Here is a 115,343-nt window from a genome sequence, read left to right on the forward strand (position 1 = left end):
GAGAAGCATCTGTAAGCTCGAAATAATACAAAATCCCCTCGGGAAGAAGGGCTTCTAAGAGAAGATTTAAATTCTTATCCACGGTGTCCTATCTAATTAGATTGCAAAAAAAACAATTTTGGGACAATCCCCCAAGTTTTCTACTTGATCCCCGCTTTCTCCTATCCTCAATCGGTTCTTGGGGAATTTTATATATTTGATTGTTACATCAGGGTTCATCGGATATTTTATTTTTATTATGGATGCGAGGGGATTATTGAAAGAACATATTACTAAACTTGCATCGCTTACTCCAGCGGAGTTTGATTATTTCTTTAGTCATTTCAAGCCGCTTTCGTTTAAAAAAGGGCAGGTAATCATCCGGGAAGGTGATAAAGTCGACAATGAATATTTTGTTGTTTCCGGCTGCCTAAAAACATTTTTTATCAACGACGATGTAAAGATGCACATCCTGCAATTTGCGATGCCTACCTGGTGGGCATCAGACTATAATGCATTGTATACCCAGACAAAAGCCACCGTCAACCTGGATTGTATTACAGACGTGGAACTGCTGAGTTTATCCAATGTTGATCGTGAAAAACTCTGCAGGGAGATCCATCAGGTAGAATATTTTTTCCGCTGGCGTACCAACGGAGGCTATGTGGCTGCACATAAGCGGCTGCTGTCGTTTATGAATAATGACGCTAAAACCCGCTATGAAGAACTAATGAAATTATACCCCCTGCTGTATAACCTCGTTCCCAAACATTTAATTGCCGCCTACCTGGGAGTGTCCAGGGAAACTTTAAGCCGGCTTTACAACTCGCATAAGAATGTGATGTAAGTCACCTAATCAGCCGGAAATCCTATCGTTACTTTGTATCCTAAATTTTAAAACATCTAAATACAAAGCAATGAAAACGCAAAAATTTAATATCACAGTTGCACAAAGCAAGATTGATTGGGTAGGTAAAAAAGTAACCGGAGCGCATAACGGAACTATCCAGCTTAAAGCAGGTGAACTTTCCCTGACAGATGGGCAAATAACAGCCGGCAGGTTTGTTGTAGATACCACTTCCATTAAAATACTGGACATTACAGACCCCGCCACCAACGCTCAATTTGCCGGGCACCTGGCTTCCAATGATTTTTTCAGTATTGAGCAGTACCCGGAAGCCTACTTCGAAATCACTTCTGTACAGGGCAACCACGTGAAAGGTGACCTTACTATTAAAGGCATCGCCAATCCCGTGGCATTTGATGTAAAGACTAAGCTGAATGATGATACATTGACCGCAACTGGCACTATCGTCATTGACCGTACCAAATTCGGCATTAAATTCCGCTCAGGAAATTTCTTCCAGAACCTCGGCGATACGCTTATTTACAACGACTTTGACCTGAATATCGTGTTAACGGCAAAAGCAGTGGAAGTACCCGCTCAAGCATAAATCTGAGGATATGCCATTCGTAAAAATTGAAATGACACGCGAAGGAATTACCCGCGAAAAAAAGCAGCAGTTGATAAAAGGTATAACAGACCTGTTCACTAATATTTTCAACAAAGACCCACATCTCACGCATATTGCCATACAGGAAATTGAGCTGGACAACTGGGGATATGCAGGCGCGCAAATATCCGTATTACGTGAAAAAGGCATCACTGCCGATAAAAAATAACACAATGGACAAGCAGGCAATATTAATGTAGACGGGGGATTAGGCGCCGGTTACAATCTGAATTAAAATGAAAACTATACTCCTGACAGCTTTACGGTCCTGCATGTTGTGGGGCAGCGAAGCACAAAACAAAACTAAAATGGAAACTAATAAACCAGACTCATTAGCGATATCCGATGTGCTGGAGAATCGCTACTTTAAAGGTATATATGAGGGAGACGTTGCCCTGCTAACTACGGTGTATCACCCAGGGACTTTGGTTCTGGGAGATGTAAAGGGGCAGCCCTACGCCAAAAATTTATCGCAGTACCTGGATGGTGTCAAAAATCGACAGAGCCCAAAGGCTTCCGGCAAGCCATTCAAAGGTGAGATACTTTCTATCAAAGTGGTTAATTCGATAGCCACCGCCGAAGTAAAAGTGGTGATGTACGATTTTGTTTACCAGGAATTTTTGTCTTTTCATAAAATTGATGAAAAATGGGTCCTCGTCAATAAGATGATTACTGACACGGCCGGCCAACAGACTTCTGAAAAGCCGTCAGATATTCCGGGATCAGAACGTAAAGTTAACCTGGTGGCCTATATGGAAATACTTCCCGCCTTTCAAAAAGAGATGAAGGAAGCCCTAGCTGCGATGGCAGCGGAGAGCAACAGGGAACCTGGCTGTGTGCAGTTTGTGGTGAATATGCGGAATGATTCGCCCCTTTCGATCGTCGTTTACGAAGAGTATAAGAACGACGCAGCTTTTGAGGTGCATAAGACATCTGCTCACGCCAGGAATTTTTTTGAGTTTGTGAAAGGAAAGATTGTGAATGATAAGATCGATGTTGTTCTCCTGACTGCAGTAAACAGTTTATATTAAATTTTTTATATTCAACACAATGTGGTATCAAACAAAAGCGACGGAGTTATTGAGTATTGATTACCCTATTATGCAGGGGCCATTTGGGGGTAATCTCTCGTCAGTGCAGTTGGTATCTGCGGTTTCAAATGCCGGCGGATTGGGTGGTTATGGCGCATATACCAATAGCCCGCAGGAGATCGTGGCGATAGATAAGCAAATAAGAGCCGCCACCAATAAGCCGTATAATATCAACTTATGGGTGTCAGATACGGATGTTACCGGAACAGTTACCGACGAGCAATATCAACGGGCGGCCCAGGTGTTTAAGCCCTACTTTGATGAATTAGATCTGCCTGTGCCTGCTAAAATCGCGCCTTTTCAATCCAGGTTTGAGAATCAGGTGCAGGTAGTCATGGACATCAGGCCCAAAGTATTCAGTTACATGTTTGGTACACTGACGGAGGATATAATGGAGCAATGTCACAAAAGAGGGATCATCACTGTGGGAGCGGCCACCACGTTGGATGAAGCCATGGCATTGGAAGCAACCGGCACAGACATGATCATCGCTTCAGGGTTTGAAGCCGGCGGGCATCGCCCTTCGTTTCTGGGCTCGGCAGAAGCTTCCATAACAGGGACTTTTGTGCTGGTACAACTGATCCGGGAGAAAGTGAAAGTTCCGGTTGTAGCGGCTGGGGGAATCGCAACTGGTGCCGGTATCAAAGCAGCCCTGACGTTAGGAGCGGACGCAGTGCAGATAGGAACAGCTTTCCTGGCCTGTGAAGAATCCAATGTATTGCCCATTCACAGGGAGGCGCTGTTCTCTGAAAAGGCGAAATACACTGCATTGACACGCGCATTTACCGGCAGGCTCGGACGCGGACTGACCAGCAGGCTTGGAGAAGAGACGAAAGGAAAGGAAGCCGGATTCCTGCCTTTCCCGTTGCAAGGCCACTTTATGTCGTCCTTGCGAAAAGCCGCCTTAGGCAAAGAACAATGGGATATGATGCAGTTTTGGGGTGGACAGATTGCTCCCATATTGAAACACCGGAAGGCGGATGCGTTAATGCACGCGCTGGTAACAGAGGCCACCGCTTTATTCGCAAAATGATCCAACGGCCAAGGTTCAACCGGTGAAAAGATAGATTTTACAAAAAAAATTGACGCCATGCAGGCAATACGAAGTGGAGATAATTTATGAGAAACTGTTCCTTTAGAAGAAGGAGACAAAAAAGCTTTTTTGTATAGAAAAATAGCAGAACTGTATGGAAATATTCTGTAAGCAGCTGTAGTTTTATTTTCCGTTGTAACAGGAGGACCAATTGTGACTGCATTCATTTGACGTTATGATGAGATACCTGGAAAACCTTATTGTTAGCAGCTACTATTACCTCAGATAACCTCGTAATACTTAATTTAATTAAGATGCGTAATCCCTTTTTTCATCAACTATCCAATAAACCTGTAATGCTTTGCGTGTGTGATCCCTCTCTTCCCCGGCAGTACAGACCGCCGGGCAGATAGTTATCCACTTTCTTTCCCCTTCTTATCATATTGACTCATCTGGTGTTATCCGGAAGGCAATTGCCTGTTCGTGTTTTTAAACGATAGTGTAGTTGATAAGCTATCCTAACTATAATATACTATGGAACCCAACGAAGATAAATCCGGGAAAAGCAAAATTTCCATACAAGAATTGTCGCTGCCCAAAGGAGGCGGAGCCATGAAAGGATTGGAAGATTCCTTTCAACCAAATATTTTTACTGGCACTGGCACCTATTCTATACCCCTGCCTGTAACAGCTGCCAGAGGCTTCGAGCCCAATCTGGCGCTCAGTTATAGCTCAGGAAACGGTAATAGTGCCTTTGGATTAGGGTGTTCATTATCTCTCTCAAAAATATCTGTCAGCACAACAACCGGCACCCCACAGTATCATAGCGACATGATTTATGAACTGGAAGAAGCAGGACAGCTGCTGATAAAAGAAATGAACGGCAACCCACGGAAGGAGACCCTTAACAGTATCTCCTATACGGTTACTATTTATATCCCCAGAATATTGAGCGATTATTCCCTTATAGAACAATGGAAGGACGATACTACGGGCCTCTCTTTCTGGAAAGTGCTGTCGGCAGATAATGTTCTCAGGTTTTACGGGCAGACAGAAGAATCGCGTATCAGTAACCCTGATCAACCGCAGCAGATTTTTCAATGGCTGATAGATGAGAGCCAGGACAATAAAGGAAATAAGAATAGGTTCAGCTATAAGAAAGAAAATACGGATAATGTACCTGCCACCATTTATGAGCAGAATAGAACCGTGACAGCCAACAGATATATTCATAGCATTCAATATGGCAATTATCTGGATGCGTCCCAAAAAGAGCAATTCGCATTTGAGCTGATATTTGATTACGGAGAATATGATCTTGCTGATCCGGCAAAGGCCTACACTCCAACGAAAAGCTGGGCCTGCAGGCCGGATCCGTATTCCGTATATAACAGCGGCTTTGAGATACGCACTTTTCGTTTATGCGGCAACGTTTTACTGTTTCATCACTTCCCCAGCCTCCAGGCAACGCCGTTGCTGGTGAAATCCCTGAGCCTGGAATACCTGCACCAGCAGGCTTATGGCAATGTTGCACTTCAATGTATGTCGATGTTGAACAAAGTAACCCTCCGCGGTTATCGCCTCAATGATGACGGCACTTTTTCGACGCTCGCACAACCCACAACGGAACTACGTTACTCCGCCTTCAATCCGCCGATAGCGCCTGAATTTAAAGTGCTCGAAATGGGAGAGGGCTTCACCATTCCCGGTGATCTCAGCAGCGCAGCATACCTGCCAGTAGACCTCTACGGTGATGGATTACCCGGTTTCCTTTACAGCAACAATGAAACCTCTCTTTACCTTGCACCACTTGGCGAGGGAAAATACGCCGGTCCGGCATACAGTCAGCAATTTCCGGTAAACAGAAACATACAGGATGGAAATGCCACGCTGGTAGATATTGACGGCGACGGGCAGCTGGAAATGCTCATCAGCAACCCAGCGAAGGCAGGGTTCTATGATTGCAACAACGACGGTACCTGGGATAATTTCAGCACCTTCCGCCAATATCCAAATACGGCCTCACTGCCATTCATGGAGCCAGTAGGTATCAACAATAATGGCAAAACAGATCTGCTGCAGGCAGAACCTAATTATATCAATATCTTTTTCTCCAAAGGAAAAGAAGGATACAAACCACTCAGAAGTGTACCCAATACCAATAGCATCCCAGCTCCAACCAGTGCCAGCCAGGAATTGGTAACGTTTACGGGCATATTTGGAGATGGACTGTCGCATAGAGTGCGCATCCGCAGCGGTATCGTGGAATGCTGGCCCAACCTCGGCTACGGAGTATACGGAAAGAAAGTGCTGATGGGCAATGCACCCCTCTTCGATAATAACTTCAACAGCAACCAGCTCTATCTGGCAGATATCGCCGGTACTGGCACTACAGATTTGATTTACCTCTTTGCCAATCATATAGCAATATACCTTAACCAGAATGGCAATAGCTTCGCCGATCCTATTAAGATACAGCTCCCGGCATTGTATGATGCCATGGACCAGGTGAGCTTTGTGGATGTACTGGGCAATGGCACTACCTGCCTGGTATTGACCAAAATAGCGCCGATCCCTATTCACTATTATTACAATTTTGCCGGAGAAATCGCACTATACGGAAGCACAACCGCCAAAACAATGAAGCCCTTTCTGATGAATGAGGTGGACAATAATATGGGTTGTATCACACAATTACATTATTGTAGTTCCACCAAATTCGCATTGGAAGATAAACTGGCAGGTAAGCCCTGGGTGACAAAACTGCGTTTCCCAGTGCAGGTGGTAGAATCAAGAGTAACGATAGACCTTATCACCAATACCCGCTACAGCAGCACCTATAAATATCATGATGGCTATTACGATCCCACAGAGCGAAGGTTTTGCGGCTTTGGATATGTCGAATCCTGGGATACAGAAAAGTTTGATGATTTCACTTCCAATCAGGTCTTTTCCCAACAATTCAATCCTGAGTTATTCGTTGCACCGGTATATACCCGGCAATGGTTCCTCACAGGCGTATCTGAAGGGTATCAGGCAAATATGGCTTATTATAAACGCCAGTTTTTCCAGGGAGACAAGTCCGCATACGATTTCCCGGATAGTGTAATGGAACTGGGAACTTACAACGATGATGCAGAGATCCTAAGAGAAGCCTATCTGGCGTTGAGCGGTCAGCTGTTGCGCAGAGAAGTGTATGGAACCGATGATAGTCCGGAAGCGGTCAACCCTTATACGGTAGAAGCATCCAATGTGACCGTTACCCTGGTGCAACCTGCCAACGGACAGCGCTATGCCGCATTTACGGTTCATCCAAGAGAAGGCATCGCCTACAATTATGAGCGCAACCCGGATGATCCGCGTATACAGCAGAATTTTACCTTGTCGGTCGATGAACTAAGCGGCCAAGTGAAAGCATCTGCGATCATTTACCTGCCCCGTAGAAACAATATGTCTGGCACTTTGCCAGACCAGCTGACGCTAAAGGCAACAGGCGCCCAATATGAGTACATCGATACTGCTGAGAATGCGACCTACAGATGGAGGGGACTGCTATGCGAGCAGCAACAGTTTGAAATATTCGGGCTGGCTCCCGATGTAAATAGTCAATACTTCAGCTTCAATGCAGCCAAATCACAGGTGGATACCGCATTTACAAATGTGGTTCCCTACGGAGGAGCACTCGATCCTTTGAAGAAGGAAGCCAGGCAACTGACATGGAACCAGGTGTATTTCTGGAACGAAGATCAGTCGGCCGTTCTGCCTTTTGGCCAAATCAGTTCAAACGGGCTAACCCATCATCTGCAATCGGCAGCATTCACACAAGCCTTTATAGATACCGCTTTTACCAACCATCTCACCCAAACTATTCTTGCTGACGACGGCGGCTATTACTACGATACGGCTAACGGCTACTGGTGGAATCGTGGGTTGATACAATATTATTATGATCATACCCAGTCCGGATATTTTCATATGCCTTATAAAACGGAGAATTCCTTTGCAGCGCCCACTTCTTCGCTTTTTGAGAAGGTGACACTGGAATATGATACTCCTTTTGTTTTGATGCCGATTGTACAGAAAGAATACCTGGACGACACGACGATCAATCAGCAAACTTGTGAAATAGATTACCAGGTGATGCAGTACAAGCAAGTGATCGATATTAATAACAATGTTAGCCAGGCTATCTTTGATCCACTCGGCTTGGTAGCAGTGACCAGCACGTTCGGGAAAGAGGCCGGTGTAGATACAGGTGGGATGCGGCTTTACGCTTATGATAGTAAACCAGCGGAGTATCAAAACAGGTTGGCCGGATCTTCCGGAGGCGCTATCACTTTCGATGATGTGCTGGCACATAAAGACTATTATCTGCAGGGCGCCACTAACTATTTCTATTATTCCCTGCATACCTGGAAGCCTTCCAATCAGGATCCCCAGCCCATCAGCGCTATTCATCTGGTACGGGACCAATATTACTACGTAAATGCGGCCAGCACTCCTTTTAGCTGTCAAACTGCAATACAGTATGAAGATGGAATGGGGAGAGACATAGCGAATAAACTGTTGGTAGATAAAGATGCCACTACTGATCAGTGGATGGTTTCAGGCCGTACGGTGTACAACAACAAAGGAGAACCCTGCGAACAGTATTTCCCGTTTTTCTCCGACTCGCCTTATTATGAAGGTCTGGATGATATTGTGCTGATACCGCCCACCAGTACCTACTATGATCCTTTGATGCGCGTGATAAGAGTAGATACCCCCAAGGGCTTCTTCACCAAAACGATGCGTACCGCCTGGGAGGAGAAATATTATGATGAAGATGATACCGTGCTGGAGTCATCTTTCTACAAAAATAACTATCCGGATAAGGTATCTCCCGCAGAAAAACTGGCCCTGGAAAAAGCCGCGGTGTTTTTTGATACCCCCACCATTACCGTGTCCTCCAACACAGGTAACGCTTGTATGGAGATTCATACCCTGGCCGGCGGCAGACAGCTGCCCACCCATACTATCAATGATATTCAGGGCAGGGTAGTGGAATCTGTTGATCCGCGCCTATATGAATCGAATCAGCAACAGGGCACCCACTACTATAATTTCAGGTATCTCTACGCGATGGAGGCCGAAAAACCACTGAGTACCGATAGCGCAGACGCTGGTGTAATACAGGAGCTGCTTAATATCTTCGATAAACGCCTCCTGGATTGGAATTCGCGTAACTATTGCCAGTTTACTACCTACGACAAATTGCAGCGGCCCCTCCAGCTGTTGGTAAAAAAGCTGGACAGCACTGGTCCCATCACCTCCTTCGAAGATTTTAGTCTTGCTGAAATATACACCTATGGCGAAACGCGTGCTGACTCCTACAACTATAACCTACGCGGACAGGTCTATCAGCTAAATGACTTAAGCGGCATCGTTATCGACAGCAGTTATAGTATGGCGGGGCAAATCATGCAGTACAGCCGCCAGATGGTACAAGATTACAAACTCCCCGTAAATTGGAAAGATCAGGTGCCCCTGCAAGCAGAAGTATACTTGCAGAAGGATACCTACAACGCCTTACAACTGCTCATTACCAGTACTTCTCCAGATGATACGGTCACTACCCAAACCTACAACAAGGCATCATTGCTGAAAGGCATCGATCTGACATTTAAGGATAACAGCACACAAGCAGTCATTAGCAGTATTACCTACAATGCTAATTCACAGCGAACAGCCGTAGCCTATGGCAACGGCATCGTTACCAGTTACACTTATGAAGATACCACGCAGCGGCTGCTGGAACAGCAAACAGTCAAACAAGGCAACGCCAAAACGTCGGCAAAAGCAAAGACCAGGACCAGGGTAAACGTGATAGATACCAATCTGCTAATGGATATAGGATACACCTATGATCCGGTAGGTAATATCACGCAAACAAACGATACCAGTGTAGAAATTGTTTTTAACAATAATCAACAGGTAGATCCGATTGCCAATTTTACCTATGATGCCGTGTACCGGCTGATAGAAGCCAGCGGGCGTCAGCACATCGGCATCAATGGCAATACGTACAAGAATAATAAGGTAGATAATAGTTTTAAGCAATCTATTTTCAGCCAGTTGCCATCTTCCAATGATCTGGTAAAATTAGAGAACTATAGGGAGATATATACTTATGATGATGCCAATAACCTTATTAAGAAACAGCATATCGCCAGTACATCTTATACGGTGGATACACCGGTATTGGCGAATTGTAACCGGCTTAGTGGTATCGAATACGATGAAGCCGGAAACATGCGGCAGCTGCAGATCAACAGTATGGTGCCATTATCTTATAACTGTTGTAATAATCTGGTGAAAGCCGCGATTATTACGCGTCCTGATCAGCCTGATGACGCTGATTATTATCTCTATGATGCCTCAGAAATGCGCACACTTAAAGTGAACGAAACCCTTGATCATGGAGGTACGGTGACAAATATTTCACAGAAGATATATCTCGGCAATTATGAAGTGACGCGCGAATACAGTGTGGGGGGCAGTGGGAATCCCGTCCTTACGTCGGAGCGGCAAACACTCCGCGTGATGGATACCGGTAACTGTGCGCTGATTGTTCACTATTGGGTAAGCGCCAACAGCCAGCGTAATGGACATGCAGCAGGTGATCGCAGTTTCCGTTTTCAGCTGAGTAACAATGTTAGCTCCGTGGCCATGGAAAGAGATGCAGCGGCGGCCCTGATCAGCTATGAGGAATACTTCCCCTTTGGCGGCACCGGCATCATAGCCGGGGAAAGTGAAACAGAAGTAGATATCAAGGACTATCGCTACAACGGAAAGGAATGTGACGATAGTACCGGGTTGTATTACTACGGTGCACGCTACTACATATCGTGGCTGGGAAGATGGAATAAGCCGGACCCAGAAGGTACGGTAGATGGATTGAACCTTTATACCTATGTGGGTAATAATCCACTGATTAATTACGACCCTACAGGAACTTCTTTTGCAGCCCCTGTGGCGGCATCTTCCAATCCTGCCGGGAGAACACGGCTTTTCCTCGGCGAATCTGATTTCACTTATGCCCTGGCCTTTGCCACTAAACATCCGGATATAGCGCATACGATGGTCGCCACCACCTATGAATCGGAAGATAAGCTGGAAGAGATGGATTTCTTTGACACGATGTATAAAAATAAGTTGGCGTTGCAGGCAATGGGTGTACAGGTACTACATGGCGTGGATGCTACTGATTTTGGTACCTGGACGGATACCGAGGCAGCGGGCATTGAACAGATATATTTTAGTCATCCACATACACAAAGCCGTAAATATCATACTTCTAATGTATTGAAAGGCCTATTTCGTGAAGCCAGAGAATATTTGACTGCTGATATCAAAATTCATATCCCGCGGGTGTGGAAGAAAAGCAAGCTGGCCGGGATTGAATCGATGTATGGTTTTTCCAAGGTACTGGATGAGGGGGCGGAAAAAGACACCTGGGTGCTGGACAGTAAGCATAAGTTTAGTGACACACGTTACCCAGGATATAAGCACACCATGACACAGGGTGGTGGGTCCGCTGACGTAACCAAAAACGGCTCGGTGGAATTTGTATTCCGACAAAAAAGGTCGAGTGATACGGCGGCGGCTGCGGAGTATAAGAAAGCAAGGACAGCCGTAGACACCGATAGCGAATCGGAAGATGAATCAGATACACCACCACCCGTAAACCCCGCATGGGAAAGACTAAAAACGGATTTGCTGAGAAGTTTTGCAACTCCGGTATTCGGCTCATTATCATAAACTTTATTTGCTATGGCAAAGAAAACAAATACCACCAAATCCCCAAGCCTGTCTGCATTCTATAAACAACACCCTGATGTTGATATCAGCCAATATAATCTGGGAAGGAAAGAGGGCATCCATCAATTGAAAACCCATTTAAAGAAAAAGGGGGTGCCTGCCGGGGAAATGTCTGAAACAGTGGAATTGCTGAAAACGCAGCATAGACTGGGGCATCTTACCGGGGATGTTAAAACACAGGAGAAATTGATGTCCATGGGGCTCAATTCTGCTAACCATATTGCTCGTATACCGCGCAACGACTTTATAGCTGATCATGCAAAAAAGCTGAAACTGAGTCGTACGGATGCCGTGCAGATGCATAAAACGGCAACGGGCATACGAAATAAATCTATGCATCTCTGGGCGAGTCTCAGAGGCAGCGTAGTATCACCCTTCTACCGCAAATCGCCGTTGAATAACGTCAGTGCCGCTATTGCCGAAGAGTTCCAGGACCTGCCCAGTTATCAGGAGATGTTCGGAACACTCGATTTCTGCGGATGCCCGGAATGCCGCTCCATCTTCGGACCAGCAGCCTATCTCACTGACCTGTTACGCATCATCCAGGAATACGTGTATGAGCCCAATAAAGATACCATACCACCATCGCTGTATTTCGCTACCCGAAGACCTGATATCGGTGAAATAGAGCTTACCTGCGGCAACACCAACACCCTGATACCCTTTATTCAGATCGTGATAGAACGATTGGTGGCCTATATACAGGCGAAGCTAAAACTCGCTTCCCCAGATGCCGTATTCGAACAGGTGGCCACTACCATCAAATACCCCATGCAGCTGCCTTTCAACTCACCCATGAGTACCACGCAGATATTGTTTCAAAAGGCGGATGTTACTTTCGGAGCAGTACTGAGCGCATGGATGGCGCCTGCAAATATCAGTTCACCCCGCAATCTGGGTATCTCTCCTGAAGCCCAGAGCATTCTTATTACGCCGGTGACCACCAGCGCCGGCATTGCCCCTTTTTATAATGTAACAGATATTACGGTACTCAATATTGCAGATACGTTCATCGCTAAAACATGGATCAACTTTGCAGAATTGCTGCTCATACTCAACCAGGATCTGTCTGATGCGGAGCAGCAGGCTGGGCTTCAGGTAAACTTCTTCATTAATCAGGGATTGGCGGGTAAATGGGTATCCATCAAACAAGAAAAAGATAAACCTGCGGAATTGCTCAACCTGAATGTTGATCCGCTGGATCGCATCAACAGGCTGCGTCGTCTTTCGCTGATTACGGGCAAAACGATGATGGACCTCGACTGGATGCTGCGTTGTATTAAGAAGGGCAGCACACCCATTATTGACGATGCCGCCATCACCGGAGTGGATCAGCTATTGCAGCTGGCTACTACGCTGGAGTTAGACATGCTAAAGATCACCTCATTGCTGGGACCTATCAAAACATATGGGATCAGTGAAAATGCACTAGGCAGCCAGTTCGATCAACTCTTTAATAAACCGGGTGCTGTTGCAGAAAAAGATATTTATCATCCGTCCGGAAACCCACTTAATCCTGGGTACAAAAGCACGCCACTGCCATGGACCCCAGGCTCCAGCACCGGCGCCGATTTGGCGGCAATCAACCGCGTATTGCCTGGCCTGGGTATTGCGCTTACTGATGCTAACCTTTTAGGAGTGGCGCTCTATGCGAATAATCAGCAGCAGTTAACGGTAGACACGCTGTCGCAGTTATACCGCCATGTTACCCTCAGCAAAGCGTTGCAATTGACGATGCCCCGCTACCTGATCTTCGTCTCCCTGATGAAACTGGTGGATATAAAAGCACCTACCCTCGATGAGATCAGCAAAATGATCGCGGTATCAACATGGATGCAACTCAGCGGCATCACTGTATACCAGTTGGATTATATCATGAATGCAGTTAGCAGTGTGTATGTAAACCCGATGTACCTACCTGACCTGGTAGACGAATGGTTGCGCAGCCTTTGGGTAAGCGTACCCGCTGATTCGCCCACACTGGGCGCCGACATCACCGCGCAGGTGGCCATTCTTTTTGGCAGCGATAACACCATGCTTATGCCGGTGATGCAGATGTCCGTAGCCGCTGTGCCACTGCCTACAGGTGTTACAACCTGGGAGGAAGGATTTATGACTGCCGACGCAGATGGCAAAACCCCCAAATACAGCGATTATGTACATAAGGTACTGGCCTACGTTTCACGTTGGTTGGTGCTTTCCGGTGCATTGAGTACCACTGCCGCCACCATGGCTAATGTGGCTTTATGTCCCGCCGCCTATGAGCTGACGTCCAAATTTGATATCATCTCCCTAAATACTATCCAGGAGATAGATCTGGTGCAGCAGATGATGACAGTATACGGTGATCAGCAAAATAAGCTGCTGGCCTATATTCAGCAATCTACTGATGGCGTGGCCATTGATACACGCCTGCAGACGCTGCAAGATGCTACCGGTTGGAATCCGAAAGAAGTAAAATCTTTACTGGACGGGCCATTGAAAGATATATCTGTGCTGACAATACAGCTGAAAGACCTGCAATCCTGTTTTGAGCTGATGACCGCATTGGGAGTGGATACTATGTTTATGTCGACATTCGTGAGCACGATGTCGCTTCCTACTGTTGGCAACTGGACCAAATATCTCCAGGTGGCCGCAGATACACTGGCCAAAACTGCCGGCAGGTATGGCAGCGGCTGGGATGCCGTTAGCAACAGCATCAATGGCGATATGATGCTCGCCGTACGGGATGCCCTGCTGGTACTGGTAATGGCGCTGTTGAATGAGGATTATCCGGGTATTACTGCACCCAGAAATGTATATGAATTTTTACTGATTGATGTAGAGATGGGGGCCGAAACCCAGATCTCCTATATCAAAGAAGCACTGAATGCTGCACAAACTTACCTGCAACGCTGCCACCTCAGATTAGAGCCAGGTGTGACAGATATGTCGAGAATACAGCCGGTTTGGTGGGAGTGGATGATGAATTACCGGGTATGGGAAGCGAACCGGCAGATCTTTGTATATCCCGAAAACTACCTGATCCCCAGTTTGCGCACCAATACCACACCGCAGTTTACAACACTGGTGCAGGCGCTGCAACAATCGGATATTACCAAGGCGTATGTGACGAATGCCTTTACGAACTACATGAATGGCTTTGAAGAAGTGGCAGAACTGAAGCCTGTAGATGCTTACAGCACGGTAGTGGAAGGGGTGGATACCACCTTCCTGCTAGCCAGAACAAAAACAGACCCTTATACTTTTTATTATTGCTCACAGGAAGAAGGCCTGCCATGGTCCCCCTGGGAGAAAATTGATCTCAGTATAAATTCTCCCAACTGCTCCTTAGTATATGCGTTTAACCGGCCATTTATCTTCTGGAATGAAATAAAAAGAAGTAATGCTTCTGCTGTTTCCGGTACGGATGGCAGTGTACAAACGGATAACAGCATCACCTATACGGCGTCTGTATACTATTCTTTCCTGAATGTAGAAGGAGTATGGGTGCAAGCGCAAACCCTGGTAGATCAGGAAGTAGTACTTTTTGAAGCCCAGGATAACAGGAAAGTGAACCTGATGGACGAAAGTATCTTCGAAGGATTGTTCAACATGGACGCTCCTTATTGGAATAAAGTATATGCATTCAACGTGACGGCCGATAATTATGTCATCACACCCGGCAATAAATCCGAAGCAGAAAGACTGGTGGTGATGTATGGCCCTTGTATGCAGAATACTGGCAAGATGGTGGATGCACAGGCAACACCTCCTTCCAACGATCCTAATTCTGGCACCTTCTGGGAAAATCTCCACCGGCTCGCCGAAAACCATAATAGCATGGTCAAAGGGGAACTCTCCGGGAATGTTAACCTGCAGCCCGTATATGTGCTCAATGCGGGACTGGAAGATGGGGTGCTGATGAAGAGAACAGAATGGCTGATGGCCGACCCTTATGTGACGCAGTCGCTCATGTACCTCATCCACGGTGAAATGCAAAGCTCCGGTGATGTTATGCAGGTCTCACATACAGGGCAACCTATTACAGATAACCGGAATATTGTAGGCACCGTGAGTTTGAATACAACCAGCGCTGCTACCAGTCTTGATGGTGATGCTTTTATAAGTGTGGGTATATCTCCTGCGCAGAGCTCCTCCGTTTTCGCTGCATTGAAAACAGCGGGGGTAATAAAGGGAGATAATACAATAGATCCTGCGAAGATGCTGACCCTGGACCTTTTCACCGCGCTGAAACCGATGACGGTTTACAATGATTTTGGCCCGGCGCAATTCCCTGCGGTATTACAGGTGCTGTTCAGCAATATGGCGGCAACCCCGCTTTTTAGCGCGCTGGCTGATGCCCAGGCCAGGATATGCCCGGTGGAAGGACTGCCCGGTTCATTCCTCTTTTACGCCAGCGATGAAATATTCCTGCTCAGTCCCCAGCGTACGGTTCCTAATCAGCCCATGTTCAGCAACTTTGCCCGCGGGCTGACGGTGGGGCCTCCATTGATCTATGCTCCCTTCTGTATCATGAATTATCAGGGCACTACACCCGGAGCTATCAATGCAGATGCCTCTTCTAAAGTATTTGATGCGCTGGCAAAATTTAGCCTGATTGTCAATAACAGACCTGTCGCCAATATAACGCAGGCGATGGTGGATTTTGCCCTGGCCAACCTGGTATCTTTAGGCACCATCACAGAAGCACAGGTGCCTTATATCTTTAATGCATTGATCAATGCGCCGTTTCTCTTCGTAGAAGATTTCGTGGGCCCGAAAATGAATAAAGACGCGGCCACAAAGGTATACCAGGACTTGCAGAAATTCAGTATCATTGATCCGAATGGAAGAGTAGTAAATGCAAATGTTACGGGCCCTGCGGTGAGAATAGCCATGGGTAACCTGTTGCTGCTCGGAACGATCACGCAAAGCCAGATTACCAATATCTACCAGGTACTGGCCCATGCACCGATGGCCTTATCGTTGACCTACATCAATGATGGTGACGCAAAAACAAAGACATCTCCCGCTGACTATATTTTTAATGTAACGAGAATGTCCACAGGGGCCATCAATAAAGTGAACCGTGCTTTATTTGTAAATGGAGTAGATGCCTTGCTGACATTGAAGATGCAAGATATCCCGGTAATACCTGTACAGCCATTCGACCGATTTGCGCCTTCCCGCACCAATCTCAACTGGCCATCTGCGCTGGATGCTACCCAGGTGGATTTTGATGGATTGTATGGTCAATATTACTGGGAAATATTTTTCTTTATACCGATGTTGATTGCCGAAGGTCTCGCTACCAATCACCGTTTTCCCGAAGCGCAGGCCTGGATGCAGTATGTATTCAATCCTACGGTGGGAGAGGTGTTCGTGACACCCGATCTGATCTACAGGGAATCGGATATGCAAATATCTGAGCAACAGGGTACCATTATCGTTGCTACATTAAAATCCCATAACATCGGTACACCACCGGCTCCCATACTCAATGCGGCCGGAGAAGTAAATCCAGGCTTTAAAGCCAGCGATGACCTGGCATTCCTGAAAGTAGCAGATCCGTCGCTGACCGATGAACAGATCATTATGGTGCGCAACATCTTGCTGAATAACCAGCTGAATGCGCCTGCCAGCCACTTCTGGCAGTTCCGCCCTTTCCGGAATCATACCCTGGAATCCCTTTCTGATATGCTGTCGGATAGCAATCCTGCCATCAGAATTTATAACGATCATCCATTCGATCCATTTGCTATCGCGCGTTTGCGCATAGGGGCATTTGAGAAATCTGTCTTCATACAATATGTAGATAATCTTATTGCATGGGCAGATATGCTCTTCGCCCAGGATACCTGGGAAACCATTACAGCGGCGTATCTGCTCTACGTATATGCGTACGATTTATTAGGCCCTAAACCGGAGATGGTAGGCGAATGCCCTGGCAGCGACGTGGTATTGACCTTCAATGAAATATTGGCAAAATATCCGAATGGGATTCCCCAGTTTCTGATAGACCTGGAGAATTTTGTAAATGGTAACGGGTCCGATACCCCCATGCTGGGGCATGCTTTCAACGATTTGTATGTATACTTCTGCGTACCCGAAAATAGTGAACTGATGGCCCGCTGGGATACCATACAGGATCGTATGTACAAGATCAATAACTCCCTGAATATTCAGGGTGTGTTCCGGACACTGGCATTGTTTGAACCGCCACTAAACCCACTGGATCTGGTAAAAGCTGCAGCGGCCGGTAACAACGTGCAGATAAGCATTAACCCTGCTGCGCAATTGTCGCCATACCGCTTCTCCTCTGCCATATCCGCAGCAGATACGCTTTGCTCCGTTGTGATAGATCTGGGTAACGCGCTACTCAGCGCACTGGAGAAAAATGATGCAGCGGCGCTGGAAATGATTCGCAATACCCAGGAAGGACAAATACTCGATCTGACGACCAAGATAAAAGAAGATCACATCACCGAGTTAGAGCATACCATCGCCTCACTCAATAGTAACCTTAGCAGCGCCAATGAACGACTGACCTTCTATACAGATGTTATAGACAGAGGACTAAGCTCTTTTGAGCAGACCAGCCTGGATGCTGCTGCCGCTGCGATGGCATTCAATGTCCTGGGAAGCATCACCAAAACGGCGGCCTCTATTGGCTATGCGGTGCCACAGGTAGGATCTCCATTTGCCATGACCTATGGTGGTGAGCAACTGGGGAATGCCTTGAATGCCGCTTCCGGCGTATTTGAAATCAGCGCGGAAGTGAGTACTTATATCTCCGCGAATTCCGCTACCATGGGAGGTTATGAACGCCGTAAGGAAGATTGGAAGTTACAGAAGAAGATCGCACAGGCAGATGTCGATAGCATCACCCAACAAATCGATGCCGCCAATATGCAGTTATCGTCTGCACAACAAGACCTGGTGGTACAACTGAAATCCATCCAGCAGAACAAAGACATCGACAAATATTTAAGAACACAGTTTACCAACCAGGACTTGTATTTATGGATGATGGGACGTCTCGCTGCCGTGTATTACCAGACCTATACATTGGCCATGCAAACGGCTCGTCAGGCGGAAGCGGCCTATCAGCTGGAACTTGGTAGCAGCCTTACTTTCCTTTCTTTCGATTATTGGGATTCGTTCCACAAAGGGTTGACTGCCGGTGAAGGATTGCGACTGGCATTGAACAGGATGAATACCAGCTATCGTACCAGCAATACACGTTATCTGGAAATCGTGAAGAACATTTCACTGGCATCTATTGCACCACAGGCGCTGCTCGATCTCAAAACAAAGGGAGAATGCGATTTTGACCTGAAGGAATCCCTTTTTGATTATGATTATCCGGGACAATATCTGCGTATGATCGCTTCCGTTAGTGTTTCCATTCCTGCTGTGCTGGGACCTTATCAGAATATCAAGGCCACGCTGACGCAAAAAAGTAACTCGGTGGTAACTGCGCCGTCCATCGATGCGGTGAAATACCTGCTCGGAATTGATTCCACACCGCCATCAACAGGCCTGCGCCAGAACTGGAGAGCCAATGAGATGATTGCATTGTCTACCGCAGTGAATGACTCCGGGATGTTTGTCTTGAATTTTGATGATGAACGCTACCTGCCTTTTGAAGGAACAGGCGTGGTGTCCAGCTGGCATCTCTCTATGCCGATGGAAACAAATCGCTTCAATTTCGAACAGATTTCGGATGTGATCCTTACCCTGAACTATACCGCGGTGAATGATAATTCACTCGGTATACAAGTAAGACAGGCCCTCGGCCAGGCGCCACTGAATGGTGGTCTGTACGTAGATGCAAATACCCAGAGCAGCGCATGGTTTACCTTCCTGAACGACCATAGTAACACCACCAAACAAGCACTTACATTGAATCTTGATCTGGCGCAGCTGGGCTATTTTAAAACAGCCACCTACACCACCGTGATGGTGCAGTTCAATCTGGGACCGGGTGTCACTATTCCGAATGGCGCTACTTTCCTGACGATTAAAGCGGGCACACAGCCGGATCAAACGCCTCCGATCAACAATGGTATGATCAATATAACAGGACTCACCTGGAATGCCAAAACGATTCCGCCACAGTGGCGATTTGAGTTTGCATTGAATGATCCAAAGATAGCGTCCTTGCTGAAAGATGGGTTTATCGATGGCACCAAACTGATCGACATGCAGGTGATTGTATTGTATGAAGCAAAAGTATTTTAGAACATAACAATCATTTTTCAGATGAAAGAAATAAATACCGCACACCCGCTGGAAGAACAATGCACGGAGATGGCCGCTATCCTGGGTTTGGAAGAACCTGTTACTGAGCAGGTATTGCTTTCCGCACTGGCAAACCCGGTATATGCACATAATCTGCTGGTTTGCAGAAACGCCCCGGAGTTCATGCAACAGCTGCTCAAAAATCCTCCCAAAATAGTAGCAGAGGAGGGAGTGGTGCCAAGTACCGCTACCCTGATCTCCAATGCAGCTAAATCATTTGCACGCTGGGCGGCTACGGGGTTCTCCACCGTTTCCAATGAAACCTATGAACGCCGGCTCAGCGCCTGCGATGCCTGCCCCGACCTGAATGTGCCTCCTCCCAAACAGGGAGCACTATACAAAATGATGGGCGCCAAAGTAGATGAGCGCAAGGTATGCCGCAAATGTGGATGTGTAGTATCTGTGAAGGCGCGTCGCAATACAGATACCTGTCCTGAGCCTGATCCGCAACGTCCTGGCTTTAATCGCTGGCAGGAGCCCATTCCAGGCTGATATTCCCATCCGTAATTCCGGAAATTTTATTCCATAACACAAAATCCTATTTTATGGCAGAAGTAAAAGCAAAGCCCCAAAGGGCGGTGATCGCAGCATCTTACGATCCCAATACCTGTAAACAAAAGATCCTCGATGCGCAGCGTATTCCCTGTGATACCCTGAGTCTCCCTTACCATTGTGATACACTCACTGGCGTGGGGGGCGATTATCACCAGGAATGCGTAGATGCGGGTATCATTTATTTTCAAGTCCGTGTCGCCGTTTGTAGGAACGCTCCAAAAAATGAGTGGAAGTATTTTCCCCCTTCGACTTATTTTCAGCAGTGTAATGCACTCATGCAGCAAGACCCAAACTGGACCATGGATTGGTGTTACTGCTGCTGCGCATGTTTTGCAAAAGAAACATTGGTGGCAGTGCCCGATGGGTATGCGGAGATCTACACCATTCCTGTTGGAGCGGAAGTATTGACCGGATCAGTGAATGGAGGGATCAAACCAAAATGGGCCAGCTCCATCGTGAAATTGAGCATGGGAACCGGCGAAGGACCACAGCCCATGATGGTCTACATCGGCTTCGGTGCCGATCAGGCGAAAGATCTTATTTGTACACAAGACCAACCTTTCCTGCTGTCTAACGGAAAATATACTACTTCCAGTCGCCTGGTACCTGGAGATAAGCTGGTAGACAAAGAAGGGAATGACGTTGAGGTGGTATTTGTGAGCATGGGTAACTACAATGGCGCTGTACATCACATTGCTGCCGGAGAATTATGGAATAAAAATCCCGATGGACACCTCATCCTCACTGGTGGTGTTGTTGCCGGCGATTTTGAATTTCAGCTGAATTTCGACTCTCTGCCCAATGACAGGAAAGTGGATAATTATGACAAGCTGCCTCGTATCGGTACCGCTGAATATGATCAGAGTATGAAGAAGCACGTGGTTAAATCTGATGTCTTCTTCCATTTCAATCACCAGGCAACCACTGGCCCTGATGGTGGAAAAAAACGTACCGCCGGGGGAATGTTCACCACCTACCGCCGTCAATCTGCGCCTATTCCAGTAGGAGCACAAAGGTTATTGACACCCGCTCAGTCAGAAGACATCCTGAAAAAAGGAAAATTCATTTCCCTGGGAGATCCGATGGCACAGATAAATTATGATACTGTCCGCCGCCAACTGCAAGGCTCCTATCCAGATATTGTCTTCTACTACGATCCTTTTGACCTGATGCCGCAGGTATACGCATTTGAAGCCTATGGTCAGAAAGTAGTGATATTGACCGGAGGCTTGTCACGTCTGATAGGTTTCAACTATGAAGGCATCGCCATGGCAATGGGTCATGGTGTAGGTTGTTTCTATGGCGGAGAGCCTAAAGTGCTGGAAGGTTATTCAGCCGTAGGTCAGGCAGACAGATATTCCTTTAGTATCGTGGGCTCCAGACTATGGGTGAATACGCCTGCTTTCCAATACATCACGGCGGCCATCGACCAATGGGAATATATGTTTAGTCTCATTAGCCCGGAAAATGCGGGCGGTAATCCGCTGGATCCATTACACGATCCATCTATTGCCTGTCGCACCACCATTATTCAGAGCGCACCATTCGGCGGTGGATTGCCTGAATGCGCCGGTGGTCCTCCAGCAAAGAAAATTGAATTACAATTGGCCAGTGCCAGCAGTCTGACAAATGTTTCCCTGACATTCAGCCTGGCGCTTGATCCAACTACAACGGATGATCCCAAGAATTATGAGTTTGATCCGTCTGTGGAGGTAGTCACTGCCAAGAGAAATCCGCAGCGTGATTTTGTGGTAGACCTGGTAGTGAATGTACTGGAACCGGATGCCACCTATAAAGTGACAGCGAAGAACCTGAAATCGGCGCTTGGTACCGGCATAGATCCAAAATATGCTTCTACTTCCTTTAAGGCACCAGGAAATAAATGATGCTATAATTGCGCGTTTTTATAACCGGGTATGTTTTCTAACTGCCCGGTTTTTCATTGTCACAGCAGGAAACACCGCGGGGAGAGATGCCGAATTTTTTTCTGAACTGCCGGGAGAAGAAACCCGGATTACTATAACCTAATTGCTGGCATACCTCCACTACTTTGTATTTGCCTGATTCCAGCAGCTTTTTCGCATGCTCGAGTTGCTTTTCAATGAATAGTTGCTTAGGCGCAATACCATAAATTTTACCGAAGAGTAATTTATATTTTGATACAGACATATTGGCTTTCATCGCCAGCTCCTCCAAACCCGGAAATTCAGTTTCGATATTGTCGGTGATATAGGCAGCAGTACTATAGATGGCGTGCTCGTCGGCGCCATATACTTTATGCGTGGTTAGCAGGGGTTGGTTCGTTAGCATATCCTGGAAACCCGCCAGCAAGGAATAGGTGGCAGCGGTTAGATGCAGCCCGAAGGCCGCATGACGGATATTAATCTGATCCAGCTCATGAATGATTTTACATGCCCGTGGATCCATCTTATACTGCATAAAGATGGCGTGGAGAGGAGGATTAAACAGCTGGTACAAGGTTGCCTTATTCAATAACCGGACGCCCATTTTTAACGCAGATTTCTTCTTCATGATCAAACAAATCCCATGCTGCCTGGTACCTGATTTACCATGCTTCGCGGGATAAGTGGATTGTATCTGGGTACAATTCATCAAGGTAACGGTGTCCGTCAGGGAAAGCGGAAGCAATGCCGGAGATGACGGCAGGTAAAGGTTTTCCTGTTGGGAGAAATGTAAAAGACAATAGCCGTCATCATTGAGCATATTCAGGTGAACAGGAGAATGATATTGCAGGTTAGAATAATGTACTGCCATATTTTCATTCAGCTGTAAGTAACAGGATACACCTTCTGCAACGGAAGGATGTGCCCAGCATTTAATGATACGATAACCGCTGGCTGTATAGCCCATTTGCGTGCGCTCCATCAGCGCCATGCTAAGTGCTTCTATCCAACAGGGAGTAATTCCTATTTTGCAAGAAAAAATTAGTTCTTCCATGTCATTAAAACATCAACGAAACTGCAGTGAGAAAATAATTGGGTAAAATGGTTACTTTGATAATATTTTTTTGAGGGTATTGGGCTAATACGGGGGCGCTGTACCCGCTTCTGCACCAGGTAATTTAAAACAATTAAATGAAGACAAAAAATTTAAAACCAATAAAATAGGAGCTGATGCGATTCACAGGGTTCATTTAGTTCATGGCGCATGAACTAAATGATGAAAAACGTTGATGGCTGCAACAACAGCGCCTTTTATAAAGATGGGTTGCCTCAAAAACCAAATCCATCCTTTTGCGCATTTCCTGACTACCGGCGACTGCATCACACCTCATCAATTCCCCATTCTTTCATAGCATCATTACTAAAAATCCTCAGCATTTCGGGGTCTACTATCCTGGCACGTGCCGCCAGGAATTGATCCAGGTTGGCGCCATACATCTGTCGTACGCGTGTGGGGGTTAGTGTATTCATCTTCCCCCAATGAAAGGTAAAAGGAATGTTCAGCTGATCGAGCATATTCCAAACAGCTTCATAAAAGTGCGTTGTTTCGGGTGATAGTACGCCATCCAGTTCCAATACGCAGGTGACGGGGGCAAAATGTGTGAATGCCATGGTGGCTTTGGAAGCTTTCACAAAGCGGAAAGCAAATAGTCCTGCAAACGGCCCATCCGTTTTATTCACCTGCAGCAATCCGGTTATTACTTTATCTACCACAGAAACGGGGAGTCCTACTGCGGCACTGGATACTTTACCACGCAGGGTGGTGTTGTTGAATATTTCTCCCAGTCGCCCGTATTGTTGTTCACGTAGCGTGAGACTTGCTGCCAGCACTTTATTGACCAATAACGGTACGGCTGCCGGTAGTACGCCTGCCAGTTTACCGATAAAGCAGGGGGCATCGTCGCCGGGACCAATCCCTGCACCGTTAGGTTTGGGCTTGGTGTAGTCGTTGCGGTAAGGACGCTTGTACATAGTGGTCATGTAAGCACCTTTGTTGAGGTCATATGGATTAATAAGCGACTGGAAGTGGAAAGGGGTAACATTAGGATAAGGCAAATGCGGATACGTAAAATCAAGGGTGGTTAGCTGGTGAATCAGGGCGTCGTCGTAAGGTACGCGGCGCAGATAATATTCCAACAAATAGTCATCTTCAGCTTCGATCATAACGCCATGTATAAAGCCAAATGCGCCAAAGCTGACGACGGCGGCGTTAAACGCGTCGTCGTCGCGCACCATTGCTGCTCCCAGTTTGTTGGCAAAGGAGTCGGCCATAACAGGATAGGAGGCCCTTTCCAGCCAGATGTGCTTATCGGGGCCGGTAATGATATGCAAGCCCACCACGCCTTCCTGTACGGCGCCAAAGCCAATGGCAGCACCGTGTGTGCCTGTAGCAATGGCCCCTGCAATCGTTTGGCCGTTGCTGGCGCCACATGCCGACAGGGATAGTCCCCGCTGGTGGAGGAAGTCATTCAACTCCCAGATCGCGTTACCACATTGCGCAAGACAAAGCCGTTTGGCATCGCCGGTATAGGTAGCAGCCGTACTGTTGCTGTTAATGGTAAAACGGATATTGAGGGGTTTGGTATTGAGCAAAATGCCTTTGGTGGATGCTATCGGGGAAAATGACCAACTCCCGCCCAACGTGCGAAGGGAGGTATTACTTTGTATAGCGTTTTTAATGATTTGCTGAATGCCGCTGGTCGTATCATTATAATTCTGTAATGCCGTGCCGGTCACTTCATTGGCCAGGTCATAGAGATCTGTTACCTGTTGTGTAAAGGTATTATGCATATTACTCCAGGGGGAACTGCCGTGTTTAACAATTTTCATAGCAGAAGAATAACAGGGTGAGAAATAAGTTATAAGGAATCTACCTGTGCACAGGGCTTGGCGCATTTCCATTCTATCCTGACAGGGCAGTAAATACCCAACGTGCAAATGGTCAGCACGGCATTGCCGAAATTAGTTTTGACCGTCACCTCCGCTACTCCGTTTATACCCAGCGAGTCGCATACGGGCGTGCTGATCACCTGGGGATTGTTAAGGAGCCCCCAGAATAGGCTATAGGCCCGCTTGCTGTTTACCGGGGAAGTATCTGTGGATGGGAGTGCGTGCGTGGCCACGCGATAGGAATAACAACTGTTGATACACAGCATGCCGGCTACCAGCAGCAAATGCACGCCGTATCTATGGAATTTGGGGCTACGCATAGATTTATATTTTCTTAAATATACTACTTGTAAAGGAAATACCAGCGACAGGCTATCGTTCAGGCATAGCTGATCAGCTGAAAACCCATCGTTACTGCATGGCTATCGGAAGAAAAAATTCCCAGCCATAGGTCCTAAATAGCAACTTGCACGTCTTATTACAGAAAGGGGAATATTTCACGTTTGAAAAACACACCAACATCGCCCCATTAAAAGCTGTAAAACCAAATGAAACAAACGAAGTTTATCGGGTTAATGATCATTAACCTGCTATTGTGCCATCTTACCTTTGCTCAAAGTGTAAAAATTATTTTTGATACGGACATGGATTCCGATGTGGACGATGTAGGTGCGCTGGCCATGCTCCACGGCTTTGCCCATCAGGGAGACGCGGAAATACTGGCTATTATGGTATCCGGCCTTAACCCCTGGTCGCCGGGCGCAGTGGATGTTATCAATACCTGGTACGGCAGGCCGGACATTCCGATTGGCGCCGTGCAGCGATTCGGCGTATACCATAAGTCTAAGTATGCCCGCAGCCTTTGCGGGGAGTTTAAGCATAGTCCTCAATTGGACGAGCATACACCGGATGCTGCTATGCTGTATCGAAAGATACTGGCGTCCCAACAAGATACCAGCGTGGTGGTGGTTACGGTAGGGGATCTTACCAATCTTTCCAACTTGTTAAAGTCAGGACCGGACCAGTTTAGCGGGTTAAATGGCACTGACCTGGTAAAAAAGAAGGTAAAACACCTGGTTTGTATGGGAGGCCGATATCCGGCCGATCTGGATCCAAACCCGTGGGGCAATTTTAAACCAGACCCCTGTTCTACTCAACAGGTGGTGGCGGAATGGCCCACGCGCATCTATTTCACCGGAGGGGGTGCTTTTGCAGATAGCGTACAAACGGGGAGGATTTTTTTCCAGGAAAAATATAAACACACGCCAATGGCGCATGCATACAAACTTTTCCTGGAAGGATGGAACAGGAGCTGGCACCACAGTGCAGATATTATTGCCGTGTATGTAGCTGTTAAAGGGTACCTGCCTTATTTCAGGTTAGAAGACCGGGGCTACAACCATATTTTCGAAGATGGGACAAATGTATGGCGTTTAGCGCCAAGAGATAATCGACATTACCTGGTCAGCGAGTTTGCTGCAGGTATTGATCCCCGCAGGGTTGCGGAAAAGTTTGATTCGTTGATGGCGCCGCGAAGATAGCGCCCCCTGTATGCCTGAAGAGCTGATCAACAACAGTCATGAAGCACCCGGTCATCCACAATGACGAAACTCGGGCCCTGGCCTGATGCGGTATATTTAGCCGGTACTAGTGCTGCCGGCAGGCGAACGATGCGCATCAATATGCTCCCCTGGGAACAAAAAGTGACTTTTCTCAATTTTTGCATTGCAAAGTATCAGTTAAATCAAACAATATCGAAGGTACCTTTGCGCCATGAGAAGATCAACAGTTTCCCGCCCACGGATTAATTTTACGCCTAACCACGAGTGGATCGATGTTAATGGATCAGTCGGATTTGTAGGTATTTCTGCATTTAGGCTAAAAAATATTGAGAATATTATTAATGTTAAGTGGCTCAGCCCCAAGGGCATTATTGACCGGGGAACTGTGGTGGCTGAAATCTATACTCCCAACGAAATCATCCCCATACTTGCTCCCATTTCCTGCAAGTATCTGGGACAGAACCAGCAGCTATCCGGAAATCTGAACCTGATCCTGGAGAGCCCGCAAGACAAAGGATGGGTATTTTTTGTAACGCCCTTGAAATTTCACAACCAGGAACCTCTCTTATCGCCAGAAAACTACCAAAAGTTAATTCGGGGGAAGGTAGCCCATTAATTATTGCTAAAGAAAGCTGCCAGCCAGGTAATAATAGAAAGAAGATAAAAAGATATAGTATGAAGAAATCGGGTTTTATTTCAAGTATTCTAAAGAATAAATGTCCCCGCTGTAGAAAAGGGAAGTTATTTAAGAACGATAATCCCTACGATTTAAATAAAGTGCTGGATATGCAGGATAATTGCCCGGTTTGTGGTCAGCGGACAGAACTTGAGATAGGGTTTTGGTACGGAACAGGGTATGTAAGTTATGTGTTGGCAGTTATGTTTTCCGTTTTAAATTTAACCTGGTATTGGTTGATATTTGGTATAACGTGGAGAGATAATAGTATTTTCCATTGGCTCATAGTGAATGGTATTATACTTACTCTCTCAATGCCCGTGTTAATGAGGCTTTCCCGGACTTTGTACCTGACTTTTTATATAGGCTATGATCCTGAAGCAGCAGAAGACCGGCATTGATTTTTCTTATCCCGTATTCTGATCCGATGAACCATTTTTGAAAATCGAACACGGAATGCATCATAAAACATAGCAACGACAAGTATAACGGAAGGGATGAAAAACGTATAATATTTTAAATGCAGGAAGACATATCCTCCCAAAATACATCCGGCAAGAAAGAAAAATATGATCACCAACCGTAGCACAATTTTCTTTCGAATGCTGCCATTATTTTCAGGTGATGTTGAAACCAGCGCGTAAAGGTCAATCCCTAAATCTGTAAACATGCCGGTTAGATGCGTAGTTCTAACCACATTGCCTGAGATGGTGGATACCAAAGCGTTTTGCATGCCCATCGCAAAAAGAAGGCTGCCCGCAAAATATTCCGTTTTAATAATCGAGCGATCAAAAGTATACCCGAAGCTACCTACAAGCACAAGGATCGTAATTTCAGCTATTATGGGAACTGTATAGCCAAATCTCCTGTTTTGTCCTGATTTTCCGATACAAAAGCTGGAAAAGAATGCACCGGCCAGAAAAAGTACCAGCCATAAACCGACCATGCGCGCCGATCTCAGATCGCCTGTGGCCAATTTATGTGCCAGTAGCGCTGCATGTCCGGTTACATTGGTTGTCAATACGGAAAACGCAAATAGTCCGGCTGCATTCACCATTCCCGCCGTGAAGCATAGAAGCACTGCTAGTCGTACATTATGTCGGTAGTTCCGTTTCCTGCCTATATGACGAAGCATCTGTTATGTTACTTGTGCAATCTTACTGTTCTGATAAAAAAAATTAGCTGCTTATCCCCGCACTTTATGCAGTTAAAAGGATCTATTTATATAAATTAACGCATAGCGAAAACAGGCCCATTGTGTGCTGTTCCAATCAAGGGGAGATAAACGCTCTATCCAGCGCTGTAGTTGCGAGATGAAAGATTTTCGCATTCCCTGGTATCCGGCATGTTCAATACCATTGATAGCAGTTGAAATGATGCGCTCTACCTGCTCATTATTTTGGGCTAATTTCAATTTTTCCGTCACTGATAATAAATAACTATCCTTATCCGCTGTCATTACCTGGATTTTAATTATTAGTTATACCTATCTTTTTATCCACATTTTTAATAAGAAGTCTACTGTAGCATCCACTAATTGATAGCTGGGAGGAATTTCATCTTCCAGGCTGTGAAATGTTACCAGTCTTGTGCCGCCTGGTTTATTCTCCAGGGATTTAAACATAGAACGGGCGTAATAATTATATAAGCTGGTGGAATATTCAATTTGCTGGTCTATTTGTCCGTCATCAACCAGGTTTTCAAAAAAAGAGTTGTAAAAATAGAAATGGTCATATTCGTCGAAGTTCACCTGTGTGAAATTGCAGTTGATGAAATCGACATTTGCGGTACATGTTACTTCCCTGGCGGCCTGCGCGAAATGAAACAGTTCTTTTCGTTGCTCAACGCCCGAAAATGTTGCTTCAGGGAAAAAATATCCTCCTATTAAGCAAAACTTGCCCACACCACTTCCAATATCCAGGATTTTTTTACCTGTCCCGCCGGACAGAAATTTAGCAGACTTTTTTGCGACCTCCATGGGTGTCCAATGCCGTTTTGATAATTGCTGTATCCTCTCCGGGTATAGCCAGTCAAACGCCGCATCATTTGCATACCAAATGGGCTTCGACGGCATATTGTCTAATGTTGATTTGATCATAAATTTTGAGTAAACTGAATGTTAGCGTGAGCAATAAAAGTCAGGTGGCTACAAATGGTAACAAAAATTCATCAGGCAGCTAGCTTTCAGCACAATAACGCGGAGCAAAGCTAGGTGATATCTCTTCTCTTTTAATTGATACTTTTCAAGAGAAAAATTGAGAAAAATCAATTTTTACTCATTATGCTCACTTCCCGGCAGGTTATAAAAAAAGTGTGCATGGCTTAGCGCCATACACACTTTTTTTATAACCTGGGGGTATAATGACCTGGTTAGCGGCCCCCGATCAATATTTACAGCGCCTGGATATGCAGGTGATCGAGCGCATCGGCAAAGAGGTAGCGGATATTCACGCCTCGTCCCTGGGCATTATTGATCGCTGTGCGCAGGGTATTGCGTGATGCTTCATTGGTGATATGATTTAAGTCGGTAGCAGTGCTGCCGGTAGGCGAATGTTCATTCCAGCGGTTAGGCAGGAAGAAGTTACCTGTAGTGGGCAAATCCTGGTACTGCGTCATCAGGGTAGGCGGGTGAGTATCGTTATACACCGTGATATGCCTGTTGTAGGTGGCAAAATCATGTTCTGCACCGGCTCCATCTGCATATGGCGGCCGCGGCAGCCCTAATGCGTAAGCGCCGGGAGCCAGGTTATTGATGGCCACCACCACGGCATCCAGGCATTGCTGCTGGTTGCGGACGTCTATGCGTTTTCCATCAATATGGCTGATATCTACGGCTGTACCGTTAGAGTGATGGGAAGACGCCGGACGTATATAGCTGAGGATACTGAAGGCTGGGTTAGCGGTTTTGTTATGATCCAGTGAGAAGTACATAATCTGGGCGATGCTTTGCAGCAGCGGAAGTGATGGCGTGAAGGTGTTACCATTCAACGTATAATTGCCGTGATCCCTCACATATTCCAGTTGTTGCCGTATCGCCTGCGGAATAGATGCCCTGCTGGGGCCGGAAAGGATGTCGCTGGCAAATTCCTGGATAGTACTGCTGTTGGCTCCCGATATAGTTGGCGCGCCTGTGCTGCCGTTGCCGGAAGGCGCCGGCGTTGATGGCACATCAAAACGGGTAAGATTGTTACGGTCAATGAGCTGCACCAGGGTATCGCCATAATTGGGATCAGTGGCATATCCTGCCCGCGCAATTTCCCTGGCAAACTGGCGCCCGTCGTCTGTATGGCTGAATGCTGGCCGGTACCTGCTGTTATTGACAAGGAAATTGCCATGATCAACGAAGCTCTCTGCGGCATTGGCGTAAGACCGGAAGGTATCTTTTACCCGCCACCGGTATTTGACATTACCGTTGTTGTCGGTGAATTGTTCTATGGAGATAACTTCCGGGTAAGGGTGCCTGCTGCGGTCGTTATCGCTGTGCACTTCTGTAGTGGTTAACAGTTGTGTGGCGCCCGTCCAGTGCGCACCCGCTTTAATACCAAAGAAGTTGAAGCCGGGTGCATGCCTGCCCCAGCCCGACTCCAGTGCGGCCTGCGCCAGGGTAACGGAAGCGGGTACACGTGTTTGCCGCATACTATCTGTGGCATTCTGGCCATATTGCTGGATAAAATCGGACTGCACGGAAAAGTCTTCCGAGAAACGTTTGGCTTCGGCCATATAACTGGTATAGTCCAGGGAGAGCGATTGCGCAGCACCTGATACCGGCGTATTATACAGCGCAATTTCGGCATTGCGGCGGTTGATAAGCCCTTGTGAGTCTACCAGCGCACCGTTCTGCCGTATTTTTACCCACTTACGCATTTCTGTGGGAACGGCGCTGTAATTGCCCTGATTGAGCAGCCGGCGTAAGGTGGATCTCCGGAAATTATCGGTGCCAATATTGTATACAAAGCTCACCAGGGCATCAAACTGGTTTTGGTTGAGCGTTACAGTTACCTGTTGGTTAATGGCCTGCTGGAAGTCGTTGAGGCGGGCAGTAAGCAGTGCGGTAGCCCTGGCGTCGTCAATGCCGCTGAGATAAGGTTGTTCTGAAGGATCGCTGCCGTTACAATTACCTTTATGGATCAAAGTACCATAGCCTATCGTACAGTGACCTGCCTGGTCGTTGTACCGCTGTGCCCTGAACCCTTCCAGTCTTTTAATAAGATCTACGCCCCCGGATGAAATGACAGACATTGTTTCCGTGTAGTTATCGTCTGACAGCGAATGAGCAGCAGCTGTGCCTGCGGCGAAATGCACGATTTGTATCCTGCCATCCCAGGCCTGGCTTACGCGTACTTCTCTTTCAAATTTTACGAGGAAGTCGGCGAGCTTTTCCTGGTAGGTGGTGCCACTTGCCGGGTCAACAATGGTCAATTGGGTATCGTCGGCATTGCCATTACCACGGATAGCGGTCATCAGACGCGCGTGTATACCAAAGTGGGCATCGGAGCCTTCGGCAGTAGTAACCCATATGGGGCCGTAGCTGCGCAGCAAGTGTTCCCAACCAGCAACAGTGAGACTTTGCGGGTATTCGAACTGCATGCCGGCAGCCGTCAGGAAGGGTATTTTTTCTGAGGCGCTAAGGCCCTGATTATTTCTGAATTTAGTGAGATACATGGCGCCAATGTTGCCCATGGCTGTTTCAATGGAGAGAGACGCCTGCCGCCGCCAACTGATCATCATGGTGGCAACAGTAGCCCAGCACACCATGCCGGTTGGTTGCCGTAGCGGGGCTACCATGCCAGGTACCGTATAGTCTACAGCATCAAATGAATTAGCAAATCGATCTACAATAGATGCAGCACTGGCATAACCATTACGCCTGCGCTTTGTGCCTATCTGGCTGTCTATTTCGATGAAACGGTTTTCCATTTTAAACGGATTGTATAACTGAGAAAATTAAATTGCTTTGCCTAGTTCAAAATGCATCCCATCTTTATGCCCGTTGAAGTGGCCTCCCCAGAAAAAACCATGTTGGTTGGCGATAGCCACCAATTCCCTTACGCAGCCTGGTTGCCCCATCTGTGCAGGTTCCTGGCCAAATGGGTTTTGAGAAGCATTGATGTCGAATGCAGTGCCCCACGAGTGATTGCTCAGCGGCCTTGGATTGCGGTTTTCGGTGTGTCGTATAAAGCGTGCGGCGTATCCACCTTCAAAGGAAAGCACCCTGTCCAGTAATCCGGCAGCGTCCCACGCGGCCCAGAGGCGTTGTAGCCTGTCGGCTCCCGCGCGGTGGAAGAGGATGGTGCCATGCTGTATCGGGCGACCGTTCGCCTGCTTGCCGTTCAACTGGGGTATGCTCACGCTCATAATATTATCGTGTACCCAATTATCTGTTACACGGATGCCATCACCATTGAAGGTAGTGGGATCTGCCACATAGGCGAAAGTGCCAAATTCAGCGGCGCGTTCGGGTGCGTGCAACGGGCGTAAGTTGGTGGGCCTGGGAGGAAAGTCCGTAGCGGTAGCGCCAGGAGGGCTCATCTGTGTACTCGGCACTGGCTGCGCTTCAACGGTGGCTCCCGGTTGTCCCTGTCCCTGCTTGCGCATTTCATCGAGGTCGCGTATGAATTCGGTAGGGTCAAAGTCTTCCTGCTGACTCACCGGAGCAGGCGCAGGAGCAGGAGCGGCCGGCGGGGTAGGAGTGGCCGGTTGCTTGGCCGGTGCTTCCGGTACTTTATCAAATTCATTGAAACGATTATTCAGCTCTTCTGTATCTACCTGTATGGTGCCAAGATTGTAGGCATTGGCATACTTCATATTTTGAGCGATGCGGTCAAAAATAGCATGCTCGTTTTTGGCGCCAGGATCGGGCGCCGGCGCAGGTTTGTTGTCCTCAACAGATTGTTGCTTACCGATATCTTCCCGGTTGACGGTTTTCTTTGAAGCCGGATCATACACCTTTTTGCCGGAAAGTATAGCCTGCAGATCATTCACTATTTCTTCCTCCCTCGATGATAACGAGCCGCTGTTGTCGGCAGGGGCACTGGCGACAGGAGGGCTTTGCCGTTGTATGTCTTTAATATCGCTGATCAGTGCATCTGTATCCGGTTTATTGGAAGAAGGAACGTCTGCGGCTCTTTCGGTGTATAAAGGATCCAGCACATCGGTTTGCAGGTCCTGGTTCTGGCTTACCGTGGATGACGTGGATATGAAGTCGGTTCCCTGGTAGGGCGATTCATAACTATCATCATTATACGAAAATGATTGTACTACATATTCTTCACCACTGTTATCTTCCGCAACGGAATAAGATTGCACCACGTATTCATCAAAAACATCCCCGTCCTTATCCAGGGAGCTTGCCACGATATATTCCTGGAAAGGCTCGTTGTCTTTCCCAGGGAGTATTTCACCATTGTCGAAACTCATCGTCAGCGTCTTCCTTTTCTTCCTGGGCGGGCGATGACAGCCATAGTAACTACTCAGCACATCATCGTAGCAGGTGTAAGGTATTTGTTTCTTCTTCATATACGGTTAGCATTTTAGATCCGGATATTCATTTTTACCAGCGTATAAGGATCAAATGTCATGATCAGCTCTGATTCGTGTTGTGTGATATGTTGTTTATCCAGCAATATTTTCACTTCATGCGTATTAAACTCCATCACTTCTGCCAGCTGGTTGTTGATGACCGTTACTGGTGGATACCGCGGATCAAGCGTGAAGTTTTCGCCTTTTACATGCAGATACGGACGCTTGTTGTCATCCAGGGAGAGGCTGACCCCATTTACTTTTGGTGGCGTCATGTTCCTCCTGGATTTCTGGATCTGGTTAGCCAGTGTTTTGTAATCAATTTCATTATCGGATGCCCGCTGTATATCCACCTGCCTTTTTTCTACCTGTTGCAGGTCATCCACCGAATTGACGCCCATCTTGCGTAATTTATTGCGTGTTTTTTCATCTACACCTATGTCTTCTATTTTGGTATCATTCTTCAATCCAGAAATTTTGGTGGTAGCCCGCACCTGTTGATCTGTAATGGACCCCAGTTGTATATTCACTTTGGAAGCTCCCTGCTGGCCCGGCTGTGCGGTAATGAACCTGATCGTATCTCCATCAAAAGTGGGGAAGATATTGAGGTCAATAGCCAGATCTTTCACCGTGTAGGTCAGCGGTTTGTTGATAGCTTTGATGGCCAGCGTTTCGCGGGTTTTATCCAGCTCTACGACCAGCGAGTCGACAAAGTCTTCAAGATTCCAATATTTGTTGTCATTCGCCATGTTCCGGTGCGGTATATTTTTCAGCTTTTATCGTAACACTATGGTAAGACGGCAGGAAACTGGTATCCACCCGGTACATCGGGGGGATACTGCCTATCGTCACTTTACCGTTTTCATCCACACTTATATCCAGTTCTACCGGCGTTCCTATTTCTATTTCATAGATGTAGGAATGAACGCCATTTTCTTCGTCGGTAAAGTCTCCCGGGATGTCCAGCAGTTTGTCCACAATTTCCCGGAAGGAGATGAATGCTTCGTCTATCATGATACTTTTATTTTTGTAACCGGGTTCAATACCACTTTCACGTTTACTTCTATCTCAAAGCCTTCAAATTTGTAGGCTTCCGCAGCATCATCATCCTGCTTTGTTTCGTTGCTGTCGTCGTCCGACAAACCATATATATAAGGATAGTTCATATGCTTATTGATTATTTGATTTGATACCTAATATCCTGACACTTACGGGCAGTGGAAATTTCACTTTAGTGTTCGTCGTCTGGTTCACATATCCTTCCGGGCTGAGTGATTCCACCTTACCCAGGGTGATCTCAAAAAGTTTGAATACGGGTACTACCCATATCATGCCCTGTTCATAAGTTCTGCCTTTCAGCTTAATGTTATAGATCATTTCCGCTGCATTGGATTTTGCAAATTCGGTATTCCGGATGGCGCTGAGCTGTTCGTCCGCCAATGGCGTGTTGCCATCCCATCCGCCGAGCAGCTTGTTAAGTTCGGTGATACTTAACTCTATGCCGGCCTTCATCCTGCCGGAAGTGGTGTCGGTGAGGCTTTCCTTATCCTTTTCGTCGATCGACAGCTTCGTAGGGGTGATGCCGTTAGCTGTATGATCGGCAGAAAGCGATACAGCGTACCTGGCGTCTACATTCAATTCCCAGAGCGATTTTGACTTTCCTAATGAGGGCGACTGCCATACTTTGTTCCAGAAGGAACGGTATACTTTCATGTCAGTCAGTTCTTTTTCGCCGGAAACAGCATCTCCCTGGCTTTGTACAAAATAGCGTTGTACAAATACCGCGGCGGTATTGCCTATTGCTTTATATACTTTTTCCCCGGATGTTTTCCAACGCATTTCTACGAATATTTCGATATTCCTGTTCAGAGGGATACTGCTGATTTCATTTTTCAGGAATTCAAACTCCGTGATGGTATTGGCTACAATATCCTTTTTCCGGAATGTTTTTTCCAGGAGAAGTTGTTTGGTCGCAGGGTCTTTGAAGTAAAAAGTATAGATGGCCCGTGGTAAGGGATTTTTGGGAGATGAACTTACATTTAGTTTTATTTTGAAGATGATTTTATCTGACTGTTGCAGTAGCAATATATCTTTGCCATTGTGCGGTGTAAGTTTCAGCGATTCGAAAGTAAGTATTACGCCGTTGCTGAGTGAATAGACCCCGTTGTCCAGTGAAAGGGACTGTGCGGCAGCTGCCGGGGCAGGAGCGGGGGCAGGCTGGGGTTGTGCATTCTGCAACTGGGCCAGTAATTGCGCCAGTACAGCAGGATTGATATTGGGCGTGCTTCCCGCAGCAGGTTGGTTCTGCAGCAACTGTTGCATCATCATTCTGCGCTGTACATCGCCGGCCAGTGTGCTCATGAGCTGGTTGTTGGCCTGCAGGGTTTGTAGTTTATGCTGATTGGCGGCATTGATGAGTTGCGGCAGCAACTGTAACCCTTGCTGGATGATAGGCCCGGCCATACTGGCCAGGAGTGCGTCATCGATACCGAATACAAAAGGCCTGGAAAACTGGTTGTTGTTGGGTAAGCTATCGCCATAATTGCCGAAACGGTTATCACTGTCGGCCGCATAGCTTATCGACTGTTGTCCGCTGAACCCGGGTATGGATGGCGCCACGGCACGCAGTACGGCGCCGAGCAGGTTGGTGAGCATATTGGTATTGCTGTTGTTGCCTGTGGCACCACTCCCAGGGGCAGCGGTAGTGTTTTGCGGGTTCAGGTAGCTGATGGCTGCCGGCAGCACTGCTCTGACAAGGCTTCCGAGGATATCCTCCACAGAAGTTTGTTGCGACAGCGACTGTTGCTCAGCGGTTATATTCCTTACGGGGTTGAAATCTGTAGTGTCCATCATAGTACTTGCTGATGAGGAGAGATTAAAGTGCATTGTATTGATCTGCTGCATGGCAACAGGTATCCTGATCACTTTGGAAACTGCCGGCGCTCTGCCGTTGCTGTCTTTGGCACTGCACAGTTGTATGAGGCAGTTTTCGCGGTCAAAATATTTTTTGGGTAGTGCTACTTCTTCTTCACTGTCTCCCAGGAAGGTGAGTTTCTTTTTTCGCTGAAAAGGTGTCACCTTCGAAATATCATCCACCCATTGGATCCCGGCCCTGGTAACGATCTGCTTGCCTATCTTGAACTGGTAATATTCGTTGGTACCGATATCTATCTTAAAGTGATAGCTATGGTTGTCTGCCGATTCCCAATGTAAAATAGCCAGGCTCATATCCGAAAGTTATTAATGAGGTGCGCCAACAGCCGGGGCTGCAATAGCAGGTGTGTTACCGGCAGGTTTAAGGGCTGCCACGCCGCCATCTGCGTACATATTGGCGAAGTTGTCCAGTTTGAAGTAGTCTGTTTTGAATTTGATATTTACATGTCCTTTGAGGTTAGCGGTGAGGTCGTCGGTCGCCTTTTTGTCGGACGTGTTTACCTGGATATTGGTGTTAGTGATATCGGTGGTCATACTTGGTCCGCCGAATATAGCGCCCAGTATGCCGCCATCTGCTTCCACATGCGTGTTCACGGTGTTAATGTTCTGGTCGTCGTGATGGGCAGTGCTGGCGCGGGTGGCTTTGATGCTGAATTCCACCTGTGCGTCTATTTCACCTTTTTCTACAACGAGGCGGGTGACGCCCATGAGCAATACTTCACGCAGTGCGGCGCGGTGTTCTTTCGCCATATTTATTTTGGCTTCCAGGATATGCTTTTTCACTTCCGCATCTTCCAGGTCCTGCTTCTCGCCTTCGGGATTGGTAAGTGCCAGTTTGGAGCTGCCGTCGGCCTGCTTTTCTGTGGTTACGTTGTACTTATCGCTCCGTGATTCAGCCAGCCGCGCAAAGGTGTCGTCATCCTTTACCTTTTTAATGAAGTCCGCAGTAGATTTGGTGGCTTCCTTCATCAGTTTGATATAGCTGTCTGTTTGGCTTTTCATTACTTTGAGATTGGCGTCGAACACGGCTTTCAGCAAGTCGGCCACAAATTTGGGAAAGTCCACAGAGTCTACCAGTTCCTTGAAAGACTTGGTATCTCCCTGGAAGCCGGGGTCATAGCCTTTGTAGCCCATATCTTTTCCGCTGTCGGTGGCCATACTTTCTTCTATACCGTGTTTTTTCATCTGTTTGGCGGTATAGTCATCTATCAGTGACAGGTAGATGCTTTTCTGGTCTTCCAGGGGCATATTCCTGAACACATCGCTGCTGCCCAATACTTCTCTTGCCTGCGCCCTGGCAAATTCCCGGATCTGACCTTTGGAAGGTATTACATTGATATCCATAGCTGGTTATACTTTTGAATGATTGATTAATTGAACAAATGCCTGGTCTGTTAAAAGTCCCACTCATCCTTGCCAGCAGGCGCGGTAGCTTTGTCAGGTGCTTTGTCGTCACTATCTGTATCACGGTCCCTGTCACGTCCTTTGATACGTTTATGATCCGGGTCATCTTTGGTACTGGTGTCGTCGTCATCATCCCTGTTTTGCAGTTGCGCCTGGCTGATGATGAAGGCGTCCACATTACTGATAAAGGTGGAGAAGCGGGTATCATCTTCAAAGGTTACCGGGTTGTAGTCGGCGATGGAGTTAAGAATAGCATAACCCAATTTGGCTTTATTGTAAAGGATAGTTGTCTTCGGACGTTGGTGTTTCATGCCTTCATAGAGCAGTTCCACTACTTTCCACCAGTTACCGCCCGCAGGTACCAGTTGTTTCACTATTTCAGGGTGACTGAGGATACGTTTGATAACGAAGTACAACTCATCGTAGATAATCGGTGATATCACATTGGCCATACCGGAGCAGTGGGTAGAGAGGTTGTATTGCAGATCTTCCACGGCCTGCATCACTGTTTGACGGGATACATAGCTGTCGGGGTTTGGACTGTCCTGCGCTTTCTGGATATACTTGGCTACTTCCATAATAAGTATGCGCCAGTATTTCGGGAACTCCTTATTCACTACCACATCTTCAGTAACCGGTGCATTGCCGTAGTTGAACACCTGTTTGTAGAACATCATGCGTTCTGCGGGACGGGTTCTGTCTACGATCTTGCCAGTTTTGGGGTTAGTGAATTTGTTGGAGAAAACGTAGAGCTGGAGGTCTTCCCGGAGCTGTTGGTCGGAGATCTGTATATTTCCCCTGACCATATATTTGTGTGTGAAGAAATTGACCACATTGAACACATCCAGCTCATCGCCCAGGGTCATGGAGTAGAACATCTGGGCTGCGCAGCGGATATTGTCGGAGAGGATCTGTACTACGGCATTGTCTTCGTCGAGGAAGGTAACGCTGAAGTCGGGCGCACCCTGGCTGGTGGTGGTATCGGTGTCTGAAGTATCGTCCTGCCATCCTGGTGTATTTTCAATGTCATTCATGAAAATGGGCAGGAGGGTATCGATATTGGTTTTGGTGACCGGCAGCACAGATGCCTTGATCATCTTGATGAGCCGGGGAATCATCGCTACCGGTATATCATCATAGTATTTCGATAATTTTAGGAGGTCGAGTTCTTTGCTGTTGCTCACATAGTTTGCTACCGTTGTTTGTATGAAGGGGTAGAAGGATTGTGAGGAGAAAGAAGGGTTGTTTTTGAGGATATCCTGGATGATCTGGGCAGTGTCGGTATTGTATTCTACATCCACTTTTTCCGCGTGGATATACTCGCGAGCGGCGCTTACCTGCGCGTAACTGATGATGTTGCGGTTACCGGACCTGTTGCCAAAAATGAAATTGGTGAGACCATTGATTTCCTGGTATCCAGCGTTATAACCCATGGCCAGCAGGTAGTTGACGATACCTGGATAGTTGAGTATGCTGCGTGGATTAATGTCGAGGTTATTCCAGTTGTTCATCAGCCTGTCGGAGAAATCGAACTTCAGCAGGGAGAGTTTATCTTCTGCATCGATGTATTCTTCGAGGCTGTAATGAACGGTACTGCCGTTATTGAGATAGCTGTTGGCATTGATAGCCCTGTAGATATTGCTAAGGAGGCTACCTTCTTCCCATTGCTGTTCATCTTTGTACCTGCTGCCATAGCGCCTGGTTTTCAACGAGGCAGTTACAAAGTCCTGGATAAAGGTACCATCTGGCCCGGTCCAGTCTCCGTTCTCATCTTTCTGGTAGATGGGTTTACTAAGGAGGTCGTTCAGATACACCAGCTGCTCTTTCACATTGGCATCAATATCAGCAGTGACGCCATTTGTTGTGACATTTGTTCTGCGTATTTTAACGCCGTTTGTAGGGAAAAAATTGAGCGTTGCCATTGACTTTTTGTTTAAAGAATTTATGATAAAATAGCGTTTAACAGTTTGAATGAATCTGCGAGGTTAAGCAGGCCGTATCCGGCCTTCTGATCCCTTACTTTGCTGGTGAGCCTGTCAGATGTATTTCTCAGGATATAATTGATATCTGTATTTGTAAGCTTGCGGCCTTTTTCATAGGCCAGTGATTTCATGAGTGCCACTGCTCCGCTCACGAACGGCGATGCCTGTGAAGTGCCGGAGGAGAGCGCATAGCCATTGTTGAGGAAAGAGCTGTAGATGTTAGAACCGGGTGCTACTACCGTGATGCTGGCGCCATAGGAAGTGAAGCCGGTTACCTGGCCGGAGCCATCTACTGCACCCACTGCAAAAACGCCGTCCAGCGCGCCCGGATAATATTTTTCATCGGTACCATCGTTGCCACTGGCGGCTACAATCGTTACGTTTTTACTGAGTGCATATTTTACGATGTCTTCATGTGGAAGTCCTCCGCCGGAATGCTTTATGCCCAGGCTCATATTGATTACGTCGGCGCCATGATCTACTGCCCATTTGATACCATTGTTGATATTGTCAACAATGCCCGCGCCTACGATACGGTTGCCGCTTTTCATGGCGGCGAGTACCCGTACTACCATGAGGCTGCACGAGGGGCAAACACCTTCGTTCATTTTTAATCCTTTGGCAGCCAGAATACCGGATACGTGTGTGCCATGCCCTACCTGGTCCTCGGGCATGGCATCTATATTCAGTACATCTCCAATGAATTCGGAGGTATCGAGTCCCTGCAGGTCGACGAAGTTTTTTCTGAGTACAATTTTATTTTCCAGCTCAGGGTGACTGAAGTTAGCGCCGGTGTCCAGCACGGCCACGCGTACGTCTTTCACACCTCGTGTCCATTCTTTGGCATAAGGCAAATAGATCAAATCACCAGGGTCGGTAACCGCCATCGTGAATGCGCCCGCTACTTCGCGCGGGAACTCGGTAGTGCCTAATAGCAGCGTGCGTACCTGCACAATAAATGGCAGGTGTCCGATTCGTTGTACGACTTCATCGGGTAGCTTCCCATCTTCCTGGAGAATAATCCGGAAGGTGAGATGCAAACCGGCGTGCATTTCATCGGCACTCCAGTCGGCGGTATGCTGTTTGTACTCCCGCGTGGTCCAGAACTTACGGTTCACATCATTAAAGATGCGGTCCACGTCCGGGTGGAATCGTTCTACTACCGTTGTTTTATCGTTGATAAAATCAATCCAGTAGGGGATGTTGGCCGGAAGTTGATCCCGGATACTTCCTGCAACTTTAATAATGATATGCTCTTTCATAGAGGCAATGATTATCCATGCCGTTTGATAATCGACAAGCTAATGCTAATGATATGGTAATGTGTAACTATAGGGCAATAGCAGTAGGATGCTGGGGTATACACATCTAAATAATCGACAACACGGTCCTAGCTACATAACGCCAGTACGATACGACTTGATTTGCTGTTAAAGTTTACAAAGTGTTGAAATTAAAACGGTACCAGATTCCGACAATTCAAAAAGATATGCTATAAAACACCAAATGCTGAAATTCTTGAGGTTACATCTCCAAAAACTATTGTAAAAAAGGGGCTCGAACTAAATATTGTAGGCTCTGGAATATGAAGCTAGGAAATAATAAGGAATCCGCAAAAAAAAATTGGACAAACGAAATTGTTTGTCCAAATACAATAAAAACGATTTTATTTTAACCAGGTTCTCAGCAAAAAATATTTACCCTATTCATCTATTAAATAGGGCTGGCTTGTTTTAATAATGAGAAAGCCCGCCTTACCACTCATAGGTAATACCCAAAGACCAATAGAACTGGTTATGCAATCGTTCTACTTTTACCGTTGATTCTTTGGTAGCCAGTGTTGTTAAAGTGAGTACTGCCGGATGCAATGGAATAGCATAGGTTGGTTCAAATGAGAAACTGAGCCGTTTATGAATAGTATAAGATATAGGTAAGCTTAGCTCTTCATCTAAAACTGTAAAATTGGATGCGTTGCTCATATCCGCTGTCACCGCAGGTGGTTGACGCTGCTTCTTTTTCTTGCTTACATTTACTACAGGGCTAAGGTGACGGTTGTTATAATAGTTATCATAATAATGTTGTGTTCCGGCATTGGCTGCTACCGTAGGGGTGATGTTCAGGCGATCGTTGAACAGGTCGAAGCTATGTTCCAATGCAAGCTTTGTCAGATAGTCGGTTTTTGACCCGAAATTCATATATCCCTCTGCCGTCGCTGCAATAATTCCATTGAAATCATAGGTGAGGCTGGCATGTGCATCACCCTTTACTTCCGACCGTACGTTGTCACTCAGCGTATTATAGAAAAATTTGGAGGCACTGATTTCTCCCTCAAAATTACCCTGCGAAAACATATACCCGGCTGTAAATATGCCGGCGTCCACACGGGTACTATTATTCATTAACATAGAAAGGGCGCCCTCGGCGTATAGCCCGGATTTATGATAATAACCCAGTGCAGCGGACAAATACGGGATGCGGGCGGCGTCTTTCCTGCCGGCATATACGTTGTCGCTCAGGTATTCCAGGCCTGCACTAAAACGCGGTTGACGCCCTTCGTTGCAGGCTATTATCGTTTGTTCGTTACCGGTAGTTGACAGCGAATCGTGTTGCTGCGCCAATATAGGTATTGAAGGCAGGAACAGCAGGCATAGGGATAAAATTTTCATGTGCTTTTACAGATTATACTATATGATGACCATAGACTTTGTTATGGTTAAAAAGTTTAATCTGTAAATGCTTGTTGATGTTATTTTTTGATTAAAATAAGATTAGAAAATAAGCAGACAACGCATCTGACCCTGTTAGAAACTTATATCCAGGAAATGTTTGCCCTGGTATTTAATATCGATTTTTTTTGAGAACCATCCCACTTTCCCTGCCATGGTTCCAGAAAACGATACCTGTACAGAATCGGCCATATTGATGCCGCTGTTACCCAGCTTTGCAAAATCAGGCTCCACTATCACCGGCACGGTAAAGGTGGCATGGGCAGGTATGTTCATCACGGTGTCGAGTTTTACATGTCCCAGGTAAAAAGTGTCCAACCGGAGGTCCAGCTCTCCGCCGGTAAAGGTGAAGCCGTAGTTGTTGGGATTGTAGTATACGCCCGTAACTCGTAGTGCCGGCCTTTGGGGCGTGATGTTGAAGACCTTAATAGCCAGTTTACCTGGCAGCCTGGCCTCTGGTGTTTTGAAAAATGAGCAGGACGATAGGGCAATGGCGGCAGCTATTGCCAGGATTGTCATCCTGAATGTTCCCTCGCAGACTTTCATACGCTAATTAATTTTGGTTGATAAATGATGTTGCAGTATAAAAGGCAAGCGTCGCTGGAAAAAGGGTGAAGAGGACGGAAAAAACGCTTATATAACTTCTCTCGAAAATACCAGCCCGGCAATTATTATTGCTACAATTATCCGGCAGCTGTCAATAAGGGCGATCCGGCACACCGGCTTCCACGCCACCTTATAGGTGGAATAGGTCTGTAAAAGATAAGTACAGCTAATCAACAACAGGGAGATAGCTGTTAACGGCATAGCAGGTTGTACAGTTCATTTTATTAGGGATGTTATACCGGCGCTGTGGATACTTATTTTTTGTTTATCCTGATCGACGAATAAATAGGACAGGCATATTGGATATCCTGGCTGAGATTTGGGTATTACTTGATAATTATAGATTGGATTTAGAATAGTTAACGCAAAATTTTTTCCTTTAGTAATGTCATTTGCCGCTTTCTTACACTGACTGGTGAAGTATTTTGGCTTGTTATCCTGTCCAAAGTATAACTGCCAGTCTCCGAAAAAGTCTAAATGAGTGGTTCTTGCATTATTTTGATTATTTTTATCCCGTTAAATTCTTATTTTACCTAACATCATCCATTTATGAAAACGTTGATATTTTGTACCGCCCTGCTGATGGTATTGTTAACCTCCTGCTCGAAATCAAGTCATGAAAACATTCCTAAAGACGATAGTCAAAAATTTGCTATCAAATTCGATATATCCGGATTTAATCAAATGATCGGGGATTTTGACGGCAATGCCCGATCTGCTTCAGGCGGCTCTACTGCAAAAACTGATCCTGATACGCTTAAGAAGTATATTAATTATATTTACTTTTACGTTTTTGCTAACGGTGCAAAATTAAAGGAAGTCCGCCAGACATCTACAGATACTGCATTTGGGCATATAATAGATTCTATGCCGGCTGGTAATTACAATATTGCCATGATCGGTTCGAAAGATCCGGTAACAATTGAACCCACTTACGGCGATGACCGATTCCTGGTATTTGGTTTGCCCGGAACAGATGTTTTCTTTAAAAATATACCTATTAGCGTAAGTGGCGCTATTAATCAAACAATGACTTTAGATAGGATAGTTTCTAAGTTAAAAGTTGTAATTAAAGACAAAATCCCTACTGGCACGAAATCAATTACCATCTCATTGCTATCCGACCCGCAACGTGGAGGATTGGAAGTAGTGTCAATGATATTGAATAAATTGCGCCTGTCCAGAGGAGAACCCGTTGACGGCGGACAAGGCCTATCTGGTTATTCACCAGATGTTATCGGGACAGATACTTTAATTGGGACAGAAAATTTTTCTAAAGAATATATACTGTTCGCAATGTCTTCAACTAAAACTGTTGTAAACCTCCTAAGTAAAGACGCACAGGGCGTTACAATAAGTGAAAAGAATATTTATAATGTAACCCTCGTGCCAGGTAAACGAACTGTACTATCCGGTAATTTATTTACCACCACAAATCTGGATGGGGTAAATACTTCCATTAATAACGCGGAATGGGCTAAAGACAGTGTATTGATTAATTTTTAGCTCACTAATCAACAGAATATATTATCTGGTGCCATTCCCCTAACGATACAATAATTTGATTCTGATCAACTCAATTTAAAGAAGCTGTCTCATAAATGAAAGAGGCAGCTTCTTTTATTTTCCTTTTTTTAGATGCCTTTATTCACAATTTGCAATTGAAGAAAAAGGGAGTTGTAAGTATTTACCCACCAGGAGTTATTACATAAATTTAATGATGGCAAGAGGTAAAAGCTTATCAGTCGCATTTAAAGTACTCATCAAAATTAAAGAATGTTATTCCCTTCTGATCTGAATGAATTAGTATCAACAGATCAGCCGATAGAGAAGAGACATGACGTCAGAATACTTACTTTATGCGGGTTAGCGGGATGAGTAAGCCCAATCATAATACAATAAACCGGTTTCGAAGTGGCCGTCTGCAAAAGACTGGCAGCTAATTTTACGCAAGTGCTGCATTTGTTATGCACCGATGGACTTTTGAGTATAAAGCATAATAAAGAGAGGGTAGGTAAACAATTAAATGAGCTATGGCTAAACTTGACAACGATACTGATCCTTCCGGTTTTGAGAAGATTGACGCCACTAAAGCTTGGTTATGCTGGTAAACACCGGTCCTCGGCACTGGATAATTATGAACGCAGGAGAAATACCGGGCGGAAACAGTTACAGCAAAACTAATGCTGACGCTACTTTTATGCAAATGAAGGAGGATCATATAAAATAGTCAGCTTAAACCAGCCTGTAATTTACAGATTAGCACTAACAGTCAATATATATTTTCTTATAGCCTACATCCCAATCCTACAGATACAACAACTCTTGATAATAATCTGTTGCTCCAGGCATAGAAGAAGTAATGGTGGAAACCGGGTTACTGACGCTAACACACAATATTAGAAAGAAATAGCTTGTTAGCATCGGACAAAATTTGCCATCTGAAATGCATATTATTATCATTGTGATGGTGGAAAATTAACTCCAGAAAATATACAAAACAAAGGAGCCATCCCAATTAATTACAAGCTGCCCTCTTCCTTTTTATGAATTTATGGCAACTGATTCACAATTTTTCTTGGTGCGGAAAGGAAAACTAGCACCGCATTATCACATATCCTATATCAGGAGCGTAACTTTAATTTCCCGGGATCAAAAAAACATAGGCAATTATCAAATTAATGGGATTAGATCTGAGCGCCAGCTTGTAATTTCATTGATTGATAATAAAAAAAATGGAAAGCATGAAACCTGGCAATACGGATAGTTCTAGATATGGTGTAGCTATTTTTTGGGTTTTATTACCGGCACTCCTTGTAACTGGCCAATTGCTAATGGCGCAGTTACCAACTTATGGTACTGGTCAGTGGAACGAAAATGAGTTAGGCAACCACCGGGCAGTAATAGAAGTTAGTAAACCCACTAATGCGGTGAAAGTCCATGTACCCTGGCGGAGAAAGGATAATCCCGCAGGAAAAGGATTGATAGTAGTGGATGCGTTTAGTGGAAAGCCGGTGAAAAATGTTTATACCGTTACCGTAAATGCGGAATACGGCGACATTATTTTTGAACCGGTAACAGGGCCTGGAGAGTACTACCTGTATTACATGCCCTATAAATTAGGCGGGAGCTGGTATTTCCCCAGTACTGCCTACCTGAAGCCAGATAACTCCTATAACACAGCGTGGCAACAGCAGCTAAATATTAAAAACCTTCCCGACGCAAAAGTGTTACGCTTTGAGGCAATTAATTCTTTTAACAGCTTCTATCCCATGGAGATTGTAGCTACGCAACAGGAAGTCAGGGATCTGCTGGAGAAGAATAAAGAGAAGGACTTTCTGCTGTTTCCGGAAGATAGAAAATTTCCGGTGAGAATGGACTCCGCTATCTGCCAGCGTTGGATAGAGAAAGGCGAAGGGGGTACATTTTACGGACTGGCATCGCGCAACGAATTTTACGTGTACCAGGTCGGGGTATTCGCCGCTTTTCACGCACTTAAAAAACTACATCTGCAATTTTCAGATTTAGAAAATCCAACAGGTGGAAAGATTTCCGCCGCCGCTATCAGGTGTTTTAACCTGGAAGGGAAAGATTGGTTGGGTAAATCATTTAAAAAGGAAGTTTCGGTAGGCAAGGGGCAGGTACAGGCCCTATGGATAGGGGTGGATATTCCCCGGGAGGCGCAACCAGGCGTGTACCACGGATGGGTTAAAGTGTCCGCGGAGGGTGATAAAGAAAGAAGCGTTCCTGTACAGCTAAACATTAAAGATGCTCTCCTTGAAGACAGAGGCTACAATGAACTGCCTACATTCGCGCGACTAAACTGGCTGGATTCGGATATCGGGCTGGATGATAGTGTATATAGGCCGTATACACCAGTGGTACTAAAACAACGGACCGTCAATATATTGGGAAGGACATTAAGATTTGATAAGTATGGTTTCCCCGATAAAATAACCAGCAGCTTTACGGGATCTAATAATGACGTTAATGGCCAGCCAAGAGACATCCTTAATGGGCCTGTAAAAATGGTGGTAGTACAAAATGGAAAAGAGCTTGCGTGGAAAGGGCCGACGCCTGCTGTTCATCAGCCATCTGACGGAGCGGTAAGCTGGGAAACGCAATTAGAAGGGGACGGCGTTGTGCTGAAGGTTTGGGCAAAAATGGAGTGTGACGGTTATATCAACTACCAGCTGGCAATTAAGGCACTGAAAGACTGTGCGATAGATAATATGGAACTGAGAATTCCGTATGCCCGGAAAGCCGCCATTTATATGATGGGCCTCGGCCGTAAAGGGGGAGTACGGCCAGAGCGATGGGACTGGAAATGGGAAGAAAAGAACGCCAACAATATGCTGTGGATGGGAGATGTGAATGCAGGATTGCAATGCAAACTGAAAAATGAAACACCGGACTGGACGTTATATAATTTTGATAAAACAGGACCCTACAAAGATTGGAGTAACGATGGAAAGGGAGGGTGCCATATCCTTGAAGAAGCGGATAAGGTGATGCTAAAGGCTTTCACAGGGCAGCAACAGCTCCGGGCAGGGCAGATCATCCATTTGAATTTTGGGTTATTGATCACACCCGTAAAGCCGTTAGACCAGGAACATTGGAGCGAGCGGTATTTTCAGGCAGATCCACCGCTGGCAAACTGGAGGAAAGTGGCATCTGAAAAGGGAGCTACTGTTATGAATATTCACCAGGGCAATATGCTGAATCCCTATATCAATTATCCATTCCTGACTACTGATACTTTAACGAAATATGTGACCGCTAACAGGCGCATCGGAATCAGCACTAAATTATATTATACCGTTAGGGAGTTAACTAATTATACCCCCGAAATCTGGGCATTGCGTAGCCTGGGTGATGAAATATTTTCACCGGGTAAAGGCTCGCAATTGGCAGATCAGTTTGCAGATGATGGTGTAGGTGGAAATTTATTCTCGACCGGCGGCCCCTGGCTGGTAGAACACCTGGGAAAGAATTATGATGCTGCCTGGCATACCCCTCTGGAAAATTCGGAATATGATATGTCAATCAGAACCCAGGGGCTTAGCCGTTGGCACAATTATTACCTGGAAGGGCTGAATTGGTTGGTGAAAAATGTAGGAATCAGGGGTATTTACCTGGATGGAGTAGGATACGACCGGGATATTATGAAAAGAGTTAGAAAAGTAATGGACAGAGCGGCCGATAGCTGTTTAATTGACTTTCATTCCGGCAATAATTTTCACCCGAGTTATGGGCTGAATAGCCCGGCCAACCAATACATGGAACTATTTCCCTGTCTCAATAGTTTATGGCTGGGCGAAGGCTATAATTATAATGAAAGTCCTGATTATTGGCTGGTGGAAGTATCAGGCATCCCTTTTGGGTTGTATAGCGAGATGCTGAATAACTGTGGCAATGCTTACCGTGGCATGCTATTCGGAATGACCTCACGACTGGGCTGGACAGGCTGTGATCCATCGGCACTCTGGCGGTTGTGGGACAAGTTTGATATAAAGAACGCCAGGATGGTTGGTTGCTGGGATCCCGCACTCCCCGTAAAATGTAGCGACAGTAGCGTAAAGGTGACTGTTTACCGCCAGCCGAAGAAACTATTGATCGTTTATGCCAGCTGGGCAAAAAGTAGCGCTAACATCAGGTTGGACGTGGACTGGAAATCACTGGGATGGAATCCTAATCAAGTAAATGTTTCTTTTCCTGAGGTAGAAGGTTTACAGCGTGGACAGGCAGTTGGTGACCTGGCTGATATTAAAGTTGAAGAAGGGAAAGGCGGATTTATCATTATAGAAGAAAAATAAGAAGGAATAGCATATTCATCTTATTGCCGGAACTATTGAAAAAGGCTTGCAAGCGTTGCTTACAAGCCTTTTTATTTCAGCACTGCTTATTTAGCTTTTCGTGAAAATATTGAAAGGTATGCTCACTCCGGTAATCTTCAGCACCACAATCCCATGTGCTGGCAGCTGGTAAACTGGTTGTTTGCCAGGAGAAATCCTTCCCTCTTCATGTTTCCAAAGATCGCGTACGGTAACTGATTTATCGGGATTTAGGCCGATAGCTCCTATATTCAGTTCGGCCGTTACCGGCACATTAGTGGTGTTTAACAGTGCTACCGCCACCTGTCCGCTGCTTGCGCTGATCAGTGGTTTGGCCCAGAGTTGTATGCCCAATGTATCGCGGAATTTCCTGGCCTGGTAGCAGAGCGGGTCCTGGTTTAAAGCAATGACGTCCTTATTGGTAACGATGGATAAGGTTTGCGGGGAGATCTTCCGGAGGTCGTTGCCGAGCAGCAGGGGAGAGTTCATGATACACCACATGGAGAAATGGCTTTTATCTTCATCATAACTCATACCCCTGCCTACCTGCAGCATGTCCATATCGTTGAAATGCCCCGGGGAACAATAGGGCCACAGGTCGGCGTTGAGTGAAATGATCCGGAGAATGGACGCGAAATTATTGTCGATATCACCGGAGATCCGCCAGGAATCGGCCACCAGCGGGGCCCATTTGCCGGGAAATTGCCAGCGGCAGATATTGTAAACTACCTCCGGCTTGATGATCCTGATCCAATTGGAGATCTGTGTGTAGCGTAGTTGCTCATCGAGACCCAAGTCTTTCCCGCCGCACCAATCAACTTTCAGAAAGTCGTATCCCCATGTTTTCAGTAACAGGGTCAGGTCTTTTTCATCGTGTCCATAGAGCCCCGACCCTGACCCGATGGTGTCCTGGTCCCAGATAGATGCGCAGGTGTTAACACCAGCCTCCGCATAAATGCCTGCCCGTAAGCCTTTGCTATGTATATAATCCGATAGCCGCCTCATACCACCTGGGAAGCGTTGTGCATTGTATTGCAATTCCCCGTTTTTATTCCGGCCGCCAAAGAAGCCATCATCAATGTTGATATACCGGTAGCCCGCTGTCTTCAGCCCATTTTGCGCCATGGCATCGGCCTGTTCCCGGATAAGTTTTTCATTGATGTGGACGCGGAAGTTGTTCCAGCTGGCCCAGCCCATGATGGGCGTCCGTGGTTTGGCCGGCGTGTTTTGGGCAACGGCCACCAGGGAGCACCACATCAAGCAGACAGCCAGTGTAGCCCCTTTCATTTTCTTATTTATCATTGTTGACTGTTTATTCCGCGTTGGATGTTTCATCAGCTATAACGCTACATTTGAAACACATTGAACCTATGACCATCCGGATCAGCAAACACGAAACCGTAATAACCTTTTCCAAATTCTGTTGGCCTGGAAATAATCGTTCCGCCGGCTTGTTGCACTTCTTTTTCACAACTATCCACCTCTTCCCGGGTAGCAACGGCAAGGGTAAATATAATTTCATTTCCAGTAGTTGAATCAATAATTGGCCCCATCATGGCGGGTTCAAGTATATCCTTCAAAAAGAAATGGATGATAAAGTTTTCTTCGCCAAAGAAGAAGCTGGTCAGTTGATCTGATGCTCCGTTGTGTTTAAATCCAAGTTGTTGGTAGAACTTAGTGGTACGTTCTAAATCCTGAACGCTGAAATTAGCCCAGATCTTTTTTGTTTTCATATCCTGAAAGTTTTATGGTTAACAGCTTTTTGTTAGATATGCTGCAGCAACAGTTTTATACTGATATTACTCATCAGCGTTCTCAAAAATAGCCTATAAACTCATCAAACTAGGTGGTTGGTTACGAAATTTTTCGGGGCATTTCCATCATGTTTATGATGGGATAGCGGCAAGCCTCCCTTTTTAGGAGAATAGTTATTAAGCCTTACTCCCGGCACCATTGCCGGGAGTAAGGCTCAATATGATTATCTGACTTCAATTATTGCCGCTGCCGGCGACAGTCCTTCGCTCGCTGCTTTCACAATGAGTTTACCTTTTGCGCCTTTCTTCGCTTTTACGATCACCTGCGCCATGCCGTTAAATGCCGGGCGGTCGTGGCTTTGAAAGGGTACAAAAGAAGTGGGATCACCATTGTCGGTGGCAACGATTTCGCCCGGGCCTTCTACTGAGAAAGTAACCAGGGGATGCGAACGCGGCACCATAATACCGTCTTTGTCCTGCACGCGGAGGGTAATATAGCAAAGGTCTTCACCGTCGTTGACAACACTTTTACTTTCAGGCTGCAGGGAGAGTTTGACTGCGCTGCCAGCCGTTTTTATTACATCCGTTGCCCAGGGCTTGCCATCCTTGTAAGCCACTACTTTCAATTCTCCGGGAGTATATTTCACATCATTCCAGATCAACCTGAAATTTACACCTGGCTGCTTCGTCTTTCTGCCCAGGCTTTTACCATTTAGGAATAGTTCCGCTTCGTCGCCCGAGGTATATACATGAACGGGAACGATGGAATCTATTCTCTCCGGCCAGTTCCAATGCGGGAAGAGATGCGCCATGGGAAGATTGGGGCGCCAGTGCGCCTGGTAGCTATAGAAGCGGTCTTTCGGAAACCCGCAGAGATCTACGATGCCAAAATAGCTGCTGCGGGAAGGAGGATTATTTTTCCGGAGTGCTTCCAGTGCTTTTTCAAGTTCTGCACGCTTGTTAGGGTCATTGCGGAAGTTGAGCAGGTTGGTTTCATCTGAGTTATAGGGAGTAGGTTCGCCCAGGTAGTCAAAGCCGGTCCATACAAATTCGCCCAGCAGATGCGGATATTTGGCGTTGGTGCGGAATTGCTCATCGGGTGAGCATCCCCAGCCGGGTTTAGCATTATCATAGGAAGATACCTGCCAGTTTTTATAATCTCCATCAAAGAAATATTCACCACGTGTGCTCACACAGGAAGAGGTTTCGCTGCCCATGGTGGGCATGTCTTTATACCTGGGATCGGCGTCCCATTTGGCCTGTTCGGAGAAGAAATAATTGACTCCCATCAGGCCCAGGGCCATTGCGGCGCCTGACTCACGGCCGCCATCAGGATCATTATAAGCGTTGGATACGGGGCGTGTGGAGTCTTCTTTACGTACAATATCTGCCAGTTCTTTGGTGATAGCCACATCCCGCTGGTCCATCACTTCATTGCCAATAGACCAGATGACCACGGATGGATGATTGCGATCGCGATGTACCAGTGCCTGCAGGTCCTTTTCCCGCCAGTCGGGGAAAAGTTTGTTATAGTCGTTCTTTCTTTTTCCATGCTTCCATGCATCGAAAGCTTCATCCCATACCAGGAATCCCAGCTGGTCGGCCAGCTCCAGTAATTCAGGTGCAGGAGGGTTATGCGATGTACGAATGGCATTACAGCCCATGGCACTTAATATCTTTAATTGCCGGGTCAGGGCACTTTTGTTGATAGCGGCGCCCAGGGCGCCCAGATCATGGTGGTTACATACGCCTTTGATGGCCACCCGCTTTCCATTCAGCAGAAACCCATCCCGTGGAGTGAATGCAATGGTACGTATACCAAACGCGGTATTATACGTATCCACCGTTTTGTTGTTGACTGAAACAATAGTTTGCGCCAGGTAGCGATGAGGGGTTTCAATGCTCCAGCGTTTTGGGGCAATGACATTGGCAGTAGCATTAGTTATGGCATTATTGCCCGCAGCAATGGTGATAGCGGTAGGTGAGGTAGCCGTAATTTTCTTTACTGGTTTATTATGAATGTCTAATTCGTAGACATCCGTACGTACTAAAGCCTTTACCGGTGAGGCTCCCTGGTTATCTACAGTTACCTTCACCTGTACAGCCGCTGCTTTATCTGTTACCGTGGGCGTAGTGATGTAGGTGCCCCAGTGGGCTACGTGTACCTCGTTTGTTTTTACGAGCCAAACATGGCGGTAGATCCCGGCGCCGGGGTACCAGCGCGAATCCCAGCTCTCCGTATCCAATCTTACGGCTATCACATTTTCCTTACCTGCATGGAGGTAGGGGGTAATATCCATTCTGAAGGAATTATAACCATAAGGCCAGGTACCCACGTACTGGCCATTTACCCATATTTTGGCATAGGCCATGGCCCCATCGAAGTCCACAAAAATGCGCTTGCCAGCATCGGCCGCAGGTATATTGAAATGTTTTCTGTACCAGCCAATACCTTTCCAGGGTAACTTACCGGAATTGCCGTCCAGTTCTATACGGAATGGTCCTGTAATGGCCCAGTCGTGTGGTAAGTTGAGCTGTTGCCAGGCGCCATCCGCGAGGTGTTCCTCTTCCAGGTGTGCTGGTTCTTCTCTACGGGAACCATCTGCTTGTAATCCAAAACGGGAGAACAGCCATCCATCATCAAACAATTGGGTGTTTGCAGCGCCCATCCTCACTATGGAGGTCTGTGCCTGGGCGGATGTACCGATGGTTAACAGATATAACCATCCTGTCAGTACCAGGCGAAAAGCCATACGCTTATTCATTGTTCTATCAAATTAATGTGATTAAATCACCTGTATCCTGTCATTTATCCTTAGAAAGCCGGTATACAATTGTTTTGAAACGTGGGGCTAAGGAACAGGCATCCTGCAAAGGAAGGAAATATCCGGCGGATGAGATGTTACAGTTTTAGCTTTTTCTGGCGTTATATTGCCCGGTTTCTTTCACCGCCATCACAACAATCGGTTACAATGGCTCCCCTTAAAAATTTTGGCAAAATCCTGTAACCTTTTATAACCTCATCTCTCTAATCTTATACAAACAAAAATCTAATACTATGGTTATCATATAACCATCAAATACCAGGTAAACATGCAGACAGATTTTGCGAAAGAGTCGATTGTAGCACACAGTAACATAACATTGACAAGCGAAGAGAAGATTAAAGTGATCCGGTATCACTTTCGCGAGATTATGCTGGCCCTTGGCCTCGACCTCGAAGACGACAGCCTGAAAGACACCCCGGGCAGAGTAGCTAAAATGTTCGTGAACGAAACCTTTTCAGGCTTGAATCCTGTGAATGAGCCTTCTGTGACGCTGTTTGAAAATAAATTTAAGTACAACGAAATCGTACTGGAAAAGGATATTCCCTTATACTCTTATTGCGAGCATCATTTCGTTCCCATCATTGGCAAAGTGCATATTGCCTATATTTCCAAAGGTATGGTCATCGGTTTGTCCAAGTTGAACCGGATCACGGAATACTTTTCCAAACGGCCACAGGTGCAGGAACGATTAACCATCCAGATCGCCGAATACCTGAAGAAGGTGATGGAGATGGAAGATGTAGCGGTCATTATCAAAGCAGAACACTTATGCGTAGCTTCCAGGGGCGTTAACCATACCGGTTGTTCCACGGTTACCCAGAGTTTGCACGGCGAATTTCTTAGGAAGGAACGCAGCAGTGAGCTTTACAGCCTGCTGGCTATTTAATAGTGTGATGGAATAATGCCCCGGCAGACATGGTATTGGGTGTTTGCAGGGGCTGGCATTATTTTTTTACCATCCAGAGGCCGGTGCTCCCCGGTTTTCTTTCATCCGTTGCCTTTTTCAGCAACGTATCTCCGGAAGTTATATTACCAAATACTTCCACGCCAGCGTCGACAGTCATTCCCTGGCGAACATCTACCCATTCTGCTTTTCCGTCTTTTACCCGGATAACAAATTTCTTTTCCTGGGTGGTGGCTACCGATGAGAATGGGACAACAAAGGAGGGGGTATTTCTTTCCAGTGGAATCTTTACATAACAGAAAACACCTGCCTTTAAACGGTGATCGTTATTATCTACTTTGAACTCCCATAACTCGGTGCGGGTGTTAGGATCTATTGTTTCTGACTTGCGGGCAAGCGCTGCTTTAAAACGTTCTGTGGGGTAGGCATCCACCCTGAAGTCAATATTGGTAAGGCCTCCGGCAGCAGCGACATATATCTCAGGAACGGCTACACGTAAACGCAGCACGTTGTTGTTTTGTATGGTCAGTAACATGGCGTTGGTACCTACCAGTGCACCGGGATCTGCCTTACGGGCGGTAATTACGCCATCGAAAGGAGCAATGATATAGAGATATCCTGATACCGCTTTATAGGATTGCGCCTGCCGGCCTGCTGCTACAAAGGAGGCACTGTCGGCCTGCATCTGGTTACGACTGCGTTCCAGGTCTACCGGGGCAACAATACCCGGTGTATTGGCCTGTGATGCCCGGTACAACCTTTCGTAGTTATCTTTACTGGATGCCCATCTCGATTTAGCCGCCTGCAGGGCCGCTTCCGATTCGGCCAGCCGGCTGTTTACTTCCGGCGCTTCTATTACTGCCAGCACCTGGCCTTTCTTCACCCGGTCGCCCATGTCTACCTTCACTTCTTTGACAAAGCCCTGGACTTTCGCAAAGAGTTCGGCGTTTTCATAAGGCATCAGTTCGGCGGTGAATTCTGCTGTTTTTTTCAGCGTATCCTGTTTCAGGATGAATACCGGCACGGTATCCGCTGCGGGTGTATTTGTACCTGCATCCGGTGCAGGCGTGTGCTGACCACAAGCTGAAATAAGGAGCAGTAAAGAGAAAGAAGCGATGATCCGCATATAGTTGATTGATATGTTATGATTGTTTGTCATAGTAAGTACTTTTTTCATCGTCAGGATCCAGGGAAACATATTTGTACACTTTTCTTCCCGCCACCCATTGGTAAACATGCGGAAGAAAGAACAATACACTGATGGCAGAGAATAATAGACCTCCTATTACCGCGATGCCCAGGGGGGCGGTTTGATCGCCGCCTTCCGATAGCCCTAATGCCATAGGAATCATACCGGCAATCATCGCGGCGCTGGTCATGAGAATGGGCCGGAGCCGGTTTTCAGCCGCCTGTAGCTGCGGATGCGTTACGTTGTTTTTCCGGTAATGTTCTGCATTAGTAATAAAAAGTACCGCGTTGGCAATGGCCACACCCACTGCCATGATGGTGCCCATGTAGGATTGTATATTCAGCGAATTGCCGGTTAGCAGTAAAAAGAGCAGCGCACCCGCTACCACGGCCGGAATAACAGATAATACGGTGAAGGCTACCCGGAATGATTGGAAATATACCGCCATTACCAGGAAGATGACCACGATAGCGATCAGTAGGCCAAACTGCAGACTAGTGAGGGTTTCCTCCAGGAGGACAGGCTGTCCGCGCAAAATTATTTTGGCGCCGTTGGGTAGTTGCCCGATGCTTGCGATGGTCTGTTTCACCTGTTTAAAAACGGATCCCAGATCCTGTTTATGCACGTTAGCCGTAATGGTGATGTAGCGTTGCTGATTCAGCCGGTCGTATTCTCCTGGCATGGATATCCGTTTCCAGCTGGCCACTTCGCTCAGGTAGTGCGTGGTGCCGTTGCCGCCGGAAACAGGGATGGCTTCCAGTTGACTGGTGCTGTTCATTTTAAATTCAGGATACTGTACCTGCACCTGGTAGGCAGTACCGGTGGCTTTGTCCAGCCAGTAGTTGGGTGTGGTAAAGCGACTGGAAGATGTAGCGGCCACGGTAGACCGGGCAATTTGCTCGCTGGTAAGCCCTAGCTGGCCCGCTTTTACGCGGTCCACTTCCAGCCGGATCGCCGGATAGTCGGTCGGCGTTGCTATCTGAAGATCACGCAGGGAAGGGATGGCCGACAGCTTTTTTACCAGCTGTTCCGCTGTTTTTTTGCCTTCCGCCAGGTTCTTGTTTACCACGGCAATTTCTATGGGATTGCTGCTGCCGAGATTTAACACCTGCTCTACGATATCGCCGGGTTCAAACGACAGTTTAGCACCGGGAATAGCCGCTATAGCCGCTGCCCGCAGCTGCTCCCGGAAGGTGGCGATAGGCATCGCCCCCCGGTTGAGTTTTATTTTTAACACGGCTTCATGGGGCCCGCTGGTCCACAGGTGAATGTAGTTGACCGGGTAACTGGAGGGCTGGGTACCTATGAAAGCGGAGGTGATAGCTATGTTTTGTTTCCCTGCAATGCTATCGGTCAGCGACAACAGTTTCCGGGTGGCGTCCTCTGTTCTTTCAAAGCGGGTGCCTACGGGTAAGCGTAGCCGCACTTGCGCTTGTCCGCTGTCGGTTTGCGGAAATAATTCGGTGCCGGTGAAGGTGAAAAGCAGGATCGCCCCTCCGATAGAAACCAGGAGAAATAACACGGTATCTAACCGGAAGCTGAATTTGCGGCGCTCGCCGGCAGTAACGTAACGTTGTTTTAACCGGTCGAAAAATCCGGGTACCTTTCTTTCCTGCGCTGGTAGCGATGGTTTGAATAGCCAGTTGGCCACCACGGGCACAAATGTTTGTGATAAAATAAATGAGGCAATCATCGCAAAACCCACGGCCAGCGATAATGGCATGAACATCGCCCGGGGAACGCCATTCATGAACATGGCGGGAACAAATACGGAGAGGATACTCAGCAGGATCAGCAATTTCGGACCGGCTATTTCCATGCTGGCATCGGCAATAGCGCGGGCTTTGGTTTTGCCCGTTTCCATATGCCGGTGAATATTTTCTATGGTAACGGTAGCTTCATCTACCAGGATACCGACGGACAATGCAAGGCCACCCAATGTCATGATGTTGATGGTTTGTCCCGTGAGGTACAACAGGATGGCCGATGAAAGCAATGCCAGGGGGATGGTCATGATCACGATGAGCGCACTGCGCTTGTCGCCCAGGAAGAGCAGCACCATTAAGCCGGTAAGGATGGCACCCAGTCCACCTTCAAACAAAAGGCTTTTTAATGAGTTGATCACATAGCCTGATTGATCGAAAGCGTAAGTCACTTTTATATCCGATGGTATAGCCGCCTGCATGTCGGGCAATGCCGCTTTTACCCGTTGCACTACATCCCAGGTGGAAGCGTCGGCCCTTTTGGTAACGGGAATATATACAGAACGCTTCCCATTCACCAGGGCATAGCTGGTAGTCACATCGGCGCCGAGGCTTACGTTGGCAATATCTTTTACGTATACCGTTGGTCCTGCGCCTAATTGGAGCGGCGTATTCTGCAGGTCCTGCAATGATTCAATCACGCTGTTCTGCGGCGTAATGTAGGTAGAGTCGCCAATGCGCACATTACCCGCGGGCGATATGGAATTCGATTTAGCGATGGCCTGTACTACCTGGTCGGGCGCCAGGTTATAACTCCGCAGCTTATCAGGATCGATCGTGATGAGCACTGTTTTTTGGTTACCACCGAAGGGTGGTGGCGCCGATACACCCGGTAAAGTAGCAAACATGGGTCGGACGCGGAACAGGGCAAGGTCGGATATTTCACTTAATGAGCGGCTATCGGAACTGAATACCAGCTGACCTACCGGCACACTGCCTGCATCGAAGCGGGTGATAAAAGGCGGCACGGTGCCGGGAGGCATGAAGGCCCTGGCACGGTTAACATATCCAACCACTTCAGCCATAGCCTGGCTCATGTCGGTGCCTTCGTTGAACTCAATCTTAATGAGTGCCGCACCCTGTATATTCCGGGAATCGACAGATTTTACGCCGGTGATATACAAAAAATGATATTCATAGTAAGAGGTAACAAAACCCTCCATTTGTTCGGGTGACAGCCCTCCGTATGGCTGCGCCACATACACCACCGGCAGTCCCAGTCGCGGGAAAATATCCACCTTGGCCTGACGGATGGAGAGGTAAGAGAAAAATGCAATAAACAGCACAGCTACCAGGATGGTAACCGGATGTCGTAATGCCGAGCGGATTAGCTTCATAATGCTTGCTTATATCGTTATTTCAGGTTGTCCGTAAACGTGGCCAGCTGGCCGTTTGCCACCGCGATGTCCAACAGGGCGCGCCAGGCTTGCAGAAATGCGCCTGCTTCCCCGGTTTCTGCTTTGAGCAGATCGTACTGGCCTTGTATCAGGCGGGTAAAATCTACTAACCCACTGGCATAGCTCAATTTCAGTCCTTCAAAAGCGAAGCGTGCTGCCTGTGATTGCACCACGGCTTGTTTGGTAATCAGGATATTCTGATCGTAGTTGTACCGGCTAGCTTCTTTTTGCTTTTGGAGGTTGAGTGTAACCTGGTCGAGCTGCGCTTCATCTGCTTTGAGCATAGCGCTGTACTGCTTTTTTTTCAGTTGTACTTCTGAGAATTGAAGGATGGGGAAACTGATTTGGACGCCGGCGCCGTAATTTTTGTGGGAGAGCGACCAGCCGTCTGCTTTATCGATGCTGCCATCAGCTTTAACGCCGGAACCTCTCGCATAGGCATTGGCCCATAGGTCGAGCTTCGGTCGCCAGGTGCGTGTTATTTCTTTCAATGATGTTTGCGTTACTTCTTTTTTCACCTGGTAGTATTGATACAGCGGGTTAGCGGTTGGTCCGGCAGTAGTGTCGGCCATTTGCGGTAACTGGCTGAGGAGCGTAGTATCGGCGAGGAACAGGTGGTTTGGTGGGTCTGGCAGTCCCGTTATCCTGGTGAGTTCGGCCAGCTGAGCATAGTATTGTCGCTGTACGATCAGCAGGTCTGTTTTGGCTTGCGCCAATGCTGATTGAAATTGTGTGGTGTCTATGCCGGGGCGTAGTCCTTCCCGGGTAAAGACCAGCGATTGCTGTAGCCCTGCATTGGTGCGGTCGATATTGGCCTGGTATGTTTGCATCAGTTTTTGCAGATATACCGCATCCAGGTACACCGATAAGGCCGCATACTGTTGGCGGAACAGGGCATCGTTGTAGGTACTGTTGGCCAGTTTGTATTGGGCCGTGGCTTTTTCGATAGCAGCACTCCGCTGGCCAAACGTGAGAGGATTCCACTTCAGCATAATGCCGGCAGCAGTACCGGGCACCGGGTCATAAATATTACCTGCAGACGGCGGACCGCTGATTGGTAATATTAAGCCGGGATAGCTCATACCAGTGATATTGTTGTAGGTGGCATATCCTGCCTGGTAGCCGATATTTACATCCGGCAACAAAGTGTTTTTTGCCAGGCTTATGTTATATTGACTGCTTTTGGTCTGTTCTTCGTAGGCCTTTATTTGTGGTTGAGAAGATTGTACGAGTGTTAGTACATCCTTTATATGCAGCGTTTTCTGTTGTGCGTAAACGCGGAGAGAGCATAGAATGGCGCTGCCAAGGAGGATCATCTTTCTATGAGAAGCATTCATTCGTCAAATATATCTATATAATAAACTTTTTTATATTAAAAAATTATTCCCGGGCCGGAATCCCCTATCAGCGGGCACTGCAATGCTATTGTTTATTTGGAGGCAGCGTTTCAGCCCAGGTATGTTGCTCCGATTGCCGGTATTTTGCCCAGCTGTAGAGGGCATCATATACCTTTCGGCCTATTTCCAGCATCTCTGTATCACTTTCATGGTTATACGAAAGTCCGGCCGAAATAGCCCAGAGTCCTGCTGCCTGCGGGGCAAGATGGAACCGGTCCGTATCTGCCGCGCGGACAATCACAGCCAGTTGCAGCAGGGCCGGGTCATCCAGCTGATATCTTTTGAGAAAGTAGTCAAAAGAACAAAATTCTCCTTCGTGGGAATGTGCTACACCTGGGATGTCGAAAGGAATGGCGTCATATTCCCGTGCTTTTTCCAGTACCTGGTTGGCAGGTACGTAGATGATTTCCGCATCGGGATCGATAAAGCGGAATATCAGCCATGGACAAGCAATACGGTCTATTTTAGGACGCTCGCGGGTAATCCATTTCATGATGTTGGATGTTATACCTGCAAGTTCATACTATAGATATTGGGAAAATAGCACGAATAATAAGGTTTAGTCTATTTTTTACTTTTGACGGAAATTATTTGCGGCCTGCTGCTGTCTGATCCAGCGCGGCTTTGAAACCCCGGGCCAGTTTTTCCGCCGGGCCTACTCCCCAATAGTGCAGGAAAAAGGTGCGGGGTTGTTCGTGTACCATGTGATTGTGTACGGCTACGACTTCAATCCCGTTTTCAACCAGTGCTTTGATAACAGGGGCTACTTCATTTTCCAGCATGGTGAAATCGCCCGACACTGCGGCCTTTTCATCTGTGCCCTGCCAGGCCGACCAGGTATTGAAACCCATGAAGCTGCTTATGGGGATGCCATGTTCCTGTAATGCTACATCCGGCCGGCCAATGGTGTACTTATATACGCCTTTGGCCATCTCTCCTTTATGTCCGATAATGCTGTCGAGATGGGCAATATTGATGATATTCTGTACGCTGTCGGCGTTGCCCTCTTTAGGATCTTTACCTCTCACTTCCTTTACTTTGTCGAAGATGGCTTTCACGTTGGCCGCTACTTGCGCTGCTTTGCCCCGGCCATCTATGTGCATATACATCACGTTGGGATGGTTGCGGACAAAGTGGTTATGAATAGCGGTAATGGCAAAGCCCTGGCGTATCACTTCCTGTTGAACGGGCGCCAGGTCGGTTTCTGTAACAATGATATCGCCCATAACCATTACGCTGTCGGCACAAGGGGTGAATGCAGCCCAGCTTCCCAGTCCCATGGGTGGGATAATTTTAAATCCATCTACTACCACATTCAGGTCATTTTGAGGAACCGTTATTTTGTATTCGCCATTTTTGGCTACACCTTTCATACCCGTTACAGCTTCAATTTTCTGCACATCCAGTTTGCTGGTGCCCGGGGGACACAGGATGTTATTACGTTTGCTGCTGTCTGCATTGTTAGCAGGTTGAGATGGATTATTACAGGCTACCACCAGTAATGTGGCCATGGAGGCGGTGACAAGAAGATGCGAAATAACGCGTTTCATAACAGGTGTATTACAGATTTAATGAGATGCAAAAAGTGCTCAAACCGCAATTTCCAATTCCCCGATGCCCAAAAATAGAACGAAATATAAGGTTTAGTCTATTTTTTACTTTTTATCATTTCCTTTTTATAAGCAGAAGGACTTTTACCAGTGAACTTCTTGAAAATCCGGGTAAAATGACTTTGATCTGAAAACCCTGTCAGGTAGGCGATTTCCGTGAGGGAATGATCGGTAGTGCTTAACAGTTGGGTCGCTTTATCGATCCTGAGCTTACGGATATAATCACCAAAGGACAAATCATCGAAGTATTTTGAAAACTCTCTCGACAAATAGGCTGGATGTACCTGGAGCGTTTCCGATAATCCTTTCAGGCTTAAGTTAAGGTTAGTGTCGATCTGGTCCTGGATGATTTCTTTCAGTTCTTTGGCCCAGCCGGGTATTTTCCTGCTTTCTTTTTCCTGTTGAAGAAATTTTTTAAAAATGTCGATCAGCTGGTTTTCAAATGGCTGTTGCGTGTGCTTAACATGCTGGAGATATTTGGCCCAGCTGTAAAGCGCATCGTATAGCAGCATGCCTTTTTCGAGCAAGGCCGCGTCTTCGGATTCGTTGTAGGCCAGGCCTGCGGAAATGGCCCACAGGCCAGATGCCTGGGGCGCCAGGTCGTGGCGGTCTGTATCGGCGCCCCGTACAATAGGGGCCATTATATGGACGGCCGGGTCTTCAATTTTATGTTTCTTCAGGATATAGTCAAATGTACATTGATCCTCATAATGTGTGTATTCCACCCCGGCAATGTCAAAAGGAATCGCCTGTTCGGCCTCCGCTGTGGATAGTACCTGGCCGGCAGGAACATACATAAACACAGCGTCTGCATCTATGAAACGTTTAATTAGCCATGGGCAGGCAATCCGGTCAATTTTAGGGCGTTCACGGGTGATCCACTTCATAACAGCTGGTACTTGATACTGGCTGTAATTTAGTGTTGTTTAGGTAATTTATTGATAACAGGTATCGACCTGTCATTGGCGCAAAAGAGAAAAGGCTTGTAAACTACGATTTACAAGCCTTTTCTCTTTTGTCAACAGTTGCCTGTTTAAAGCGACAAGATATATTTCACAAGCTTCCGTGCATCAGCCGGGCTAAGTGCCGGGTGGGGGACCATGGGAGTGGTGCCCCAGTTGCCGCTTCCGCCGGCAACGACTTTGCCGGCCAGCTTGTTAACGTTGACATCGTTGATTTTATACTTTTGTGCAATGGCTTTATAGGATGGGCCTACCAGCTTTGTATCCGGGCGGTGACAAGCGCTGCAGTCGAGTTTTGCCAGCAGTTTCTTTTCTGTGGCAAATGCTGATGAGCTGCTGGGGCTAGTCGTTTTCGGAATAGCAGTTTCCTTCTTTGCCACCGTTGTTGATTTAGCAACTACCATTGAGGGCTTTTCTGCCGGGTGAAAATTTTCTAGTTCTGAGATAGTAAATAGTGCCGAACGATTTTCTGTTAATGCCCTTATTTTCCTGACCTCTTCCGGCTGTATCACGGTAAAATCGCTACCAGCTGGCCTGAACCGGTAGTGTACATAGCTGAGTACATTCGATACCCATTCATCACTGTTAGCAGCTCCGAGCGGCGCCATCACATCGGGATAAGTTTTTCCGCCGATAGGCCCGGATAAGCCGTGCAGAAGAATGTTGATGAGCATAAGCGGGTGGCCTGCCCGGGGAGAGTTGGCTAATGGGGGAGCCGCCATAGGAGCGCCGCCAATGGAGATTCCTTTTCCGTTGTCGCCGTGACAGGTGGCACAAACTTGCTGAAAAGTTTCCTGTCCTTTAAGGATGATGTTTTTTTCATTTGCAGGCATGCCGCTCAAATCAAATCCATACATTTTTTGATTCCTGTTCTTTTCTATCAATGTTGCAATAGCGGTCAGGTTTTTTGTATTGTTGCCGGACACGGCAAAATGCTCCAGCATTTTTTTTGATTCGCCAGGTGCATAATAGGAGAGGGTTGCCACCAGCTGGGCCTGTACATCGGCATCAGGTTCATTCACCTGGCTTGTTAGCAGGTCTTTTACACCGGTGTCCTGGAGTTTCATAAACTGCTCGCTGATGATGACCGCCGCTTTACGAACCTGCGGACTGGCATCTTTCATCGCTATTGCCAGGACAGGTTGGTTGGCGGCATGCAGGCCTTCCAATGTCCACAGGGCATGGAGACGGGCCAATTCATTGGTATGTTTCTCCAACATATCCGTTAATGCCGGCAATACCGACGGGTCTTGCCGCACGATCAGTTCCTTTTGCGCATTATCTCTCCACCAGCCATTGGCATGAGAAAGGTAAGACACCAGTGTTTTGCCATCCTCCGATAACATATTGGGCTGGCGGCCTGGCTTATATCCATCATGTACCAGGCGATAAATTCGTCCATGGCTAATATTCTTATCTAATCCACGTTTCTGTATTTCGGGCCTCAGATAGCTTCCCTGGCGTGTCCAGTTTCCTTCCTGGATAATGCCTCTATGCATATCCACGATATATAAACAGCCATCCGGTCCATTGGCCGTATTCACCGGCCGAAAATTCATATCGGTAGCGGCAATAAACTCTTCCTGTTTATATGCATTCTGTAGCACCCTGATGCCATGCTGGTTAAGTACTTTGGCACGGCGGATCAACCGACCCACGGGCTCGCAGATAATAAGATCGCCTTTCAGGTCGTCAGGGAGCGCATTTCCCCGGAAGATAGACTGCCCACAGCAACCGGTAAAATGATTCAGCGTGCTGTCGGGACGCAACCTGGCCGGTCCACCCTGTACATCAGGTGTGGCTATTATAGGCCATACCGCGTTAAAGCCATCTGCCAACTGCTCCGGAACATCGTACCGGCCATAGAAAGGATTCATCTGGAAACCGTAGGCGGGTACTTCACCTCCCGCAGCAGAAAAATATAACCTGCCGTAGTCGTCATTGCCAATACCCCATTGTCCATAACCGGTAGACATGGTGTCTGCAATAAGTTTGTCGTTGCTGTACCGGTACCGGAGATTTTCGTAGGTGACATATATCTTGTTATCAATATTCCATATAAGGCCACTCCGCTGGTGTTCCAGGTTCCCGGTGTGCGGGGTGTTGTTACCGAATACCTGTACCTTTTTATCAGCTTTACCATCCTGGTTTACATCTTCATATGACCAAATGTTATTGGTATAGGTTTCGCTCACCAGGAGTTTTTTACCTACGCAAAGGATCATACGGGGTAATACCAGGCTATCGATATAGATCGTGCTTTTATCCATCATGCCATCGCCGTTGGTATCTTCCAGCAGCGAAATTCTCGATATGGGTGCATTCTCATTTGATCCGTCCACATCCTGCATATAGGTAAGCATTTCAGACACGAACATACGGCCGTTGCCATCCCAGGCAATGGCCACAGGTTCTTTCACCATGGGTTCACTTGCCACTAACTGCAAATGATAGCCATCTGGCACATGAATAGCAGCCAGGCTTTGTTCGGGTGATAAATAGGCGCCGTCAGGATTCGACCGTACGATTATCTTTCCTGAAGAATCCCTGGGTAGCTTCTCACTGGCCGTTGTTGGCATGGATACGCTATGTCGGGGAATACTGCAATGGTAAATCAGCACAGAAGCGCTGGCAAGCAAGAATGTGACAATAGATCTTTTTTTCATGGCAATAAAATTACAGGTGTCAATAGGCAACTGTTTGCTTATATGTTTTATGGAGGTGATGAGCAAGTTTATGCGGGGGGCTAAATTCCTGCTATTCAGGCAATTCTGCTACCGTAAAATTGACTATTATCAATGCTTTTTTTTCTTCGCGAGGCCGGGTTTTATAACGTGGTTTTCTCCAATCGGTTGCAACACATTGAATATACAGATAAGAGGCAAGAAAGTGAAGGGAATGAATATTGGGGAATGCTATAACAAATAAGAAAGTCAAAGTTCATTATTGATACTGAATATATACCGGCTGGGGATAAAGTGCCAGCACCTCCGCAGGTTGCATCAGGTGCCCACCATTTGCGACGTCGTTTTTATAAAACAATTTAAACCCGGTAAACTGAACCGGCTCTCCCGATATCCAGCACTGGTAAGAGTCTTTCTTCCTGGCTACGTCGCCAAAACCGTCCATATTTATGACTACCTGCACTTCAGGCGTAAGGAGGATATTCTTGTAATTAGTGATCATTCCTTGTGTAAAACGGTGTACCACCAGTATTTTCGGGGGAAGATGATGTTGTCGCACGAGTGTTGTCAGCCAGGAAATAGTATAGTTAATATCGGCTGCGTCAAAAGTGCCTATAGAAGAACAGGGCGGGCGCTGATTTTTCATGGAATATTCGGGATCTATGCCCAGGTGTATATCCGGGCGTGCCAGGTATTTTGCCAATAGTGGCAGTTCACTTGGTAAGGTGCTTAGCCCTACCTGCACATCCAGGAATACGATGGCATGTGCCTTTGCTGCCAGGAGGAGTACTTTGTTAATTTCGCTATCTGGCATACGTAGCCGGTACTTTCCATCTTTTCCCGGGTTGCCCTGCGCCGTTACAGCAATGTAATGTAAAGCAGGTACAACGGGGAGGCAGGTATCAGCTACCTTCCATTTGTCCACTTCTTCGTTTAACTGCTTCAGCATGCTGTCGCCAGGTAAGGCGCCTAGAATGCCCATTTGGGTGGAATACAGATTGCCGTAGAATGCCACTACCCGGTGATAAGGCAGCAATGCGCCCGGTAAAGGATACGCCGTATTTACCGGCCATTTTGCAGAAGGCTTTTGATGAACGAGATGAAGCAGGAGGGTATTGTATTGCAGGGTATCAGTAGCAGGGGGATGGTTGTTTTCCTGGTCAGCGGCCGGGATGGTTGGTGGTATGATATCATGGTGCGGTTTTCCCGTCAGCTTTACATCCTCCCATCGTTGAAAGGATAATACATCAATATCGGTAAATGCATACAAAGTCAAAGCAGCCACCCATAGTGCCGCTACGGTAATCAACAATCCATTCACCAGTTTTTGTAGTACCATACCCTGATTTTTACTACCAAGTTCGGTATTTCACCAGCCGGAGGAAATGATATCGCTCACTCCCCACGTTGATTATTGTCAGGTCATTGGGAAAGACAAGGCAGATACATGACCATAATCAGGCGACAGCCTAATGGCCGTCAGGTAGCAATTGCCGGCGTTAGCATAAATTGGGGTTGAAATATATCTATAATGGAATCCAAACAACCGTCCATATTTGTAACAAAGTCTAACGGAGAGGTAGTACCATTTGCGCCGGAAAAAATCAGGCAATCATTGACTAAGTCCGGGGCAACACCAGAATTGATTGAAAGTATCATCCAGGAATTATACAAACAGGTATATCCGAATATGCCAACACGCATAATTTATAAGATTGCGTATAAATTGTTGAAAAAAGCATCGCGTCCCGCAGCAGGGCGGTATCGGTTGAAACAAGCCATTTTTGAGCTCGGACCATCCGGTTTCCCATTTGAGCAGTATATAGCGGAGCTTTTCAGGCAGGCAGGTTATACCACAACCACCAACACCCTGATGGGTGGACATTGTATTACGCATGAAGTAGATATTTATGCCATTAAGAACAAGCGGGCTTTCATTATTGAATGTAAATACCACCAGCTGCAGGGCACACATTGCGATGTGAAAATTCCTCTATACGTACAATCACGTTTCAAAGACATAGCCTGGAAAATGAAAGAGGAGAATATTGATAATGGACAGGAATACCGTGGCTGGCTGATTACCAATACCCGTATTACCCCGGATGGAACGCAGTATGCGCGCTGTATGGGATTAAACATGCTGTCGTGGGACTACCCGGAGGGGAAAGGGCTGAAAGACATCATCGACAGATCCGGCCTTTACCCGGTTACCTGTCTTTCTACGCTCAGTCGCCACGAAAAGTATACGCTTTTAGCACTGGGAGTAGTGCTATGCCGCACCCTCCTGGAAAAGCCTGAATTATTATCCACAGCAAATATCCGCGGACCGAGGTTAGAGACGGTGATGACAGAAGTCCAGCACTTGTGTGAACATATTTTGAAACTGGAGTGGGTTTGATTTCCTTACCGGAAAAAACGAGTTTATATGAAAACGCGTGCAAATAGCAACGTAATTCCCGGCACCTTGGAGCCATTAATGGATATCCGGGGTATTACAACAGATAAAGTGAAGGCGATTTGTCAACAGCTGGGTGTGCGCAGTTGGCGGGAGTTGGTTACTGCAGTGACATTGGAACAACTCGAAGGCATTCCCTTACTAACACCCGAGAACAGAAAGAATATCCGGCGGGCCTTGAAGCTCGACAAAGATGCAGACCATCGTATGCAGCTGTGGGATGCTATATTGCAGGGGAAGGAGATACTTCAAAGTATCCGGCAGTTTCCGGAAGTGAAAAGAGCATCTTTTGCAGGGAGTCTCCGGAGAGGGAAGGATACTATCGGCGATATTGATATTGTGGTAGAGGTAGCCGGGGCTGACAGGAAAAAGCTATTGTATAAAATAGACCGTATGCCGTTAACAGACCGCATTATTGCAGCCGGCAAATCCCGTATCTGTGTTTTGTTACATAATCAGCTGTTGGTATATTTCTATCTCGCTGATCAACAACACTACGGAGCTACCCTGTTATATTACACTGGTTCGGATCGCTATAGCCTGTCCCTGGAGAGCCTGGCAGCGCAGAAAGGATACCGTTTTGAGCCAGATGGCTTATATGATATAAAGAACAACGAGTATGTAGCCACGGAAAATGAGGAAGAGGTATTCCGCCATTTACTGTTGGATTATACCCCACCCGAGTTAAGAGAAGACCAGGAATTGGCCACGGCAACTAATCCGCACAAGATGCCATCCCTGGTTACCTTCGACCAGGTAAAGGGCGATATGCAGATACACACCGACTGGAGCGATGGAGAGGAAAGTATTGCACATATGGCACATTATGTATTCAGCGTATTTCCGCATTATCAATACATAGTTGTCACAGATCATGCATCCAATGAAAGGACAGGCCATGTGTTGCGCCCCGATGACATTTCCCGCCAGGCAGCCGAAATAAAAGACATCAATGATGCCATTGGATACGACTATGTTAAGAGGGGAGTGGAAGTGGATATATTAGAAAATGGAGCGCTGTCATTGCCTGATGAGCTATTGAAAACGTTTGACTGGGTGATAGCATCGGTTCACAGCCATTTCACAAAAGACAACACTGCCAGGTTATTGAAGGCTTGTGAAAGCCCTTATGTGCATTGCATTGGCCACCCCAGCGGCCGGCTAATTGGCTCCAGGCATCCGTATCCTGTTGACTGGGACCAGGTATTCGCCAAAGCAGCAGCAACCAGTACAGCAATGGAAATAAATGCACGCCCCAACCGGCTGGATTTAAATGATATATTGGTAAAGAAAGCGATTGCCAATGGCGTAAAACTGGTCATTGATACCGATGCCCATTCGTTAGCGCAATTCGATTTTATGCAGTTGGGTATCTGGGTGGCGAGGAGAGCTGGTTGCTGCCATACCGATATTCTGAACACCTTTACCTGGGAGGAGATTGAAAAATTTAAAAAAAGCAAGCGGAATATCATTGCTTAATTGTTCCATATTGTTCCCCAAGAGAACGGCGCTAATCATAGCGCCGTTTCTATTTATACAAACAACACAAACACAAATATCGATTATGGATGTGTAACAAATACGGGGATATTGGTGGTACGCAATATGCTGTCAGCATCACTACGATGGAAAAAGCGGGATATACCACTTCTGCCAAAGGCGCCATAGGTAACAATGCAATCATCTCTACGTATCAGCAAAGCCAGAAATTCAGTTGCGGGCTCTCCATTCAGGATGGCATAATCTACATGGGAGTAGTGAGCATCCAGGTAAGCTTTTAAATCCTTCTTAAATGGGATGGCAGCCTGGTCATTTTCTGTCACATACACCACCCTTACTCGTGTATCGGCGTATTCGGGGAAGAGTAAAGTAAACTGCCTGATGGCATATATAGAAGAATAAGTTCCATTATAAGAGAATATTATTTCTTTAACAGGTACAGGTACATCTGGTAACACCATTACAGGACACTCGGCATCCGCCAGTATATCCTTCACAAACCGGGGCGGATTACTGTCAGACAGCGCAGCAAAAGAAGTACTGTTATTCACCAGTATAAGATCCGCATACCGGCTGGCATTCACGATTTCAGTAACTGGGGAGCTCACTGATTCTTTTACGATGATGTCAATATCGTCGTCGTCGCAAAGCTGGTGCAACTGTTTGATATTTTGGCTTATTTGCCATTGCAGGGCTACCCTCGCTTCAACGCTGATCTGGTTATACCCGATAACAGAAGGCTCAGGAAATACGCTTGCCGGCATGGTAACAATGCCTGATGTAAGATTGTCGAGGCAAATGACGGTAAGCTGGCTGTTGGTTTGCCGGGCAAAGTATTTAAAGCTCCTAACCTGGTCGTCGGAGAAATGTAAAATATCAATAACGGCGATTACCTTTTTCATAAAATTATTGATTAATAATGTGCAATAAATACCGGCTGATTCACCAGGTCAATGATGGGTGCTGCCGGGTTAGGAAGTATGATTGTGGATAACAGCCCCCGTCCATATGCGCCCATTACAATAAATATTTTTTCTCTGCCAAAGAGATATTCCATTAGGGCGCCGCGTACATTGTCATCTTCAATCATCATCATCTCTACCTCATCATAATGTATATGCAACCATTCGTCAAAGAGATCGTTATATCCCTTCATTGGCCGGGCGGCTTCCGTAATTCCCAGCACAGTCACTTTTTTTTGACGCAGTGCCGGAAACAGGTGTGCAAATTGTTTGATGGCGAACATGGATGACTTACTACCGTTGTAAGCGAATACTATTTCATCAATGCCATCAAATTCAGTTGGAGCGATAACAACGGGGCATTCAGATTTTTCCAACACTTCCCTGGCAAATGCGGTGGGCGTATTTTCCGTTTTCCATGAAAAACTGGTAGTCGCATCCATTACCAGTAAATCTGCGTACCGGCTTTCCCTTATCACCTCAGCGGCAGGCATGCCTGTATTAATATGTATCTCGTAGGTGACGCCCCCGGTTGTACAGATGTTCTTGAATAAGGAAATGTTTTCTTCCCTATACAGCTGCTTTTGTACATCCAGTGGGGTACCCGGAACAGGAGGGCAAACCGCCATTTCCTGCAGCGCTTCTCCCGACCGGAGTTCTACTTCCTGGTTTTCCAGGAAAACACCGGTTATTTTTGAGTGGGTGAGGTTGCCCAGGTAACAGGAAAAATCGAGGCATTGCCTGTTGAGCGCCACAGCATCTGAGATAAATAATATCTTTTCCATAAGAAAATTTTTGATAATATAAGTCCTGTCGGCATTGCCGACAGGACTTATATCACTTGTTACTTAACGGCAATCGCAATACTCTTCCCATTTTTTTTGCTTTCTTCGTTTTTGGGTAGTTTCAATTTTAGGATGCCTTCTTCGTAGTGGGCGTCTATCTTATCTTTAGAGATGTTTTCAGGCACATTGAAACTACGTGAGAAGCTGCTGTAATTATATTCCTGCCTCCGGTACTTTTCATTTTTTTCTTCTTTTTTTTCTTCTTTTTCAGCGCTGATAGTCAGCATACTGCCTTCCAGCTGAATCTTAAAATCTTCTTTTTTCATACCAGGAACGGCTAACGATAGCTTATAGCTATCCTTGTCTTCTGTAACATTTACCGCAGGAACGGTAAGGGCATTGAAAGAGCTACCGTCATAGAAACTACCTACCCAATCTCTCCATGGTTTAACGAAGTCATCAAAAAATGATGTTTGCAGAGAAGCAGGTTTGCTTACTGATAATGTTGCCATAAGAATCCTCCTTTTATTTGGTTAAGAATAATAATGCTAAATTATTGTGTTGTACCTGCAGAAAAAATGATCGTTCTCAGTATGTTTACTGATAGAAATCACAAAAAGGCGATAGCTGCCGGAAATCATAGCTGGTACTGACCTGCGTCATATTCCTTGGGCTGTTATGCGCTTATCTTTAAATAAAAAAGATGGAAAAGATATTGCTGGTAATGTGTGGTGCAGCGCCCACAAAAAATGCATTGAATTTTGCTTGTTACCTGTCTGATATGACACGGTCTAAATTAGTCGGTTTTTTCTTTGAAACAGCCGTTTACACGCTGGAGCCGGAGTGGCAAGGGATAGAAGGCAACAGGGATAAAGAAATGCCACCGCAAGTAACTGAAATAAAAAGCTATATGCAAGGTTTTGAACAAACTTGCGAAACCCGTGGTATTCCTGTTTCTGTGAGGTACCTGGTAGATGATATCGCAGAAAGTATCATTGAAGAAAGCAAGTTTGCTGACCTGATCATTGCAGATGCTGCTATTTCTATTCACTCAAAAACACAGGAAAGTCCCTCACCATTGTTACAGCATTTGCTGGTGGCTGCGCAGTGCCCCGTCATTATTGCGCCGTCTTCTTTTACGCCTATACACGAAGTAGTATACTGTTACGATGGTAGTGCATCGGCTGTATTTGCGATGAAACAGCTCGCTTATCTCTTGCCTGAACTGGGCGAGTTCAGGGCTACTGTGGTACAGGTTAATGATGAAGATATCCCTGCAAATGAAAGAAAGCATATTACCAATTGGTTAAGCCGGCATTTTGAAAGCTCGGATATTGTTAACTTAAAGGGGAAATCAGAACAGGCGCTGTTTGATTTCCTGTTGAAAAAACAAGACGCACTAGTGGTAATGGGCGCTTATGGGAGGAACATGGTATCCCGGTTATTCAGGCATAGTCATGCCGATCTGCTGATCAAGACATTGCCCTATCCTCTTTTTATTACACATTATTAGTGTATTTTAAATGTTTTATTCATCCTGGTTTCTTTTTTAAAGGGACACTGATCTTATTATATAAGATGCTAATACAATATCAATTTTAATATAAAAAATAATGCTATGTTAGGCGAATTAAGTAATGAAGAAATAGACCAGGTTTTAGCCAATAATGTTACCGGCCGTATTGGATGTGCGGAAAACGGGAAGGTGTATATTGTGCCTATCAGTTATGCTTTTAATAATGCCTATATTATTGCGCATTCGAGGGAAGGCATGAAGATCGATATGATGCGGAAGCATCCACAGGTATGCTTCCAGGTAGATGAAATGACGGGACTGAGCAATTGGCGTAGTGTAGTACTATGGGGCGAATACGAAGAGATAACAGATCCTAAAGAAAAGTATTACGCCATGAAATTCCTGGTAAGCCGCCTGGCGCAATTGCCGGTAAGTGAAACGGCAGGTGTAGCACAGATGCATCAGGAGCTGCAGGCAGAAGAGAGTCCTGGGCATATTATCCGGCCGGTAGTATACCGGATCCGGATAAAAGAAAAAACCGGCAGATTTGAAAAAGCATAATCAATCTGCCGGCAATGGTTAATTTGAGTTAAAGCAATTAAATTACAACAGGTAAATTAAGACTACTAGTTACCGGGGTATGGAGGTTATTATAATATTACAAATTATTGGCCGGCATTTGCCGGCCTTATTTATGATATCAATCTTCGGTTTCCGGCTCTTCCGGTAAATTAAAAGTAGGATGCTTGGCTGGCCTCCCGGAGTTATTCAGCTCTTCCAGCGTCCATCCATCTGTGCCGGTAGTTTCCAGCCATACAGTGCCTGCTCTTCGTAGAATTTGTGCGCTCAGTCCATAGAGATAACTCAAATCATGTTCCACAGCAGCAGCAGTTCGGTAGTAGCTGATATCCAGCCATCCGAAGCTGTGGAGCATTCTTATTTTTTCAATGGGAGTATCAGGAGATATTTTCTCCTTTTGAGGGGAGCCTTCTCCCGCAGTATGTGGCCTCTTGAAGAATTCCAGTTTCAGGTAGGGATACATTACCTGGAACCTGTCCTGTATGTCCCTTATCACAGCTTCTTCACTAATATAGATGTGCATAACATGAACTTTTAATATCCAATACAAGTATACCATCATTTAGCCCGTCGGAAAATGAGTATAATCAGCCTGTTATATGATAGCCATCATATACCTGAACAGCAGATAGTAGGAAATTGCTCTTCTAATATTTCAGGTATGTCAATCACCCATCTAAACACGCAAATAGCCTCCACAGCGCAGGAGTTGCCGGGGCACGAAGAAAAGTATTTCCTGGAAGGCCCACGGTCCAGGACAAACGAATTTATTTTTTCTGTGAAAGTATTGATTGAATTTATCCGCGGATTCAGGGTATTGCATTTTGCCGGACCTTGCATAGCCGTATTTGGATCGGCGCGGGTGAAACCCGGATCGGATTATTATGAAATGGGCCGGAAAGCCGGAGCCGGAATTGCCAGTTTAGGCTTCACCGTAATGACCGGGGGAGGCCCCGGCATGATGGAGGCTGCCAACCGTGGCGCCAGGGAAGCAGGAGGCAGATCGGTAGGATGTAACATTAGCCTGCCCCATGAACAAGCCGCCAATAAGTACCTGGACATGCAGTTTAACTGCAAATACTTTTTTGTCCGTAAGGTGCTTATGTTCAAATATTCCTATGGATTCATGATCTTACCAGGCGGTATAGGCACCCTGGATGAATTTTCTGAAGCGCTGACTTTGATACAAACCCATAAAATCCTTAACTTTCCCCTGGTATTGATGAACCGCGACTATTGGGAACCGCTCATGCCTTTGTTTCATAAAATGATAGAACATGCTACCATAGTGCCGGAAGACCTGAAGTACCTATTGTTGACAGATTCTATTGACGAAGCAATGGCGCATTTTCGGAAATACGCAGTTGAAAAGTACCATATACAAAGGGGAAAGGAATTTCGCCGATTGGTATTTTTGGGAGAATAACAAACTTCATTTTTACATTGACATTATGAGTCTATCTATTGGCGACCTGGATATAGATTTTCAGTTAAGCATATTTGCTGCAATATTGGAGAGTGTTCCCGGCCTTGTGGCCGTGAGGGAATTGGACAGCGGCAGGCTTATTTATATTAATAATACGGGTATCAAAATGCTGGGAACCGACGACTATCCGTCACTGGAACTCATCATGGATCAGAATCAGCTTGGGATGGCGCTTGCCTTGGAACAAAAAAACAGGACCGGCATAGCGGCGAAAGAACGGGAGCTTAAAAGCTTGACAGGCAAGACATTTAAGGGAGTCTGTGAGGAAATTTTACTAAAGCACCAGGGCAAAACTTATTGTTTTTTCAGGATAACAGATATTTTATCTGACCGGCACTACAAACAACAGCTTAGTAAAGAGTTAGCGCGGTTTGGGGCGCTATTTGATTATGCCAGCATCGGGATCCTCGTGGCGGATCAACAAGGTGAAATTGTGCTCGTTAACGACTTTGCATTACAACAATTTGGTTATGAACGGGAGATGCTATTGGGAAAGAAAGTGGAAATCCTGATTCCCCATCATGTTCGCCAGCGTCATGTGGGCCATCGGGAAAGATACAATGCCAACCCGCAAAGCCGGCCAATGGGTATTGGCCTGGATTTGTATGCTGTACACAGGGACGGAACCGAGTTCCCGGTAGAAATCAGCCTTAGTCACTATTCCAACGAAGAAGGGAACTTTGTCATTGCCTATATCAGCAACATCACGGAAAGAAAAAAAGCGGAAGAACGGCTGGAAAAAGTTTACAATGAACTGGAAAAGATGGTAGAGGACCGGACTACACAATTGCGCAAGGCATTAGAAGAACTGGAAATTTCCAAGGAAGAATTAACGATTGCCCTGGGTAAGGAAAAAGAACTTGGCGACCTTAAATCGCGTTTTGTGTCGATGGCTTCCCATGAATTCCGTACCCCCCTGAGCACCATCCTTTCCTCGGCTTTCCTGGTAAAACACTATGATACAGATAAGGATCAACCTATACGGAATAAACATATTCAGCGTATCATCAGCAATGTAAGCCTGTTGACCGATACCCTCAATGATTTCCTGTCTGTGGGAAAGATTGAAGAAGGCAAAATCCAGGTAAGAGAAATCGAGTTTGATATAGAAGAGCATTTCAACACCATTATCCAGGAAATGCAGGGTATCATGAAAGAAAACCAGGTCATTGATTACCGGCACAACGGCGAACGCAGCCTGATCCTGGACCCGTCGCTGATGAAGCATATTGTCATGAATTTGCTGGGCAATGCCATTAAATTCTCTCCATCCGGCAGCCCGATAGAAATCGAAACTGCCAAAACCGCTGAAGCCTTCAAACTGGTGGTAAAGGACAATGGGATTGGCATGTCTGAAGAAGACCAGCAACATCTTTTTGAGCGTTTCTATAGAGGCGGTAATGTTAGCAACATCCAGGGGACGGGCCTGGGGTTACATATCGTTCAGCGGTATACGGAGATGATGAAAGGAAACATCCAATGTGAAAGTGAATTAAATAAAGGAACTACCTTTACTATTATTTTCCCAGATAACCATGAAAATCTCCTGAGGACATGAAAAGAATATTGCTGATTGAAGACAACGATGAATTACGAGAGAATACGGTGGATATCCTGGCCATTGCCGGGTACAGCGTATTAACAGCGAATAATGGTAAAACAGGGGTGGAAATGATCCTGCAACACCACCCCGACCTGATCATATGCGACATTATGATGCCTGTACTGGATGGTTTTGGCGTTTTACACCTCATGCAGCAGCATGAAGAAGTAAAAGATACCCCATTCATTTTCCTGACGGCGAAAACGGAACGGGCAGATTTCAGGAAAGGCATGGGCATGGGAGCAGACGATTATATCACTAAGCCATTTACAGGAACAGAATTATGGGATGCCGTGGCTAACCGGCTTAGAAAGGCAGCTATCAGGAATCAGCAATTCTCCCCCAACCTCCAGGGCCTCAATAAATTAATGTACGAGGCAACCGGCAAGGAATCCCTGAAAGCGCTGGCAGAAGGCAGGAACATCGATAAGTACAAGAAAAAACAAGTGATCTATACAGAGGGGAATCATCCCTCGAGGCTGTTTTTTGTTCAGAAAGGTAAAGTCAAAACATGCAAAACCAATGACCTGGGCAAAGAACTGGTTACGGAAATTTATGGCGACGGCGACTTTTTGGGATATACCGCCTTACTGGAAGGATCCGTTTATAAAGATACGGCAGTAGCCATGGAAGAAACCGAGATTGCCGTTATTCCCTTAAAGGACTTTGAAGAATTACTTCATAACAATTATGAAGTAGCCCTGCAATTTATCCGCCTCCTGGCTAAAAATATAGCTTCCAGGGAACAGCAGCTGTTGGGGCTCGCCTATAATTCTCTCCGGAAAAAGGTAGCGGAGGCAATCATCAGTCTTCACAAAAAATACAACCCTAAGAATGAGCCTCCTTTTATCGTAAAAATAAGCCGGGAAAATCTGGCCAATATCGCAGGCACCGCCACAGAATCGTTGATCCGTACCTTAAGCGATTTTCGCGACGAACAATTGATAGATATTAAAGATGGCTCAGTCATCATCCTGGACGAAAAGAAGCTGGCCAACCTGCTGTACTAGCCTATGTAAAGGATTCGCGCAGGTACTTGCTGAAATCAGCTGCCAACTCGTTAAAGCTTTGTTGCAATTGCTCAATCTTTACTGTTACCCCCTGTTGCAGTAAGCTAACGTTTGCTTGCGAAGGGGCAGCAGCAGGGGAGCGCTGTTCTATGATTTCTTGTAACTCTTTTACTTCATGTCGGAGCAATGCCACCCGTTCGTCCATTTTCAGGAACCGGTGCTGGAAAATTTCCAGGTCGCTAAGGTGACTCTTCTCCAGGTCATTGGCAAGGATCCTGGTGAGTTTGGTTTTAAAAAAAATAGTTTCATCTTCTACTACGCTTAGGATATACCTCCAGGATTCATGCTGTAAAGAATGGCCATTCAAGTTATCATGCATTGGTCTGATATTTAATATTAATGAGCTAAGGTATTGTCAAACAATGCCATCTTACATGACCTGGATCAGTATTTTTACTGTTTATGATCATTGCTTTACATAGCCGCAATGACAATGTTTCGGTTAATGCCTTGTACTTAAACTTACCTACCTCTAATTCTTTATTCAAAAATACTTTGCTGGAAGGAAGTGATATATGACGCCAGTTAGTAGGGCGCCTGATTGTTGTCATTACCGGGATAGTGATGGGAATCAAGCACAGATATGACCGCCATCATTTATCAGGAGCAGCTACCGGCTTAGCTTTAGGTTTAGAAAATAATCACTTCTTCCACCACCTTTAAATACCTGATACGATGCATGCCAATATCTTTTCTTTTGCTTACATGCTATCCAATACGGTTGGTTTAATCATGTTGATCGCTGCCATTTTTGCGCCATTGCTGGCCCGCTTCCTGATGGTGCTAATATTTGTCGGGGCCGGTATTTTTAATGCTTATATGGCTATCCGCTCGCCGGAACTTTTTATGGTATATGGTGCTATGACCGTTTCTCCGGTATATGAACAGTTCATTTACGGTGCATTTCGCAATAATATTACCGCGATTGTCGTGTCTATTTCGGTGTGCCAGCTGGCAACGGGCATTTTCATTGCAAGTAAAGGTGCATTGCTGAGGCTGGGCCTGTCTGCCGCAACAATATTCCTGGTGGCAATAGCCCCTCTTGGCGCAGGATCAGCTTTCCCATCTACACTTGTGCTGGCCGTTGCTGCCATTATATTGCTGTTCAAGGAAAAACGCCTCTCCGCCCACCCGGTATGGCACGATTTCAACTATCACCACCCTAAAATTTCTATTCATGAAAAAGGTACTTCTCGCCATTGACGGTGATAATTTCCCGGAAGGCGCTTTTGAGTTCGCCAGGAAGATGAACGAGCAGGAACCGATATTACTCACCGGCGTTTTCCTACCAGAGCTGGACCTGAGCAGGAACATCACTTTTGCCGTTGCCTATATGCCATTGATCGATACCTATGCTGCTGCATCTATCGAAAAGAGCATCGCCACCTTCAAACAGCAGTGTTTGAGATATGGAATTGAACACCGGGTCCATAATAATCAGGCCGACTTTGGTTTGCCCGAGCTAAAAAAGGAAACAAGGTTTGCCGACCTGTTATTGCTGGGGCATGAGAAATTTTACTGGGACCTTAGTATTTATGGCACAAACGAATTTTTAGGAGGGGCATTGCATGCTGCCGAGTGCCCTGTGATAGCTATTCCCGAACAATTTACCTTTCCTGAAAGCGTTATTCTATCATATGATGGCAGCCCTTCAGCAGCACATGCTATTAAAAGTTTTACTTATCTCTTCCCGCAGCTATGCAACAGGCGAGCCATACTGGTATATGGTACTTCGGTTGGCCGGCAGTTGCCGGAAACAGAAAAGATACAAGAATTAGCCAGTCATCACTTCAGTAACCTGGAATTCCAGGTATTGGAAGCTGATCCCAGGAAATACTTTGGTACCTGGCTGGATGAGATTAAACACCCCATCGTGGTAACCGGAGCTTATAACAGGCCCGGGTTGTCGAGGTTCTTTAAACATAGTTTCATATATAAAATTATGCAGGAACATAAAGTACCTGTGTATATAGATCATCTTTAGAAAAGCGGGTCTCCCATAAAATAGCGGCCAGTAAAATGCTTTACTGGCCGCTATGTTTTATAGCTTCCTGGTTTTATTCCCTTGTACGAAATCAGGTATTAAGCATTAACGATTGCTTTTGGCATACTTCCTTGAAAAGCAATTGTGCGTCCTCTTTTTTACATAAAGCGGTGCCGGGGTTTAAGGTGGCCGCTGTGCCGCAGGCAACGCCAAATTGTACCGCTTCGAGGATGTCTGTGCCGGCAGACAGGCTATACACGATGCCAGCCAGCATGCTATCGCCTGCGCCTACCGTGCTCACACGGGTTACGCCGGGCGCCGGCACTTTTACAGAAAGATCGGCAGTTACCAGCATGGCACCTGTTTCGCCCATGGATACCACTACCACCTCACAGCGGTGTTTATGGATGATCTCTTTCGCTACATCAACAATGCCGGTCTGACTAAGGGTTTCCTCACCGGCAAAGCCGGCCAGTTCCCGGATGTTGGGCTTTATCAGGTAGGCGCCCTCGCGCAACGATTGCCTTAATGCCTCCCGGGAGGTATCTACGATAAAACGCGCACCCTTGATGGCCGCAATAGCGCCAAAGGAAGCAAATATGTCAGGGGGGATGCCGGGAGCCAGGCTACCACTGGCTACTATATAATCAATATCCTCTATTTCCCGGATCTTTTCTAGCAAGTGTTGCCATTCCCCCGGATCTACCCACGGCCCGGGCATGTCCAAACGGTATTGCGCATGATTGTCCATATCAGTTACAATGAGGTTCTCTCTTGTATATCCTGCAATAGGAACAGACAACGCAGGTACACCCTCTGCCTGTACAAGTGAGTCGAAAAATTTACCGGTATGGCCTCCCGCCAGGTAAATAGCCTGAGCGTTTCCACCTAACTTATGAATAGCCCGGGCCACATTAACGCCGCCGCCGCCGGCTTCGAACGTCGGCGCAGTACATGCCAGCTTCCGTTCCGGTACCAACTTCTGTACAGTAGTGCTCTTATCGATAGCAGGATTTAATGTAATGGTGATAATTCCAGGCATATATTGTTATTTTAGTATTTTACATTGCTTATTCAAAGGTACCTGCTACCTTTCCCGGCTGCAATGACGGATGTTAGCTGTAATGCTGATCTTCGTCAGAAATAACCTGGCGGCCATCCCTGGGCAGATCATTTAAGAAACATTATTATTGTTTAATATTTACCAGTGATAAAAAGAGCATTCATCATCTTAGCATTGGCCACTTCTTTCAGCGCCGGTTTCGCGGTCAATGCTGTTTTGACCAGGTCATCGAAAAAACAAACCAACATGAAACGAGTAACAGGTATCGGGGGCATTTTCTTCAAATGCAACGACCCCGAAAAAATCAAGGAATGGTATAAAACCCATCTCGGGTTTAATATGGATGCCTATGGTGCAAAGTTTGAATGGCTGCAAGCCGACGATTCCACCCAGAAAGGATCTACGCTGTGGAGCCCTTTCCCCGACAAGACTAAGTATTTTGAGCCCTCATCAAAAGACTTTATGATCAATTACCGGGTAGATGACCTCGATGCCCTGGTAGCAGCGCTGAAAGAAGAAGGCGTAACAGTATTGGATAATATTGAAACATACGACTACGGTAAGTTCGTTCACATCCTCGATGTAGAAGGCAACAAGATCGAGTTGTGGGAACCTATTGAAAAAAAGTAACCATTTTTGCAGCAGCTTGCCACAAAAATGGTTACAGTTTGCGGCATCATTCTCCCGTGGAACGGAAACTCGGCGCACTGGCATTACTTTCCTCAAAGGCTTTGCGATATTCCCGGGGCGACTGCCCCTGGTAAATTTTGAACTGCCGGTTGAAATACGAAATATTGTCAAACCCACAGGCATAGCAGATATCCGCGATACCATGATCGGTGCCGATCAACAGCTTGGTAGCGTGGCTGATCCTGGTTTCATTCACAAACTGCGAAAAGGTTTTGTTAGTCCTTCTTTTGAAATAACGGCAAAAGGCCGCTTCACTCATACAAGCCAGCGACGCGGCCGATTTACTGTCTACCTGCTGATGGTAATTTTCCAATACATACTTAAATATGGCAGTCAGCTTTTTTGAATCAACATCTTTATAGTGTATTTTCTTCGGATCTTCTGTCAACAATGCCACATGCTCCCGGCCTTGCCGCGATAGCTCGTCCAGCAGCTGTAACAATATAATGAGGTTTTTCATTTGCTGGTTGGGCTGGAACCGGAAAAACAGGTTGCTGAAAGACGCCGGTATTTTCCTGAATTGCAGCCCGTGCTCAGAGAGCTGCATAAGCTCCTTTATCTTTTTCAGTTCCAGCTTGTCAAAAAACTCTTTGCCCAGGAAATCTTCTGTAAACTGTACAATAATAGCGTGTGCTATGGTGTCACTGTTATCGGCGGGAGTGTTGTCGTTACAAAAACAATGTACCAGGCCAGGACCGAACATATAAATTTCTCCTTCGTTAAAGTTCATCACTTTGTTGCCCGCATATACTTTCCCCGAACTTTTTACAATGAGGATTAACTCATGCCCATGATGAAAGTGAAAGGTATTGGTGAACCGCGGTTGGCAAAATTCCTTGATCACAAAGCTGGCATCTTCCGGCGTAGAGATGTGCCGGTAGGCAACTTTCATAGCAGTACTTTTCTCCGGGGTAGAGATATGTCGGTAAGCCACTTTCATAACGCTGGTTTTAGTACACTATTTATTTTATAATGGTGGAAATGAGAATTATGGTAAATATAGTATCAATATTCTGCAAATGAAGTACTTTTATTTCAACGGTAGTCTGAATAAGTTTGTGAAACAACAGTGAGTTATAAAAATTTCCGTTATGAACCCAACCAGATAGCGCTGTACTGTCAGCTGTTCTTCCCGGAGAATGGTTTATCAGCAGCCGTATTACCTGCATACATTCTAAAACCACTTTATAAACCTGACACGTGATGGAATTAGCGATACACAATTGGATGAGGTCCGAAACGATTGAAACTACCATACAACGGGTAGCTGGCATTGGATATACCAGGCTGGAAATTGCCGGGAATCCTGAGCAGTATGATACCCAAAGCATCCGGAAATTGATGAAAGACCATGGCTTGTCCTGCTGGGGCTCCGTAACGCTGATGCTGGGAGAGCGCAACCTGATGGCCAGGGATGAAGCCCAGCGCGCCCGGTCCATACAGTATGTAAAAGACGTAGTCAGGATGGTAAAGGAACTCGATGGTCATATGGTGTCCGTCGTACCTGGTACCGTTGGGAAAATTGTGCCCGATGGAAGGCCGGAAGAAGAATGGAAATGGGCCGTGGAAGCACTGAAGGAAATTTATAGTTATAGCGAAGCTGCCGGCGTATTGTTAGGCATTGAGCCGATCAACCGGTTTGAAACCTATTTCATCAACCGGGCAGAACAGGCGCTGGCACTGGCTGAAGCCGTAGGGCCGAACTGTGGCGTTTGTCTTGATACCTTTCATATGAACATGGAAGAAGAAGATATGTTTGCCTCGATCAGGAAAGCCAAAGGAAAACTGGTGGGCTTTCATGTAGCGGATAACAACCGGATGGCACCGGGAATGGGGCACCTCAACTGGGAAAAGATTGTAGCTACGTTGAGGGAGATAGGTTACGACGATGTGCTCTCGGTAGAATTCTGTGCCCCACTGGATCGTACGCCAGCCAATCCTTACCCCGATGCGGTAGACGAAAATCCTGAAAACCTTTCTCCGGAACAAGCGAAATTCCTGGTGGATCATGGCAGCAGCTCCGTTACAGATGCGTTTTACACCATGCTGACGGCCCGGTCATTTAATACTTTATCAAAACTTATTTAAAGAACAGATGAAAATAGCTAATGTAGAGGCATTTTGGTTACGCTGTCCCGTTCCAAAGGAAAAACAACATACGTCGGACTATGGCTTACTGGCAAATTTTGATATGACATTGGTAGTGATCACCACAGAAGATGGACTGCAGGGATTTGGCGAAGCCAAAGCGGCGGTGGGATCTTCGGGGGTATGCGCTTCTATTGTCAATTGCATAGAAAATGAATTAAAGCCCTCTTTGATAGGCAAGCGCGTGAAAGATATTACCCGTCTCTGGGAAGAAATGTATAATGGTACGCGTGATCATTACGCCTTGTCGAGAGGCCGCAAATTCCCGGTGCTGGGCAGGAGGGGATTAACCGTATCGGCCATGAGCGGTGTTGATACCGCTTTGTGGGATCTGAAAGGCAAGATGCTCAATGTACCGGTAATGGATTTGCTGGGCGGCGCCTGTAGAGACGCGATGCCGGCCTATGCCAGCGGTGGTTGGGCAGATGCAGATAATATCGGCGCACAATTGAAAGGATATGTAGAGAAAGGTTTTGGCGGTGTTAAAATGCGTGTAGGCGTAATGGATAATACCGTACAAAATAGCATAGACAGGGTAAAAGCAGCGAGAGCGGCCCTGGGACCCGATATTAAACTGATGGCAGATGCACACGGTACTTTCAGCGTGCCGGAAGCAAAACAATTTTGCCGCGGCGTACAGGATTGCAACCTCTATTGGTTTGAAGAACCCATCAGTCCTGATAACCGCACAGGAACGGCAGAAGTGAGAGCGTCTACCCATATCCCCATCGCCGCAGGTGAAAGTGAATATACCAGTTTCGATATCAAGGAACTGCTGGATATAAGGGCCATTGATGTGATACAGCCGGATGCGGCGATCATTGGAGGTATTTCAGAGGCAGCACGCGTAGCGCACCTGGCCAGCGTACATCAACTGGAATTGGCGCCGCATTGCTGGGGATCAGGATTTTCTTTTATGGCAGGACTCAACGTAGCATTTGCCTCGCCTTCTGCTACCATCATTGAGTTTTCCCTGGGTGGAAACCCAATGATGTATGAATTGGTGAATGAGCAAATTACGGTGACCAACGGCCTGATCGCCGCGCCCACGACGCCCGGATTAGGAGTATCGCCCAATTGGGACTTTGTAAGGGAGTTTACACAGAAAGTTTAGATTAGAAGAGGTACCTGAAAATAATGATGTATGGCTAAAGCACTTAAAATTAACCACGTAACGCTGATCGTCGACAACCTGGAAAAAGCAGGCGCATTCTATCAGCATGAATTAGGCTTAACGCCACTGGCAGCCTTTAGATTTGATTACCCGGTGATGTTTTTCAAGTTTAACGAAGAACAGCAGCTGCATATTTCTGAATGGGAAGATAAGACCTCCTTCCGTGGACATATCTGCGTACAGGTAGATGATTTCAACAGTATTTTTTTCCGTATGAAGGAATTAAATGCAATTGATATTCATCCCTGGGGAAAGGTGAGAAAACTGCCCGATGGCGCCATGCAGATGTTTGTACGCGACCCCGCGGGCAACCTGGTAGAAATTTCGTCCAAACCGGGTGATGACATCGATCCCCGTATATTGACAGACGAGCTGTATGAAGAAGGACTATATGTTTCCAACAGGAATGATTTCCGGGGATATAGATCTGATGACGCTACCTTATATCATAAATAAAAGATGAGAAAGAACGTATTGTTGCTGGAAACAATTGCGGAGGAAGCTTTGATGGCCCTTCAGGCAGAAGTAAACGTATTCACAGGCTACGATGACGCAAGCCTGAAAGTAGCGTTGGAACATGGCGATATCCATGCGATCGTCACCCGTGGGAAAGGCTTGATCAACAAGCCTCTGATGGATGCCTGCCCGCAATTACAGGTGGTAGCCAGGTGTGGGGTGGGACTGGATAATGTAGATGTATCTGCCGCTACAGCGCGAAAAATCCTGGTGATCAATGCACCAGGCAGCAATGCCGCTACCATGGCCGAACATACCCTGAGCCTGATGCTGATGGGCATGCGCAACATGTATGAATCTGTTGCCCAGGTAAAACAAAACAATTGGAACTGGCGCAGTCAATATGCAGGAGATGAACTGAGCGGCAAAACTCTCGGCATCCTGGGCATGGGCAATATCGGCCAGCGCGTGGCCCGCCTTGGTGAAGCCTTTGGAATGGAAGTAGTATACTGGAGCAGATCTGCACATGACCTGCCATATCATCAGGTAGAGATAAAAGAACTGTTACAGCGGTCGGATGTAGTGAGTCTTCATTTGCCATTCAACAACGATACCAGTGGGATCATCGGTATGGAGCAGTTGGGCCTGATGAAACCTGATGCCTGGTTGATCAATACGGCAAGAGGAGCCCTTGTAGATCATACTGCGTTATTACAGGCATTAAATACACAAAAAATTGGAGGGTATGCCGCCGACGTATTGCCGGAAGAACCGCCGGTACAATCGCTCCCGGTGGTACAACATCCAAGGGTTATCGTTACGCCGCATGCCGGCAGTCTCACGATCGCTACCTATAAAAAAATCTGCCAGCTTACGATCAGTAATGTAGTGGCTGCCCTCACGGGAAAAAATCCCGATCCCAATAGCATCTATAATCGCCATGCGTTGTCACAAGCAACACAAGGCGACCATCGTATCAAAAAACTATAGCCAATAAACGCCGTATAATGAGAAAAATTTGCCTTTGTTTATTGTTGATCATGACTACCACCGGTGTACTCTTTGCACAGTCTTCGCCGAAGAAACAGCCGCTGGTGGTTTTCGTTACCGGCGATCACGAGTACAGCAGCGAGGAAACGCTGCCACTGATCGCTGCAGCGCTGGAGAAAGATTATGGCATGAAAACCATCGTGCTCAAGGCATCCCCGGATTATAACAGTGAAGAAAATATTCCCGGCCTGGAAGCACTGGCCCAGGCAGACCTGGCCGTCTTCTTTTTACGCTGGCGCAGGCTGCCGCCCGAGCAGCTGGCCCATATTGAGGCCTACCTGAAAAGTGGAAAGCCGGTGATGGGGTTTCGTACTACCACACATGCTTTTCATTTTCCAGAGGGACATGCCAGCGAGAAATGGAATGCCTTTGGAGAATTTGCCTTAAATGCCCCTCCGGGTTGGGGAGGCGCAGCTAAACATACGCACTACGGACATGAGAGCAGCACCGATGTAAGTATCATTCCCCAACAGGCCAATAACCCGATATTGACAGGCGTAGCAAAAAAATTTCACGTGCGTTCCTGGCTGTACCGCGTATTACCTGATTATCCCACAAAAGGTTCCACCTGGTTGTTGATGGGAAAGGCCGTGAACCCGGATAAAGCCGCCATCGAAAACCCGGTGGCATGGACAGGTACCAATAGCTTCGGCGGCCGTGTGTTTATGACTACTATGGGCCATCCGGAAGACTTCAGACAAGAGCCCTTCCAGCGATTAGTGATCAATGCGATTCATTATGAGCTGGGACTGAAAGTACCACGAAAATGGAAAGGAAAAATTGATATACAGGTACCTTACCGGGTGGCAAAATAAGCAGATAACGTTTCCTGATTCCCGTAAAAATTATTTAAGATGCCCAGCGTATTTAAAATCGGTGCGCGCGTACCGTTGATGCCCATCCTATTGGTGATAATAATACTGGATGCCTGTAAACCCAAGGCGCCCGCGCCACTTACCGTGTTTGAAGGAACACATATTTCCCTGATTGGAGGCAACCTGGGATCGCGAATGACTTACTACGATAATTTTGAAACGGAGCTGTATGTGCGTTACCCGGGCTACCATCTTCTCATTCGCAACATGTGCGATGGGGGAGAAACCCCTGGCTTCCGGCCACACGCCGGCAGGAATACGCCATGGGCATTTCCCGGGGCGGAAAAATTTCGTCCTGAGCTGGCAAAGGAAGTAGCAGCCATGGACAACCCCAGCCAGGGCCGTTTTGAAACACCCGATCAGTGGTTAACCCGGCTTAAGACTGATATCATTGTAGCCTTTTTTGGCTATAGCGAATCATTTGAAGGGAAAGAGGGCGTGGACAACTACAAAGCAGAATTGGATGCGTTTATAAAATGGACGCTCAAACAAAAATATAATGGTGCCTCGGCACCGCAGCTGGTCCTGGTGTCACCCATTGCGTTCGAAGATCTCTCCGGTAAATACGATCTCCCCGATGGCCGCAAGGAAAACGAAAACCTGGCGTTGTATACCGATGCCATGAAGGAAGTAGCAACAGCCAACCAGGTATTGTTTGTCGATGCTTTTACGCCCACGCAACAATGGTACAAGGAAACGAAGGAACCTTTAACGATTGATGGCTCCCAGCTGAATGAGGCCGGCTATAAAAAACTGGGTCTTCTTTTAGTGGACCAGATTTTTGGCAAAGCCGCGCCGAAAGCGGAAGCTAACCGGGTGCTGGTACACGACGCCGTAAAAGAAAAGAACTGGATGTGGCTCAACGATTACAAAATACCCAATGGCGTGCACGTATTTGGCCGCCGGTACGATCCTTATGGACCAGATAACTATCCCGCCGAAATAGAAAAGATCCGCGAAATGACGGCTATCAGAGATACTGCAGTATGGCTGGCTGCTTCCCAGGGAAAGAAAATGGATATTGCCGCTGCTGATAAAAATACCAAAGTATTGCCGCCGGTTAAAACCAACTACAACCCGGCGAATACTAAAAATGGGAGCCTCCGGTACCTCAGCGGCGCAGAAGCAGTTCATAAACTGAAAGTGCCGCCAGGCTATAAGGTGGAGCTGTTCGCCTCCGAAGAACAATTCCCCGCCCTCGCTAAGCCCATGCAGATGTCGTTCGACAACAAAGGCAGATTATGGGTAGCGGTAATGCCGAGTTACCCACACTATAAGCCCGGTGATGCCAAGCCCAATGATAAAATTATTATCCTGGAAGATACCGACAATGATGGGAAAGCCGATAAAGAAACGATTTTCGCCCAGGGCCTGCACCTGCCCATTGGCTTTGAAATTGCGCCGGAAGGCGTGTACGTTGCGCAAGGTACCAATCTTAAATTGTTAGTAGATACTGATGGCGATGATAAAGCAGATAAAGAAGAAATCCTGCTGAGTGGATTCGACGATCACGATACCCACCACAGCAGCCATGCTTTTACGGCCGATCCGTCGGGCGCCATTTATTCCGGTGAAGGCGTTTTCTTGCATACACATGTGGAAACTTCTTACGGCACCATTCGCGGATCTAACGGCGGCTTCTACCGGTTTGATCCCCGGCGCCGGAAGCTGGAGCGCACGGCGCAACTGCAGATTCCCAATCCATGGGGCATTGCCTTCGATGACTGGGGACAACCGTTTTTTGCTGAAACATCCAGCCCGGATATGCGCTGGATGCTTCCGGGAACGGTGCTGCCTAAATATGGCCAGCATACCCACAAATCGATACAGCTGATTGAAGAGAAACATAAAGTGCGACCTACTTCTGGGTTGGAGTTCGTGTCCAGTCGCCATTTCCCTGACTCGCTGCAGGGCGACTTCCTCATCAATAATACCATCGGCTTCCTGGGAACGAAAGAGCATACGCTCCAGGATGATGGTACAGGTTATAAGAGTCGTCACCGCATGGATTTGCTGGTAAGTGAAGATCCCAATTTCCGGCCGGTGGACCTGGAGTTTGCACCCGATGGCTCGTTATACGTGATTGATTGGCATAACATCCTGATCGGGCACATGCAACATAATGCCCGCGACCCGCTGAGAGATCATTCGCATGGAAGAATATACCGCATCACTTATCCGGCAAGACCACTGGTAAAACCGGCGCATATCGCTGGCGCCAGTATAGAAGAACTGCTGGACAATCTCAAAGTACCTGAGTACAGAACCCGCTATAGAACCCGTCGGGAGCTGAGAGGACGCAATGCTACCGACGTATTGGCCAAACTGAAAGTCTGGGTAGCTAACCTCGACAAAAACGATCCCCGGTATGAGCATCACCTGCTCGAAGGCCTTTGGGTAAGCTGGGGACTGGATAAGGTAGACCAGGGCCTTTTAAAACAAGTGCTGAATGCCAAAGACTATCATGCCAGGGCCGCAGCAGTGGAAGTAGTACGCTACACCGGGCACCAGGTAAAAGACCAGGCAGATTTACTGATGAAGGCAGCACAGGATGAAAATAGCCGCGTGCGCCTGATGGCCATTGTAGCCGCTTCGTGGATAGGCCGGGAAAAAGGCCTTCCTATCCTGGCTGCCGCCAAAAAAATGCCGTTAGACGAGTGGATGATCCACGCCTATGAAACCGCCGTCGCACATTTAAAAGGAGAGCATGTAAAAGATGAAAAGGAAGAAGGCGGCAACACCAAACTGAAAGGTACTGAACTGGCATTGTTTAACCAGGGACAAAAGATCTACTCCATAGAAGGATATTGCCGGACCTGCCATCAGCCCGATGGTAAAGGGCTACCTGATTCAGGATTTCCGCCCCTGGCCGGCTCCCGATGGGTGACCGGAAGTGATGAACGGCTGATTAAGCTGGTGATGAAAGGCATCATGGGACCAATAGAAGTAAACAACAAAACATACCCGGGACAGGTGCCCATGACGCCCTTCGGCAGCCTGTTGAAGGACGAAGAAATTGCCGCCGTACTTACCTATGTGAGGAATTCATTCGGAAACACCGCCACCGCTATTTCCCCTGAAAAAGTAAAACAAGTGAGAAAAGCCATAGCGCATAAGAAGGATTTTTATTCTCCCGGAGAGCTGTTAAAAGATCATCCCATGGAAAAGAAATAACAAACGCCCCGGGTACTGATATAATAGAGCAGGCAACAAGGCCCGGGGTAAATTACTATTTTATTTAGCGAAAATATTATAAGGAAATATTAGTAAGGATATTTAATATTGTTAGGATATCTAATTATTGAAATACTAGTACGTAGTCGTCAACCAAAAAAAAACTTTATTTAACTTTTCAGACAATGGATAGGCGGTCCCCGCGGGCATACGAGTATCCACTGTAGCGACCCTTGGCTTTCCACGAAAAAGCAGGCCAATCATCTTCCTTTATTTTCTAAACACGTGTTATTGTTCAGCGGCGTCGTAACCGTTGCGTGCCCTTTTTGTTCTTAGTAAAACGCTTCTTAATCATGTATCCGGAATAAAATTTCACCTGTTAATTTTTTAATTATGAGACAGTTTTCCACGGTAACTTTCAAGATCATGGCGTTACGCCAGAAAATTATTTATACCGCCCTGGCGCTGCTGCTGGGAATAGCCAGCCAGCTTCATGCGGAAGCTCCCCCGCTAATAGACGTGCACGGCAAAGTGTTGGAAGAGAACGGCGTAGGCGTGCCGGGAGTGAGCATTAAAGTAAAGAACGTTGAAAAAGCCACCACAACAGACGGCGATGGGAACTTCACCATTAAAGGGCTTCCCGGCGATGCGGTGCTGGTCTTTTCTTATATAGGCTACATTACGCAGGAGGTGAAGGTAACCGCCGGGGATATGGTAGTCAGGCTGGTACCGCAGGTAAAAAAAATAGATGAGGTAGTAGTGGTGGGATATGGTACCACCAAAAAGTCTGATCTCACCGGCGCCGTTGGTACGGTGAAGGCGGAAACACTGCAGGAACGCCCGGCATCTTCTCTGAACCAGAGTTTATCCGGCCGTGTCACGGGGGTGAACGTATCATCCAACTCCGGGCGCCCCGGAGGCAGAACCAATATACGTATCCGCGGATCCAGCTCGCTCAGTGTGTCTAATAACCCGCTGTATGTTATAGACGGAGTGATACTGAACCCGGTGGATTTACGGAATGGGAGCACGCCTATTGACTATATTAATCCTAACGACATTGCTTCTATCGAAGTATTGAAAGACGCTTCTTCTACGGCTATTTACGGGGCCCGCGGTGCGAATGGCGTTATCCTCGTTACCACCAAAAGAGGCAGCACAAATGGAGGGAGAATTACCTATGATCCCGATTTCAGCATCGGCATATTACCCAGGAAACTGGAGCTGCTCAATGCAAAAGAGTTTCTGGCAGTAGAAGACCTGGCCTATGCCAATGCCCAAAAGTATGATCCCGTGGGATGGGCTACAGGCACCAAGTATACCGATCCCAGGAAGAAACGTACCAACCCCAAATTATTTGATGCGCAGGGAAATCCGCTATACGACACAGACTGGCAGGATGAAACTTTCCGCAAAGCCTTTACCCAGAACCACCAGCTGGGATTTACTGACGGAGATGAGAAAAGAAGTATTGGCGCGTTTCTAAATTATCGTACGCAGGATGGATTGGCCAGGGGCTCCTGGCAAGACCGGTATGCCGGCCGCGTGGTATTCGACAGCAAGATAAAAGACTGGTTAAAGATTGGCGGTACACTGAGTTATACAGATCAACGGGAAAAGCAAGTAGACCAGCTGGACGGCGGTGGCATTACCATGATGCGACAGGTATTGGAAGCGCTGCCAATTATCCCGGTAAAGTATGCCGACGGCAGCTGGGTCAGTAATCGCGACTACCCCGGAATGGAAGGCGGAGATAATCCTTTAAGGGTGGCGGCCGACAGGATCTCTATCCTGCACACGCAAACCCTCCTGGGGAATATGTTTGCCAATGTACACCTGGCACCCGGACTGGAATTGAAATCTACGGTGGGCGTTAATATCATTAACCAACGGGAAGATTACTTCGCTGCCAAAGGCATGCAATATATTTCCGATAATGGAAATGCCTCCGTAAATAATAATCGCTATAATTCCTGGCAGTTTGAAAACTACCTGACCTATACCCGCGAATTTGCAAAAGTACATTCGCTTAATGCTATGGCAGGCGTGTCCTGGCAGCATATTGACCGTTTTGAAAACCAGGCCAGCACAGAAGGATTTACCGATTCTTACTATAAGTACTATAACCTTGGAGCCGGATCCAGTCCTCAGCCGCCCTCTTCTGTTGGTACCGCTAATGGACTGAACTCCTACTTTGGCCGTATCAACTATGGTTTCCGCAACCGGTACCTGGTCACCTTTACTGGCCGTATGGACGGCTCTTCAAAGTTTGGCCGGGATAACCAGTTTGCGTTCTTCCCGTCTGCTGCACTGGCCTGGAGGGTAACGGAAGAAAACTTTATGAAAGGGATTGCAGCTATCTCTAATTTAAAACTGCGTGCCAGCTACGGCGCCACCGGTAACTCTGAAATTCCAGCCTACCGTGCATTGGCAGGCCTGGGCAACTACAGCGTTATTTTTAATGGCGCACGTAATTCCGGCGTTGGTATCGATCGTATTGCTAACCCCGGCCTGCAGTGGGAAAAAACGAAGCAGATAGATTTTGGAATGGAGCTGGGTTTGTTTTCCAACAGGCTAAACCTGGAGCTGGATCTATATCGCAGGAGAGTAGATGGGATGCTGCTGGATGCACCGTTGCCGTATACTACGGGGCGCGACAAAATTTTCTCCAACGTAGGAAGCATGGAAAATAAGGGGATTGAGTTTGGCATCAACTCCACCAATATTCAAACCGATCATTTCTCCTGGAGCACCACCTTCAATATTTCTGTCAATAGAAATAAAGTACTGGCACTGGCCAATGGCGACATACTCATGGGCAATGGGGTGATCCGTGTAGGAGAGCCTGTTGGCTCTTTCTTTGGAAGGGTCACCCTCGGAACATGGGGCTCCAAAGAGGCCGACGAAGCAAAGAAATACAACATGCTGCCCGGCGACATCAAATATAAAGACATCAATAGCGATGGCATCATCAATGACCTCGACCGGGTGATTATTGGGAAAGGTATTCCCGACGGATATGGCACTTTCCTGAATACCTTCCAGTACAAGGCCTGGTCGCTTACGGTAGACCTGCAGTTTATGTATGGCAACGATGTACTCGATCGGAGCATACACTCCGCCGAAGACCGTCAGGGCATCGCCAATAGCTACAAAACCGTGCTGAATGCGTGGACAGAAACAAATCAAAATACACAAATAGCGCAGATACGCCCTATCAATGCCTATTATACTACCAACAACGATAGCCACAAAGTAACCGACGGTTCGTTTATTCGTGGCCGTAACCTGCTGCTGGCATATGTGTTCCCGTCAAAAACGGTATCTGCACTAAAACTCAGTCGCCTGAGGGTATATGCTTCGGTACAGAACTTTTTCCTGGTCACCAAATTTAAAGGCTACGACCCGGAAGTATCCAACTCCAGCTCGCCTTTCGATCAGGGCCTTACCTTGTACGACTATCCCAAACCAAGGGTATTTATGCTGGGACTGAATGTCGGATTATAATATTAAACAACTATTTAATCGAAAATTATGAAATCAATCATCATAAAATACGGACTGCTGCTGGTAGCAACCGGGGCATTATGCCTGGCTGGTTGCCGGAAATTTTTGGATGAAACAGATCCCAGCAATTATACAGAAGATACGTATTTCACGAAACCCGAACATGCGAGGAGCTCTATCAACGCTATTTATGCCAGCCTGCGGGACCCTATGAGCGGTGATTTCAATGGTGCTGCCTGGACGATGACGGAATTTGCCACCGGGCAGGCAGCCACCGATCTCGGGCAGGCGGTAAATAGTTATTACATAAAAGACCTGCATAACACGGCTGATAACGCCTATGGCGAAAATTACTGGAGAAATTATTATAAGGGTATCACCAATGCAAATCTCTCTATTGCCAAAATACCTGGTATAAATATGGACCAGGCGGAAGCCAAACGGTTGATGGGAGAAGCTTATTTCCTGCGGGCCTGGTACTATTTCAACCTGGTGCAGATGTTTGGCAACATCCCTTTAATTACGCAACCGGTTGATCTGAAGTCCGACCAGCTAAGGCCTAAACAGGCTACGCCGGAGGAAGTATACAAATTGATTGTAAACGACCTGACCACCGCTGAAAATGCGGGATTACCGTGGACCGATGTCAGTGGTAGAGTTTCTTTGGGAGCGGTGAAATCGCTGTTGTCAAAGGTATATCTCACCATGGCCGGATACCCGCTGCAAAAGGGGACGTCTTATTTCGACCTGGCCGCTAAAAAAGCAGGAGAGGTGCTGGACTCCAAACAATTTAAATTGTTCGATACCTACAACGACCTGCATAACCCGGCAAAGAAGAATATAGAAGAGAATATTTTCATGATCCAATATAAAACGCAGGTAATACCCGGCAGCTGGCAATCGCTCATCATTCCGTACAACAAGAATATTTCCGCCTATTCGGCCGAAACGGGTGGCATCTACGCTACCGCCGATTTCGTAAAGTCCTACGATCCGGCTGATTTACGCGCCAAAGAAGGCCAGTTCTTTTTTACCGCATTTACTAACCAGGATAACAGGAATCAAAAGGTGGACCTGGGCGGGTATTTCCTGTATAAACTCTTCGATGTAACGGCACAAACCACCACCGCTAACAGTGATCTTAACTGGTCATTGATCCGTTATGCAGACATCTTACTGGTATATGCAGAAGCAACGAATGAGGTGAGTGGTCCCGGTGCAGCTGCCTATGATGCCGTAAACCAGGTTCGGAAAAGAGCTAAGCTACCTGACCTGGCAGGGCTCACCCAGGTGCAGCTGAGAGAAGCCATATGGCGCGAGCGCTGGTATGAGTTATGTTTTGAGAATATTACCTGGTTTGATATGGTGCGCCTGCGCAAAGCTTTTAACGTAAGTACAAAAAGCTTTGATAATTATGTGGGACATAAATTTTCCTACGGCCCGGTGTTAACGGAAAGAGAGCTGTTGTTCCCCATACCCAGCCGGGAGCTGAGGAACAACCCTAACCTGGTTCCTACGAAAGGGTATTAGCAGATGCAGGAATTGTTGGAGCAAGCGTATGTTTTTCTCGCAAAGTCGGGGAAAACATACGCTTAATAATTCCACTTCAATTTATGCACGTCAAACTCCAGTACCAGCAAGCCGTTGTTTAAAAAAGCGACTTCAATTAGCATACTTTTAGCCCGTTTTATCTGACGTATAAAGCTTGCTTCCTGCTGGAGGAAAAGTACGGACGGATCATGGTCAACGGAACCTGTGGTGGCAAACCAGGTCGCTGGCCGGTTATCGAACCGTACTCTTATCGAACTTCTTCCGGTGGCATATTCAGGGGAGAAAGCACCCTCAGTAGTCTCCATCATGATCTGCGTCCGGCCGCTGCTTTTCTTATGAAGCTCCAGATAAACGGTGGCGGAATTCTGGATATACCGGGAATGTGTCCGTTGGGTAGTAGTCGTTTTAATATCCATGCGGGTATACCGGCGACGGCTACTTGCGTCACGGTAAGGCCAGTAGCCCCGATATCGGTTCCTGCTGGTGGCGCTGGTCGTAGTGGTTACCTCCTCTTCTTTTACTTCGGTGGGGGGCAAACTTACCTCATCCAGGGCGAACACGGTCGCCGTATATTCTTTTCGGGGGCTCATACGGTCTGTGATGGTATCGTACGACCAGTTGTGCACATGTTTTAAGCTATCCTGGTTTGCCCGCCAGGCCTGCCAGGCCGAATCCCTGGCCAACTTCTGGGCATATTGAATGCTGTCAGCCTGCTGGGCAAGTTCCGCCCGGGTCATTCTTTTCCCTCCGGGAACGGGAGTAGTAATGCCCATATATATAGCGAAAGAAATAAAAACCAGGAGAAAGGCGAGAAGTCCCCAGAGTATTCTTTTTATGATTGTTCGAAAAGACATGTCACTTGCTATTAGTACAGTAGTGAGCAAGTTACTAACAAAATCGTATATACGTTACCGGTAAAAGTATCCACTGGGTATATAACCAGTACCATGATCTCACAAATTATTTCCCGAGCCGCTCTTCCAGTATATTTTTCAGCAGCGTCATGTCTTTATCTCTTATGGAGGTGGTGTTGTAAATTGGGCGGCCGGATTTATCAAGCAGATATAGTTGGGGGATAGGCCAATTAGCCATTGCTTCATACAGGCGGTGGTCACCAAATACTTGTGGCCAGTCCATGCCGTATTTCTCAACGGCCCGGTGGAAGGCGGTACTATCCTTATCAATGCTAAAGGAAATCAGTTCAAAGTCTTTGTTTTTGTATTTGTCGTAATATGCTTTTAAATTAGGCAGTTCTTCTCTGCAGGGTGCACACCACGAGGCCCAGAATTGAATCAGTACATATTTACCCCGTAGCCTGGCAGACTCAATTTTATTGTTTTTAATGTCTGTTACAGTAAAATCAGGGAAGGCGGTATGTGCATCAATATTGATTTTATTTTGGATGATGGTCGCCAGGTATAAACCGGCAGGGGTACTTTTATATTTGTCCGGAAATAGGTCGTAAAGCTCCATGAGCTTTGCGGGAGATAACAGGATTGTTCTGACGGACTTACTGAGGAAAGTCCAAAATGATATATAGGAATCCGGGAATTGCCGGATGAAATCCATTTCCCTGTAGCTGAGGGTATCGCCGAGTCTGAATCCCTTTCCCAGGGCTGCGGTATCCATTCCAAACCGGTGCTTGTTTTCATGATAGTACCGAATGAATATATCAAAGCGTTCTTTTATAAAGGCGTCGAATGCTGCACCACCTGCTTTATCATAAGAAATAATATGGGGAGATGCTTTTTCATCAATAGTAAAATACTTCAGGCTGTCGGTTGAGGGAATTACGTTGATGGGCAATTCTCCCTTGTCGAAGAAAACCCTGCTTTGCAGGTAGGTAGTGTCGCTGTTTTTATAAATGACCGAAATAAATCCATATGGTGCATTGAGTATGCCAGCCCAGTAAGGATGATGCACTGCATCAATGGTATGTTCGCTGATGCCGTCATGTACGGTAACCGTAAATTCGTTGCCGCGCAGCGGAGGAGAGAAGTTGAATCGGATATAAGCTGAATCAGCTGCTGAAGCGGAAATGCCAGCAATCAGCAAGAGCAGTGTGAGGACAGTTCCCAGGTTAAACTTCATGTGGCAGTAAAATTTATGCGTGAATGTATTCACAAAAAATTACGTGATTGCTGTAGTAATTGTTAAAACGATATCACGATAATAATAACGGCCACAAATGCAAACTGCCACCGGTAATCTCCGGTGGCAGCACTTTGTATCTGCTGTATCGGAGTGCTTGCCTACTCCGATCTCAGGCTGCCTATAGGGTTCGCCAGGGCGGCTTTGATCGACTGGACGCTCACGGTAATGAGTGTAATAACAATAGCGGCCAGCGCTGCCAGGATAAATACGTCTGGTCCAAGTGTAATGCGGTAGTCGTATTGCAGCAGCCAGCGTTGCAGGAAATAAAAAGCCAGTGGCGCTGCCAGCAGGCAACTGATCACTACCAGTATGACAAAGTCCCTGGACAGCATCACCCATATCTGTGATGCGGAAGCCCCCAGCACTTTACGTACACCTATTTCCTTGGTGCGCTGTTGTGCCGTAAACGCTGCGAGCCCGAATAAACCCAGGCAGGAAATGAGAATAGCTAACACGGCGAAGATGCCGGAAAGTTTGCTGGTGCGTATTTCCTGCTGGAACTTCTGGCTGTACACCTGGTCTGCGAAAAGATAGTCGAATGGAAAAGCAGGATTATATCGCTCAAAGACTTTTGCAATAAGTGGGATGGTAGCATGCAGATCAGTGCCGGGCGCGAAGCGGCACATCATGAATCCCCGGGTGCTGGGAAGAGAATGTCCGAATGTAATAGGTTCCATGGCGGCAAAAGGAGATTCCAGCAACGCATTTTTTACCACGCCGATGATGTTGACCTTCTGGCTGTCGATCGTCAGCAATTCATTCAGCGGATCTTTGAGCCGGAGCCGTTTTACGGCCGCTTCATTCAGGATTACATTGGCGGTATCACTATCTGGGTTAGTCGAAAAATTGCGACCGCTGACCAGTTGCAATCCCATGGTTTTGAAATAATCGTTGTCAGCCAGGATAATGCCCATTTCTACGGTTTCACCCGGCAGCTTGCCAGGCCAGTAGTCGAGGTCGCGGTGCCAGCCAATAGCCGTAGCCGGACTGGTAGAAAGGGTGACGGATTGTGCCAGTCCACTTTGCAATAATTCATTTTTTAATGCAGGATAATTGCGTATCATCTCCTCGTTCAACCTGGTCATAATAAGGTTGTTGGGATCATAGCCGGTAGGCCGGTTCCGGGCATGCTGCATTTGCCTGTAAATCACCAGCGTGCTGATGATCAGGGCTACGGAACAACTGAATTGTACTACCACCAGCGCCTTGCGTGAAAATGCAGCCGATTTCCCAGATTGTAATGTACCTTTTAATGTTTTTACCGGGTTGAAGGAGGAAATGAAAAAGGCAGGCTTACTGCCGGCCAATACGCCTGTGAGGAAAGTGCCAGCGCCCGCAAGCAACCAGAAGATCCAGCTGTCGAACGGAATATGCAACGCCCTGCCAGCAATGGCATTGAAGGCTGGTAGCGAAAGCTGTACCAGCAACAACGCAAATAATAAAGCAATAAACGCAGTTAATACCGACTCCGTCAGGAACTGCATAACCAATTGACGGCGTTGTGAACCAATTGCTTTACGAATACCCACTTCCCGGCCACGTTTTTCAGAACGAGCGGTGCTGAGGTTAACAAAATTAATTCCAGCAATGACCAGTACCAACAAGCCTATAATGCCAAACATCCTGACATAGTCGATAGCGCCGCTGCTATCTTTTCCATTTTCATAGCGACTGTACAGGTGCCAGCGATCCAATGGTTGCAGTACCACGGCGGAATTCTGGGAGTTGACATTCTCTTTCTCCGTTGACTCAATATCCCGGATCTTGGCAGCTACTTTGGAATAATCAGTTCCTGCCTTCAATTTCGTAAATATCTGGTAGGCATTACTGGAGAACGAGGCTTTCCGGTTGTTTCTCACCGCTTCCTCGGTTTGTTCAAAGTAGCTGAAAGGAATCAGGTATTTAAAGCTGAAAGAGCTGTTGGAAGGTAAATCTTTTAAAACGCCGGCTACCCTGACATCATGGCGACTGTCCAGTCTCAGGGTTTTACCCACTGCGCTGCCTTTGCCAAACAGGCTTTCAGCGAGCGATTGGGTCAGTATAATAGAATACGTATCATCCAATGCGTGAGCGGCACTGCCTTCCACCAGGGGAAAAGGAAAGATACGGAGAAAGTCACGCTGCACCATCATCCCATCTGCCAGCAACTTCCGGTCTCCTACCATCAGTCCATGTGAATTCATCCAGGAAGATTCCGACACATATTCCATTTCAGGAATTTCACTCCGTAAAGCGTCTGCCAGTTTCAGCGAACAGGTCGTAAAGTTAAGTGTATCCCCGTTGCTGTTGAAATTACGCCTTACCTGGTAGGCCCGTTCATGGTCAGGTAAAAACGTATCATAAGAATATTCATGCACTACCCACAACACAATAATCATCGTTACCGCCATACCCATCGCTAATCCCAGGATATTAATGGCACTGTAAACTTTGCTGTTCATCAGGTTACGCCAGGCAACCTTCAAGTAATTTCTGATCATACAATATGGATGTTGCCAGTACAACCTAATAAAAATGCCAGAATGAAGGGAAATTATTTATCAGTGGGAAAAGTATATTTAAAATATTTATGTGTTCGGTTTTAGCACAATGGTTTGTTCACTTATGAAAACCGCCCACCCTAACAATAATAGGTTAGCTCCCTGTACTTTTCTAGCTAATAACCAGTCCCTTTATTTGCCCCCAATACATCATCTATCCAGTGAACGATCATATTTTTCTGCAAATTGGATAACCTGGCGCCGGCGTGCATCCAGGTATAATCCATCCAATAGGTTGGATGTTGGCATACCACTGGTGGGCACGCCTGGGATAATTCTTTTCATTTTCTGTTATTTATAAGTGATCGATAAATTAGAGAGGGTTGTTTATTATTGCAATGTTTCCTGTACGGATCCGCAGGTCAGCATTTGCTCGCCGAAATAAGGATTTTCAATGGCTTTATTCCTGCTCAGCCAATGGGCGCCTTTATCCTGCTGTGCCATGGGGCAGAAATCGACATATAATGCGCCACTTTTTAATCCCGACTGCTTCACCAACGCAATCATATCCTTACTGAGGGTAGCAAAGCTATTCCGCTGGGTTTCCACATCTGCAGCAGTTGTAATCTTGCGGGCAGCATCCGCTACGACCTGGCCGTTGTTTACTTGTCCGGCGCCAAGCTGTATCGCATTGGCAGCTATTTTTGCAGCCGCCATATCACCTTTCACGAGCGCGGCTGTCAACTGTTCGTATTGTTGAAACACGGCATGCAGTTTATCGTCATTGATCTGTAAACCCTGGGCAGGAGTGGGAGCACTGACCTGTTCCGGAGCCGCAGTGCCGGTAGTAGGTTTATTGCCGTTATGATTACAGGCAGTAAAGAAGATGGCGGCGAGTACGGGTAATGAAATTTTAAATAACATGTGGTTGTTTTTTTATTTTTTGTGAGAATAATAAGGAGACAGTCTTACTTACTCATCCCGGCCATGGGATCAGCGCCTTTTTTGAGAATGAATTCTGAGTATAGGAGATAGGCACCGGTTACTACCACGTTGTCGCCAGCCTGAAGCCCTCCGGTGATTTCCGCCACCTCGGCGTTTTCCATGCCAATGCTCACCATCCTCGGCACAAACTTTCCATGGACTTTTTCTATCCATACATGGGTGCCCTTTCCATCCCGGATAACAGCATCTACGGGTACGCTCAGCACATTACCTTTACTGTTGACCGGGAGGAAAATACTGGCCTGTAGACCCGGTTGCCAGCGCTGACCAGGATTCGGAATAGTGCCACGTACCTGCATCAGCTGACTACCCGCCTGTAACGCAGGATTGATAAACTGGATGGTCATGGTCTGTGGTTCATTTTCCCATCCCGCTATCACCACTTTTACCGGTTGACCGGTCCGCACAAGCGAAATTTCTGCCGGGTATACATCGGCTACCACCCATAGATGATCATAGCCCTCTACCCGCATCACGGCGCCGCCTTCTGGTATATATTGGCCTTCTGATACGGTGAGTGCTGATACGATGCCGGAAATGGCCGCAGGGTAGGTAACATAGGGATTTACCTGTTGTGATTTTAACAATTGGCTGATCTGTGCTTCGCTCTGGTCATATAGCGATAACTTTTGCCTGGCCGCTTTTTCAATCTGTTGAAACCTGCTGTCGCCGGGGAATTGCCGCAATTGCGCTACGGCCAGTAAATACTCCTGTTGCAGAGAGGCCAGCTGCTCCGAATAAATTTTATAAAGGGGCTGCCCTTTAGCAACCCGGACTCCGGTTTCTTTTACGTATAAAACTTCTATGCGGCCAGCCACCCGGCTGGAAATGACAGCCGTTTGTTCTGGGTCCGTTGTCAGCCGCCCATTCAGCTGTTTGTGATTGGCCAGTGCACCCGCGCCAATGGTCATGGTAGTAATATTCGCCAGCGCTACCTGGTTATCGCCGAGGGTAAGCTCGGCGGTTTTATTGTTTTTGTCGAATAGCACCAGGTCCATTCCACATATCGGACAGGAGCCAGGCTGTTCTTGTACAATCTGCGGATGCATAGGACAAGTGTAGGTTTTGACAGCTCCTTCCGCAGTTTTCTTCGGTCCGGTAGCTTTGCAGGCAGCCAGTAAAAGTGCAGGCGCCAATGATACTACGGCCATAGTCCTGATAAATTTTTTTCTTTCCATCACTGATTATTGCTGGTTATTAACTGTTTTAATAAAGCTCTCACTGTCTACCAGGTAGGACGCATTGGTCGCCACCGTCCACTCGGCCACCGGTGTAAGAATTTGTATCATCCCTTCCACGGCTGCACCGGTAGCCACTTCAAAAGGTCTGAATACATTATCTTCTTTCCGGAAGACCACCGCCTTGTTGCCCAGTCGCCATACGGCCTCCTTCGGTACCCACCATCCTCCGGTGTACATCACGGGGATATAAGCCGTGAGCAATTGCCCGGGCTGCAGCCCGGAATGATCAAGGTACACGCGGCCCAGGGTGAAGTTGCTGCCATCACGGAATACCGGTTCAATCAAGCCGATGATAGCGGGTTGCAAGGGTTTTTTGTCGCCCGCCGGGTGAAACAACAGCTGCTGTCCTTGCCGGATATTGGCCACGATATGCGAGGGAAAGGAGAACTCAGCTACGAGGTTCTGCGCCTGGTAAATAGTGAACAGCGACTGTCCCGCGCTCACATATTGTCCTTCTCTCAACAACACCGGGCTGGCTGCTGGTGCCGCGGGAGCGGGAAGGGGGCTGGCGTTGCTACCTCCCTCCATGCTCCCCATTCCATCCGAAGAAGCGGCGGGAGTAGCAGTAGCAGCAGGGGGTGTGGTGACAGCTGCCGTTTTCTCCAGGATATAGCCGTCACTGTTACTATACACCGGCACACGATACAGGATATTCCCTGTTTTTAATACCTGTTCTATTTGCAACGGTGGCATCCCCAGTAGTTGTAGGCGTTGCCTTACAGCAGGAAGCAGCTCCGGTTGCTGCCCGGCTACGTATAGCAGTTCCCGTTGCACCGCTGCCAGGTCGGGCGAGTACACTTCCATAATGAGTTGTCCCTTTTTCACCGGCTGGTAATTATATTTAATGAGCAGCCGTTCTATCCGGCCAGCCACCCTGCTGGCAATGCTGGTTTCATGACGGGTATCGTAGGTAACTACGCCATAGGCAGCCAGCGAATGAAGGCGACTGCCGCTTTCCGGCCTGGTAACCGGGATGCTGGCAATGACCTGTCCATTCACCGGCCGGGCCAGCCGGGCAATGTTGTTGTCTATCACCGGTTCCTGGTGCCCTTCTGTATGCGTTGCTGCTCCCGGTTGTGCATGGCAGGCCACCAGGCCCCATGCCATCAGCACCATTACGGGCAGGAGACTAACGATATAACTGTTTCTCATAGTCTATAATCATTTCATAGAGTTTTAATTTTTCATCCAGCAGGCTGGATTGCATCATGGTGAGCGCTTCCCAGGAATCGATCACGTTGCTCAACGCCAGCTTGTTTTCCTGGTAGTTCAGGAAGTTGGCGTCCAGCGTTTGTTGCAAAGCCGGGATGATTTTCGCTTCCATTGCCGCAATCCGTTGTTGCATCGACTGTATCTCATACTGCATCCCATAGAGCATGCCCTGTGTTTCCTGCAGCATAGCCGATTTCTCTTTTTCCATTGCCTGTACATTGTACTGCATGGCCTTTATTTCCGACCTGTACATCCTGGACGACCAGGGGACAATAGGGATGCTGACCATGCCCATGACGCTGAAGGCTTTGGGCATCATATCTCCCAGGGGCGACATATGATCAAACCTGATCCTGAAATCGGGCTTTTTCTCCCGCTGCATACTTTCAATGTTCAATTGCATGGAACGGATGCTCTCATTCATTTTAAGTACATCTTTCCTCACGGTAGCCAGTGAAGCGGTGTCGTACGCGGGGGCGGCCTGGAACTGCAGCTGATAAGTAGTATCGATATCAAAAGCCTGGTTGCCGGGCGCATTCATCAGGCTATTAAGCCAGGACCTGGCTTTGGCGATACTGCCTTCCTGCATGCGGATCATGTTGCGGTTGTCTTCAATTTTTGCATTGGCCTTAAATACACCGATTAATTGAGATTGATTGTACGGATACCTTACTTCTTCTATTTTCTTCATCGTTTGCATGATTTTTTCATTTTCATGCAATACACTTATCCGTTGTTGCGCAATGAGCCAGTTTACATACAATCGTTTGGCCTGTGCTTTCAGCTCATTAAGGGTGATAGCCCTGGTGGCGTGTTCAATGTTTCCCTGCGAGGCAATATATCGCTTCCTGGCATTGAGTTTGGCCGGGTTGGGAATGTCCTGCTCCAGCTGTAGCATCAGACTGCCTTTGTCGCGTTCATCCATCACTTTTTGGCCGGGATAGGGCGTCATAAAGGTACCTATGCCTACCATGGGCGCCATCCACGCGGTGGCGGCGGAAGCGCGCTGCTGGAAACCGGCGGCTTTCAGGTCGTACGATTGCAGCAGGATATTATTGTTGTCTACCCGTTCTAGTATCGTATCCAGCGATAGCACCGGCGCACTTTGCGCCAACAGCGGCAGGGGCGCTGCCCCCAGCAGCACTGCCAGGATATGTTTAGTGATGTGTTTCATGAATTTCCAGTTTACCATACTTGCGCAATTCATATTCTTTCGACATTAAAAAAATCAAGGGAGTTACCAGCAGGATATGGGTGGAGGAGGTGAGTACTCCGCCTATCATGGGCAATACAATGGGCTTCATCACATCGGTGCCTACACCGGTGGCCCACAATACGGGTACCAGTCCAAACAACGACACACATACTGTCATCAGCTTGGGCCGCAGGCGTTTCGCTGCGCCATATATCACATATCGCCGCAGGTCATCTTTCGTAATGGTGGCAGCCGAATTACCCTTCAGCTGCACCAGCTGTTGCATGGCGTCGTTGAGGTATATCACCATCACAATACCGGTTTCCACGGCAATGCCAAACAAAGCGATGAAGCCCACGGCTACGGCCACCGACAGGTTTACGCCCCAGAAATAGATCATATAAGCCCCGCCGATAAGTGCAAACGGAACGGTAATCAGGCTTAAAAACGCTTCCCGTATGGAGTGGAAAGCAAAATAGAGAGAGAAGAAAATAATGACCAGCACCACCGGCGCAATCCACATCAGCGTTTGCTGTCCCCGTATCAGGTTTTCGTATTGCCCGCTCCACTCCAGGTAGTAGCCGGCAGGCAGTACGCCTTTCGCCTGGCTCATCTTGTCAACGGCATCTTTTACGGTGCTGCCCAGGTCGCGGCCGCGCACATTGAATAATACGGCGCCGCGCAGCATCGCATTTTCGGAGGTGATCATCGGCGGGCCATCTACAAATTTTACATCTGCTACGGCCGACAAAGGCACTTCCCCGGAAGCTGCCGACATCAGCGGAATGCGTTGTATACGCTCCACGCTGTTACGATATTCTTGTGCTAAACGCACGCTGATCGAAAAACGTTGCCGTCCTTCTATAGTATTACCTACGGAAGCACCTCCCAGCGCCGTTTCTACAGTTTGGTTTACGTCGTTGGCAGTAAGTCCATAGCGTGCCAGGTCGGCTCTTCGTATATCTATGCTGAGATATTTACCACCCGTCACTGGCTCTACATAAAGATCCATAATGCCAGGTGTTCCTTCCAGCACCTGCTTTACGCGCTCCGACACGGCGGCAATGGAGTCCAGGTTTTGTCCGTATACCTTCACGCCTACGTCGGTACGAATACCAGTAGCCAGCATGTTGATACGGTTAATGATAGGTTGCGTCCAGCCATTTACTACACCAGGAATCTGCAATTTGGCATCCAGCTCGTTGATGATATCTTTTTTGGTTTTTCCTTTCCGCCATTGCGACTGTGGCTTCAGCATGATAATGGTTTCAATCATGCTGATAGGAGAGTTGTCAGTAGCCGTGCTGGCGCGGCCGGCTTTCCCCAATACCTTATCTACTTCCGGTACTGACTTAATGATTTTATCCTGCACCTGCAGGATGCGCTTGGCCTCTGCATTGGAAATATCCGGCAGTGTAACGGGCATAAACAAAATGCTTTGTTCATCGAGGGGTGGCATAAACTCGCTACCCAGGCTCTTTAACAAAGGAATCGTGATCACGAGTGCAATGATATTAATGGCAATGGTGGTTTTTCGCCATTTCAGTATAACTTTTATCACCGGTTCGTATACACGTTCCAGTACCCGGTTAATGGGGTTATCATGATCGGGACGGAATTTACCTTTCATGAAAAAAGAGATAAGCACCGGCGCCAGTGTAATCACCAGCAGGGCATCTACGATCATGATAAACGTTTTCGTATAGGCCAGCGGGTGGAACAGCTTGCCTTCCTGCCCCGTTAACATAAATACCGGCAGGAACGAAGTGATGATAATGATGGTGGCAAAGAAAACGCCCCGCGACACCTGTTTGCTCGACTGCTCAATAACCTGCAATCGTTCCTCCTCGGTAATCCACGAAGGTGTTTTTTTGAATATTCTTTTGATCAGGTTCATGATTTGCTGATTTATGCTTGTTGTTTTTCCTGCCATTGGGCGTATTTTTCCGCGAGATGCTTATAAGCGTTTTCACTCATAATGATTCCGTTGTCTACGATCACACCAATGGCCAGTGCGATGCCGGTGAGCGACATGATATTGGACGAAATGCCGAAGGCGTTCAACAGGATGAAGCTGGCAGCCAGCGTAATGGGAATTTGTATAATGATGCTCAGGGCGCTGCGCCAATGAAAGAGGAATAGGATGACCACCACCGATACCACGATCATTTCTTCGATCAACGTGTGTTTAATGGCATCTACCGATTCCCGGATCAGTGCGCCGCGGTCGTATACGATGTCGAATTTTACGCCATCCGGAAACCCTTTGGCCACTTCTTTCATCCTGGCTTTTACTTTATCAATCACGGCATCGGCATTTTCACCATAGCGCATTACCACGATGCCACCTACACGCTCTCCCTGCCCATCCTGGTCAAAGATGCCCAACCGGGTTTCGCCGGTCATTTGTACAGTGGCTACATCGGCGATCCGTATAGGGATATTGTTCTGGGTTTTTACCGGGATATTTTCTATCTCCGCCACCGACTTCAGGTAGCCGGATGTTTTGATAATATAGCCAATGTCGCTCAGCTCAAACTTGCGGCCCCCGGATTCGTTGTTATTGGTTCGGATGGCATTGAGCACGGCAGCTACCGGTATCCGGTAGTAAAGCAGCTTATTGGGATCTACCGTGATTTGATATTGCTTTTGAAAACCGCCAAAGGAGGCAATTTCACTGACACCTGGTACATTTTGCAGGGCAAATTTGATATACCAGTCCTGCAAGGCACGTTGTTCGCCCAGGTCCATTCCAGGTGCGTCAAGAGTATACCAGAGAATATGCCCTACACCGGTACCATCGGGCCCCAGTTGAGGCGTTACACCGGCGGGCAGGGTGCTGGCAACCGTGCTAAGCCGCTCCAGTACCCGCTCCCGGGCCCAGTAAATATCAACATCATCCTGGAAGATGACATAAATAAAACTCATTCCAAACATAGAGGAGCCACGTACATACTTGATGCGTGGAAGTCCCTGTAAGTTGGTGACCAGCGGATAGGTTACCTGGTCTTCTATCAGCTGGGGGCCTCGTCCCATCCATTCTGTAAAAACGATGACCTGGTTTTCCGAGAGGTCGGGGATGGCGTCAACGGGATTCTTTTTGACGGCGAAAATCCCCCAGGCAAACAAGGCAGCTGCCATTACCAGTACAATAAACCGGTTGCGCAATGACCATTCAATAATTCGATGTACCATATTTGTTCATTTCGAAAAAGACATAGATAGCCTGTCATCCGTGCCTATAGGCCGGAAGAAGGGAATGCTATAAACGTAGCAGGAGCTGATGGCGTACAGGAAGATAAATAAAGGGAGTACGCGGGACTAACGGGGAATCAGATACGAAAAGTACAGTGCAGGATATGGGAAGGCACCTTGTTACTTCGCGGCGGTGCATGGGTAAGCGGAAATGAGGTGGCCAGCGGGTTAATACCGGCCTGTGAAAATTCGAAGGTAGCCAGGGGAGCGGCCGCTGTAGCCAGGTATTTGAGCGCGACATCATTCTCCGCCACTTTATGATCCTTCTCCAGTTTTAGTGTTTGATGTTTATCTTTACAACAGGGCTTCGCGCATGCTTTTTCGACTTTGGCCACACACTTATTGCAGGGACTATCCTGGTGCCAGAATTGTACCGTTACCAGCTTATCCATGCAGTAGTGCAGGTGGAAAGTGGCGCCTGTAGAAGAACCCAGGTAGAGAATAGCCAGCAGAAGTGTGAGGACCTTTTTCATGCAATACAAAAGTAAGGGTAGGAACAGCGCCTTTTGTTACATAATTTTGGGGTAGTTTTATATTTTATTGTGATGGGCCCGGCAGGTAGGTATTTCGCAATATTTAACCACCTATCTGCTCATTTTAACCTGACAACGCTTTATTGACGTTTGTTACCTAAATTTAACCGGTAATATTTAATCATCCATAAAACCATTTTGACGGTGTTTTCACAGGAAACTTATATCAACAGGAGAAGCCGGCTGCAAGCCGATATAGGCGGTGGCATTATTTTGCTACCAGGAAACGACGATAGTGGCATGAACTATAAGGATAACATCTATCCCTTCCGGCAGGACAGCTGCTTTTTGTATTTCACGGGTATCGACCAGCCGGGACTCACGTTTGTTATGGATATAGATAATAACCGGGAGATCTTATTCGGCGATGAACTAACCATCGAAGCAATTATGTGGACGGGGCCGGTGGAAACGATCGCCTCCCTGGCTGCTAAGGTGGGCATTAAAGATGTACGACCCACTTCCGCCCTGCCCGACTTCCTGGCCCGTGCCCGCAGCAGTAAACAACCCGTACATTTTGTGCCTCCCTACCGGGGCGATACCACCGTTAAACTAAGCGAGTGGCTGGATATCCCGGTGGCTGCGATTCCGCAACAGGTATCGGTAGCGCTCATAAAAGCCATTGTGCGTCAACGCGCTATTAAAACAGCCGAGGAAGTACATGAAATAGAAATGGCCGTAAACACTACCATCGATATGCAGTTGAAGGCCATGGAGCTGGCGGCGGCAGGCGTTACCGAAATAGCGATTGCAGGCGGCATCCAGGCAGTGGCTATTGCCGGCGGAGGAAATATTTCTTTCCCGGTAATCCTCACCGTTAACGGACAAATTCTGCATAATCACCCGCATAATACGCCTTTGCAAAACGGGCAACTGGTACTGTGCGATTGTGGTGCAGAAAATGCCATGCGCTATGCCGGGGACCTGACACGTACGCACCCGGTCAATAAGAAATTTACCACTGCCCAAAAGGAGATTTACGACATCGTACATCATGCCTATCAATCGGCCGCCGATGCGGTGAAACCGGGCATACGTTTTAAAGACGTACACCTGCTGGCCTGCGAAAAACTGGCGGAAGGCCTCATAGCTTTGGGGCTGATGAAAGGTAATGCGGCAGAAGCGGTAGCGGCCGGGGCGCACACGCTGTTCTTCCCCTGTGGCCTGGGACATATGCTGGGACTCGATATTCACGATATGGAAAACCTGGGCGAAGAATATGTGGGCTATACCGATACCCTGCATAAAAGCAAGGAATTTGGCCTTAAATCATTGCGCCTGGGAAGAGAGCTGGAGGAGGGCTTTGTACTGACTATTGAGCCAGGCATTTACATCAACCCGATGCTCAACGACGCGTGGCAGGCAGCCGGTAAACATACTGCCTTTATCAACTACGAAAAACTGGCGGCCTATAAAAATTTTGGTGGCGTGCGCGTAGAAGATAATTTCCTGATCACTGCCGATGGAGGCCGCAAACTAGGCAGGCCTTTTGCAAGCACGGCCAATGAAATAGAACAACTGATTGCCCGCTAAATAATACCACGATATGAAAAAACAACTTTGGGCGTTGCTGCCATTGATACTATTTGCCTGCACCATGCGTATGCCAAAAGCAACAGATAATGGGAAAGCGACCCTCGATAAACTCGCTGAAAAATATGTGCGGTTGGGATTAGCCATCGGTCAATATGATCCGGATTTCGTAGATGCTTATTATGGTCCGGATTCGTTGAAGCCGGTGACCGGCAAATCCATCACCTTTCCGAAAGATAGCTTTCTGAATGCAATAAGAAACCTGAGACTGTTGCTGGACGACGTAGCTAAAAACACAACAAATGATACCATCCATACCCGGGCAAACTGGATGGACACACAACTCACAGCCTTCAGCCGGCGTATTCAAATCATCACTGGTGTGTATGCACCTTTCGATGTGGAGTCGAAAGATTTATTCGATGCCATGGCGCCTGTTTACACGGAATCACATTACCAGTCACTGATCGCCTCACTGGATAGCCTGTTGCCCGGTAAAGGTCCGGTGGCTGACCGATTCCAGCAATTAGCCAACCACTTTATCATTCCTAGAAATAAACTGGATACCGTTTTTAAAACGGCGATAGCGGAAGCGCGTAAACGTACCTTATCGCATTACCAGTTGCCGGCAACAGAAAGCTTTACCCTGGAATATGTAACCGGTAAACCCTGGATGGGCTATAACTGGTACAAAGGCAATTACAATAGCCTGATCCAGGTAAGCGCAGATGTACCGATTTTTATAGAGAAAGCCATAGATCTTAGCTGCCATGAGGGATACCCCGGACACCATGTCTATAATACGTTGCTGGAAAAGAATCTCTACCGCGACAAAGGATGGGTGGAAATATCGCTGTACCCGTTGTTCAGCCCGCAATCGCTGATTGCGGAAGGCAGCGCTAACTACGGAATAGAGATGGTTTTCCCCGGTGAAGAGAAAGTTGCGTATACCCGTGATGTATTGCTGCCACTGGCAGGCCTGGATACCACCGGTATCAGCACTTATTTTAAAGCATTGGCCATCAAAGGTACACTCAACTATGCACGTAACGAAGTGGCCAGGGGCCTGGTAAATGGCACCATGTCCGACTCCCTGGCGAGCAGGTGGCTGCGCGATTATACGTTGCTCAATGAGGCATCTGTAGCCAAAGGCATTCAGTTTATTAAAAAGAACCGGAGCTACGTTATTAATTATAATTACGGACAGGACCTGGTAAAGCAATACCTGGATAACCACTACGGCCAGCAGCCGGATAAAAGATGGGAGGGCTTCGGTTACCTGCTAAGCAACGAAATGACGCCTAAAAACCTGCTGCAATCGGGAAAATAGCATTGAACAAAAATCACTGTCATACATCCCATACCATTACGGTATGGGATTTTTTTATTACAGTAAGAAGTATAAAAAACGATATCGGGTTAATATCGGCAAAGAAGCTATCAATTTTGGCGTATACTATCCAGGAGTATTCTTCTAAATTCGTATATAACAGCAGCATTCGAACAGCGCCACATTTCCGTTTATGAAAGTCCTTGCAGGACACGGTGTTTCAACCAAAACAGAATCAGATCAACGGTGTGAATTTTCTATGACCCACAGACGAAAACCCTTATCTCCGATTCTCCCCGTCGATTTATCAGCTCATCTGTAAAACCATTTTTATGAAGTAAAATTTTTGCTCCTTATTCATACAGCTGCATGTCGGCTGTAGTAGTTTTACCGGTAGCAGGTTGCTACCGGCAGGAATTCTTTTACCCTTATGTTTAAATCGTTTATATGTCACAGTTATCTCAACGGATAATAGCGGCACTGCTTTGCCTCCTGGTGAATGGAGGAGTAGTGGCGCAGCAAAAAAATGCGCCGGCTCCCTCGCCCGACCACTGTTCGTCTTCCAGGGCTATGCAGGAGCTGTATAAAAAGCATCCGGCCTCCTTGCAGGCTGCCCGTAAACAGGAAGCCTATATCAGCAGTATCGTAGCTAAAATGCGGGAACAACGGCGTACCCTGGCTACCTAGGCGGTACAATATACTATCCCGGTAGTATTTCATGTCAACGATCCGGTAAATCCTTATAAGGTAACCATGGAGCAGATCCGTTCTGCTATGGATATCCTGAACCAGGACTATAACCTGGCCAATGCGGATTATTCCCAGATTGATCCCCGCTTTATCGGCCTGGCCGCTAACCTGCACATTACCTTTCGCCTCGCCGATATCGACCCGCAAGGGAATCCTACTACCGGTGTAACCTATCACTACAATGACCTGGACGGCCGTTCCCCCGACGGATCCGGCGCCGCGGTGAAAAGCGTTTCCTACTGGCCATCGGAAAAATACCTCAATATCTGGATCGTCAGCGAGGTAGAACAGAAAGGTGTGTATAATAATTCAGGCTGGACCTATCTCCCCGACGACTGGGTAGCGGCCAATCACCTCGACGGGGTAGTCTATAACTGGCGTTACCTCGGTGCACCCGGTGTAGGTTGTTCTGAAAACGGTTACCCCTATATGAAACGGGTACTGACCCATGAAGTAGGGCATTTCCTTAACCTGCAACATACGTTTGAAAACGGGTGTAATGCACCGGGAGATGAGGTAGATGATACGCCGCCTACCTTATCAAACTATGGCGGGTGTAATGTCAATGCCAACTCCTGCGGTCCGGTGGCTAACGTAGAAAACTACATGGACTATTCCTCCTGCACCAAGATGTTTACCATCGGGCAGAGTGACCGGATGCTGGCAGCATTGACTAACACCGTTGCCCATCGCAATAACTTGTGGTCGGCCGCCAACCTCGCGGCTACCTTGCTACCAGATACTGTAAAAAGACTGGTGCCCGGGTTCACCTTATTCAATGAGAGCGACGTGAATAATGGTGCGTTAACAATGGCGGATACCCTGAAATTGCTGGGCGGCGCCACGTTTACACTTAGCAACGGCAACCTGGTGCAGGGCACACACTTCACGGTGCAACAGCTGCCGGCCGGCCTTACGCCGGTGATACAGGTGATGAACAGTACTACCGCTGTATTGTCTTTCACAGGCAATGCCACGCAGCATAGTGCGGCCAACAGCACTGACAGCGTAAAGATTACTTTCCTCAACGCCGCCATCCAGGGCGGAGCAGGCGCCTTATACCGGTCATATATTAACCTGGGTATTCATTTCATAGATCCGTATAAAATCGTGTATCACGATATTTCCGATATCGTGATTAACAGTACAAATATCTGGACCTACTTCAGTTTCAACGTAGGAGACGGTGATTTTGGCGGATGGCTCAACAGCGGCAAACTCAGGTTGGAAACCTATCAGAAGGCAGCTGTTTGCGAAGGAAGCTCCCGGAACATTGTTCCTCTGCCGGTGAATACGCTGATCGGCGATACGTCTAACTTTGTGGCCGGTGGCGCTTATCCCGATGAACACGATGTTTACAGCAATGCCTATACGAAATGGGCAGGCAAAACGGCTTATATAGGCGTTAAATTTACGCTGAATGGCAAACCGCGCTATGGATGGATCCGCATTACAGTAGCCGCTGATGGCAGCAGCTATGTGATTAAAGACTACGCCTGGAACCAGGCGCCCAATGGCAGCATTGCCGCAGGTAACGCCGGCGCACCCACGCTTTCCTGGTCCAGATCACAATTCCGCGAAGCATTGGCTAACAACGGCGCCTTCAGCGATACCGCCGAAGTGGGTATCCTTGGCAACACCTTTGCGATCAGCAGCGGTAACTTTACCCGCAATACCCATTATACGGTCAGCAACCTGCCGGCAGGACTAGGTGTGGAGCTGAAAGCGCTCAACAATACCACGGCACGTTTAGCCTTTACCGGTAGTGCCACCAGTCACACGGCCGCTAACAGTGGAACTGTTACCATCAATATATTGCCCGCTGCCTTCAGCAATCAACAGCCGGCCGACAGCAGCCAGAAGCAATTATCACTCAGCTTCCGCGATCCATATACTATTAAGTATGTGGACGTAAACGATACGGTGTATACCATTAACGCCACCAACAACTGGTATTATTTCCTGGTAGATAATATCCCCGAAGCGGCCTATGGGCTATGGTCCGACAGTGGGAAGCTCCGGCTGGAAACCTATCAGCAGCCTATGGTTTGCGATGGGACCACCAAAAATATTTCCCTGCTGGCGCTGAATACCATTATCAGCGATACTTCTCATTTTGTGGCAGGTGGGGCTTATCCCGACGAACATAACCTGGTAACCGCTACCTATACCGCATGGAAAGGTAAAACAGCTTATGCCGGCTTTACCTTTACGGCTGGTGGCGAGCATTTCTATGGCTGGTTCAGGTTTAAAGTAGCGGCTAACGGTAGCAGCTATACGCTGATGGACTGCGCCTACAACACCATGCCGGGCGGCAGCATCAAAGCCGGTCAGTCGGCCCCGGCAACCGCCGACACCAGCGTTAACGTACAGGACTATTGCACCGCCAGCACCGCACTGAACTATAACACCATTACCCGGGTACGGTTGGCCAATCTTGATAACAGCTCCCAATGGGACGGGTACAAAGATTTTACCGCCCAATCGGCTACTGTCGCAGCCGGCGGCTCCTACCAGCTGCAGATCAACCTGGCCGTGGAATACTGGCCGGATATCTCGGTAGCGGCATGGGTAGACTGGAACGGGGATAGACAACTCAATGATACCACGGAGAAAATATTTGTTAAACGGGGCAGCGGTCCATTTACCCAAACCATCACCGTGCCGGCCAATGCTAAAACCGGCGCTACCCTGCTCCGGGTAAGAATGGGATATGGCAGCAATGTGAAACCCTGTGGAGTAGACTCCTACCAGGGAGAGGTAGAAGATTATACCATCAAAGTGACAGGTGGAACTATGCTGGTTAAAAAACTGGATGCCAACACCAATACCAATCGGCTGAATGCTACCAGTCCATTTACCAATAAAATCAATATCACCTACCAGTCACTCGTAGCGGGTACAGTACTGGTGCGCATGTATGATGTGAATGGCTATATACAGAAGGAACAACAAAACCAGGTGGTGAAAGGAAACAACCATATACAGCTGGACAACCTGTCGCTGCTGGGCTCCGGCATTTATATCATTGATATTTCCAATGGTACAAGTCATCGCACTACCAAGGTAGTGAAGTAGGGTGTGGATGCTGCTGCAAAACAGGTGGTATAGCCTTTCGG

At 47.1% G+C, this 115,343-nt stretch carries 83 protein-coding genes; 37 read left to right on the forward strand and 46 right to left on the reverse strand.

Features of this window, described 5'->3' with window-relative positions; all coding sequences use genetic code 11:
- Positions 1-238 precede the first annotated feature (238 nt).
- The 9 genes from FHW36_RS08150 to FHW36_RS08190 all read left to right on the forward strand — a co-directional run bounded on the left by FHW36_RS08150 (position 239) and on the right by FHW36_RS08190 (position 22,207).
- On the forward strand, positions 239-826 hold the full coding sequence (locus FHW36_RS08150) for a Crp/Fnr family transcriptional regulator (protein ID WP_145665407.1): 588 nt from the start codon (positions 239-241) through the stop codon (positions 824-826).
- Between the two features lie 70 nt (positions 827-896).
- Complete coding sequence (locus tag FHW36_RS08155; RefSeq protein ID WP_145665410.1) at positions 897-1,433, forward strand: YceI family protein; 537 nt, start codon at positions 897-899, stop codon at positions 1,431-1,433.
- A 10-nt stretch (positions 1,434-1,443) separates the two neighbouring features.
- Positions 1,444-1,662 carry a tautomerase family protein gene (locus FHW36_RS08160; RefSeq protein ID WP_145665416.1) on the forward strand — a complete coding sequence of 73 codons (219 nt, stop codon included), beginning with the start codon at positions 1,444-1,446 and terminating at the stop codon, positions 1,660-1,662.
- A gap of 67 nt (positions 1,663-1,729) precedes the next feature.
- A complete protein-coding gene (locus FHW36_RS30445) occupies positions 1,730-2,524 on the forward strand; it encodes a nuclear transport factor 2 family protein (protein WP_186452345.1) in 795 nt (264 codons plus the stop codon).
- 19 nt (positions 2,525-2,543) lie between these two features.
- Positions 2,544-3,617 carry an NAD(P)H-dependent flavin oxidoreductase gene (locus FHW36_RS08170; protein WP_145665420.1) on the forward strand — a complete coding sequence of 358 codons (1,074 nt, stop codon included), beginning with the start codon at positions 2,544-2,546 and terminating at the stop codon, positions 3,615-3,617.
- A 534-nt stretch (positions 3,618-4,151) separates the two neighbouring features.
- Positions 4,152-11,417, forward strand: a complete 7,266-nt coding sequence (locus tag FHW36_RS08175; protein ID WP_145665423.1) for a Rossmann-like fold-containing protein — start codon at positions 4,152-4,154, stop codon at positions 11,415-11,417.
- A 12-nt stretch (positions 11,418-11,429) separates the two neighbouring features.
- Positions 11,430-19,706, forward strand: coding sequence for a Tc toxin subunit A-related protein (locus FHW36_RS08180; protein WP_145665427.1), 8,277 nt, complete (start codon positions 11,430-11,432; stop codon positions 19,704-19,706).
- 21 nt (positions 19,707-19,727) lie between these two features.
- Positions 19,728-20,258 (forward strand): hypothetical protein, encoded by a 531-nt coding sequence (locus FHW36_RS08185; protein WP_145665430.1) that lies wholly within the window; start codon positions 19,728-19,730, stop codon positions 20,256-20,258.
- Between the two features lie 53 nt (positions 20,259-20,311).
- The gene (locus FHW36_RS08190) at positions 20,312-22,207 is read left to right on the forward strand and encodes a Hint domain-containing protein (RefSeq protein ID WP_145665433.1); all 1,896 of its coding nucleotides are present in this window, start codon (positions 20,312-20,314) and stop codon (positions 22,205-22,207) included.
- 37 nt (positions 22,208-22,244) lie between these two features.
- Here FHW36_RS08190 and FHW36_RS08195 read toward each other — a convergent pair whose 3' ends face one another.
- From FHW36_RS08195 to FHW36_RS08205, 3 genes are all read right to left on the reverse strand, one after another.
- Positions 22,245-23,279, reverse strand: a complete 1,035-nt coding sequence (locus FHW36_RS08195; protein WP_145665437.1) for a helix-turn-helix domain-containing protein — start codon at positions 23,277-23,279, stop codon at positions 22,245-22,247.
- A gap of 326 nt (positions 23,280-23,605) precedes the next feature.
- On the reverse strand, positions 23,606-25,114 hold the full coding sequence (locus FHW36_RS08200) for an FAD-binding protein (protein ID WP_145665443.1): 1,509 nt from the start codon (positions 25,112-25,114) through the stop codon (positions 23,606-23,608).
- Positions 25,115-25,143: 29 nt separating this feature from the next.
- Positions 25,144-25,494, reverse strand: a complete 351-nt coding sequence (locus FHW36_RS08205; protein ID WP_145665446.1) for a Bor/Iss family lipoprotein — start codon at positions 25,492-25,494, stop codon at positions 25,144-25,146.
- A 228-nt stretch (positions 25,495-25,722) separates the two neighbouring features.
- On the opposite strand from FHW36_RS08205, the gene FHW36_RS08210 reads away from it, so the two are divergent.
- The 3 genes from FHW36_RS08210 (at position 25,723) to FHW36_RS08220 (ending at position 27,813) form a co-directional block, all read left to right on the forward strand.
- Positions 25,723-26,715: a nucleoside hydrolase gene (locus tag FHW36_RS08210; protein WP_145665449.1), complete on the forward strand. Its 993-nt coding sequence runs from the start codon at positions 25,723-25,725 to the stop codon at positions 26,713-26,715.
- Between the two features lie 232 nt (positions 26,716-26,947).
- Positions 26,948-27,352: a hypothetical protein gene (locus tag FHW36_RS08215; RefSeq protein ID WP_145665452.1), complete on the forward strand. Its 405-nt coding sequence runs from the start codon at positions 26,948-26,950 to the stop codon at positions 27,350-27,352.
- A 59-nt stretch (positions 27,353-27,411) separates the two neighbouring features.
- Positions 27,412-27,813 (forward strand): DUF983 domain-containing protein, encoded by a 402-nt coding sequence (locus FHW36_RS08220; RefSeq protein ID WP_145665456.1) that lies wholly within the window; start codon positions 27,412-27,414, stop codon positions 27,811-27,813.
- Here FHW36_RS08220 and FHW36_RS08225 read toward each other — a convergent pair.
- From FHW36_RS08225 to FHW36_RS08285, 14 genes are all read right to left on the reverse strand, one after another.
- The gene (locus FHW36_RS08225; RefSeq protein WP_145665459.1) at positions 27,780-28,547 is read right to left on the reverse strand and encodes a YoaK family protein; all 768 of its coding nucleotides are present in this window, start codon (positions 28,545-28,547) and stop codon (positions 27,780-27,782) included. The two genes, FHW36_RS08220 and FHW36_RS08225, sit on opposite strands and share 34 nt — an antisense overlap.
- Before the next feature lie 72 nt (positions 28,548-28,619).
- The gene (locus FHW36_RS08230; protein WP_145665462.1) at positions 28,620-28,871 is read right to left on the reverse strand and encodes a hypothetical protein; all 252 of its coding nucleotides are present in this window, start codon (positions 28,869-28,871) and stop codon (positions 28,620-28,622) included.
- A gap of 27 nt (positions 28,872-28,898) precedes the next feature.
- Positions 28,899-29,510 (reverse strand): class I SAM-dependent methyltransferase, encoded by a 612-nt coding sequence (locus FHW36_RS08235; RefSeq protein WP_145665465.1) that lies wholly within the window; start codon positions 29,508-29,510, stop codon positions 28,899-28,901.
- A gap of 293 nt (positions 29,511-29,803) precedes the next feature.
- Positions 29,804-32,329, reverse strand: coding sequence for a glycoside hydrolase family protein (locus FHW36_RS08240; RefSeq protein ID WP_145665471.1), 2,526 nt, complete (start codon positions 32,327-32,329; stop codon positions 29,804-29,806).
- A 27-nt stretch (positions 32,330-32,356) separates the two neighbouring features.
- Complete coding sequence (locus FHW36_RS08245) at positions 32,357-33,928, reverse strand: M15 family metallopeptidase (protein WP_145665477.1); 1,572 nt, start codon at positions 33,926-33,928, stop codon at positions 32,357-32,359.
- Between the two features lie 14 nt (positions 33,929-33,942).
- Entirely contained in the window at positions 33,943-34,680 is a 738-nt protein-coding gene (locus FHW36_RS08250; RefSeq protein ID WP_145665479.1) for a hypothetical protein, read from the reverse strand.
- Complete coding sequence (locus tag FHW36_RS08255; protein WP_145665482.1) at positions 34,670-34,945, reverse strand: hypothetical protein; 276 nt, start codon at positions 34,943-34,945, stop codon at positions 34,670-34,672. The genes FHW36_RS08250 and FHW36_RS08255 overlap by 11 nt, the downstream gene beginning before the upstream one ends.
- Positions 34,942-35,097 carry a hypothetical protein gene (locus FHW36_RS30450; protein WP_186452346.1) on the reverse strand — a complete coding sequence of 52 codons (156 nt, stop codon included), beginning with the start codon at positions 35,095-35,097 and terminating at the stop codon, positions 34,942-34,944. Before FHW36_RS30450 ends, FHW36_RS08255 begins: the two co-directional genes overlap by 4 nt.
- Before the next feature lie 4 nt (positions 35,098-35,101).
- A complete protein-coding gene (locus FHW36_RS08260; protein WP_145665487.1) occupies positions 35,102-37,159 on the reverse strand; it encodes a hypothetical protein in 2,058 nt (685 codons plus the stop codon).
- Between the two features lie 12 nt (positions 37,160-37,171).
- Positions 37,172-38,209: a hypothetical protein gene (locus FHW36_RS08265; protein WP_186452347.1), complete on the reverse strand. Its 1,038-nt coding sequence runs from the start codon at positions 38,207-38,209 to the stop codon at positions 37,172-37,174.
- A gap of 50 nt (positions 38,210-38,259) precedes the next feature.
- On the reverse strand, positions 38,260-40,191 hold the full coding sequence (locus tag FHW36_RS08270) for a hypothetical protein (RefSeq protein ID WP_145665493.1): 1,932 nt from the start codon (positions 40,189-40,191) through the stop codon (positions 38,260-38,262).
- A 20-nt stretch (positions 40,192-40,211) separates the two neighbouring features.
- Positions 40,212-41,513 carry a S8 family peptidase gene (locus tag FHW36_RS08275; protein ID WP_145665496.1) on the reverse strand — a complete coding sequence of 434 codons (1,302 nt, stop codon included), beginning with the start codon at positions 41,511-41,513 and terminating at the stop codon, positions 40,212-40,214.
- Between the two features lie 492 nt (positions 41,514-42,005).
- Complete coding sequence (locus FHW36_RS08280) at positions 42,006-42,917, reverse strand: hypothetical protein (RefSeq protein ID WP_145665499.1); 912 nt, start codon at positions 42,915-42,917, stop codon at positions 42,006-42,008.
- A 135-nt stretch (positions 42,918-43,052) separates the two neighbouring features.
- Positions 43,053-43,523, reverse strand: coding sequence for an NDR1/HIN1-like protein (locus FHW36_RS08285; protein WP_145665504.1), 471 nt, complete (start codon positions 43,521-43,523; stop codon positions 43,053-43,055).
- Between the two features lie 609 nt (positions 43,524-44,132).
- Here FHW36_RS08285 and FHW36_RS08290 point away from each other — a divergent pair.
- Both FHW36_RS08290 and FHW36_RS08295 read left to right on the forward strand, forming a co-directional pair.
- The gene (locus FHW36_RS08290; RefSeq protein ID WP_145665506.1) at positions 44,133-45,089 is read left to right on the forward strand and encodes a hypothetical protein; all 957 of its coding nucleotides are present in this window, start codon (positions 44,133-44,135) and stop codon (positions 45,087-45,089) included.
- A gap of 1,328 nt (positions 45,090-46,417) precedes the next feature.
- Positions 46,418-49,399 carry a glycoside hydrolase domain-containing protein gene (locus FHW36_RS08295; RefSeq protein ID WP_145665508.1) on the forward strand — a complete coding sequence of 994 codons (2,982 nt, stop codon included), beginning with the start codon at positions 46,418-46,420 and terminating at the stop codon, positions 49,397-49,399.
- 90 nt (positions 49,400-49,489) lie between these two features.
- Here FHW36_RS08295 and FHW36_RS08300 read toward each other — a convergent pair whose 3' ends face one another.
- From FHW36_RS08300 to galB, 3 genes are all read right to left on the reverse strand, one after another.
- A complete protein-coding gene (locus tag FHW36_RS08300) occupies positions 49,490-50,719 on the reverse strand; it encodes a glycoside hydrolase family 27 protein (protein ID WP_145665511.1) in 1,230 nt (409 codons plus the stop codon).
- A gap of 44 nt (positions 50,720-50,763) precedes the next feature.
- Positions 50,764-51,150, reverse strand: a complete 387-nt coding sequence (locus FHW36_RS08305; RefSeq protein WP_145665515.1) for a VOC family protein — start codon at positions 51,148-51,150, stop codon at positions 50,764-50,766.
- 245 nt (positions 51,151-51,395) lie between these two features.
- Positions 51,396-53,936: a beta-galactosidase GalB gene (galB, locus tag FHW36_RS08310; RefSeq protein ID WP_145665518.1), complete on the reverse strand. Its 2,541-nt coding sequence runs from the start codon at positions 53,934-53,936 to the stop codon at positions 51,396-51,398.
- 328 nt (positions 53,937-54,264) lie between these two features.
- Here galB and folE point away from each other — a divergent pair, with 328 nt between their 5' ends.
- Complete coding sequence (gene folE / locus FHW36_RS08315) at positions 54,265-54,885, forward strand: GTP cyclohydrolase I FolE (RefSeq protein WP_145665523.1); 621 nt, start codon at positions 54,265-54,267, stop codon at positions 54,883-54,885.
- A 58-nt stretch (positions 54,886-54,943) separates the two neighbouring features.
- On the opposite strand, the gene FHW36_RS08320 is transcribed toward folE, so the two are convergent.
- The 8 genes from FHW36_RS08320 to FHW36_RS08355 all read right to left on the reverse strand — a co-directional run bounded on the left by FHW36_RS08320 (position 54,944) and on the right by FHW36_RS08355 (position 67,244).
- Positions 54,944-56,062 carry an efflux RND transporter periplasmic adaptor subunit gene (locus tag FHW36_RS08320; RefSeq protein ID WP_186452348.1) on the reverse strand — a complete coding sequence of 373 codons (1,119 nt, stop codon included), beginning with the start codon at positions 56,060-56,062 and terminating at the stop codon, positions 54,944-54,946.
- Positions 56,046-59,192 carry an efflux RND transporter permease subunit gene (locus FHW36_RS08325; protein ID WP_145665529.1) on the reverse strand — a complete coding sequence of 1,049 codons (3,147 nt, stop codon included), beginning with the start codon at positions 59,190-59,192 and terminating at the stop codon, positions 56,046-56,048. Before FHW36_RS08325 ends, FHW36_RS08320 begins: the two co-directional genes overlap by 17 nt.
- 17 nt (positions 59,193-59,209) lie before the next feature.
- Entirely contained in the window at positions 59,210-60,589 is a 1,380-nt protein-coding gene (locus FHW36_RS08330) for a TolC family protein (RefSeq protein ID WP_145665531.1), read from the reverse strand.
- A gap of 85 nt (positions 60,590-60,674) precedes the next feature.
- Positions 60,675-61,142: a chromate resistance protein ChrB domain-containing protein gene (locus FHW36_RS08335; protein ID WP_145665533.1), complete on the reverse strand. Its 468-nt coding sequence runs from the start codon at positions 61,140-61,142 to the stop codon at positions 60,675-60,677.
- A gap of 94 nt (positions 61,143-61,236) precedes the next feature.
- A complete protein-coding gene (locus FHW36_RS08340; RefSeq protein WP_145665535.1) occupies positions 61,237-62,199 on the reverse strand; it encodes a DUF1259 domain-containing protein in 963 nt (320 codons plus the stop codon).
- Positions 62,200-62,297: 98 nt separating this feature from the next.
- Positions 62,298-63,146, reverse strand: coding sequence for a chromate resistance protein ChrB domain-containing protein (locus FHW36_RS08345; RefSeq protein ID WP_145665539.1), 849 nt, complete (start codon positions 63,144-63,146; stop codon positions 62,298-62,300).
- A 146-nt stretch (positions 63,147-63,292) separates the two neighbouring features.
- Entirely contained in the window at positions 63,293-65,887 is a 2,595-nt protein-coding gene (locus FHW36_RS08350; RefSeq protein WP_145665541.1) for a DUF7133 domain-containing protein, read from the reverse strand.
- A 277-nt stretch (positions 65,888-66,164) separates the two neighbouring features.
- Positions 66,165-67,244 carry a hypothetical protein gene (locus tag FHW36_RS08355; protein ID WP_145665545.1) on the reverse strand — a complete coding sequence of 360 codons (1,080 nt, stop codon included), beginning with the start codon at positions 67,242-67,244 and terminating at the stop codon, positions 66,165-66,167.
- 192 nt (positions 67,245-67,436) lie between these two features.
- On the opposite strand from FHW36_RS08355, the gene FHW36_RS08360 reads away from it, so the two are divergent.
- A complete protein-coding gene (locus FHW36_RS08360) occupies positions 67,437-68,306 on the forward strand; it encodes an ATP cone domain-containing protein (protein WP_145665548.1) in 870 nt (289 codons plus the stop codon).
- Positions 68,307-68,333: 27 nt separating this feature from the next.
- Positions 68,334-69,842 (forward strand): DNA polymerase/3'-5' exonuclease PolX, encoded by a 1,509-nt coding sequence (locus FHW36_RS08365; RefSeq protein WP_145665551.1) that lies wholly within the window; start codon positions 68,334-68,336, stop codon positions 69,840-69,842.
- Between the two features lie 83 nt (positions 69,843-69,925).
- Here the strand turns inward: FHW36_RS08365 and FHW36_RS08370 are convergent, their stop codons facing one another.
- Genes FHW36_RS08370 through FHW36_RS08380 form a run of 3 tightly spaced genes read right to left on the reverse strand, consistent with a single transcriptional unit; the run spans position 69,926 to position 72,122 of the window.
- Positions 69,926-70,765: a universal stress protein gene (locus FHW36_RS08370; protein WP_145665555.1), complete on the reverse strand. Its 840-nt coding sequence runs from the start codon at positions 70,763-70,765 to the stop codon at positions 69,926-69,928.
- Positions 70,766-70,776: 11 nt separating this feature from the next.
- Positions 70,777-71,610, reverse strand: a complete 834-nt coding sequence (locus FHW36_RS08375; protein WP_145665558.1) for an adenine nucleotide alpha hydrolase family protein — start codon at positions 71,608-71,610, stop codon at positions 70,777-70,779.
- A gap of 59 nt (positions 71,611-71,669) precedes the next feature.
- Positions 71,670-72,122 (reverse strand): Hsp20/alpha crystallin family protein, encoded by a 453-nt coding sequence (locus tag FHW36_RS08380; protein ID WP_145665559.1) that lies wholly within the window; start codon positions 72,120-72,122, stop codon positions 71,670-71,672.
- 191 nt (positions 72,123-72,313) lie between these two features.
- On the opposite strand from FHW36_RS08380, the gene FHW36_RS08385 reads away from it, so the two are divergent.
- Positions 72,314-73,123 carry a universal stress protein gene (locus tag FHW36_RS08385; protein ID WP_145665562.1) on the forward strand — a complete coding sequence of 270 codons (810 nt, stop codon included), beginning with the start codon at positions 72,314-72,316 and terminating at the stop codon, positions 73,121-73,123.
- Between the two features lie 105 nt (positions 73,124-73,228).
- Positions 73,229-73,687: a pyridoxamine 5'-phosphate oxidase family protein gene (locus FHW36_RS08390; RefSeq protein ID WP_145665568.1), complete on the forward strand. Its 459-nt coding sequence runs from the start codon at positions 73,229-73,231 to the stop codon at positions 73,685-73,687.
- Between the two features lie 139 nt (positions 73,688-73,826).
- Here FHW36_RS08390 and FHW36_RS08395 read toward each other — a convergent pair whose 3' ends face one another.
- Positions 73,827-74,228 carry a hypothetical protein gene (locus FHW36_RS08395; protein WP_145665571.1) on the reverse strand — a complete coding sequence of 134 codons (402 nt, stop codon included), beginning with the start codon at positions 74,226-74,228 and terminating at the stop codon, positions 73,827-73,829.
- Between the two features lie 138 nt (positions 74,229-74,366).
- Between FHW36_RS08395 and FHW36_RS08400 the strand changes: the two genes are divergently transcribed.
- From FHW36_RS08400 to FHW36_RS08410, 3 genes are read left to right on the forward strand one after another with little or no spacing between them, the layout of a single operon-like run.
- Positions 74,367-75,131, forward strand: coding sequence for an LOG family protein (locus FHW36_RS08400; protein WP_145665574.1), 765 nt, complete (start codon positions 74,367-74,369; stop codon positions 75,129-75,131).
- Between the two features lie 25 nt (positions 75,132-75,156).
- Positions 75,157-76,749: a sensor histidine kinase gene (locus tag FHW36_RS08405; protein ID WP_145665578.1), complete on the forward strand. Its 1,593-nt coding sequence runs from the start codon at positions 75,157-75,159 to the stop codon at positions 76,747-76,749.
- A complete protein-coding gene (locus FHW36_RS08410; protein ID WP_145665581.1) occupies positions 76,746-77,804 on the forward strand; it encodes a response regulator in 1,059 nt (352 codons plus the stop codon). Before FHW36_RS08405 ends, FHW36_RS08410 begins: the two co-directional genes overlap by 4 nt.
- A gap of 1 nt (position 77,805) precedes the next feature.
- Here the strand turns inward: FHW36_RS08410 and FHW36_RS08415 are convergent, their stop codons facing one another.
- Positions 77,806-78,183, reverse strand: coding sequence for a hypothetical protein (locus FHW36_RS08415; protein ID WP_145665584.1), 378 nt, complete (start codon positions 78,181-78,183; stop codon positions 77,806-77,808).
- Between the two features lie 356 nt (positions 78,184-78,539).
- On the opposite strand from FHW36_RS08415, the gene FHW36_RS08420 reads away from it, so the two are divergent.
- Both FHW36_RS08420 and FHW36_RS08425 read left to right on the forward strand, forming a co-directional pair.
- Positions 78,540-79,067 (forward strand): hypothetical protein, encoded by a 528-nt coding sequence (locus FHW36_RS08420; protein WP_145665586.1) that lies wholly within the window; start codon positions 78,540-78,542, stop codon positions 79,065-79,067.
- A complete protein-coding gene (locus FHW36_RS08425) occupies positions 79,042-79,848 on the forward strand; it encodes a hypothetical protein (RefSeq protein WP_145665589.1) in 807 nt (268 codons plus the stop codon). The genes FHW36_RS08420 and FHW36_RS08425 overlap by 26 nt, the downstream gene beginning before the upstream one ends.
- Positions 79,849-79,939: 91 nt before the next feature.
- On the opposite strand, the gene FHW36_RS08430 is transcribed toward FHW36_RS08425, so the two are convergent.
- Positions 79,940-80,890, reverse strand: coding sequence for a 1-phosphofructokinase family hexose kinase (locus tag FHW36_RS08430; protein WP_145665591.1), 951 nt, complete (start codon positions 80,888-80,890; stop codon positions 79,940-79,942).
- A gap of 267 nt (positions 80,891-81,157) precedes the next feature.
- Here FHW36_RS08430 and FHW36_RS08435 point away from each other — a divergent pair, with 267 nt between their 5' ends.
- Positions 81,158-81,541, forward strand: a complete 384-nt coding sequence (locus FHW36_RS08435; RefSeq protein ID WP_145665593.1) for a VOC family protein — start codon at positions 81,158-81,160, stop codon at positions 81,539-81,541.
- Positions 81,542-81,587: 46 nt separating this feature from the next.
- On the opposite strand, the gene FHW36_RS08440 is transcribed toward FHW36_RS08435, so the two are convergent.
- Positions 81,588-82,541: an AraC family transcriptional regulator gene (locus tag FHW36_RS08440; protein ID WP_145665597.1), complete on the reverse strand. Its 954-nt coding sequence runs from the start codon at positions 82,539-82,541 to the stop codon at positions 81,588-81,590.
- A gap of 263 nt (positions 82,542-82,804) precedes the next feature.
- On the opposite strand from FHW36_RS08440, the gene FHW36_RS08445 reads away from it, so the two are divergent.
- From FHW36_RS08445 to FHW36_RS08480, 8 genes are all read left to right on the forward strand, one after another.
- Positions 82,805-83,689, forward strand: coding sequence for a sugar phosphate isomerase/epimerase family protein (locus tag FHW36_RS08445; RefSeq protein ID WP_145665601.1), 885 nt, complete (start codon positions 82,805-82,807; stop codon positions 83,687-83,689).
- A 7-nt stretch (positions 83,690-83,696) separates the two neighbouring features.
- A complete protein-coding gene (locus tag FHW36_RS08450; protein ID WP_145665604.1) occupies positions 83,697-84,863 on the forward strand; it encodes a mandelate racemase/muconate lactonizing enzyme family protein in 1,167 nt (388 codons plus the stop codon).
- Between the two features lie 30 nt (positions 84,864-84,893).
- The gene (locus FHW36_RS08455; RefSeq protein WP_145665606.1) at positions 84,894-85,379 is read left to right on the forward strand and encodes a VOC family protein; all 486 of its coding nucleotides are present in this window, start codon (positions 84,894-84,896) and stop codon (positions 85,377-85,379) included.
- Positions 85,380-85,382: 3 nt separating this feature from the next.
- Positions 85,383-86,369 (forward strand): 2-hydroxyacid dehydrogenase, encoded by a 987-nt coding sequence (locus tag FHW36_RS08460; protein WP_145665609.1) that lies wholly within the window; start codon positions 85,383-85,385, stop codon positions 86,367-86,369.
- 17 nt (positions 86,370-86,386) lie between these two features.
- Positions 86,387-87,244, forward strand: coding sequence for a ThuA domain-containing protein (locus FHW36_RS08465; protein ID WP_145665613.1), 858 nt, complete (start codon positions 86,387-86,389; stop codon positions 87,242-87,244).
- Between the two features lie 39 nt (positions 87,245-87,283).
- Positions 87,284-90,478 carry a PVC-type heme-binding CxxCH protein gene (locus FHW36_RS08470; protein ID WP_145665616.1) on the forward strand — a complete coding sequence of 1,065 codons (3,195 nt, stop codon included), beginning with the start codon at positions 87,284-87,286 and terminating at the stop codon, positions 90,476-90,478.
- Between the two features lie 393 nt (positions 90,479-90,871).
- Positions 90,872-93,985 (forward strand): SusC/RagA family TonB-linked outer membrane protein, encoded by a 3,114-nt coding sequence (locus FHW36_RS08475; RefSeq protein WP_145665622.1) that lies wholly within the window; start codon positions 90,872-90,874, stop codon positions 93,983-93,985.
- Positions 93,986-94,012: 27 nt separating this feature from the next.
- Entirely contained in the window at positions 94,013-95,515 is a 1,503-nt protein-coding gene (locus FHW36_RS08480; protein ID WP_145665625.1) for a RagB/SusD family nutrient uptake outer membrane protein, read from the forward strand.
- Between the two features lie 62 nt (positions 95,516-95,577).
- Here FHW36_RS08480 and FHW36_RS08485 read toward each other — a convergent pair whose 3' ends face one another.
- The 11 genes from FHW36_RS08485 to FHW36_RS08530 form a co-directional block, all read right to left on the reverse strand.
- Complete coding sequence (locus tag FHW36_RS08485; protein ID WP_145665628.1) at positions 95,578-96,390, reverse strand: hypothetical protein; 813 nt, start codon at positions 96,388-96,390, stop codon at positions 95,578-95,580.
- Between the two features lie 106 nt (positions 96,391-96,496).
- Entirely contained in the window at positions 96,497-97,627 is a 1,131-nt protein-coding gene (locus FHW36_RS08490) for a TlpA family protein disulfide reductase (protein ID WP_145665630.1), read from the reverse strand.
- 161 nt (positions 97,628-97,788) lie between these two features.
- On the reverse strand, positions 97,789-100,170 hold the full coding sequence (locus FHW36_RS08495) for an ABC transporter permease (RefSeq protein ID WP_145665633.1): 2,382 nt from the start codon (positions 100,168-100,170) through the stop codon (positions 97,789-97,791).
- Positions 100,171-100,380: 210 nt separating this feature from the next.
- On the reverse strand, positions 100,381-100,515 hold the full coding sequence (locus FHW36_RS30935; protein ID WP_262713380.1) for a hypothetical protein: 135 nt from the start codon (positions 100,513-100,515) through the stop codon (positions 100,381-100,383).
- A 45-nt stretch (positions 100,516-100,560) separates the two neighbouring features.
- On the reverse strand, positions 100,561-101,094 hold the full coding sequence (locus FHW36_RS08500) for a DUF3347 domain-containing protein (protein WP_145665637.1): 534 nt from the start codon (positions 101,092-101,094) through the stop codon (positions 100,561-100,563).
- Positions 101,095-101,138: 44 nt separating this feature from the next.
- Complete coding sequence (locus tag FHW36_RS08505; RefSeq protein ID WP_145665641.1) at positions 101,139-102,353, reverse strand: efflux RND transporter periplasmic adaptor subunit; 1,215 nt, start codon at positions 102,351-102,353, stop codon at positions 101,139-101,141.
- Between the two features lie 6 nt (positions 102,354-102,359).
- On the reverse strand, positions 102,360-103,568 hold the full coding sequence (locus FHW36_RS08510) for an efflux RND transporter periplasmic adaptor subunit (RefSeq protein ID WP_145665644.1): 1,209 nt from the start codon (positions 103,566-103,568) through the stop codon (positions 102,360-102,362).
- On the reverse strand, positions 103,546-104,802 hold the full coding sequence (locus FHW36_RS08515; RefSeq protein WP_145665648.1) for a TolC family protein: 1,257 nt from the start codon (positions 104,800-104,802) through the stop codon (positions 103,546-103,548). Before FHW36_RS08515 ends, FHW36_RS08510 begins: the two co-directional genes overlap by 23 nt.
- Positions 104,786-106,720: an efflux RND transporter permease subunit gene (locus tag FHW36_RS08520; protein ID WP_145665651.1), complete on the reverse strand. Its 1,935-nt coding sequence runs from the start codon at positions 106,718-106,720 to the stop codon at positions 104,786-104,788. Before FHW36_RS08520 ends, FHW36_RS08515 begins: the two co-directional genes overlap by 17 nt.
- Positions 106,721-106,731: 11 nt before the next feature.
- A complete protein-coding gene (locus FHW36_RS08525) occupies positions 106,732-108,018 on the reverse strand; it encodes an efflux RND transporter permease subunit (protein ID WP_145665655.1) in 1,287 nt (428 codons plus the stop codon).
- A gap of 137 nt (positions 108,019-108,155) precedes the next feature.
- Entirely contained in the window at positions 108,156-108,551 is a 396-nt protein-coding gene (locus FHW36_RS08530; protein ID WP_145665658.1) for an HYC_CC_PP family protein, read from the reverse strand.
- A 204-nt stretch (positions 108,552-108,755) separates the two neighbouring features.
- Here FHW36_RS08530 and FHW36_RS08535 point away from each other — a divergent pair, with 204 nt between their 5' ends.
- From FHW36_RS08535 to FHW36_RS08550, 4 genes are all read left to right on the forward strand, one after another.
- Entirely contained in the window at positions 108,756-110,144 is a 1,389-nt protein-coding gene (locus tag FHW36_RS08535; RefSeq protein WP_145665661.1) for an aminopeptidase P family protein, read from the forward strand.
- 13 nt (positions 110,145-110,157) lie between these two features.
- Positions 110,158-111,474 carry a hypothetical protein gene (locus FHW36_RS08540; RefSeq protein WP_145665663.1) on the forward strand — a complete coding sequence of 439 codons (1,317 nt, stop codon included), beginning with the start codon at positions 110,158-110,160 and terminating at the stop codon, positions 111,472-111,474.
- Between the two features lie 447 nt (positions 111,475-111,921).
- Positions 111,922-112,161 (forward strand): hypothetical protein, encoded by a 240-nt coding sequence (locus FHW36_RS08545; protein ID WP_145665667.1) that lies wholly within the window; start codon positions 111,922-111,924, stop codon positions 112,159-112,161.
- A gap of 66 nt (positions 112,162-112,227) precedes the next feature.
- Positions 112,228-115,302, forward strand: coding sequence for a M43 family zinc metalloprotease (locus FHW36_RS08550; RefSeq protein WP_145665669.1), 3,075 nt, complete (start codon positions 112,228-112,230; stop codon positions 115,300-115,302).
- The last annotated feature ends 41 nt before the right edge of the window (positions 115,303-115,343 follow it).

Origin of the sequence: Chitinophaga polysaccharea (genome assembly GCF_007829335.1) — a bacterium.
In the GTDB taxonomy this organism is placed as follows: Bacteria; Bacteroidota; Bacteroidia; order Chitinophagales; family Chitinophagaceae; genus Chitinophaga; species Chitinophaga polysaccharea_B.

Excerpts from the sequence above, each read along its gene's own strand:
- FHW36_RS08150 (WP_145665407.1), top strand. The coding sequence starts at position 239 with ATGGATGCGAGGGGATTATTGAAAGAACATATTACTAAACTTGCATCG.
- FHW36_RS08155 (WP_145665410.1), top strand. The coding sequence starts at position 897 with ATGAAAACGCAAAAATTTAATATCACAGTTGCACAAAGCAAGATTGAT.
- FHW36_RS08160 (WP_145665416.1), top strand. The coding sequence starts at position 1,444 with ATGCCATTCGTAAAAATTGAAATGACACGCGAAGGAATTACCCGCGAA.
- FHW36_RS30445 (WP_186452345.1), top strand. The coding sequence starts at position 1,730 with ATGAAAACTATACTCCTGACAGCTTTACGGTCCTGCATGTTGTGGGGC.
- FHW36_RS08170 (WP_145665420.1), top strand. The coding sequence starts at position 2,544 with ATGTGGTATCAAACAAAAGCGACGGAGTTATTGAGTATTGATTACCCT.
- FHW36_RS08175 (WP_145665423.1), top strand. The coding sequence starts at position 4,152 with ATGGAACCCAACGAAGATAAATCCGGGAAAAGCAAAATTTCCATACAA.
- FHW36_RS08180 (WP_145665427.1), top strand. The coding sequence starts at position 11,430 with ATGGCAAAGAAAACAAATACCACCAAATCCCCAAGCCTGTCTGCATTC.
- FHW36_RS08185 (WP_145665430.1), top strand. The coding sequence starts at position 19,728 with ATGAAAGAAATAAATACCGCACACCCGCTGGAAGAACAATGCACGGAG.
- FHW36_RS08190 (WP_145665433.1), top strand. The coding sequence starts at position 20,312 with ATGGCAGAAGTAAAAGCAAAGCCCCAAAGGGCGGTGATCGCAGCATCT.
- FHW36_RS08195 (WP_145665437.1), bottom strand. The coding sequence starts at position 23,279 with ATGGAAGAACTAATTTTTTCTTGCAAAATAGGAATTACTCCCTGTTGG.
- FHW36_RS08200 (WP_145665443.1), bottom strand. The coding sequence starts at position 25,114 with ATGAAAATTGTTAAACACGGCAGTTCCCCCTGGAGTAATATGCATAAT.
- FHW36_RS08205 (WP_145665446.1), bottom strand. The coding sequence starts at position 25,494 with ATGCGTAGCCCCAAATTCCATAGATACGGCGTGCATTTGCTGCTGGTA.
- FHW36_RS08210 (WP_145665449.1), top strand. The coding sequence starts at position 25,723 with ATGAAACAAACGAAGTTTATCGGGTTAATGATCATTAACCTGCTATTG.
- FHW36_RS08215 (WP_145665452.1), top strand. The coding sequence starts at position 26,948 with ATGAGAAGATCAACAGTTTCCCGCCCACGGATTAATTTTACGCCTAAC.
- FHW36_RS08220 (WP_145665456.1), top strand. The coding sequence starts at position 27,412 with ATGAAGAAATCGGGTTTTATTTCAAGTATTCTAAAGAATAAATGTCCC.
- FHW36_RS08225 (WP_145665459.1), bottom strand. The coding sequence starts at position 28,547 with ATGCTTCGTCATATAGGCAGGAAACGGAACTACCGACATAATGTACGA.
- FHW36_RS08230 (WP_145665462.1), bottom strand. The coding sequence starts at position 28,871 with ATGACAGCGGATAAGGATAGTTATTTATTATCAGTGACGGAAAAATTG.
- FHW36_RS08235 (WP_145665465.1), bottom strand. The coding sequence starts at position 29,510 with ATGATCAAATCAACATTAGACAATATGCCGTCGAAGCCCATTTGGTAT.
- FHW36_RS08240 (WP_145665471.1), bottom strand. The coding sequence starts at position 32,329 with ATGGAAAACCGTTTCATCGAAATAGACAGCCAGATAGGCACAAAGCGC.
- FHW36_RS08245 (WP_145665477.1), bottom strand. The coding sequence starts at position 33,928 with ATGAAGAAGAAACAAATACCTTACACCTGCTACGATGATGTGCTGAGT.
- FHW36_RS08250 (WP_145665479.1), bottom strand. The coding sequence starts at position 34,680 with ATGGCGAATGACAACAAATATTGGAATCTTGAAGACTTTGTCGACTCG.
- FHW36_RS08255 (WP_145665482.1), bottom strand. The coding sequence starts at position 34,945 with ATGATAGACGAAGCATTCATCTCCTTCCGGGAAATTGTGGACAAACTG.
- FHW36_RS30450 (WP_186452346.1), bottom strand. The coding sequence starts at position 35,097 with ATGAACTATCCTTATATATATGGTTTGTCGGACGACGACAGCAACGAA.
- FHW36_RS08260 (WP_145665487.1), bottom strand. The coding sequence starts at position 37,159 with ATGAGCCTGGCTATTTTACATTGGGAATCGGCAGACAACCATAGCTAT.
- FHW36_RS08265 (WP_186452347.1), bottom strand. The coding sequence starts at position 38,209 with ATGGATATCAATGTAATACCTTCCAAAGGTCAGATCCGGGAATTTGCC.
- FHW36_RS08270 (WP_145665493.1), bottom strand. The coding sequence starts at position 40,191 with ATGGCAACGCTCAATTTTTTCCCTACAAACGGCGTTAAAATACGCAGA.
- FHW36_RS08275 (WP_145665496.1), bottom strand. The coding sequence starts at position 41,513 with ATGAAAGAGCATATCATTATTAAAGTTGCAGGAAGTATCCGGGATCAA.
- FHW36_RS08280 (WP_145665499.1), bottom strand. The coding sequence starts at position 42,917 with ATGAAAATTTTATCCCTATGCCTGCTGTTCCTGCCTTCAATACCTATA.
- FHW36_RS08285 (WP_145665504.1), bottom strand. The coding sequence starts at position 43,523 with ATGAAAGTCTGCGAGGGAACATTCAGGATGACAATCCTGGCAATAGCT.
- FHW36_RS08290 (WP_145665506.1), top strand. The coding sequence starts at position 44,133 with ATGAAAACGTTGATATTTTGTACCGCCCTGCTGATGGTATTGTTAACC.
- FHW36_RS08295 (WP_145665508.1), top strand. The coding sequence starts at position 46,418 with ATGGCGCAGTTACCAACTTATGGTACTGGTCAGTGGAACGAAAATGAG.
- FHW36_RS08300 (WP_145665511.1), bottom strand. The coding sequence starts at position 50,719 with ATGATAAATAAGAAAATGAAAGGGGCTACACTGGCTGTCTGCTTGATG.
- FHW36_RS08305 (WP_145665515.1), bottom strand. The coding sequence starts at position 51,150 with ATGAAAACAAAAAAGATCTGGGCTAATTTCAGCGTTCAGGATTTAGAA.
- galB (WP_145665518.1), bottom strand. The coding sequence starts at position 53,936 with ATGAATAAGCGTATGGCTTTTCGCCTGGTACTGACAGGATGGTTATAT.
- folE (WP_145665523.1), top strand. The coding sequence starts at position 54,265 with ATGCAGACAGATTTTGCGAAAGAGTCGATTGTAGCACACAGTAACATA.
- FHW36_RS08320 (WP_186452348.1), bottom strand. The coding sequence starts at position 56,062 with ATGACAAACAATCATAACATATCAATCAACTATATGCGGATCATCGCT.
- FHW36_RS08325 (WP_145665529.1), bottom strand. The coding sequence starts at position 59,192 with ATGAAGCTAATCCGCTCGGCATTACGACATCCGGTTACCATCCTGGTA.
- FHW36_RS08330 (WP_145665531.1), bottom strand. The coding sequence starts at position 60,589 with ATGAATGCTTCTCATAGAAAGATGATCCTCCTTGGCAGCGCCATTCTA.
- FHW36_RS08335 (WP_145665533.1), bottom strand. The coding sequence starts at position 61,142 with ATGAAATGGATTACCCGCGAGCGTCCTAAAATAGACCGTATTGCTTGT.
- FHW36_RS08340 (WP_145665535.1), bottom strand. The coding sequence starts at position 62,199 with ATGAAACGCGTTATTTCGCATCTTCTTGTCACCGCCTCCATGGCCACA.
- FHW36_RS08345 (WP_145665539.1), bottom strand. The coding sequence starts at position 63,146 with ATGAAGTGGATCACCCGTGAACGCCCTAAAATTGACCGGATTGCCTGC.
- FHW36_RS08350 (WP_145665541.1), bottom strand. The coding sequence starts at position 65,887 with ATGAAAAAAAGATCTATTGTCACATTCTTGCTTGCCAGCGCTTCTGTG.
- FHW36_RS08355 (WP_145665545.1), bottom strand. The coding sequence starts at position 67,244 with ATGGTACTACAAAAACTGGTGAATGGATTGTTGATTACCGTAGCGGCA.
- FHW36_RS08360 (WP_145665548.1), top strand. The coding sequence starts at position 67,437 with ATGGAATCCAAACAACCGTCCATATTTGTAACAAAGTCTAACGGAGAG.
- FHW36_RS08365 (WP_145665551.1), top strand. The coding sequence starts at position 68,334 with ATGAAAACGCGTGCAAATAGCAACGTAATTCCCGGCACCTTGGAGCCA.
- FHW36_RS08370 (WP_145665555.1), bottom strand. The coding sequence starts at position 70,765 with ATGAAAAAGGTAATCGCCGTTATTGATATTTTACATTTCTCCGACGAC.
- FHW36_RS08375 (WP_145665558.1), bottom strand. The coding sequence starts at position 71,610 with ATGGAAAAGATATTATTTATCTCAGATGCTGTGGCGCTCAACAGGCAA.
- FHW36_RS08380 (WP_145665559.1), bottom strand. The coding sequence starts at position 72,122 with ATGGCAACATTATCAGTAAGCAAACCTGCTTCTCTGCAAACATCATTT.
- FHW36_RS08385 (WP_145665562.1), top strand. The coding sequence starts at position 72,314 with ATGGAAAAGATATTGCTGGTAATGTGTGGTGCAGCGCCCACAAAAAAT.
- FHW36_RS08390 (WP_145665568.1), top strand. The coding sequence starts at position 73,229 with ATGTTAGGCGAATTAAGTAATGAAGAAATAGACCAGGTTTTAGCCAAT.
- FHW36_RS08395 (WP_145665571.1), bottom strand. The coding sequence starts at position 74,228 with ATGCACATCTATATTAGTGAAGAAGCTGTGATAAGGGACATACAGGAC.
- FHW36_RS08400 (WP_145665574.1), top strand. The coding sequence starts at position 74,367 with ATGTCAATCACCCATCTAAACACGCAAATAGCCTCCACAGCGCAGGAG.
- FHW36_RS08405 (WP_145665578.1), top strand. The coding sequence starts at position 75,157 with ATGAGTCTATCTATTGGCGACCTGGATATAGATTTTCAGTTAAGCATA.
- FHW36_RS08410 (WP_145665581.1), top strand. The coding sequence starts at position 76,746 with ATGAAAAGAATATTGCTGATTGAAGACAACGATGAATTACGAGAGAAT.
- FHW36_RS08415 (WP_145665584.1), bottom strand. The coding sequence starts at position 78,183 with ATGCATGATAACTTGAATGGCCATTCTTTACAGCATGAATCCTGGAGG.
- FHW36_RS08420 (WP_145665586.1), top strand. The coding sequence starts at position 78,540 with ATGCATGCCAATATCTTTTCTTTTGCTTACATGCTATCCAATACGGTT.
- FHW36_RS08425 (WP_145665589.1), top strand. The coding sequence starts at position 79,042 with ATGAAAAAGGTACTTCTCGCCATTGACGGTGATAATTTCCCGGAAGGC.
- FHW36_RS08430 (WP_145665591.1), bottom strand. The coding sequence starts at position 80,890 with ATGCCTGGAATTATCACCATTACATTAAATCCTGCTATCGATAAGAGC.
- FHW36_RS08435 (WP_145665593.1), top strand. The coding sequence starts at position 81,158 with ATGAAACGAGTAACAGGTATCGGGGGCATTTTCTTCAAATGCAACGAC.
- FHW36_RS08440 (WP_145665597.1), bottom strand. The coding sequence starts at position 82,541 with ATGAAAGTGGCTTACCGACATATCTCTACCCCGGAGAAAAGTACTGCT.
- FHW36_RS08445 (WP_145665601.1), top strand. The coding sequence starts at position 82,805 with ATGGAATTAGCGATACACAATTGGATGAGGTCCGAAACGATTGAAACT.
- FHW36_RS08450 (WP_145665604.1), top strand. The coding sequence starts at position 83,697 with ATGAAAATAGCTAATGTAGAGGCATTTTGGTTACGCTGTCCCGTTCCA.
- FHW36_RS08455 (WP_145665606.1), top strand. The coding sequence starts at position 84,894 with ATGGCTAAAGCACTTAAAATTAACCACGTAACGCTGATCGTCGACAAC.
- FHW36_RS08460 (WP_145665609.1), top strand. The coding sequence starts at position 85,383 with ATGAGAAAGAACGTATTGTTGCTGGAAACAATTGCGGAGGAAGCTTTG.
- FHW36_RS08465 (WP_145665613.1), top strand. The coding sequence starts at position 86,387 with ATGAGAAAAATTTGCCTTTGTTTATTGTTGATCATGACTACCACCGGT.
- FHW36_RS08470 (WP_145665616.1), top strand. The coding sequence starts at position 87,284 with ATGCCCAGCGTATTTAAAATCGGTGCGCGCGTACCGTTGATGCCCATC.
- FHW36_RS08475 (WP_145665622.1), top strand. The coding sequence starts at position 90,872 with ATGAGACAGTTTTCCACGGTAACTTTCAAGATCATGGCGTTACGCCAG.
- FHW36_RS08480 (WP_145665625.1), top strand. The coding sequence starts at position 94,013 with ATGAAATCAATCATCATAAAATACGGACTGCTGCTGGTAGCAACCGGG.
- FHW36_RS08485 (WP_145665628.1), bottom strand. The coding sequence starts at position 96,390 with ATGTCTTTTCGAACAATCATAAAAAGAATACTCTGGGGACTTCTCGCC.
- FHW36_RS08490 (WP_145665630.1), bottom strand. The coding sequence starts at position 97,627 with ATGAAGTTTAACCTGGGAACTGTCCTCACACTGCTCTTGCTGATTGCT.
- FHW36_RS08495 (WP_145665633.1), bottom strand. The coding sequence starts at position 100,170 with ATGATCAGAAATTACTTGAAGGTTGCCTGGCGTAACCTGATGAACAGC.
- FHW36_RS30935 (WP_262713380.1), bottom strand. The coding sequence starts at position 100,515 with ATGAAAAGAATTATCCCAGGCGTGCCCACCAGTGGTATGCCAACATCC.
- FHW36_RS08500 (WP_145665637.1), bottom strand. The coding sequence starts at position 101,094 with ATGTTATTTAAAATTTCATTACCCGTACTCGCCGCCATCTTCTTTACT.
- FHW36_RS08505 (WP_145665641.1), bottom strand. The coding sequence starts at position 102,353 with ATGGAAAGAAAAAAATTTATCAGGACTATGGCCGTAGTATCATTGGCG.
- FHW36_RS08510 (WP_145665644.1), bottom strand. The coding sequence starts at position 103,568 with ATGAGAAACAGTTATATCGTTAGTCTCCTGCCCGTAATGGTGCTGATG.
- FHW36_RS08515 (WP_145665648.1), bottom strand. The coding sequence starts at position 104,802 with ATGAAACACATCACTAAACATATCCTGGCAGTGCTGCTGGGGGCAGCG.
- FHW36_RS08520 (WP_145665651.1), bottom strand. The coding sequence starts at position 106,720 with ATGAACCTGATCAAAAGAATATTCAAAAAAACACCTTCGTGGATTACC.
- FHW36_RS08525 (WP_145665655.1), bottom strand. The coding sequence starts at position 108,018 with ATGGTACATCGAATTATTGAATGGTCATTGCGCAACCGGTTTATTGTA.
- FHW36_RS08530 (WP_145665658.1), bottom strand. The coding sequence starts at position 108,551 with ATGAAAAAGGTCCTCACACTTCTGCTGGCTATTCTCTACCTGGGTTCT.
- FHW36_RS08540 (WP_145665663.1), top strand. The coding sequence starts at position 110,158 with ATGAAAAAACAACTTTGGGCGTTGCTGCCATTGATACTATTTGCCTGC.
- FHW36_RS08545 (WP_145665667.1), top strand. The coding sequence starts at position 111,922 with ATGTCACAGTTATCTCAACGGATAATAGCGGCACTGCTTTGCCTCCTG.
- FHW36_RS08550 (WP_145665669.1), top strand. The coding sequence starts at position 112,228 with ATGGAGCAGATCCGTTCTGCTATGGATATCCTGAACCAGGACTATAAC.